This is a genomic window from Pantoea sp. (assembly GCF_028283705.1).
Taxonomy (GTDB): Bacteria; Pseudomonadota; Gammaproteobacteria; order Enterobacterales; family Enterobacteriaceae; genus Pantoea.
In genome coordinates this window covers 168787-284129 of record NZ_JAPWKD010000034.1, presented here as the reverse complement: position 1 = coordinate 284129, position 115343 = coordinate 168787, and the positions used below count along the sequence as shown (strand labels likewise).

Genomic DNA, 115343 nt, shown 5'->3' with positions numbered 1-115343 from the left:
CAACGTTTGCCGTTTCTTATCGATCAATGGCGTCATCATGATTCTTCCATCATCACAGGTTAAAAGGCGCGCATTTTCCGGTACCGTCTCACCCGCGATGAGGCTGTCGAATTCATTGGCGGAAATATAGATAGCCTGTTCTGACTGCGGGAAATAAAAAATTACGCCCTCTTTTGACGACTTATCAAACTTCCTGGCACATTCCATAAATGCTTTTAACATGGGATGTTTATTCATAGTCTGTCGCACGTCCGGCAATTGGTTAACCAGGAACTGATATTCGAGTAGTTTTTCTGGTTCCATTTTACTGAGGACAAGTGTCAGATTGGCCTTTTCTTCATTTTTTATCAGCGACTGAGCGTGATAATTGATAAGTTTATCTTCCAGAAAACGTGTTATCGCCTCTGACTTTTCAGGCGTTTTTAACAAATGGGACAACATCGATTGCCGCAGTGCATCGGAATGCGCTAATGCATAATCCAGCTCCGGCATATCACGAAACAACTCCACTACCTGCTCTTTAAAGTCACGATGCAATGTTGTATTAATTATGCTTTCTATCGATTTGAACAGCATAGCAGGCTCGCAGGAATAATTATCATCACACAGATTATCGAAAGTTTTTTGCAGGTCGGAAAAATGCTGCCGACTTAATTTAATCACCCCATCTTCATAACCACCAAATCTTGCCTCACGTAATTTAACCGGACCGGAAAAATACAGATTTTCAATTCCCTTCACATTGATAAAACTTGTCCATTTGGTGAATTCAACATATGCCATTTCAACGTTTTTCGCCTCTATACCATTGAAATTGCACCCCCTGATTTCTAATGACTTACCTCGCTCCCCTGGAAACGCCACATCGAAAAACATGTTGCCACTGAAGTCAGCGTCAAACAGTACGCTATTTTTAACACCGGGTAACACCTGGCCGTGAAAAACTTCGTTGGAAAATACATTCTTTTCTGTGGTTGCATTTGAAAGTGGTGTTTCGGTGCTATTTGTCACTCTAATGGGTATTGCGGGTGCTGTATTATCTGTTTGCCCGGCAGTTGTGTTGACGACAAGCGTGCCGATAGACATTTCTGACATATTATTTCTCCATTAATATTCGTACTTTATTTTCTTTTATCCACAAAGAAGACCATCGCAAGTCGGGGGAGAAAAGATGAAAAGTGCGCAACACTAAATCATAATGATGTCATGAGTGATATATAAGAAAGATGATAATATGAATTCCCGGTCCCGGTTTTCTGAGTGAAATATGAAATCAGAGAAATCAGCAATTCTGACTATTCCAGACGGGCAGTTACGGCACTAAACCAAACCCCTGCTTGCCATTTTTCTTGATGCTGTACATGGCTTCATCAGCACGCGTCAGCGCCGCAGTGAAATCATCATGCTCCTGCACCTGGGCAATGCCGATTGAGGCGCCAATCTGCGCCATACCGTTATCCAGTTCAAATGGTGCGAGTGCCGCATCCAGTACCGCCTGCGCCATGATACGCACTTTGGGATAGTCGATCAGAAACGGCATCAGCAACACAAACTCATCACCGCCAATACGACCAATCACCACGTTCGGCGGCACGGCGTCGCGCATACGCTGGCTAAGCTGAATCAATACTTCATCGCCACTGCGGTGTCCCAGGGTGTCATTGACGTGTTTGAAGTTATCCAGGTCGATATAGGCCACACACAGCGGCCCCTGCTTTTTTATCTGGCTAAAGTGGGTTAACAACGCGTGGCGATTGGTGAGACCGGTAAGTGGATCGTGATTGGCCAGTGTCGAAAGCTGCGCCTCATAATTCTTCTCTTTGGTCATATCAATATGGGTGCCCGTTACCTTCATCGGATTACCCTGTTCATCCCATTCGGTGACGCGCCCGCGATCCAGTACCCAGGTAATTTTGCCGCTTTTGGCGATCATGCGATGCAGCGCTTCATAATAAGGCGCGCGACCTTCAATATGATCGTAAAACGCCTTCAGCACCTCATCTGCATCCTCGGGATGCAGGTGTTCACGCCAGACTTCAAACTTCGCGCTCAGCTCTTTCGGCTGGAAACCCAGCATCGCTCCCCAGCGCCGGTTAAAAATAACCAGTTTGCCGCTGGGAATATCCAGCTGCCACAAACACAGCCCGGTGCCATCGAGCGCAGCACTGAGCTTATTGCGGGCATCATGCGCGATACGCTTTAGTCGCGAATTATGCTTTTTCAGGTTTTGAATCTGCTGGAGCAGCGCTTCATCGGACATGATTTATGGAGGGAGAGAAATAAGGTTTATTGTGCCTGCCAGGAATATTCTGTAAATGATCCAGGTAAAAAGCCGATTAGCAGCGGTAAATTGCCGGAAAATAAGAGGTTAACCCTTAATAGATCACTAATCGCAGTTAACCACGCTGTTTATAACAATTTATGGTAGTGGATCAGACATTTCTAAGTTCTGATTAGGATTGAATTCTCGCCAACATGGGTTCAGCTGTGCGCACACTCTCCCTCGCGCAGGATAAATGCGGTTCTGTGACGACGATCATGAGTTGATCGCTGCAGGGGCTGTCATCATGAATACTAGAATGGTAGTTTATCAGTTATCACAGACACGATGACGGTGGATGACATTATGCAGCTGACAATGCGTTGGTTTGGTCCGAAAGAAGATAAGGTTTCGCTGGAATATATTCGCCAGGTTCCGGGGGTCCGGGGTATCGTCGGCGCGCTGTACGATGTGCCAGTGGGTGAAACCTGGCCGAAGGATAAGATTAAAGCGCTGGTGGATCAGGCACAGGCTGCCGGTCTGACAGTGGAAGTGATCGAAAGCGTCAATATTCATGACGACATCAAGATCGGCCTGCCAAGCCGCGATGGTTATATCGAGAATTATAAGCAGAGCATCCGCAACCTGGCCGAAGTCGGCGTAAAGGTGATTTGCTATAACTTCATGCCGGTATTCGACTGGATGAAGACCGAGATGAACTACGTGCTGCCAGACGGCTCCATCACCATGGCGTTCGAGAAAAAAGGTATCGATAAAAGCCTCGATGAAGTGGTGCAGGAGGTGCTGGGCAGCTCTAACGGTTTTGCTCTGCCAGGTTGGGAACCCGAGCGTCTGGCGAAAGTGCAGGATCTGTTTGCGAAGTACGAAGGGGTGGATGATGCGAAGCTGCGTGAAAACCTGGCGTATTTCCTCAAAGCGGTGATCCCGGTATGTGAAGAAGTCGGCGTGAAGATGGCGATTCACCCGGATGATCCGCCGTACTCCATTTTCGGCCTGCCGCGCGTGGTGAAAAATCGTGACGATCTCGACTGGATTTGTAACGTGGTCGATTCGCCAGCCAACTGCATTACCCTGTGCACCGGGTCGATTGCCGAAGATCCGCAGAATGATGTGTATGCGATTCTGGCCGAATTCTCACGCCGCCAACGTATCCCGTTCGCCCATGTGCGCAATATCAAAATCATTCAGGACAAAGATTTCTACGAGTGTGCCCATCCCACCGAGTACGGCTCGCTGGATATGTACCAGGTACTGAAGTCGATGTACGACAACGGTTTTGACGGCTATATCCGCTCCGATCATGGCCGCTTTATCTGGGGCGAAACCGGTCGTCCGGGCTATGGACTCTATGACCGCGCGCTCGGCACCACCTATCTACTGGGCCTGTGGGAAGCACTGAGTAAACGTTAGTCCAGGTGCGCATAAATGCGCACCTTACAATCCAGGGTCGGGATTCATCCCGACCTGCCTCATTGTCCCACCCGCAAACCTAATGATTTATCTGGCATTACTTATGCCTTTTCCTTGATTGCCAACCTCGTGCAGAGGATGAAAAATCCGCTCAGAACGCCCGCCAACCACAATAAAAACCGGCGGTGCGCCAAAGCGTCTCATCCATCTTATTCGGGGAAATTGCATGAAATCATTGGCCGTACCCTTTTTGACGCTGAGCCTGCTCAGCTCTGCCGTCAGCGCCGCACAGGCACCGCTTCCCGCGCCACTGGCACATCATCAGGGACCGATTCGGGTGGCGGTCATTCGCAACCTCGGTTCGGACGATAACACCACCCAGTTTGTCGCCGGAGCCATTCAGCAGGGCAAACAGCTGGGCTTTAAAGTCAGCACCTTTTTGAGCCAGGGTGACGATGCGCGTTTCCAGGATTTCGTGAACCAGGCCATCAGCCAGAAATATGACGGTATTATCCTGTCTCAGGGCCGCGCCCCCTACTCCACCGATCTGGTGAAACGCATTCATGACAGCGGTATCGCGCTCTCGGTATTTGATACCGCCGTTGATAAGGTTCCCGCAGGCGTCACGGTGACACAGCAGGATGATGCTTCACTCACCGAGCAATCGCTGCAACCGCTGATCAAAGACTTCAACGGCAAAGCCAATATCATCAAATTGTGGGTCGCGGGCTTCCCGCCGATGGAACGCCGTCAGGCAGCCTGGGAGCAGATCCAGAAGGCCAACCCGGGAATTCATGAACTGGAGTCGGTGGGGGCCGTCTCTGCCGATGTGCAGGGCGATACAGCCAACAAAGTCGGCGCGCTGCTGGCGAAATACCCAAAGGGGAAAATCGACGCTATCTGGGGCACCTGGGATGCCTTTAGCCAGGGCGCGTACAAGGCGTTGCAGGAGAATGGACGCACCGAAATCAAACTCTACAGCATCGATATCTCCAACGGCGATTTGCAGCTGATGCGCGAAAAAAACAGCCCGTGGAAGGTCAGCGTGGCGGTCGATCCGAAGCTGATTGGAGCCGTTAATATGCGCCTGATTGCCCTGAAGCTGGCGGGAGAAACCACTCCGGCCAGCTATGACTTTAAAGCCGCCGCCATTCCACAGGCACTGGTGACCGGCCAACCCGGAGCCGCCAACGTTGCCGCACTGCAAAAGGTGATTCCCGGCTGGGGTCAGAGCAGTGATTTTGTCGCGCCCTGGTTCGCCACCCTCGCCGCCAACGCGCAGTGAGGCCGAACATGACTTCCTCGCTCCCCACTCCGGAATACAGCCGCAATATGCGGCTGATTGGTCACAGCGATCAGGGTGGTCGCCCGGATGGCGTTCAGGTAATGGTGCATCGCGGCTTTGCCTATGTCGGCCATATGGTCTCACAAGGCTTTAGCGTGATTGACGTGCGCGATGTACGTCAGCCCAAAACCGTAAATTTTGTTGCCGCACCACCCGGTACCTGGAACGTGCATTTGCAGGCGCACGACAATTTGCTGCTGGTGATCAACGCCCGCGATCTGTTTGCCGATGCCCGCTTCGCTGATGAGAAAGTCTATTACACCCGTGCGGTGGGCCAGACCACGGCAGATATTCAGGAAAAAAGCTGGCAATCCGGGCTGCGGATTTTTGATATCTCTTCCCCGGCGCAACCGCGTGAAATCGCCTTTCTCGTGCTCGACGGTATCGGCATTCACCGTATCTGGTATGTCGGCGGACGCTGGGCCTACGTCTCTGCGTTGATTGAGGGGTTCAGCGATTACATTTTGCTGACCATCGATTTAGCCGATCCACAACGTCCTGCGGTGGCCGGGCGCTGGTGGCTGCCCGGAATGCACACCGCCGGGGGCGAGACGCCAGACTGGCCGGAAGGCAAACGTTATGCCTTGCACCACGCCATTATCAGCGGTGATACCGCCTATGGCTGCTGGCGTGATGGCGGATTAACGTTGCTGGATGTCAGCGATCGTACGGCACCGCAGTTAATCAGCCATCGCAACTGGAGTCCGCCGTTTGGCGGTGGCACCCATACCGCATTGCCGCTACCAACACGCAATCTGCTGGTGGTGCTGGACGAAGCGGTGCTGGATAACCAGCAGGATGGCGAGAAGCTGATTTGGCTGTTTGATATTCGCGCACCTGCCAACCCGGTGAGCATCGCAACCTTTCCCCAGCCGAATGAGCGCGATTACGTGGCAAAGGGTGCCCATTTTGGCCCGCATAATCTGCATGAAAATCGACCCGGTAGCTTTGTCAGCGACACGCTGATTTTCGCCACTTATCAAAATGCTGGCGTGCGCGCCTATGACATCTCCAATCCTTATCAGCCGAAAGAAACCGGTGCGCTGGTACCCGCTGCTCCGGCACGCATGATGGATACCCGCCCCGATCGTCCGCAGGTGATTCAGAGTTGTGATGTGTTTGTCGATGCCGGAGGGATTATCTACAGCACCGATTACAACGGTGGGCTGTCGATTATTGAATATCTGGGATGAAAAACCGCGCCGCACAAACGGCGCGGTTTATACGGGTCAGCTGCGAACGCGCAACTTCGCCTCGATGATATCGGCGATCCTGGTGACCAGCCAGGCAATCACCATGTAGAACACCACCGCAATCAGGAAAGCTTCCAGATAGTAGAAGTTCAGCGCGGCGGTAAGCTGTGCCTGAGCGAAGATATCCACCACTTCGATGGCAAAGGCCAGCGACAGCGCTTTCATGATCACCATAAAGGCGTTCGCCAGGTCCGGGATTGCCGCCACGATAATTTGTGGGAACATCACCCGACGGAATAGCTGGCCATCGGTATAACCCAGCGACTGCGCCGCATCCGATTGTCCGCTATCAAACGAGTTCAACGCCCCTTTCCACACCTCGGCCTGGAAAGCGGCCACGCAGGCACTGAGCGCCACGATGATAATCACCCAGTTCGGCAGCGAGTGGGCATTCACTTCAATACCAAACAGCGTGGCAACGAAATGCAGCGCCGGTGGCAGGCCGTAATAAGCCAGGAAAATCACCACCACCATCGGCACACCTTTGAAGGCAATTTTGTACGCCAGCACCAGCTGACGCAGCACCGGCAGGCGCTTATGCTCAACAAAGGCGAACAAGCCGCCAATCAGTGTGGAACAGATAAACACGGTAATAGCCATCGCCAGCGTAACCGGCACCGCATCCAGAATGCTCCAGAAGTCCGGCAGCAAAACCTCAATATCAAACATAATCGGTGTTCTCTCTCTGTCAGACGCTGGCGGTGAACTTCACCGGGCTGGCCGCCGTTTTCGAGTTGTATTTGGCGTGACGTTGCTCGAAGAAACGGACGATCAGCCAGGCACCCAGGCAGAGCAATGAATAAAGCACCGCCAGCACCAGATAAGTGCCGAACTGATACTGGTTGTAATCACGCTCCATAATCAGATGCGCGGTTGCCATCACATCGGCCGCGCCGATATACATCACCAGCGCCACGTTGTGGATCAGGTAGATGATGGCATTGCCGTAGCCGGGCAATCCGATATGCAGCGCCTGCGGTCCGACGATGCGCCAAATTTTCTGCCGGAAGCTGTAGCCCATGCGTGTCAGCGGCATCATGCTGGCCGCGCTCCACGGCCAGAAACGCCGGACGCATCACTTCGGAGAGATAGCCGCCGTGGTAGAGGCTCAGGCCTACCATCGACGCCACCGTGGCCGACATAAAATCGCCCACGCCGAACGACTCCAGCACCAGCGGCAGGCCATAAAATGCCACAAACAGTTGCAGCACCACCGGAACACTGCGCGCGTAGGAGACGTAGAGATCGGTCAGCTGGCTAATCACCGGGATGCGACGCACACGGAAGGTTGTCGCGATCAGTGCCAGCACAAAGCCGACAATCATCGCGACCAGCATAATGGCGAGCGTTAACGGCAAAGCCGACAGTAGCTCGGGAATCATGGTCGAAAGATTCACTGTGAAACACTCCTGAAAAAAATGTCAGCTTTGCACCAGGGTTTCAGGTGAACCGTTATTTCATGTACTTGACGATATCTTCGCCGAACCACTTCTGTGACAACTTATCGAGCGTGCCGTCCGCTTTCAGCTCTTTCAGCGCCTCGTTCACATCGTCATTCAGCTTTTTATTCTCGTCAGAGCGGTGAATCAGGACGTAGGTGTTGTTAATGGCAACCGGCTCACTGGCTTTGATCGCCAGCTTCTGGTTGTCGATAACGGTTTGCTCACCGAGGTTGGAAGGCAGAATCAGCGCATCATATTTGCCATTCTGTACTTCTTTCAGGCGGTCCGGATAAGGCACACCGGCGCTGGAGGCTTTGATGTCGATCTTGTCGCTCGGGTTTTCCTGCTGCCACTGCATAACAAACTTGTAGACGCCACCACCGGCGGTTACCGGAACGATATTCTTACCCACCAGATCCTTCATACCGTTGATATTGCTGTCTTTACGGCTGTAGATCTTCATCAGGCTGGCACCGATCGGATTATCGGGGATCAGAAACTGTTTGCTGCGCGCCGGAGCCTTGTAGTAGCCGCCGGTCGCCATATCATATTTGCCGGTTGCCAGGCCGGTTTCCTGAGCGATATCCGCCGCACCTTCCATAACAAATTTGTACTGGGGCAGTTTCGCGTTGATGGCTTTCAGTACATCCGGCTCATAACCCTGCGGTTCAACGCCGATAGCGCCCCACGACAGCGGCTTGGATTCTGCCGCGGTGGCGATTTTGATGGTGCGCACCGATTCCGCATAGCTGGTGGCGGCACTGAGTAACGCGATGGTCACGATACCCGGCATTGCCAGGCGACGTAATGTTGTTTTGATTGCAGGCATGTCTTTGATTCCTGTAATTATTAGAGTACGTGTTCTGAATTGAGGAACTGTGCAAGGCGTGGCAGGCTCGGGTTATCAAAAATCTCTGTCGGGCTACCCTGCGCCGCGACAACACCCTGATCCATAAACACAATGCGGTTGGATATACTTTTGGCAAACTGCATTTCATGCGTCACCAGCAGCGATGTAATGCCGGAAGACGTCACGTCTTTAATCACTTTCAGCACTTCTCCCACCAGCTCAGGGTCAAGCGAGGAAGTGGGTTCATCGAACAACATCACATCCGGGCGCAGCGCCAGCGCACGCGCAATGCCGGTACGTTGCAGCTGACCACCGGAAAGCTGAGAGGGATAGTGATCCTGCTTACCACCGAGACCGACCCGATCCAGCTCCTGAACAGCGATAGCGCGCGCTTCCTGCTTCGATTTACGCTGCACCGCGATCAGGGGGTCCATCACGTTTTCAATCACCGTCATATTTTTGAACACGTTGAACTGCTGGAAAACCATCGCGGTACGCAGACGGATGGCCTGAATCGCGGCTTTGTCCGGCGACTGATAATCCATCGCAATCTGGTCAAACGTGATGCTGCCTGACGTCGGTTTTGCCAGGTAGTTAATGCAGCGCAGCAGCGTGGTTTTACCGGTGCCGCTCGGGCCGATAATCGATACCACGTCACCACGCTTTACCGAGAGATCGACCCCTTTCAGAATCGGCGCGCTCCCGTAAGACAGCTTAATATCGTTGAGTTCAAGCATTTGTGTTCATGTCCTTGCGGGTGAAAGACGGTTATTTCTCAATGCTGGCGTGGCCGAGCACGTGCATCAAACGGTTGGCCCAGCCAAAGATGGCGATGGCGTGGATCAGGTCGATAATTTCGTGGTCATCCATCCCCTGCTCACGTAGCGCAGCCACATCTTCCGCTGTTGCCTCTGACGGCGTGACCGACAGACGACGGGCAAAACGATAAATAGCCGCATCACGCGGGCCTAGGGTGTCAGCTTTGTCGAAGTACAGCGCACTCACCAGCGCATCGCTTTTGGTTAGCTGCGCATGGCGACGGGCATGGACCACGGCGCAATATTTGCAGCCGTTTACGATGGAAGCGCCCAACGCGCCCAGTTCACGATCGGCCCGATCCAGCCCGCCATCGACATACATAATGGCGTTAAACAGTACGGTCCGCGCCGTGTAACTCTCCGGATCGTGCGCCAGAGTGCGCACATAATCGGAGATCTTCTTATTTGATGGCGTCACCTTCATCGCGTCGAGCTGCTCCGGTGTGGCCTCAGCGACATCAACCGGCGTGATATAGGGATGCCAGTGCAACGGCTTGAGGCTGACTAACGGAATCATACGGACCTCATCAAACGTAAACCGGACACCACACGCGTCTGGAAATTAACGAAGGCGATCAGTTCAGACAACGCCACAATTTGCGGATTGTTCAACCCGGCCTGCTCCAGCAGACGGATATGGCTGGCCTCGGCGGCAAACGGGGTGTTGGTGACCAGGTCAGCGTGGCGGACAATGGTCGCCAGCGGCTCGGCCAAATCCGTCTCACCGTTTGCCAGTGCCAGCAGCGCAGCGGAGGGAGACAGCTGTGCCAGCTGGGCGGCGTAGTCAGCCAGCAGATGCGCATCACCATTCAGCGCAACCATGCGATGTGCCAGCGCCACACGCAGATCGGCAGCCAGTCCCTGATCCTGCTGTGGAGCCAATACCGACTGGCGGCACTGCTCGGCACCATCAACAAACTCCGGGCGAAAACGGCGGGCACGATACAGTTCATCCTCTGGTGTCAGCCCGGCGGACTGATCAATGGCGTCGATCACAACGCATTCTCCTGTTTGAGTAAGGGTGTGGAATCCACCCATTCATCGCCCTGCAATTCAGGGGTGTCAAAAGCCATCAGGCTGTCGAAGTGCTGCTCAACATCCTCGGCGAACAGCGAAGCCGCAATGCCTCGCACCAGGCGGTCGGCACCGGCGCTGACCGCCGGAATATCGCCAGACACTTTGCCGTGCGTCAGCATCGCCGCATCGTTGAAACAATGGATATGCGCCAGCAGCGGACAGCTACCCGGCTGACGCTCGCGAAACTCAAAGGCTGGCCCCAGATCTGGCGCTTCCAGCATGCTGGTGCGTGCTGCCCCCATTTCCGCCTGGTAGCGACCATCGGCCCAGCTGCGGATATAAGGTGCGATGGCAGCAAACTCCGGGCGACCGTTAAAATCGTTAGTGAAACCGGTCGCCGCGATCAGATAGTCGTATTGCAGCGCGCCCTGGGTGGTTTCAATCACCAGCCCCTCGGCTTGCTGCTTAACCGCATTGATGCCGCAATCGAGGAAGAAACGCGCATTGGCATGGCGTGAGACGCGTAGCGTGGAGGAACGTGGCGGCGGCGTTTGCGTCGAGGCGGTGTAATCAACAAATTTCCATTTCCACGCGTCCGGCAACTGATGCATCCCGTGCACTACGCCCTGGCTGCCGATGCCGGTCATCTTGTTGATACGCGGCATCTGTTTACGACGAATCAACAGATCCACCGCGCCCGCACCGTTTTCCAGCGCCGTCGCGGCGTTGTCCATTGAAGAAGCACCGGCTCCAATCACCGCCACCCGCTTGCCCTGCAAGGCGGAAAAATCGATGTCATCAGCCGAATGCGCCCAGAATTTGCGATCGATGCCCTGCAAAAAGTCCGGTACGGCAAAACCACCGAGGCCCGAACGCCCGGTCGCCAGCACCAGACGGCGCGTATAAACGCGGCCGGTTTCGGCACCGGTGAGATCCAGCGCAATCAGGTCACCTTCAGCGGCGATGGCTGTCATGCGCACGTTGTTGCGCACCGGCAGATTCAGTACTTTGCGATACCAGATCAGGTAATCCATCCACTGATCTTTAGGGATTTTGTCCAGCGCCTGCCAGGCCTCAGCGCCCCACTGCGCAGTAAACCAGGCGCGGAAGGTCAGCTGCGGCAAGCCGAGCGATGGACCATGCAGGCTTTTGGGCGAGCGCAGTGTCTCCATGCGGGCAAAGGTAACCCATGGCCCTTCCAGCCCGGCCGGAGCGGCATCATAAGCCACCACGTTAGTGATGCCGGTCAGCAGCAATTTTGCCGAAGCGGCCAGCCCGCACATCCCTCCACCAATCACGACGACATCGCGTACCGGCGCACCATGGTGAGTGCGCGCAGGCACCCAGGCTTTGGCCGGTAATTCGAGGAATTCGAGATCCTGCTGAAGCTGTGCTTCAAGCGCGGTAAGACCGCTGGGCTGTGCTGCTGTCGTCATGGTGTTGTTCCCTGCTGCGGGTATAAACCTGCAAACGCAGGTTTAGAAGGCGCAATCAATCATCCACAAAACGCATAGTTAATGATTAATAATCAACAATACGCATAATAAGAACTAAGGTTTTGCATAATCCCTCTGGCCCCGAAAGGAGTCAAGCAGGATGCTCACTTCGTAACCAATGGATTTCTTATATCTAAAGCAGAAAATGTTCTAAGAAGGGAGCGTATTGAATTTAATCCTGATTAATCAGTCGCATAATGCGCGGATGTTCGCTGGCGGGTAAACGCTGAAAACCCGGCAGCAACGTCTGCGCTGCCTGTTCCAGCGCCTCCACCAATGCCTGTGCGGCGCTGGTAATCTGTCGTCCCTGCGGGGTGATCACGCCAAAGAAATAGGGGATCTCTTCTTCCAGCGGACGAATCACCACACCTTCCAGCGGCATGCCCCAGGCCGTCACCGGTTCGAGGATCGCCACGCCTAAACCGGCGCGCACACAAGCCAGAATATTGGCCGAGGAATTGGTTTCGATGGTTTCATGTGGCGGAACTTTGAGTTTTTTCAACGCCTTATCATAGCGACCCCGTAACCGTTGCGGACTCCAGGGGGCAATCAATCGACGCCCGGCGAGGCAGGCCAGCGTCAGCTGCGGCTGTGTGGCGAGGGGATCATCCTGCGGCAGCGCCACCACACAACGCGACTGGCCGATCCAGTGCAGGTCAACCGCGTGATGCTCCAGCGGCAGGCTACTCAGACCGAGGTCCGCCTCAGCAGTGATCACCGCGTGGGCCGTTTGTTCAGCGGATTCACTGATAATCTGTACTTTATTCTGCAAATTCAGGCTGGCGAGCGCCTGCGGCAGTAAGCCAGCAGCCAGCGCGGGCGTGGCGGCGATACTCAGCGGACGATGTTGCTGCTGGGCAATTTCCTGCGCGCGCAGACGGATTTGCTGCAATGACAGCAGCGCTTTTTGCACATACTGATGCAGCTGTAGTGCTTCTTCTGAGGGATGGATGCGGGGTCCGTTGCGAATAAACAGCGGATAGCCCAGTGTCTGCTCCAGTTCCTGAATCAGGCGTGACACGGCGGGCTGCGAGCGATTCAGCGCTTTTGCCGCTGCCGTGACGCTGCCAGCGGAAATCACTGCCGCAAAGGCTTCCAGCTGACGTAAATCCAGATCGTGTAACATGCGGACATTCCCTAAGACATTGATCACCCGCGACAATCGCAGGGACAAACATCACATCATAGAGAGAGTCGGCGCAATACGCTATGGCGCGGTAATCACCACCGCCACACGCCGGTTCTGCGCGCGCCCCTGAGCGCTGTTGTTGCTGGTCACCGGATATTTCATTCCCAGCCCGCGCGTCTCGATATTACTGCGCGGTAACGATGCCCCTGTCGCCCACTGCGCCGCGACTGCGTTGGCGCGTTTCAGCGACAGCTGCTCGTTATAACTGGCAGTGCCGTAATTATCGGTATGACCATCAATGCGCAGATGTTCAATGCCGGTAACAGCAAGGTTGGTCGCCATACGGTTGATGGTGGTTTTACTTTCCGGGGTCAGTTCTGATTCGTTAATTCCGAAAAGAATTTTGTCTGACATTCCCAGCCCCCAGCCTTCCGCATTCGGGCTGAATCCCTCTTTGCGCATGGCGGCAATTTGCTCGTCGGTGAAGGTCCTTTTTGACTGACACCCGGCACAAGCGACGATGCATAGGAGTAGCAATGCTTTAAGTTTCATCCCGATACCTTTGTAATGCCCTTATGTTTGTACATATTCATATCTGCACGCTCAAGAATTGAGGTGACAGAATCACCGTGCTGCGACCAGGCATAACCAATGGTCACCGAGGTGGAGATATTAACGCCAGCAGAGATGGCAATCTTTTGCGCGATGGTGCTTTCAATCTCGCTGGTCAGCTGTTGCAGCGCATCTTCCGTGGTGTGGCTGGTGATCAGCATGGCGAACTCATCCCCCCCAGCCTTGCCACCATATCGTTTTTCGTCACCAGGCCAGACAACCTGGCCGCTATGCTTTGCAGCACTTCATCGCCAGCCGCATGTCCCCAGGTATCGTTGATGCTTTTAAAACGGTCGCCATCGAGAAATAGCAGCACAAAACGCTCGTGCGCCAGCTGTTGATCGAGTAACTGGTTAAGTCGGTTGATAAAGGCCGCACGGTTCGCCAGCCCGGTCAGCGGATCTTTGAGCGCTTTGGCAGCGAGGGATTTATTGTCCCGCAGCAGCGACGCTTTTAAGGTCTGCATTTCCGCCAGCAGTGAATTCAAATCCTCGGAGAACACCTGAAATTCTTTGGTGGAGCTACCGGAGATTCGCGGCGAAAAATCACCGGAGCGAATCACATTGTGGATGGTGCTGGTGATATTTCTGAAGGAGGCAAGAATGCCACGGTGCAATAACTCGCTGACCAGAAACGAGATAATAAACACGAAAATCATGCTACAAGATAAAATAATGATCGAGTATTCAATGAAATCCGCCACATTGGTGACCGTTCCCGACAACGTCAACGTCCCGACTTTCGCATCTTCGTGGGTCACATTAACGGTAAGCGGCTTGGCATAAATCCAGTTGCGTAGCAGATGCTGAAACCGGCTTTCGTTTTCCACATTATCCTGCCAGTCAACTAATACCGTCTGTTCGGATGTCTCCAGTTTTGCCGCAGAAAACATGCCCTGCTCAGCCAGCAGCATGACTTTTTTCTTCGCATCGTAGCTATCTTCAAATACGGTGGCCGCCGTCAGGCTGGTACTGAGCGTATTGGCAATCAGTTCAAGATTTCTTTTTTCATAGCTTTTAATAAACAGCATCGACGTGGAAAACAGTAATAACCAACACAGCAGTAAAATAACCGCCGCATTGATGGTACTGATTTTACGTAACTGATTTCGTATAGATGATTTTTCGGTTTTTATTTTTTCGAATTTCATCTTACTGGCTTCCTTTGCGGGACAGTAATAACACATCCGGACTGACTCTCACGCCGCTTCTTGTCAGCGAGTCAAGATTTACAGAAAACACCGTCTTATCCTGATGAAAAATGAGGCAAAAGGATGCACCGATGGTACATTCCGGGTTGTTTTCAGCGATGGAAAGCATCGGGCGGCTGCTGGCTTTTTCCAGCAGCGCTACCTGCTGCTGCGGCGATTGAGCGCCAAAGTAGACCGCATCACACGGCTGTTCAGCCAGGGCCTCTTCGCTGGCAAGCCACACCACGCTAAACCCCTGCTCACGCCCCTGCGGCAAAGAGAGATGGCTCACCGACGGCAGCACGCAAAGCTGCGGTGGATGTTTTAAACCCGGCCATTGGGTAAAACTGATGATGCCACTGACAATACGATTTGCGGCATCGTCAGATGCCTCCGCCGCGCGTAAAGGAGAAGAAACCAGCAAGAGCAGCAACGAGAAGGTGATAAGCCAAATCCTTGCTGCGGAGGTTGCCAGTAAACAGGCGTACTTTCCGTTCAGGATGCAGGGGTTTTCTTGTGATATTGACATACATCCATCCCTGAAAGTTAAGGTGAAATTTTACCATCATCATATAAACATGAGTAGTTTATTAAAATTTACCCATGCGGAACATCGCCGAAGCCCGACATATTGTACCGGGTATTATGCGGAAAGCATGGTAATTATTGGTACTGACGCCAGACACTTACTTTATAATTAAGTGGATCTAAAAAAGTATTAACTTATTATTTTTAATGATTATTTTTAAAATAACAGATCCACTATAAAATAAAAAAACACCCCACATGTGAATTCGCTTCATTTAATCAGATTTTTCTGCTCTGACGTCGATAAATAGCCAGCCCCCCGATGAGAGGTGACTGGCGTTTAACCCGTTAGCGCTTCAGCAATGCACGCAGGATATAGCCTGCAATACGCGGATTCTCCTGCAAACGACGCGTGCTGTAACCATACCAGTCCGCACCATAAGGAACGTACACCCGCACGGAAAACCCAAGCGCACGCACTTTGTCACGCAAAGGTTCACACACCCCCAGCAACATCTGAAATTCAAACGCGTCAGCAGCAACATGATGCTGCCTTGCCAGAGCTACCACAGCTTCAATCAGTTCTTCATCATGCGTTGCGACGCTGACAAAAACACCTGCAACGAAGCAGCACTTAACATGTGCAAGGAAATGGGAATTAATCGCTGCACGGTCGTCACTGGCTCCAGGCACCAGATACTGCGGCTCTTCCTGATAAATGCCTTTGCAAATGCGCAAACGGCTGCGTGTAACCATTAACAGATCCACATCGGCATAGCTGCGTTGCAAATAGGCCTGAATGGCGATTCCCAGATCGGTGTAGCGCTGCTGCAAACGGCGAAAGAGATCCAGCTCTTTCTGCGTACATTGCAGATCTTCCATATCCAGCGTGGCGGTTTTTGCCACCTGCCTGGCCTGGCCCAGGATCTGCTGGATGCGTATTTCGCACTGCGCCTCATCATTTAACAGCCCTAATGCAGAGGGTTTAATGGATAATTCCGCATCAAGATTATGGGCAGCAATGGCGGCGATGGCCGTAGCATAAGCGGCGCTCATGGCATCAGCTTCAGCCTCGGAAGAGGCGGATTCGCCCAGCACATCAAGCGTCACGCCAAAACCGGCCCGGTTGAGGTTGTGAATGACCTGCAGCGCCTCTTCAAGGGTGGAGCCAGCCAGATAACGCGTGGACAGACGCTTAACAATAACGCGTGGAATAAAAGGCAGACTACGGGCGACTAAAACATCAATAAAATGCATTTTCTGGTTCTCTGACTAGAGGTTACCTGGTCCAGCGCAATACGCGCAGAACGTTGGCAAAAGCGTATCGCCTCGTGCTGATGCACAAGGTCACGCAAGCGTTGAGCAACAAGCGCGTAGTACGCGCGTGGCTCAAAGGAAGGTGATGGTCAGAGGAGGCCAGGCAGCAGCATTCACAATGCGATGTTTCCGGTCAGGTGATGTAAAAATATGATGTCGCAGATTGCGTATTTTTAACAGGGCTGTCAAGGAAGCGATGACCTTTAATTGAGTAAGGAAATCGTTAATATCGTCCCCGTCGTTATAACTTACCCGTCAATTCCTGCTTATTATCATTCAGCAATTTCAGCATATTCTTTAAGTAATCATCTTCATTGCCTTTTTGCCAGGCAATACTTAAAGGCAAACCTTTAATATTTTCATTCAGGGCCAGATTAATATAAACCACATTTTCGCTGTTCATATTACGATAAGAGGAAGGCACCACTGCCAAACCTAACCCTGCGGCCACCAGACTTAAAATGGTCTGTTTTTCTTCAGCAAATTGAGCGATATGCGGAGTCAACCCTGCCAGCCTGAACATACTCATAGTCAGGTCATGACTATGCGGACGCGTGCGCCTTTCAGGAATAATCATCGCTTCGTGTTTAAAATCGTCTAATGACACTTTTTCTCTTCCCGACAAAGGATGATTTGCTGGCACCGCCAGCACACAACTTTCACGCGTAATAAAGCGTACCGCCAGTGCGGCATCCATAATTTGTGGCGCACGAAAGAAAATCATATCTAACCAGCCTGATTTTAATTTAGGCAATAGGTTAATGGTTTTATCTTCAATAATATGAATATCGGTATTGGGATGCAGCGGAACAAATAAATTCAGTAATGCCGGGACCAGCCCCCGCGCCGCACTATCGATGGCACCAATTCTGAGCGTGCGACGTTGATCTTTTAATCCGCCTTTAAATCGCAGTGCCAGCGCATCAAACTGATCAATGATTTTGTTCGCTTCATCAAAAAAAATGGCACCCTCAGCGGTGAATGAAACATTACGCGTGGATCGATTTAACAGACGGACACCCAGCTCCTCTTCAAGTAAGCGAATAAAGCGAGAAAGTGACGCAGGCATCATTTCCATTCTTTGAGCAGCCCGCCCGAAATGTAACTCTTTGCCCACAGCAACAAAACAACGCAATTGATTTATATCCACATTTTCCTCGCCAAAACATTATTCAAATACTTTATATAATCGGCTATTGATGATCTGCTAATCCAAACCTGCATACTGAACTCGATTACAAAAAAATAACACCCCCTACACAAACTGGAGCACTTTAATATGAACAATCACCTCGAGAAAAGGGTGATGCGTAAAGTGACGTTGCGCATTGTCCCTTTCATCATGCTGCTCTACTTCATCGCATTTCTTGATCGTGTCAACATCGGTTTTGCTGCATTAACCATGAATCAGGATTTAGGTTTTTCGCCAACGGTATTTGGTTTGGGGGCCGGAATCTTTTTTCTCGGCTATTTTCTGTGTGAAGTACCCTCCAATCTGATCCTGCATAAAGTCGGCGCACGCATCTGGATCGCCCGCGTGATGATCAGCTGGGGCCTGGTTTCCGGTTGTATGGCTTTTGTCCAGGGCACCACCAGCTTCTACACCCTGCGTTTCCTGCTGGGTGTGGCAGAAGCAGGTTTCTTTCCCGGCATCATTCTGTATCTCAGCTACTGGTTTCCGGCCGCAAAACGCGCACAGGTGACGGCCATCTTTATGGCGGCAGCCCCGCTCTCCACCGCGCTGGGTTCGCCGATTTCCGCCGCGCTGCTGGAGATGCACGGCTTCCTTGGCTACGCCGGCTGGCAATGGATGTTTGTACTGGAAGCCATTCCGGCCGTGGTGTTCGGCGTGGTAGTGCTGTTTTACCTCACCGACCGCCCGGCAAAAGCCAAATGGCTGACTGACGAAGAACGCGACTGGTTGCAAAACACCATGCTGGCGGAGGAACAGGCTCGCGCCGCGAAGCAAAGCCACAGTAGCGCCTGGCGTGGGCTGGCGGATAAGCGGGTTCTGGCACTGGCGCTGGTTTATTTCGGCACCTCGGCGGGTCTGTATACCCTGGGGATCTGGTCGCCGCAAATCATCCATAGCTTTGGTGCCTCGTCGCTGGAAATCGGTTTCCTCAATGCCTTCCCGGCGGTGATCGGCGTTATCGGCATGATTCTGTGGGCGCGTCATTCCGATCGCACAAACGAACGCAGCTGGCATGTGATTGCGGCCTGTCTGCTGGCCGCTGCCGGACTGATTTATGCCGGTAACGTCAGCACCTTGCTGGCGGTGATCGTTGCCCTGACGCTGGTCACCGTAGGGATCAGTGCCTCCAAACCTCCGTTGTGGAGTATGCCAACGCTGTTCCTCAGCGGGCCAGCCGCCGCCGCAGGTATCGCCACCATTAACTCCATCGGCAACCTCGGTGGTTTTGTCGGCCCAATGATGATTGGCGTGATTCGCCAGCAAACCGGCAGTTATACCTGGGGTCTCTATTTTGTCGCGAGCCTGCTGACGCTCTCGGCCCTGATTGTCCTGATTCTGTCAATGCGGGCAAACAAACCGCAGACAGCTGAACTTCCTCATCCTCATACACATTGATTTAACTGGAGAATATTATGCGTAACTATGCAATCGCCGCGATTCCTGCCGACGGTATCGGTCCTGAAGTCATTTCTGCCGGGGTGGAAGTCCTGCACGCTCTGGAACGTCAGAACCCGCAACTGAAATTCGCTATCGAAACCTTTGACTGGGGTTCGGATTACTACAAAAAACATGGCGTGATGATGCCAGAAGACGGCCTGCAAACGCTGAAGAAATTCGATGCCATCTACTTTGGTGCGGTCGGCGCGCCAGATGTGCCGGATCACATCACCCTGTGGGGCCTGCGTCTGCCGATTTGCCAGGGTTTTGACCAGTACGCCAACGTGCGTCCCACCAAAATCCTGCCGGGCATCACCCCGCCGCTGCGCAACTGTGGCCCTGGCGATCTGGATTGGGTCATCGTGCGTGAAAACTCTGAAGGCGAATATTCCGGTAACGGTGGCCGTGCGCACCGTGGTCTGCCGGAGGAAGTCGGTACCGAGGTGGCGATTTTCACCCGTGTCGGGGTGACGCGCATCATGCGTTATGCCTTCAAACTGGCGCAGTCGCGTCCGCGTAAGCTGCTGACCGTGGTGACCAAATCCAATGCACAGCGCCACGGTATGGTGATGTGGGATGAAATCGCTGCTGAAGTGGCGCTCGAATTCCCGGATGTGCAGTGGGATAAAATGCTGGTTGATGCGATGACCCACCGTATGACGCTGCATCCGCAGAGCCTCGATACCATCGTCGCCACCAACCTGCACGCGGATATTCTGTCCGATCTGGCTGGCGCGCTGGCCGGTAGCCTGGGTGTGGCCCCCACCGCCAACATCGATCCGGAACGTCGCTTCCCGTCCATGTTCGAACCGATTCACGGCTCAGCGTTCGACATTACCGGCAAAGGCGTCGCCAACCCGGTCGCCAGTTTCTGGACCGCCGTACAGATGCTGGAGCACCTTGGTGAGCCTGAGGCAGCAGCGCTGGTGATGGAAGGTATTGAGTACGCTTGCGCACAAGGCGTGCTGACGCCGGATGTCGGCGGTACGGCCAAAACCGTGGATGTCACCAAAGCGGTGGTGGCATTCATCACCTCTAAAGCCCCTGTTGCCGAGACCGCGTAAAGATGAGAAATGAACAGGCCGCAGCCATTTTGCAGGACATCTTCCAGCAAGCCGTTGACAGCGCCCGCCCAGGGCCTGTCATTCCTCCGGCGCTGCCGGTAAAGCCCCGTGGGCGTTGTGTAGTAATTGGCGCGGGCAAAGCCTCTGCTGCAATGGCAGCAGCGGTTGATGCGGCCTGGCCGGATGTTGATGTCAGCGGTGTGGTGGTGACGCGTTATGGTCACGCCGTACCGGCCGGGCGAATTCGTATCCTCGAAGCCGCCCACCCGGTTTCCGATGCCATGAGCGAAACCGCTGCAATGCTGATCGTCGAATCGCTACGTGGATTGACGCAGGACGATCTGGTGCTGGCATTAATTTCCGGCGGCGGTTCGGCGCTGATGGCGCTGCCCGCTCCCGGTCTGACGCTGGCAGACAAACAGGCGATCACCCGCGCCCTGCTGCACAGCGGTGCCAATATCAAAGAGATGAATCTGGTGCGTCGTCATCTCTCGGCAGTGAAAGGCGGCAAGCTGGCCGCACTGGCACAGCCCGCCCGCGTCGTCTCGCTGATTATCAGTGATGTGCCGGGTGATAATCCCACCGATGTGGCGTCTGGCCCAACGGTGGCGGATAACAGTACCCCAGGCGAGGCATTGAAAGTGCTGGAGCGCTACGGCATTCCTGTTGCCGAGCCGGTGCGTTATGTACTGAGTTTGCCCGCCAGCCCACCTCCGCCTGTCATCAACAGTGAAACCCGGCTGGTTGCCACCCCGGCGCTGGCGCTGGAGGCTGCGGCTCAGGCGGTGCGACGACATGGTTTCACGCCGCTGATCCTCGGTGACGCTATCGAAGGGGAAAGCCGTCAGGCGGCTATCGTGATGGCGGGTATCGCTAAATCGGTCAAGCTTTACGGCCATCCGGTGAGCGAGCCTGCGGTGCTGCTGTCCGGCGGCGAAACCACCGTGACTGTCGCCAATGGCAAAGCCGGGAAAGGGGGGCGCAATACCGAGTTCCTGCTCAGCCTGGCCTGTGCCTTACAGGGAGAAGCGGGCATCTGGGCGATTGCCGGTGACAGCGACGGCATTGATGGCACCGAAGATGCTGCGGGTGCGATGATTTATCCCGATACGCTGGCGCGCGGCAAGCTCAATGGGCTGTCCGCCGCACGCTATCTGGATGAACATGACAGCTATAGCTTTTTCCATTCCATCGGTGATCTGGTCATTACCGGCCCCACCCTGACCAATGTGAACGATATTCGCGCCATTCTGATTAAATAACAGACTAAAAACGCGCAATAAATTGCGCCGCTACGACCTGGTGCGATATTGGAATGATAGCGAGAATTCCCGCACACACCGTAACGGCGCGATTTATCGCGCTTCTTTTGCAACAACGCCGGGATAAAAACGCGCAATAAATTGCGCCGCTACGGATTATGCCTGCCTTGTATAAATTTCCCGCACTTGTTAAAAACATCAATGCCATTAATGATCATATTTACAGCAAAACTATGTCTAAAACCGGCAAGATATAAGTAAATGTAACAGAGAAAAATGATAAAAAACTAACCATCTGAATAGTAAACATTTTCATCAAAATAGATTATTCAAATAGTTTATATAAACCACAGGTAATTATTATCCCGTGCAGTTGCGCTTAGACTGCGCCGTCACAAAAAAATAACATTAACTCTGAAATTATAATATTGAGAAGCTGGCAGTAAAATGGCAAATGAATCATGTGGTATTGGCAGGCGGCCTTTTATCATAGGCTCCTTAATTGGTATTGCATCATTAGGCGTTAAAGGTGGCGTCAGCAGCGTTTTTGCCTCAGTCCCCACCGCCGCAGAAGAACTGAATAACTACCAACCGGTATTTTTCAACGCGGAAGAATGGAAATTCATTCTGGCCGCCTGCGATCGCCTGATCCCGTCCGACAAAGAAGGCCCGGGAGCACTGGACACCCATGTTCCGGTGTTTCTCGATAAACAAATGCTGACGCCGTACGCCAAAGGCGAAGAATGGTATATGGATGGCCCCTTTGACAGCCATGCCAGCCTGCTGTTTGGCTACCAGATGCCCTTCCCGTTACAGGTGCTGTATCGCAAAGGCATTGCCCTCACCAATCACTATACCCGTATTAAATACAATCAAAGTTTCAGCGAACTTCCCGGAAGAATTAAAGACGCGGTATTAACCGATCTGCAAAAAAATAACGTGGATTTTTCCCAGTTTGGCGAAGCGGACCTGAATGCCGGTTATTTCTTCACCCGCCTGCTGGAAAATACCAAAGAAGGTTACCTTGCCGATCCGCAATATGGCGGAAATAAAAATATGGCGGCGTGGAAAATGATTAATTTCCCCGGTGCACGCGCCAGTTTCCCGCAATGGATAAAAATACATAACGTTAAATATCCCCTTGGACCCGTCTCACTGAGTGGCGAGCAGGCCTGATTCTTCCTGGAAAGCAAATGAAAAAGACCAATGACGCCGTCGATGTCATCATCGTCGGCCTGGGCTGGGCCGGTTCAATTATGGGTATTGAACTGGCCCAGGCCGGATTAAAAGTGCGCGCGCTGGAGCGTGGTGAAGATCGTCTCAACAGCGATTATGCCTATCCGAAACCGGCCGATGAGCTGGCTTTCACCAAACGCCATAAGATTATGCAAAGCCCCCACGATGCGGCTTTCACCATTCGCCATAATGCCTCCGAGACCGCGCTGCCGATGCGCGAGCTGGGTGCGTTTCGTCTGGGTGATGGTGTCGGCGGTGCCGGGCTGCACTGGACCGGGATGATCACCCGTCCAACGCCGGTTGACCTGAAAATGAAAACCTGGGCCGACGAACATTTTAAACGCGGCGAACTGGATGAAGAACTGCGTATTCAGGATTTCCCGGTCAGCTGGGAAGAGATTGAACCGCATATGGATTTTTTCGATAACGTCTGTGGTTCTTCGGGCGAAACCGGCAACCTGCGCGGTGTGATTCAAGCCGCTGGCGACCCGTTTGAAGGGGCCCGTTCTAATCCCTTCCCTAACCCACCGCTGGCAGACAGTCTCAACAGCAGCATGTTCCGCAAAGCCGCACAGGAGATGGGGTATCACCCCTACTCGATGCCGTCAGCGGCGGTGTCGGTGCCCTATACCAACCCCTATGGTCAGCAAATCGCCCCCTGTAACTATTGCGGCTTTTGTCAGTTCTACTCGTGCCTGAACTACTCGAAAGCGTCACCGCAGACGGCGATCCTCGATCGTCTGAAGCAGATGGCTAACTTCGACTATAAAACCCGCGCCAACGTGATTCGCGTCGAGAAACATGCCGACGGCAAAACCGCCACCGGTGTGACCTATATCGATGAAAACGGTGACGAAATTTTCCAGCCCGCCAGCATCGTTATCCTCTCGACCTTTGGTCTGAATAACGTGCGCCTGCTGCTGAATTCGTCTATCGGCAAACCCTACAACCCGATCACCGAAGAAGGGGTGATTGGCCGTAACTACACTCACCAGTACGGCGGTGGCTTTACGTTGTTCTTTGATAACCTGGAATTCAACCCGTTTGCCACTGCCGGACCGACCGGCACGGTGATCAGTAACTTCGGGACCGGCAACGTAGACACCGCCGCGCTCGGTTTTATCGGCGGTGCCAAAATCTACAGCTCGCAGCCCACCGGTACGCCGATGGCGGCGGCGGTGAAAAAAGGCGCGCCTTCCTGGGGAAGCGGCTGGAAAAAAGGGCTGAAAGAGAGCTACGGCCATTCGATGGGCGTAAAGCTGGAAGGCAGCAATATGGCGACCCGTGGCAACTATCTCGACCTCGATCCGGTGTATAAAGATCGCTTCGGCATGCCGCTGCTGCGCGTCACCTATGACTACGTGCAGAACGATCTGCGCATGCTGCAATTTATGAAGGAGAAGATGGAAGCGATCACCAAACATCTGAATCCGACGCAGTATTCCCACAACATTCTGAAGATGGACAGCCACTTCGCCAGCTCGCCCAACTACGTCAATACCCACAATGCGGGCGGCGCGATTATGGGCGACGATCCCCGCACTTCGGCGCTCAATCGCTATCTGCAAAGCTGGGATGTGCACAATGTGTTTGTGATGGGGGCCAATGCCTTTCCGCAAAACTTCTATGCCAACCCCTCGGCGATGGTGGCAGCCCTGGCGTACTGGTCAGCCAAAGCCATTCGCGAGCAATATCTTAACCACCCCGGCCCGCTGGTGCAGGCATAAGGAGATAACCATGAAATCGAATCTTCGTTATCTTCTTATCGCCGGTTTAATGGGCTTTGCCCAACATAATGCTCGGGCAGCAGACACCCCGGATGCCTCGCTGATCGCCAAAGGGGACTACCTGGCGCGTGCCGGTGACTGCACCGCCTGCCATTCCATTGCCGGCGGCAAAGAATTTGGCGGTGGGCTGGCGATTGCCAGTCCTATGGGGGTGATCTACTCCACCAATATTTCCCCCGATCCTGATGCTGGCATTGGCCGCTACAGCGAACAGGAATTTGCTGATGCGGTGCGTAAAGGCGTTCGCCGTGATGGCAAACACCTTTACCCGGCGATGCCCTACCCGGACTATCGCGGTATCACCGATGCCGATATCCACGCGCTGTATGTTTACTTTATGCAGGGGGTAAAACCGGTGGCAGAGAAAGCGCCGGAAACCGCACTCAGCTTCCCGTTTAACCAGCGCTGGGGCATGTGGTTCTGGAACCTCGCCTTTACCGACGATAAGTCATTCGAGCCGCGTCATTCGGTGCCAGATGATATCAATCGCGGTAAATACCTGGTGGAAGCTCTCGGCCACTGCGGCAGTTGCCATACCCCGCGTGGTATCGGTATGCAGGAAAAAGCGCTCAATGAATCCAGCAGCCATTATCTTGCTGGTGGCGAACTGAATGGCTGGCCGGTTCCTTCCCTGCGCGGTATGCCCACCTGGACGGTGCAGAATATTACCGATTACCTGGCAACCGGTCGCAATGATTTTGCTTCGGTCGGCGGTGAGATGACAGGGGTGATTGAACACAGTATGCAGCACATGACCGACAGTGACCTGCATGCCATCGCGGTGTATCTGAAGTCACTGCCTGCGGATACCCCAGTCAAAAATCGCCGGAAAAATGCCGATGCTGCCACGAAGCAGACCGCCGACCTGCTCACCCAGGGACATAACCTTGGTGCGGGTCAGATGTTATATATGAACAACTGCGAAGCCTGCCACTGGACTGACGGCAACGGCGCGAAGGGGATCTTCCCCCGGCTGAATGGTGGCGATGTGGTGATTGCGGATAACCCCACCGGGCTTATCAATATCATCCTGCAAGGTGCGCAAACCCCTTCCACGCCGAAAGCTCCGTCGATCATGGCGATGCCCGGTTTTGCTGCGCGTCTGACTGATGAGCAGGTCGCCCAGCTTGCCACCTTCGTGCGCAGTGGCTGGGGCAACGATGCTCCGGCGGTGACGGCCAAAGAGGTGCAGAAGGTACGTGAAGGCAAATAACGCCTGACTGCAGCGACCACCCCGGATGAGGTGGTCGCTTTAGGCCAGTTCCCCCGCTTTTGTCGGATGCGTTTATTTCTTCGGCAGAATAAATTGCCCCACCAGCCCGGCAGAGGCCAGAACATGCCCTTTTAATTGCGCCATCACCGCGTCTCTGGTTAATCCTTTCGTCAGTGCATCCGGGGTGAAGTCAGTGGCAATTAAGGTGAAATTGTAATTGTGGATATCCCCATTCAGCGGCGGGCACGGGCCGGAATAACCCTGAACGTTTTTACCGTTGCTGCCGGGGGTATAACCGGTGATCCGGGTTAAATCCCCTTTGGCGAACTGATGACGGCTGCTGTCGATGCCATAGCCGAGGAAATGGGTCATGCCCAGACCATTCATCCCCTGCGGATCTTCAACCAGCAGCACATAACTTTTGGTATTAGTCGGGGCATCACGCCAGCTCAGCTGCGGCGAAATGTTTTGCCCCGGACATTGCCCGCCACCGCCCATTGACAGCGGCAGATGACCGGCATTGCGGAAATCCGTGGAATGCAACGTAAAGGGAGCGGCCAGAGCCCCGGCAGAACAGAACATCAATCCGGCCAGTAACCCGGCATGTGCACGTAATAACATCCGATATCTCCTTATTTATCGCTATGCTCTCGTCGATCTGAAATAACCATCAAATCACCGCGCCGCTCTGCTGAAAGAAACGTCGGGTGCGATGATTCAGCTGGGTCGCTTTTTGCAGGGTTTGCGGATTAATGGCGGAGCGACACACATCCCAGGCGTTACCATTGGGATAGCAGGCGACCACGCTGAAATCATCCTGGCTGTGCAGCAGGCGCTGTCCGGTTCCGGCCGGTAAGAAAATCACATCACCCGCTTTGGCCTGCATCACCACACCGTTATCGCCGCCCAGCTGCCATTCCCCGCGCCCGGAGGCCACGACGAAGATGGCATGGGTGCTGCTATGGAAGTGCTGATATGAAAAAGGCGCCGCCTGCCACTGACGCGTCCATCCCGCCTGGTGCAGATCAGATATCAGGTCCGCCTGCCCGGCCTGCATGCGAAAATGCAGAATGGGTAGCGCAGGATTATTGGGCACCCAGCCATCCGTCGCCATACGCCATTGATTGACCCACTGCAGGGAAGCCACAGCGCTGGCTTTGGCGGCCAGCGAGGGCCACAGGAAAGCCAGTAGTGCCGAGTGCTGGAGAAAATTGCGTCGGGTGAATTGAGCCATATCCATTCCTGAAAGTTCAGTGACCTGTTGAAGCCGGTTGCAAAAACGCCCATCTGGCTTCATTATCATACCTAGATAAACTAGGTATCAGACATAGCGAAGTCAAGCTAAGATAGCGGCGAAGTTTGACTCTTTCTTTGTAAGCGGGTGATGACGATGAGAAGCAGTGCTGACGATAATCTAAAGAGCCATATCGAAATGGTCATCCTGGCCGCACTGGAACGCGGCCCCAGCCACGGTTACGCGCTGATTGAACTGATTCATCAACTTACCGATGGTGTGCTGTCGTTTCAGGAAGGGACGGTGTACCCGCTGCTGCATCGTATGGAACAGCGCGGCCTGATCCAGGCGGAATGGGAAATCGCCCCGTCGAAACGTAAACGTCGCGTCTACAATCTGACCCGCGAAGGTCAGCAGGAATTAGTCAAAAAACGTGAAGCCTGGGATAGCTACTCCGTCGCCGTCTCCTCTTTATTGCAGAGGTCGTAAATGGACCCGCTGACTGAACTACCAGAACCTGCCCGGCGTTATTTGCAGGCGTTGCAGTATGAACTGCGTTTTGAGCAGAAATACGCCGAGGATATCTGTCTGGAGATCAGCGAACATTTTTATGAAGCTGTTGAATGCAGCAGCGAAGCCCCGGAGCAGGCGGCGCAGCGGGTGACACAACGCTTTGGCTCGCCGCAAAATCTGGCCGCTGAGTTTGCCGTGGTGCTTATCACCCGCAAACTGCGCAACACCCTGTTTATCAACCTCGCCATCATCGTTGCCATTCTGCTCGCCGTGCTGACCTGCCTGACCGATCGCCACGGTGGCCCGGCGGTGATTACCGCAGTATTAAGCGGCTGCGTCACCTGGGCCGGATTACTGGCGATTCAGCGTAATGAGCTGGAAGGCATTCGCTTGTATCACTGGCTATGCACGCCGATTATTGCCTGCCAGACCACCTCCTGCGCACTGCTGCTGGCCCTGCTGTGGAACCTGTTTAATTCGCCCGGCAGCACCCTTTACTATCACGCCTTTGCCGCCATCGCCGCGCTGCTGCTCGCGCTGCGCATGGTCCACCTGAAATTACGCAGCCGCAGCATGTGCGCGCTGTGGAAGCGCGCAGCACACCACTAACGCGTTTCCAGCGGCATTTTGCGGGTGGGCGGCGGAAAGGCCTCATCTATCACGCGCAAATCCGCAGGCTGCAGCTGCACGCTGAGCGCGGCAGCATTCTCTTTGATATGCGCCGCCTCGCCAGATTCCGGGATGGCGATCATATTGCCGTTGCGAATCACCCAGGCGAGCAGCACCGTCGAGGGTCCGGTCTGATATTTAGCAGCCAGCTGGGTGATGAGTGGATGACGCAGCAACGATGCGCCTTCGCCACCTAATGGGGAATAGGCCATCATCGGCATATGATGCTGGTTACACCATGGAATCAGGTCAAACTCAATGCCACGACTCGCCGGATTATAAAAAACCTGATTGGTGGCGCAGCGATCGCCCTGCTCGACGGCAAACAAATCTTCCATGTCATCGACATCGAAATTGGACACCCCCCAGGCCTTAATTTTTCCCTGCTGCTTCAGCTTTTCAAAACCGGAGACCGCTTCCGATAACACGCTGCTAAAACGCCAGTGCAGCAGGTAAAGATCGAGGCAGTCGGTGTTGAGGCGCTTTAGGCTGGCATTGCAACTGCGTTCCATCATCAGGCGATTAGCGTGATACGGGTAGATTTTGGAGACCAGGTAAACCCGATCGCGCTGACCATCAATCGCCTTACCAATCAGCGATTCTGAACGCCCGTCACCGTACATCTCAGCGGTATCGATCACCCGCAAGCCGCTGTCGATACCGGCGCGTAATGCATTGATCTCGGCAGCTTCGCTATGTCTGCCCTGACCGAGGTGCCAGCTTCCCATGCCAATAGCAGCAACCGACTGACCATTAAGAGTGACTGTTTTCATGCAATTTCTCGTTGAGAGGAGGAAAGGTTTTCGCTTCCAGCTGTACCTGTCTGCGGCCCAGCCACTGGCTGTTAACCAGCCAGATCAATGACAGCGGCAGCGCCAGCCAGATCAACATGCCGCCACTCAGCCCGGCCGCCCCCATCGCCGCCCAGCTCCAGGCACCGACCTGGTCACCCGCACGATAGACGGCGGTATCAATGACGTTCTTGGCTTTGTATTTATCTTCCCGTTGCAGCACCGTGAACAACACCTCACGCGCGGGTCGGGCAAAGGCGAAATTGGCCCCGCGGCGTAACACCGAAAACACCACAATCGATGCGGCCACCGGCCACAGAGACAGGCTGGCAAAGCCCAGCAGGGTGATCAGCGGCAGCAACCCTAACACCAGCTTCGTGCCGTAGCGCGACATCAGGCGGCTGGTGACAAACAGCTGGGTGAGCAGGGTCAACACATTGACCACCAAATCGAGGGTGGCAAAGAACGCGGTACGATCGCTGTCATGCTGGAACAGATGGTGTACCAGCTCAGCCTGGCGGAAATATATCAGGGTTGAGGTTACCGAATAGAGCAACATATACAGGCAAATATTCAGCAAATAAGGGGACTGGAAAATGCGTGCAATGCCAGAAAAAATGCCGCCACCGAGCGGCTGTGCCTGCTGGGCAGCCTCCTCACCCTCGGCAAGATGGGTAAAAGCACTCAGGCGCTTGACGCATCCGACCGCGCACTCCAGCAGCAGCGCGGCCAGAACAAACAGCCCGACGATATTCAGACGATGTACCAGCAACGCAGTGATGGCCGATCCCAGGATGGCACCCAGCGTGGCTCCTGCGGCCATCATGGCAAACAAGCGACTGGCACGTTCGCGCGAAAAGATATCGGCGACCAGTGACCAGAACACCGAGACAACGTAAAGATTGAACACCGAGAGCCAGACAAAAAATACCCGCCCTAACCCGATCTGCATCGATGCCGGAAGGGCAAACTTCAGCACGGCAAATATAATTAACTGGCTGATAAAAAATCGGTAAACCAGCGGGATAAAACGCTTACGCGGCAGCGCACGCGACAAGGCGGCAAAGGGGATATTAAGGGCAAGGATGGCGATCAGCGTGGCGCTAAACAGCCACTGCAAATTATGCAGACCGCCATCAATACCAAAGGTATCGCGAATCGGTCGCAGAACGTAATAGGCTGAGAGCACACAAAAAATGTAGACCATGCACCAGATTAACGCCTGCACCTCTTCCGGCCTGACGGGGGTAAGCCGGAGCCAGAAAGGCACCGCTGGCTGATGCTGATGGTCCGTCTGTTGACTGCCCATAAATGCTCCCGATGTTTTAATCGTTCCGTGACTGCAAATGCCGATAACTTACCTAGACAATCTAGGTAATGAGGGTTGCGCTGTCAAGATGATGTGATCGACCTCACATTCGAAGGTAGAGAGAGCAAAGCGGGATAAAAAGGTGATCTGAACATTTATTTGCGAAGAATAACTTTTTGAAAATATTCAACGTTCTATTTTATTCCCTTCCTGATATTTCCCTGACTCACTCAACAGCGCAGCCATGAAAATAAAATTATCCGTTATGACAGCAGGGTTGAGTTGCACCCTTCTCTTCTCATTTGGCTCTCAGGCTGCGGTACGGCTCTGTCAGCCTCAGCATCCTGATATCGCGACATCCGCCATCCAGCAGGCGATCGATCATTGTTCTCAAGCGGGTGGAGGCAAAGTGGTGCTTTCTGCCGGGGTATGGCACAGCGGCCCGTTATTACTGAAGGATAATGTGGAGTTATATCTGGCGGCAGGAAGCCGGTTAGCGGCCAGTTATCAGGGGAATCTGTTCAGACCGGGTTTTATTTCGCAACCCGCCAGTTATGGCGAAGCCTTTATTCTGGCGAAGGATGCCAGCAATGTCGCCATTACCGGGCCAGGCGTGATTGACGGCCAGGGCGAGCAACAATGGTCACTGGCTACCACCGCACGAAACCATTTGAAACAAGGGGATACGGCGTGGTTTACCCAACACTATCCGGGCATTCCCCCAGCCAATGGCATGCCCCGCTCGTGGCTGATTGAATTCTCGCATGTGACACAGGGCCGCATCGCCAACCTTGGTATTGAAAACTCACCAATGTGGAATCTGGTGATACGCGACAGTAAAAATATTGATGTCGCCAACAGCACCATCACCAATCCGCCCGATTCACCCAATACCGACGGTGTCGATGTGATTTCTTCGCACGCGGTCAGGCTGCATCAGCTGAATATCTCCACCGGTGACGACGATATCTCGATTAAATCCGGGCTGGCAAAACGTACGGATAATGCGGCAAGCAGCGATATCACCATTGACCATATTCAGTCTGAAGATGGACACGGCATCTCAATTGGCAGTGAAACCATCAACGGTATTGGTAAAGTCACCCTGCATGATCTGAACTTCAACGGCACCGAAAATGGCGTGAGAATTAAATCCGGGCGCGATCGCGGCGCGAATATTGGCCCGATTATGATGCGCGATGTCACCATGCAACGGGTCAAAACCCCGCTGGTGATTACCGACAGTTATGGCGGCAACGGCGGTTACTCGGCTGACAGCGTCAGCCCGATTGCCGCACAGCCACTGACGGTGACCACGCCGAGAATTCACGATGTGACGATTGAGAATCTTCATGCCGGCGGCGCGCACAGTGCCGGGATCATCAGTGGATTACCGGAAGCGCCGCTGAAAAATATCCACCTGATCTCAATTCATATCGCCGCCGTGACCGGTCTGCAAAGCCGTTATGTTTCAGGCACGCAAAAGCAGGTGGACATCCATGCCGCGCGCGGTCAATCTCAGTTATCCGGACCGGACACTCATTGGATAACCCGATAACATGCGTGCGAATATGTTTGAGTATATGGACATCTTCATCCAGGTGGTTGAGCAGGGCAGCTTTACCAAAGCTGCCGATGTACTCCAGCTGCATCGCCCGGCAGTCAGCAAGGCGATTCAGCAGCTGGAGGACGAACTGGGTGCCAAACTCATTCATCGCACCACGCGCAAACTGAGCGTGACCGCTGAAGGGGACGCGTTCTACCAGCGCGCCAGGCAATTAATGGCCGAAATGGGCGAGATGATGGCCTGCTTCTCACCCACCCTGCCGCCTCGCGGCCGTTTATTGCTGGATGTGCCGCTGTCGCTGGCGCACTGCCTGCTGATCCCCAACCTCGCCGCATTCAGGGCGCTTTACCCGGATATTGAGGTAGTACTGCTGTCGTCCGACAAAAAGACCGACCTGATCGCCGAAGGGGTGGATTGCCTGGTCAGGATCGGTGATTTAGCCGACTCCAGCTTTATCTCGCGCCGCTTAGGCGACATCCGCATGGTCACCTGCGCCGCACCCGCCTATATCGAAAAACACGGCATCCCCGCCACGCCAGACGATCTGTTGAGCCATCAGGCAGTTAACTTTTTCAGTGAACATAGCCGCGAAGTGATGGACTGGAAGTTTTATGTGGATGGCGTGATGGTTGCACGCCGGGCGGGCAGTAGCGTGCTGGTGGATAACTCAGATGTTTTGCTGTCGTGCGGGCTGGCGGGTCTCGGCATCATTCAGGCGACCCGGAACGCCCTGGCGCCGCATATCCAGGCCGGGCGTCTGGTGGAGGTGTTAACCGATTATCCTCCGGTCGCCAAACCGGTGTCGGTGCTCTACCCGGACCGGCGCTATCTTGCCCCTAAGGTGCGCGTGTTTATTGACTGGTTCAGTGAGGTTTTTAGCCAGCACCCGCATTAAATGCGCCACCATTGTTACTGCGTCAGTAACACTGAAGTTCCCCGGCGTTTATTTTTCGCCCGGCGTTAACAACGTAGTCTGTAAACAGATGAATCTGGCATATCGCCCGATTACCTGAAGAGATCTGCACATGACTAAAGTTGTTGTTTTCAACCGCACTGGCGGCCCCGAAGTGCTGGAAATTGTTGATGTTAACGTCGCGGCTCCGGCCGCAGGCGAAGTTCAGATTCGGGTGCAGGCCATCGGTCTGAACCGCGCCGAAATCATGTACCGCACCGGTCAGTACGTTATTGAACCTGAGTTTCCGGCACGCCTTGGCTATGAAGCTGCGGGCATCGTGGCGGCGGTGGGTAGCGACGTTACGGATTTCGCCCTGGGAGATAAAGTCAGCGTCATCCCCTCATTTATGTTTAACCAGTACGCCATGTATGGCGAGGTCGTCAACGCGCCGGTTCACGCCGTGGTTAAACATCCGGAAAATCTTTCCTTCAACGCAGCGGCGGCCAGCTGGATGATGTATGTCACCGCGTTTGGCGCGCTGATCGAATATGGCAACCTCAAAGCCGGTGAGCATGTGGTGATCCGCGCCGCCTCCAGCAGCGTAGGGCTGGCAGCGATTCAGATCGCCAATATGGTGGGAGCGATCCCCATCGCCCTGACCCGCACCAGCGAAAAACGGGAGCTGCTGATGCAGGCGGGAGCCGCCGCCGTGATCGCCACCGACGAACAGGAGATGGAAGAAGCGATTAATCACGCCAGCGCTTATCAGGGCATCAATATTGTGTTCGACCCAGTGGGTGGGCCTGATGTTGCCAGGCTGACGCGTGTAATGGCGAAAAACGGCCTCTATTTCCAGTATGGCGCGCTGGATAGCCGCGATTTACAGGTGCCGGTGTTTGATATTCTCGGCAAGCATCTGACCCTGCGGGGCTATGAACTCTTCGAAATCACCACCGATGCAGAAAAAATGGCACGGGCTAAAGCCTTTGTGACTGCGGGGCTGCGTTCCGGCCAACTGCATCCGGTTATTGATAAAACCTTCCCGCTCGACCAGATTGCCGACGCGCAGCGTTATATGGAATCCAATGGTCAGGTGGGCAAAATTGTCGTCACGATAGCGTAAATGGAGCAGCATATGACTTTTCAACCCGGCTGGCAGGCACCCGCCATCAATCGTAAAAAAATCGGTGACATGACCGTCACCATGCTGAGCGATGGCTTTCTGGACGTTTCCTTTGAGCTGCTGTCAGGCATTGACGGTTCGCACGCCGAAGCCTTGTTGCAGCGCCGTGGCGCGCCGATCGCCCCACGGATTAACATTAATGTTTACGTGGTGCAGACAGCGGATCGCACCATTCTGATCGACAGCGGTGCCGGAGGAATTAAGGGCTGGGGTGGACGATTACCGGTGGCACTGGCGGCGGCAGGCATTGACCCGTTGCAGATTGACACCATTTTACTGACCCATTGCCACCCCGATCATATCGGCGGGCTGGCCGGTCCTTTGCAGACTCCGCTGTTCCGCAACGTGCAGCAGCTTTTTATTCATGAGAAGGAACTGGCATTCTGGCGCGATGAAACTATTGCGGCCAGCGCCCCCGATGGCTTCCGTCCCTACTTTGAACTGGCGAAAAATGCGTTTAACGCGTATGGCCAGCAGCTGGTACCGTTCAGTGAAGAAGCCATTCTGCCAGGTATCCAGGCGGTGCCGTTGTTTGGTCATACCCCCGGTCATACCGGTTATCTGCTGGGTGACGAACACGACTCCCTGCTGATCTGGGGCGACATCGTGCATTTCCCGCATATCCAGGTCACACAGCCGGAAGTCACCATCGCCTTCGACAGCGATCCGGAAGCGGCGGCGCAAATCCGCGGCAAACTGCTGGATCGTGCGGCCAGCGATAATCTTGCCGTCAGCGGTATGCACTTCAATCTGCCCACTACCGGTAAGGTTGTTCGGGAAGGGAATGGTTTTGCGCTGAATTACGATTTGTGGTCGCCGGTGCTGTGAAACAATGCTATGCGCCCCAAACGCAAAAACCCAGCCATAAGGCTGGGTTTTCTGAATTTTGGTGCCCGAACCCGGAATCGAACCAGGGACACGGGGATTTTCAATCCCCTGCTCTACCGACTGAGCTATTCGGGCAACGGGGCGCATTAAACCCTAACCAGCCCGCACCGTCAAACGCTTTTCGGTGAAATGCGACTGACTGCCGTCTTTTACAGCAATCGGATAAAAAATCGCGCATTTTCGGCATTTCAGGCCATAAATTTACTGCGTCAAACCCAGTCTGCCATCACGCTGACATAAAAGTGTCACAGCGCTCGCGTACCCTAAGATTAATCTTAATTCATGCCAGACTTCCGCTATGCAGCTGCCCGATTTACGCGCTGGCCTTGCCGCACTGTCGAGCCGTTACCGCGCACGTTCGCTTTGCATTGCGGTGCCGTTCGTCACCCCTGCCAGCGATAACCTCGCCGTGATGACGCTGTTTACCGAACACAAAGACCTGATTGGCCTGCCGGTGGTCGAAGAGGGTCGTCCCTTCGGCATGATCAACCGCCACATTTTCCTGTCGCAAATGACGCGTCCCTTCTTCCGCGAGTTGTATGATCGGAAAAGCTGTATCGCCTTTATGGATAAACACCCGCTGGTAATCGATGCCGATACCCCGCTCGATCAGGTCGCGCAGCAGGTGGTAGCGAGTGGGGATAAGTCGGTGACCGATGGTTTTATCCTCACCGAAGCGGGCAACTATATTGGCATTGGTCTCGGCATTGATTTAATTCGCACCGTGTCGGATTTACAGGCACAGCAACATCAGCAGATCCTACAAAGCATCGATTACGCGCGCGTCATTCAGGATGCCATGCTCGAACACTCCACCCAGCAAATGGCTTTACAGCTGGATGACTGGTGCCTGCACTGGCAACCGCGCGATGGCGTCGGTGGCGACTATTACGCTTTTCATCAGGATGAGCAGGGCTGGCTGGCACTGATTGCTGATTGCACCGGCCACGGCATTCCCGGTGCCTTTATGACGGTGATTGTGCAATCGGCGCTGGAAAATGCCCTGCAACAAAACCGCCGTTCACCGTCAGAGCTGTTACAGGCGTTAAACCGGCATATCAAGCAGACCCTGGGTCAGCTCAACGCCTCACAGCAAACTTCCCATTCGAATGACGGTTGTGATGCCATCGCATTGCGGCTGGATACGCAGCAGCATCAACTCCGCTGGGCCAGCGCGCGTATGCATGCCTTATTGCAACCCGCCACCGAGGCTGCCGAAACCCTGGCCGCTGACCGCACCGGCGTGGGCTATACCGATACGCCGCTGGATTATGTCTGGACAGAACATCAGCGCACGCTGATACAAGGCGACATGCTGCTGGTGATGACCGATGGCGTCACCGACCAGCCCGGCGGTGAACGGCAGATTATGTTTGGCAAAAAACGTATTCAGGCCCTGATGAGCCACTATCAGACTCTGCCGATGAGCGAACTTTCTTTGGCATTTCAGCAGGATTTTCTCCACTGGCAAGGCAACCAGCCGCGACGCGATGACGTCACCTGGTTTGGCTTCCGTTATTAACCGAGTCGTAAACATCATGAATCACGAGTCGCACGCCAGCGTCGCATCGCCGGACCAGGTGGCACTGCATTACACCGGTTTTTTTTCGCCACAGAACATCACGGCGATGGGCGAGGTGATTAAAGTCTTTCTCGAAAACCAGCAGGCCCCGGTGAAGGTGCGTCGTCGCCTGTTTTCCAGCTTTGTCGAGATTGTGCAGAACATTTTGCGTTACTCACAGGACAGTCGCGCCCTGAGCCATGAAGAACAGGATTTCCGCTTTGGCACCGTTTGTCTGCGCGTAGATGGCGACAACTACGTGCTGGAGAGCAGCAACCTGGTCGATCAGGCCGCCTGCGACCAGTTGCGTTACTGGCTCGATATGCTGCGCGCCATGAGTGACGAAGAGATCAAACAGGCGTATCGGGTGGGTCTGCGCAGTGAAAGCCCTGCCACCAGCAAAGGGGCAAATATTGGTTTACTGACGCTGGCACGCGATGTCAGCGAACCGCTGGAGTATGAATTGCGTCCGCTGGAGACCAGCGATTTCGCGACGTTTTGGCTGAAAGCTACCATTCACCAGGATTGATGTTGTTATGCAAAACCTTGTTATCGCTGCGACAGACAGCACCCCCGACGTTGACTTCAATTTTGCCGATCGCCTGTTTTCCCTGCGCGGTGAATCCTGGCCGGAGAATGCCGCCGCCTTTTATCGCCCGCTGCTGGATGCACTGGAAAGCTGGACCCCGGATGGCCAGGGCCAGCTTACGGTCAATATCGCCCTGCGCTACTTCAACAGCTCCAGCACCAAGATGCTGTTCAGCCTGTTCGATTTGTTCAACCAGCTGGCGCAGGATGGGCAAACGGTGGAGCTGAACTGGTTCTATGATGCGGAAGATGATGTTTCTGAGGAGTTTGGTCAGGAACTGGCGCTGGACTTCACCGAACTGCAAGTGCAATTGCAGGCGGAAATGCCCTCATGATGGACCTCAATGAGCTGTTCCGCGAAGAGAGCGAAGTGCTTAATCGCTCACAGGATGTGGCGGCTCAGACCTCACTCAGCGCCGAGGACTATCGCGATGCGCTGCTGAGGCTTAATCGCCATTATCAACGTCTGATGCGCGATACCTATCGGTTGATTTCGCGCAGTGACCGCGCAGAACGCGAACTGAACCGCGTCAATGAACAGCTCAACCGGCTGGCGCAAGAGCTGGAATATAAAGCCACCCATGACCCGCTGACGGCGGTGTGGAACCGCAGCGCCATTATTCAACGCATTACCCATACGCTGACCAGCGGCCCGGCAGCGCTGATTATTCTCGATATCGACCACTTCAAGAAGATCAACGATGAGTTCGGTCATCCGATGGGTGACAAAGTGATTTGCGAACTGGTGTCGCGCGTGCAGGCGCACTGCCCGGCGGAAGCCAGTATTGGCCGTATCGGTGGCGAAGAGTTCACCGTGCTGCTGCCCTTTTTCCGGCTGTCCGACGCCGTAATTGTGGCGGGCGCAATTCACGCCTCGCTCAACGCCTCGCCGCTGGCAATACTGCCCGGCCAACTGGTGACCGCCAGCCTCGGCGTCAGCTATGGCAAGCCGGGTTCCGATTTCGAAACCCTCTACAACAACGCCGACGCCGCCCTGTATGACGCCAAACACCACGGCCGTAACCGGGTGTTCTTTCGTTAGTGCGCCGCTGGCGCGTTGGCGTTATTGGCCGTCTCCAGTGGTACGGCTGGTGGCGGCAGGAAGATATGATCGAGAATGTTGCGCATCACTGGCGCAGCGGTAATCCCTTCATTGCCCCCGTTCTCCAGAATCAACGCCACCGCCACTTTAGGATCGTTAAACGGCGCAAAGGCGGTATAGAAGATATGGTCGCGCAGGCGGACTGGAATCATCTTCGCGTTATAAGTCTGGTTCTGCTTGAGGCTAAACACCTGTGAAGTACCACTTTTCGCCGCAATGCCGTACGGTGCGGTGTGGAAGTATTTGTAGCCGGTACCGTTTGGCGCATTCGCCATGCCAAACATCGCATGACGCACCAGCGACCAGTACGGCGATTTCGGATCGCCAATTTGCGGCTGCGGTTCTTTGGGCTGATACGGTTGCTGCAGGGTGCCGAGCTGCACTTTCTCCAGCAGATGCGGATTGATGACCCGACCATTGTTGATCAGCGCCACCAGCGCTTTCACCATCTGAATCGGTGTGGCAATCCAGTAACCCTGACCAATGCCCACCGAAACGGTATCGCCCTGATACCAGCCCTTTTTATGCACCTTCTGTTTCCATTCGCGGCTGGGCAGTAATCCGGCATACTCTTCGTTCAAATCGATGCCGGTGGGTTTGCCGTAGCCAAACTGGCTGAGCATATGATGGATACGGTCGATACCCATCATAAACGCCACCTGATAGAAGAAGGTGTCGGCGGATTCCTCAATCGCGCGTGTCACATCCAGCATGCCGTGACCACTTTTTTTCCAGTCACGGTATTTGCGGTCGGTACCGGGCAGCGTCCAGGTCGGTGCGCCAAAGAAGGTGGTTTGTGGTGTGATCACCCCGGTCAGCAACGCCGACATCGCCATATAAGGCTTCACCGTTGAGGCCGGCGGATACAGCCCCTGGGTCACGCGGTTAATCAGCGGCAGGTTTTTATCCTGCAACAGGGTTTTATACGCCTGATAGCTGATGCCTTTTACAAACGGGTTGGGATCATAGCTGGGGCTGGAAACCATCGCCAGCACGCTACCATCGTGCGGATCTTCAATCAGCACCGCCGCGCGCTGGCCCACCAGCTGGCTTTCAACGTACTGTTGCAGATGCAGATCGAGGGTCAGATAGATATTCTTTCCGGCCACCGGCGGCACTTCTTTCAAGACCCGTACGATGCGGCCATGGTTATCGACTTCCACTTCCTGATAACCGGTTTTGCCGTGCAGCACCGACTCGTAATAGCCTTCAATGCCCTGCTTACCGATATTGTGGTCAGCGGCGTAGTTCTCGCCCACACCCTCTTCGTTCAGGCGTTTGAAATCGTTATCGTTGATTTTCGAAACGTAACCCACGACGTGCGCCAGATCGGCCCCATAGGGGTACTCACGATCCTGATAGGTATCAATGCTGACGCCGGTGAATTTGAACTGGTTAACCGAGAAACGGGCGACCTGCTCATCGGTGAGCTCTTCCTTCAGCACCACCGGTTTATAGCGGCTGTTTTGCTTGAGATTCTTCCAGAAGGTGTCGATCTCTTCCGGGGTTAAATCAACGATCGGCGTCAGTTCGGCGATGGTCGCCTTCATATCGTCGATTTTGTACGGTGTCAGCAGGATGTCGTACCAGGTGACATTGCGCACCAGCGGAATACCGTTACGATCGTAGATCAAGCCACGCGTCGGCGCGATGGGGATCATTTTGATGTCGTTTTCGTTGGATCGCGTCTGGTAGTAGCTATGCTGCTCAACCTGGATACGGTAGAGGTTAACGCCAAGAATAGTGAAACAAATCACCACCAGGGTAAAAGCCACGATCGCGCGGCGAATAAACAGTTTTTCTTCGGCTTCGAAATTACGGAAATTCATCAGGGGGGCTTAGTCTCTTCGTTATCCCGCTAATGATAGGGAGAGATAGCGTCAGAGCCAGCAGGAAGATGCACAAGCCTGGGTAAAAGTGTGTCAGATGTTTTCCGTAACGGCGCGATAAATCACGCCGTTACGGTATAAGCGATGTTCTGCGGGAAATTAATCCCCCAGCAACACCGATTCCAGCGCGATCTTGATCATATCGTTAAAGGTGGTCTGACGCTCAGCGGCGGTAGTCTGCTCGTGAGTACGGATATGATCCGACACAGTACAGATCGCCAGCGCTTTGGCACCAAACTCCGCAGCCACGCCGTAGATACCCGCTGCTTCCATCTCAACACCGAGGATGCCGTATTTTTCCATCACGTCGAACATTTGCGGGTCCGGCGTGTAGAACAGGTCAGCAGAGAAGATGTTACCCACGCGCGCGTCCACACCGAGCGCTTTGGCCGCATCGACTGCGTTACGCACCATATCGAAATCCGCAATCGCCGCGAAATCGTGATCTTTGAAACGCATCCGGTTCACTTTGGAATCGGTGCAGGCACCCATACCAATCACCACATCACGCAGTTTCACGTCCGCACGCACCGCACCGCAGGAGCCAACACGGATGATTTTCTTCACGCCAAAATCGGTGATCAATTCTTTGGTGTAGATCGAGCAGGAAGGGATGCCCATACCGTGGCCCATCACCGAAATTTTGCGACCTTTGTAGGTTCCGGTGTAGCCCAGCATGCCGCGTACGTTGTTCACTTCAACCGCATTTTCGAGGAAGGTTTCTGCAATGTGCTTCGCACGCAGCGGATCGCCCGGCATCAGAACCACGTCCGCGAAATCACCCATTTCTGCATTAATATGAGGCGTTGCCATCGTTATTTTCCTTATTAAAAATTGGTCGCTGTTTTACAGCATGCTTTTGCCGTAGTCCATGCTGGACAGGCCGAAATAATGCGCGATTGTCTGGCCGATATCGGCAAAGGTGTCGCGATAGCCAAGGGAGCCAGGTTTCACCTTCGGTCCGTAAATCAGCACCGGAATGTGCTCACGCGTATGTTCGGTGCCCTGCCAGCTAGGGTCACAGCCGTGGTCGGCGGTGAGGATCAGAATATCATCCTCCTTCACCTGCGCCATCAGCTCCGGCAAACGGCGGTCGAACAACTCCAGCCCACCGGCGTAACCGGCGATATCACGACGATGGCCCCAGGTAGAGTCAAAATCGACGAAGTTGGTGAACACAATCGACTGATCCGGCGCTTTTTTCATCTGCTCGATGGTGGCATCAAACAGCGCATCCAGCCCGGTGGCTTTCACTTTTTGCGTGATGCCCTGCTGTGCGTAGATATCCGCGATTTTACCGACGGAAATCACTTCACCGCCCTTCTCGTCCACCAGCTTTTTCAGCATCGTCGCTGACGGCGGCTCCACGGCGAGATCGTGACGGTTACCGGTACGCTCGAAGTGACCGGCTTTGTCGCCCACAAACGGACGCGCAATCACACGGCCAATGTTGTAGCCGCCTTCGGTCAGTTCTTCGCGGGCGATTTCACACAACGCGTACAGACGTTCGAGGCCGAAAGTCTCTTCGTGACAGGCAATCTGGAACACTGAATCCGCAGAGGTATAGAAAATCGGCTTGCCGGTTTTCATATGCTCCTCGCCGAGCTGGTCAAGAATCACCGTACCGGACGAATGGCAGTTGCCGAGGTAACCGGGCAGATCAGCTCGCTGCACCAGTTTATCCAGCAATTCCTGCGGGAAGCTGTTCTCTTTATCGGTGAAGTAACCCCAGTCAAATAACACCGGCACACCGGCAATTTCCCAGTGGCCCGACGGCGTATCTTTACCGGATGAGAGTTCGCTGGCGTAAGCATAAGCCCCGATAATCTCTGCGCTGGCGTCCAACCCCGGCGGGAAACGCCCGGTTGAGAGTTCAGCGGCTTTGCCCAGCCCAAGTGCCGTGAGGTTTGGTAAGTGTAGCGGCCCTGTGCGGCCTTCATTGGCCCGGCCTTCGAAGCACGCTTCGGCGATATGGCCGAGCGTATCCGATCCTTCATCGCCGAACTTAGCGGCGTCTTTGCTGGAGCCGATCCCAAAGGAGTCGAGAACCATAATAAAAGCACGTTTCATGCAAGTCTCCTGCGCAACTGCGCGATGACAAGTCAAAAAAAAGCGATCAGATCAGTATACCCGAACGGCTATTGCCTGGCACGCACCGGGCGCAACTATTCGCTGATGCGGCGATACACCACCGGTGTCTCTGCCGGGGCATTATCGCTGAGGGTGATGGCCGCTTTCACCGCCTGTGCCGCCTGCTGCCACTGCGCTTCCGACGCAGCATGGATCACCGCCAGCGGGCGCTGCGCATCGACAGGCGTACCGAGAGTAATCATCTCGCTCAGGCCAACGCTGTAATCAATGTTGTCACTGGCGCGCTGACGTCCGCCGCCAAGCGCCACCACCGCCATACCGAGAGCGCGGGTATCCATGGCGCTGACGATTCCCGGACGATCGGCATACACCGCTTTGCTCAGCATCGCCGCAGGCAGATAGTGATCCATGCGGGCGATAAAATCGGTCGGGCCTTTCTGTGCCGCCACCATGCGACCAAAGACCTCTGCCGCCTGGCCGTTATCCAGTACCCGCAGCAGCTGTTGCCGGGCTTCAGCCTCGTTAGCCGCCAGCCCACCGGAGATCAACATGTCGCTACATAACGCCAGTGTCACTTCCAGCAGGCGGGGATTACGCACTTCACCGGTGAGGAACTGCACCGCCTCGCGCACTTCCAGCGCATTACCGGCAGTGGACGCCAGTACCTGATTCATGTCAGTCAGCAACGCGGTGGTTTTGCAGCCCGCACCATTGGCGACGCCGACAATTGCCTGCGCCAGTTGTTCCGAGGCTTCGAAGGTTGGCATAAAGGCCCCACTGCCGACTTTGACATCCATCACCAGCGCATCCAGCCCTTCCGCCAGCTTTTTCGCCAGGATCGAAGCGGTGATCAGCGGGATCGAATCAACGGTGGCGGTGATATCGCGTGTGGCGTAAAAACGCTTGTCCGCCGGTGCCAGCGAGTTGGTCTGGCCGATGATCGCTACACCGTTTTGTTTGATGATCTCGCGAAAACGATCGTCGCTCGGGAAGATGTCAAAACCAGGGATCGCTTCCAGTTTATCCAGCGTACCGCCGGTATGGCCGAGGCCACGGCCGGAGATCATCGGCACGTAACCGCCACAGGCGGCGATCATCGGGCCAAGCATCAGCGAGGTAACATCGCCCACGCCACCGGTAGAGTGCTTATCAACAATCGGCCCGTTCAGGTTGAGTGCCTGCCAGTTCAGCACTGTACCGGAATCGCGCATCGCCATGGTCAGGGCGACACGTTCGGCCAGCGTCATGTCGTGGAACCAGATGGTCATCGCCAGCGCGGCGATTTGCCCCTCTGAAACGCTGTTATCTCGCACCCCGTTGATAAAGAAGCGGATTTCCGCCTCACTCAGCTCGTGGCCATCGCGTTTTTTGCGAATAATTTCTTGTGGCAGGAACAAGGTCGCCTCCCCGGCAGAAAAGCGCGCGATAAATCGCGCCGCTACGAATCGCAGAAATGAATAATCAGTACCCAGCTTTACCTGCCGTGGTGGCATGGCCCAGGGTGTTGAGCAGGCTCGCCAGCAGGCTGGACGCACCAAAGCGGAAATGACGCGCATCTGCCCAACCTGCGCCAAGAATATCGTCGGCCAGTTGCAGATAATGTGCTGCGTCTTCAGCGCTACGCACCCCGCCCGCCGGTTTGAAGCCGACCTGCTGCTGCACGCCCTTATCGCGGATCACGCTCAGCATGATCGCTGCTGTTTCTGGCGTGGCGTTGACAGGCACCTTACCGGTGGACGTTTTGATAAAGTCGGCTCCGGCATCGATAGCAATCTCGGAGGCCGCACGGATCAACGCGGGATCCTTCAGTTCACCACTTTCGATGATCACTTTCAGCAACACGCCCGCTTCGTCGCAGGCGTCTTTACACGCCTTCACCAGATCGAAACCGATCTGACGGTTACCCGCCATCAGCGCACGATACGGGAACACCACATCGACCTCGTCTGCCCCGTAAGCGATCGCTGCACGGGTTTCCGCCAGGGCAATTGCCAGATCGTCGTTGCCATGCGGGAAGTTAGTCACCGTGGCGATACGGATCTCCGGCGTGCCCTGCTCACGCAGCGCTTTGCGCGCCACCGGGATAAAACGGGGATAGATACAGATCGCGGCAGTGTTACCTGCAGGGGATTTCGCCTGATGACACAGGGCAATCACTTTTTCGTCGGTGTCGTCATCATTCAGCGTGGTCAAATCCATCAGTTGCAGCGCGCGCTGCGCCGCAGCGGTGATATCAGTCATGGTACTCTCCAGTGATCAGCCTGACGGATTACCCCCGCCAGAGAATGTGATAATTCTAACAACTCATGTGATAGCGAATTCGATCATGCGTCACATGAAAAAAGAAAACTGTGAAGATAATACATTTATTTAGTGACAAAAATCACAAAATAACCCGTACCCAACGCAAAACTGCGCAGAGATGGCATTGTGACTATTATCACATTTATCCAGCAAAATGTGTCAGTGTCGCCCTATTAATGTAGCCAATTCAGACAAGCCACGCTGGCTCAGGCAGGAAGGTTAAAGATGCGGAGGCTGTTTTGCCACAGCGCGCTGGCAATGACATCGGCAGGTTCAGGACGCAGCTGGCACAGCACATCAAATACCAGGCGCGCACGTTCGGGGCGATTGGGTTCTCCCTGATAACCATTGAGCGGCATATCGGGCGCATCGGTTTCCAGCAGCAGGGCATCCAGCGGCAGTTCGGCGATGGTATTACGGGTTTTGCTGGCGCGTTCATAGGTAATGGTGCCACCCACGCCGATAGCGTAACCCAGCTGAATAAAACGCTGTGCCTGTTGCAGGCTACCGGCGAAACCGTGCACCACGCCACGCCGTGGCAGATCGTGGCGACGCAGATGTAGCGCCAGCTGATCGTGGGTGCGACGCGAATGCAGTATCACCGGCAGATCATACTGTTTTGCCAGCTTCAGTTGACCATCCAGCAATCGGGTTTGTTTGTCGAACTGCGGATCGTCCATATAAAGATCGAGACCGATCTCTCCCAGCGCCACACGTTTTGTATCCGGCTGGCACAGGTGTTCGGCCAGTTGATCAACATGTGCATCCTGGTGCACGGCTATCTGGATCGGATGCAGTCCCAGCGCGGCATACAGCGCCGGATGCTGCTGCGCCAGCTCGCTGACGAGGGCAAACCGGCTGGCATCGACGCTCGGCACAATGATCCGTTCTACCCCTGCCTGTGCAGCGCGCTGGATGCTCGCCTGCGCATCATCCACGAACGGTGGGAAGTCGAAATGACAGTGGGTATCGATAAATCTCATGCCAGAGAACCTGCATCATAATCCGCATCGTTACCGGCCAGCGGAGGCGTGCTGACCTCGCGGTTATCCGGCGCATTCGCCACCGCAGCAGGGGGCGTCACCGTAGTATGCCGCACAAACGGCTCGGCATCACTCAGCCACTGGCCGAGTGTGGCGAGGAAATAACGGCCACAGCGCCGTCCCAGATGATAGTCCTGATTCAGCGACGCAATCCGGCTCCCAAGTGCATTACTCGCCAGCGGTTTCGGAGGAAAGATCTCAATGATGCGCAAATCGCCTGGTGGCTGCTCGATAAACTGCTGGATGTCGTGATAGCTCTCTTCATGCTGATGCAGGATATTGATCATCGGCTGCAAGGCGCTGTCACTGAGCCAGCGCTCCATACGCTTGATCCACTTTGGCGTGTACGACATCTGAGAAGGCACGGTGCGGATCACCACCACGGTATCGGCCCCTCGTCTGGCGGCTTCACGTACGGGGATCGCATCGCTGATCCCGCCATCGAGATAGCTGATCCCGTCCATTTCCACCCCGCTGCGATAAAAACCTGGAATGGCGCTGGAGGCTTTGATGATATCGAGCCAGGTGGAACGGGTAGGATTAAAATAGTGCGCACTGTAATCGTCACTGCGACAGGCACACATATAAAATTCGCTGCCTTTGGCAAACAATCCCTCAGCGGTATTCATCGCCAGCGGTAGCTCCTGACAGGTGATGTCCACCAGCCAGTCGAGATCAATCAGATGTCCGCCGCGCACAAAACGCACCGGATCGAAGAACAGTTTACTGGTGGTGTAACGGGTGATCACCCGCCGCGCATAGCCCGGTTGTGCGCAGACAAACGCCGACAGATTTTGCGCACCGGCCGAGGTGCCCAGCATCAGATGAAAAGGATTGAAGTTCGCGCGCTGAAACTCATCCAGCACGCCGGCGGTAAAGATACCGCGTTGTCCGCCGCCTTCGCAGACCAGCGCAATTTTGTTCGCTTTGAAAGGCGTGAGCGCCAATGGCTCGATGGTTCCCAACGTGACCGGGATGCGTATACCCAAGATGTGTCCCTCAGCGGTTCTTTCTCTGAGGGGTGCTTAAGCGCAGAATCGCCACCGCCAGCAACCCGGAGAACCAGTCATTATGATGCCCTGACTGGCCTCCGCTTCAGACTATTGCCGGGAGAGCGAAAGTTGACACGAAGTGTCAGGGTCGTTTACGCCCGGTAAACAGGCTGATGAGGAACAGAATAATACCGACAATAAAGACAATTTTAGCTGCCCATGCTGCCGTACCCGCCAGACCGCCGAATCCTAACGCCGCAGCGATCAGAGCGATCACCAAAAAGATAATACCCCAACGAAACATAAGCCTCTCCTTACCATAGTGAAAATCGAACTGCTTATACCTTCCATACTTCCCGCTGCAGGCGCGTTAAGATTTGACTGTCAGGTCATTCTTCACACTTTTCACGCCTTCAATGGCTTTCGCGATTTTCTCTGCACGATCTGACTGTGCCTGATTCGCGACAGTACCGGACAACTGCACCACCCCATCGGTGGTTTCCACTTTCACGTCACGTGATGGCACGATGTCGTCCGCTAAAAGTTTAGCTTTGATTTCACTGGTGGTTGCCGCATCACCGGCATAACCTTTCAGCGAAGCGGTTTTGCTGTCTTTAACGTGCAGCTTGTCACTGACGGATTTAACCCCTTCAACTTTCTGCACCACGGCGACGGCTTTTTCCGCCTGGTCCTGCGAACTGACAAAACCGCTGAGCGTCACCACACCCTGATGCGTTTTCACTGAGATATCCGTGCTTTTTATTGCTTCATCATCCACCAGTGCCGCTTTCGCTTTGGCGGTGATGCCGCTGTCATCCATAAACCCACCGACTTTTTTCATAGAACTATCGATTTTCGCACCTGTGCTGTCGGCCGTTGCCTGCGCTTTCTGCGACAGGGATTCATCAGCCAGCGCTGCACCACTCATCAGAGCGGAACCCGCCAGTGCAACAATCAGGGTTTTGGCAATCTTAGTCTTAATCATCGATATCATCCTTCTATCAGTTAACCCATCCGCAACCGCGAATGCGCCAGCAACAAACGGCGTTGCTGCGTTGATGGACGTAATGAAACCTGGTGGTCTCTTTTCTCGTCCGACAGGATAATCATAGACGGGATTGGGGGGTTTGCCGGTTTTTGTGGTTGATATCTCGCCAAAAAGCGAGAAAAGCAGCGTTTTTAAGAGGAGTCTGGAAGGGAAAAACAGGGCCAGTGAAAACCACAGGCCCTGATAAAAAACGACGATTAATGCTCGCGCGTTTTACGGAAGGTCACGTCAGGATAGCGTTCCTGAGTGATATTGAGGTTAACCATGGTCGGGGCGATATAGGTGAGGTTGTCACCACCATCCAGCGCGAGGTTGATTTCATTTTTGCGTTGAAATTCATCGAATTTCTTCACATCGTTGCACTCAACCCAACGCGCGGTCGACACGTTGACCGATTCATAAATCGCTTCAACGTTGTATTCGCTTTTCAGGCGCGCCACCACCACGTCAAACTGCAGCACACCCACCGCACCAACGATCAGATCGTTGTTATGTACCGGTCGGAATACCTGTACCGCACCTTCTTCTGACAGCTGCACCAGCCCCTTCAGCAACTGTTTCTGCTTCAGCGGATCGCGCAGACGAATACGACGGAACAGTTCCGGAGCGAAGTTCGGAATACCGGTGAACTTCATGTTCTCGCCCTGGGTGAAGGTGTCGCCAATCTGAATGGTGCCGTGGTTATGCAGACCGATGATATCGCCAGGATAGGCTTCTTCCACGTGCGAACGGTCACCTGCCATAAAGGTCAGCGCGTCGGAGATCACCACATCTTTACCGATACGTACCTGACGCAGCTTCATGCCCTTTTCATACTTGCCGGACACCACACGCATAAAGGCCACGCGATCGCGGTGTTTCGGGTCCATATTGGCCTGAATTTTAAATACAAAGCCGCTGAATTTCTCTTCTTTAGCTTCCACAATGCGCGTGTCGCTATGACGCGGCATCGGGGCTGGCGCCCAGGAAACCAGGCCATCAAGCATATGGTCAACGCCAAAGTTACCCAGCGCAGTACCGAAGAACACCGGGGTGATTTCGCCAGCCAGGAACAACTCTTCGTCAAATTCGTTAGATGCGCCCTGCACCAGCTCCAGCTCGTCACGCAGCTGTTGCGCCAGGTCTTCACCCACCGCTTTGTCGAGATCCGGGTTGCTCAGCCCTTTAACGATGCGCACTTCCTGAATGGTATGCCCCTGGCCGGTCTGATACAGGTAGGTTTCATCGTTGTAGAGATGATAAACGCCTTTAAACAGCTTACCGCAGCCGATAGGCCAGGTAATCGGCGCACAGGCGATCTTCAGCTCGTTCTCGACTTCATCCAGCAGCTCCATCGGATCGCGGATATCACGGTCAAGTTTGTTCATAAAGGTGATGATCGGCGTATCACGCAGACGGGTCACTTCCATCAGCTTACGGGTACGATCTTCAACACCTTTGGCGGCATCGATCACCATCAGACAGCAGTCCACCGCCGTCAGGGTACGGTAGGTATCTTCCGAGAAGTCTTCGTGCCCCGGAGTATCCAGCAGGTTGACCAGGCTGTCGCGATAAGGGAACTGCATCACCGAGGTAGTGATGGAGATACCACGTTGTTTTTCCATCTCCATCCAGTCGGATTTAGCGTGCTGATTGGAGCCACGGCCTTTTACCGTACCTGCGGTCTGGATTGCCTGTCCGAACAACAGAACTTTTTCAGTGATAGTGGTTTTACCGGCGTCCGGGTGCGAAATGATCGCGAAGGTACGGCGGCGCGCCACCTCTTGTAAAAAGGGAGCATTAGACATGAATGAAATCTTCTCAAAGGGCAACGCGCTCATCACGCGCTGCGAATAAATCAGGGTGGCCGGTAGCAACTCCGGCGGATAAACGGAACCCGCGGTGACGCAAGGGCATCTCATCGCGGCAGACCAGGCACGTTTTACATTGGCGGCAGTTCCGATTATCCCGTCAGCATTAAGGCGGCATAGCATACAATATTTCGACGGAGTGGGGAATCTGAGCGCTATCCGCAGCGAAACGAAGCGGGGTTCTATAATTATCCTTTATCCCCTGCGACGGAATCCCCATGTTTATCACCGCCACAACATCCCCATTCAGTCCCGGTACCACCGGGACAATGGATCAAACATCGTTTACCGCCACCATAACCGGGGTGGAGCAGAGCCATCAGCGTCTGTTTATGTCCCAGTTGCGAACGCGAGCAAAGATTCACGGCAACGCCTGCCTCGACGCGTTAAAAACCCGGTTTGCGGTTTACTGGGCAAAAGTACCCGCACAGGGCAGCATCGTGAACCGGGTGGAGGCATTGCTGTTTCAGTTTGAGCAGCAGGATCTGATGGGGATCACCGCGCGCGAGCTGCGGGAAGTGTTGCAGGAAAATAATCTCAAGGTGAACATCACCACCGTCAGTAGCGCACTGGGCACGGCCAGGGTGGTGGTCCCTCCGTCGGTTCAGCAGTGGATAGATACGCACCGGGACAAAGCCTGCCACAAACCCGGTACCCAGGCCTGGCTAAAAAGCCTGCTGGACCTGGATGGGTGCCCGGATTTGAAGCCATCGGTGATGCGGCTTGCCCTGCTAAAAGCTGGCGTTAACATTGCCACCACCATGCTGAGTGACGTGGCGATGACGGCCAAAGCGAATGTCTCCGCCCGACACGAGGCACTGATTAAAAGCCTGTGGGCCGGCTTCGCGGCGGAAGAATGTCTGATGAGCAAGCTGGTGATGCTACTGCGCCTGCCTGAATATCAGCAACTGGCATTGACCGTAAGACAACTCCAAATCGCGCTGGGTAAAACAGGCGTGACCGTAAGCCGCGAAACGATGATCAGCGCCAGAGCCGCCTTCAGGAGCAAAATTACCGTACAACAGCAGGCATGGTTTGATGCCAACCGCGCCATGTTCACCGGCTACACCCTGGGGGATAAGATAGAAAACCTGCTGCGCCAGGGTAAGCATCCCCCAATGATGCCAGCACAGCTATGGAACATGCTGCGTAATGCCGGTGAACAGGTCAGTTTTGCGATGGTGCGCCAGGCGATGAGGGGAGCCAAAGCTGCTGCCAGCCTGGTTGTGACAGCAGATCAGGAACAGGTGATTATTGCGGCCTGGAATCGGCTGAACAAAAGCAATATCAGTCTGGTGAAACTGCTGGGCACGATCCTAATCCAGCATGGGCATCTGGGGATCACTTCCGTGCATCTGAAACAGGCACTGAACAGAGCCGATATCTCCGTCAGCAATGTCGCGCTGGGGCTGGCACTGGCTGCCGCCAAAGCCGCCCCCACCCCGGAAGAACTCAGCCTGATCAGGCCACTCTGGGCCAACATCAATCGTGAGAAAATGATGGAGTTTCGCATCCGTGATTTGCTGGTCCAGAGCGGTATGCCGCAGGAGATAACCCCATCAAAACTACAACGCATCATGTGGGAGGCTGGCGAAGATATCTGTATCAAGACCTGTATCAATGCGATCAATGGCTTCGGCTCAGGGCCTGCGGTGCCTCCCCGGAAACGCACTCTCACCGCTGAAGATCAGGAGTTAGATGACATCCTCGATATGGCACTGGAAATGGACGCCACCCTCACCGGAAACCAGCATATTGCCTCCGACGATAGTCGCTGGATCGGGGTTCTATAATTCGCTTATCCCTACACTCTCCAGCGGAGCGCCTATGCATATCACATCAACGACAACCGCGAGCGCATTAGCATCCAACTCTGTCGCGGCCAGATCGAGCCAGTTGACGGCAATGACCGCCCAGGTCCAGCAAAGCGCTCTGCGTCCTTCTCTGGCTCGGATGAGAAGACACTACCAGCACAACGGCAATGCTGACCTGAAAGCCCTCCAGGCACAGATTCTGGCTCACTGGCCTTCGCTATCGCACAAAGGCAGTAAGGTGAGTCAGATGGAGAAGTTGCTGTTTCGGTTGGTTGACCTGCAAGTGCTGGACATTAAAAGTATCACCGCCAAACAACTGCTGTCCGTCCTGCATGACTGCAAAATAAATATAAAAATCACCACCGTTATGACCGCCCTTTCCACCCTCAGGGCAGAGGTTTCACCGCAAAATCAGCAATGGTTCAATGACCACTGGCAAAAGGTTTCGCATAAAATCGGTAAGACCAAACTGGCGCTGGCGCAATTGGTGGAGGTGTTGCGCGAGGAAGGATGCCCGGAAATGACACCTTCAGAAATGCGGCGTGTCATGCTGAATATCGGTGAGGACATTTGTATTGCCACGCTGTGTCAGGCCATTGCACTTTTGCACACCGTTGTGACAGCAGAACAGGTGGAGAGGGTCAAAATGCTCTGGCAGCAGGTTGCTGACGGCAATAGCCACAAAATGGACCAGTTGATCACGCTGATCCTGTTGCTCGATTATCAGCGCACGCCGATGACATCGATCGAGTTAAAGATGGCTCTTGCTCAGGCGCACATTGCTATCAGTGACGATATGATACGTAACGCCCAGGCCATCGCCAGAACGCAGGTCACGCCACAACAACAGGTATGGTTTGATACCCACTGGTCAACAACATTTGGTGATACCTGGGGGGATATCCTGGAAAACTTGCTGCATAAACAGGGACGTCCGTTGATAACCCCCCCGCAGCTGTGGCTTCTGCTGGTCAATGCCAAAGTAAAAGTGAGTTTTTCGGCAGTGCGTCATGCGATGTCAGCTGACCGGGCGACTAACGATGCGACACTCACCCCGGAACAGATACAGTCGATCCTTAACCGCTGGCAGGCGCTTGCTGCCACAGGGAGCATGACCCAGGTCAGACGACTGGGAACGCTATTACTTCAGGGTATGACTCCCGGGGAACTAAAACTGGCCCTGCGCAGTGCGGGGATTTCGGCAAGCCATGTGGCGATGGGGCTGGCAATGGCGGCAGTCAATACGACCTTAACTCACGCTGAAGTTACCTGGTTTAAAACCAGCTGGGCAACGCTTTCCCGTCCCCCTCAGGTTAGCGTTCAGGGACGGCTGATCATGCTGCTGAGCCAGCCGGAATGCCCGCCCGATCTCCCACAATCAAAGCTGCAACGTTTACTGTGGGAAGTGGACGTTGACGTCTGTATTTCTACCCTGAGTCATATCCTGCGCGCCGCTGGCAGGCATCCCGCAGGAGGCTCGCTTCCCGTGCCGGTGGATCAGGCAAAGGATACACAGTTGGAAGCGGTGCTGGAGATGGCGCTGGATATGGCCCAGGATTATATCCCCGGTTCTGTACGCCAGCAGGAGGCCAGCTAATGCCTCTTGCTCCGAACCGGATGTCCATCACAGGAGTTCCTCCACTGGTGATCCCCGATGCCACTCCGCAAAAGCCACTGGCTGCAAAGATATCCACCGTCACACAAAGCCACCAGCGTCCCACCCTGCATCGCAGTAGAAAGAAAAAGCAAGAAAAGCCGCCGAGCCGCTGTTTAACGGCCTTGCAGGCAGACTTTTCCAGCTGGTGGGGCAGGGTGCCAAAGGATGGCAGCATGGTGGCCCGGGTGGAGATATTACTGTCGCTGTTCCCCCCACCGGACATTGAAGGCTTCACCACCAAACAGCTACATACCCTCCTGTGCAACCATCATGTGAACGTTGGCGTGTCTACCGTCGAGAATGCCATAACCCTTGCCAGAGCAAAGGTGCCAGCAAAAAGGCAGGCATTGGTGAAAACACTGTGGCAGCAGCCCCCCAGGCAACCTGTTGTTTATGAACGAATACAACGCCTGCTTTCGCTGGATCTGTCGTCATCGCAGCTCAGACGCGGTCTGTGGAACATCGGAGAAGATGTGGACATCACTCTGATAAACCAGGCCAGGATTACCTTAAAAGAGCAAGCTGTAGCGCAGGAGACGGCGTGGATTACCGCTAATCTGCACCACATCAAGGATCATGACAGCATCATGGCAATGCTGGTCAGGCTCCAGGATCTCCCGGGTTATCAGCACAAGACGTCGCTGATCCTGCGTAATGCCCTGAAGAATGCAGGCATCGCCGCTAGTATCCAGACAGTGCGGCAAGCACGAGCCTTATTCAAAACGCAACCTTCGCAGAGGCAGAAGGATTGGTTCGCTGCCAACTGGCCCGAGATTAGCCAGCAGGTGACCACCCGAGGAGAGCGGCTGACAATACTGCTGAACTGCCCTGGACGCCCGAATATGACCACTCCCGAGTTATGGCGGCTGCTGCATAATGCACACGTCGATATCGGCATATCAATGGTGCGTAAGGCGATGATGCTGGTGATAGCCCAGCCGACGGCGCACAAACAACAGGTGGAACTGTACTGGCATCAGATTGGGGCAGGTGGCCGGATAACACTGGTGAAACGTCTTTGGCTACTGCTGCGCCAACTGGAGAATAGCGACATCACCTGGGCGCAAATTCATCTTGCCCTGAAAGAGTCAGGCGAGGAGGTCAGTGACGCGACCATGGATCACGCGCTGGCGGCTTTCAGAACGCTGATCAAACCGGACGAATTGGCATGGATCAGGGCTGTCCATCACAGAATTCCCGAGAGAGAGACGGAGCGCAATAAAATCATCGCCCTGCTGCGCCATAAGGAATGCCCAAAGCGGATAACGGCCTCAAAACTGCTGCTCCTGCTGTGGGAAGTCGGCAGGGATGTCTCTGTCGGTACCATCCTCACCGCCCTGCGTATCGTCAGGCAACAGCCTGCAACTGGCATGTCAGATGATGACAGGATAGTTGAGATGGTGCTGGATATGGAAGAGCAACGCCCCGCCCCTCCTTAAGAGAGGCGGGTACGCATTAGCCCAGTACGCGTGTTACCGCTGCTTTGAAAATCTTCACCCCAATTTCCAGCGAGCTAAGTTCAAACCGCATCTCCGGGTGATGCAGTCCCGGAACCAGGTTAGTGCCTAGCCCCCAGAAGCCGGCTTTCACCGTCGGGCATTTCACTGGGTAATAGAAGAAATCTTCACTGCCCGGCGTGGTTTTCGCCCCCAGCAGCCCCTCTTCGCCCAGCACATCGACAATCGCCGCCCGGATGACAGCGGTGGCTTCCTCGTGAATCTCCGCCGCTGGCATCTCTTTCAGCACCACTACGCTGGCCGTCGCACCCAGTGCCGCTACGCTGTTGATCACCGCCTGCGTGACCTTCTCTTTCAGAATATCCATCGGCTCGTTCTCCTGCGAACGCAGATCCCAGACGACGCGCGCCTCATCCGGTACCGAGTTGGTGACACCCGCATCACACAGAAAACGCGTCGCCTTCACGCTCCAGTTCAATCCCGGCGACAGGTGGATGCTGTTCACCGCCTGCACGGCCTGCACTGCGGCATCCAACGCATTCACACCGAGATGCGGACGCGCCGCGTGAGCGGGCACACCTTTGATGGTCGCTTCGAGCGTGCTACAGGCGGAATAGATCACCGCAGGGGTTGCCTGACCGACCTGACACTCCTCCAGCGGGCGGACGTGGAAGCCGAGGATCATCTCCACGTCCTCCATCGCACCGCCTTCAATCATCGACAGCGCGCCCGCCCCCAGCTCTTCGGCGGGCTGGAACAGGATCTTCAGACGCCCTTTTTTAATCGCCCCTTCCTGCAATAGTTCCTGCACCGCCGTCAGCACCACTGAGGAGTGGCCGTCGTGGCCGCAGGTATGACGCGCACAAGCCACGCCATCGATCACATGTCCGAGCGCATCCATATCGGCACGCAATGCCAGCACCGGCCCCGGAACACCGCTATCGATTTCCGCCACGATACCGGTGGTATTGTTGATGCCCCGCGTGACCTTGATACCGGCCTGTTCCAGCTGATCAGCAATGTAGGCCGAGGTTTTGAATTCCTGAAAACCCAGCTCCGGGATTTCATGCAGAAAATGGTAATGCTCTAAGACCCTGGACACTTGTTCGCTCCTAAACAAAAAAACGCATTACAATCATGGCGATCACTGCATTGATGATGCTGGTCAGCATCAGCAGCGGCCAGTATTTTTTTGGTACGTCGGCCACACCCAGCAGACGCCCCATGTACTGCAACTGCGCCCCCATCAGGAAAATGGCCGGGGCGAGGATAGAAATATCAGTGCCGTTTAACAGGCCTTTGGTCAGCAGGCTCACTGCCACCCCCACTCCCGCCGAGGAGGACAGCCAGGCGGTCAGCAACACGGTAATCGCTTCGCCCGGCAGGCCAAACAGCCCCATCACCGGCGCGAAAACATGTCCGAGAAATTGCATGATGCCGAGCAGATTCAGCACTTCCGCCAGCACATAGGCCATCACCACGTTGGGCATCAGGTTGTGAATGGCAATATGAAAACCTTTGCGTGCGCCGACAATAAAAACATCGAACGGATTATTATTGACCTTCGTCTGCACGTTATTTGACATCAGCAAAATCCTTTTTGTAAATACTATTTAACATGAAACGGACAAAGGCCGCACCGACGAATTTGAGAACAAACATTAATACCAGCGGAATAATGATCGGCACCGTCATGGAAGCAAACAAGGCGGAACCTATGGCAAAATAGTTATTGATCAAACCGGCACCCGAATATTGCCAGGCACTCATCACCACCACATCTTTTTTGCTGACCTGTTGCTGGTCATACATTTCTTTCGTTAACGCCGCGCCAGCATCAGTACTTTGCAGATCGGTAATTAACGCCAGACCACAACGCCCCGGCAGCCCCATCAACGGTTTGAGCAGCGGCGTCAGCAGCTTGTGCGCGGCACGAATCGCACCGTAATGGGTGAAGATTTCCAGCACACCTAACGCCAGCATCACCGTTGGAGCCAGCGACAGCGCGAACAGGAAGCCCGCTTTAGCGCTCAGGCCACCCGAACCGAGAAAGGTATTGCCGGACTCCTTCATGGTGCCGAAGCTGCCACCGAGCGTGGTGAAATCAAATGCACCCAGCCAGCTGAAACCGTCCACCTTATAAAACAGGCCGGAGAAAAACAGAATGGCCAGCACCAGCGCAATATAACTGCCGATACCTGCCGTCACGCGGTCAGGTGCGGCGATGATTTTTTCTTCTGACATAAAACCCTCCTGCTGGTGTTATTTTCGACCAGGCAAGTTGCAATATATGGAACTGAGTTCTAAGCAGGATTTATGCCAGCTGGCATTTTATTTAATTGCGAAACCATCAATTATGTTCAGTAACAATGAAACTGACGAAATATCAATCCTTCCACCGCCATAAAATAATCTGTGTGCTCTTTATTTACGCCGGTTAATATTTTCAGCCGGGAAGCAGATTGCTGAAAATAAACTCAATCCGAACTACGTTGCACAACCATAAGGCAAGGTTATAGCACCAATATGGTGCAACGGACGCGGCTGGAAGGAAGACAAAAATGATAATCGGTCGCATTCAAAAACCTGAATAATTCCATTTATAATCAATAAGATAAATTCACTTTTTTTGTCAAAATCACTTCACAAAAAAGTGAATATTGATGCATAATTCACCGCACTCACCTAAAAAATTTAAAAAGGAATCAGCCATGTTAACCGCTGAAATGACCGCACGTCTGAACGACCAACTGAATCTGGAATTCTTCTCTGCCAACCTCTATCTGCAAATGAGCGCCTGGTGCAGCGACAAAGGCTACGAAGGTGCAGCGTCCTTCCTGAAAATGCATTCACGCGAAGAGATGGAACATATGCAGCGCCTGTTCGATTACCTGAGCGACACCGGTGCATTGCCGGTTCTGGGCAGCATTGCAGCACCGCCGATCAGCTGGAACTCACTGGCTGAGCTGTTCGAAGAAACCCTGAATCATGAAAAGCTGATCACCAGCAAAATTAATGAGCTGGCGCATGCTGCAATGACCACCCAGGATTACTCCACTTTTAACTTCCTGCAGTGGTACGTGGCCGAGCAGCATGAAGAAGAGAAACTGTTCAAAACCGTGCTGGATAAACTGGCGCTGGTAGGCAACAAAGGCGAAGGCCTGTTCCTGATCGACAAAGATCTGGGACGAATGAACACCGAAAGCCACGGTGCATAAGTTTGAAGCGGCCCGCATTAGCGGGCCGTCTTTTATCAACTGCTCCAGCCGCCACACCAAACCCAATCATTATGGTATAGCAGGGTCAACCTTAAGCGATGATAGTCTGTTATAATTCTCTGTTAATCCACACAGAGAATTAAGATAATTGTATGCATCGCTATTTTTAACCGTCGATATTGTTTCCCATGAGCATTGTTTTACCTTATATTCCTCCCATGCCTTTTGCGCCGACTCAAATGCTAATAGATACTTTTTATCGTCAGACCTTTTCAATATCGTTTTATATTCCGCCACTCTTTTTTTAATTTTTTCGTTTGATTCAACATAGACACGATCAATACACCAGGACAGACCGGAATATCCATCCGACTCTTTAACCCCCTGACATGAAACAGCATCCAATTTTTTTAGTTTATCAAGAGAATTGTAATCATTTATGGACGAAGCTATAGTTGAGCTACAGAAAAAAGCGAGTGCGATAATAAAAGGAAACTTTAAAAATTCCATATGACATCCCTAAAATCAACAATGAGACGTTAAGTAACCGATTCTATTCCTACCTCTTTCAAATTGTAAGTATACAGGAGTGTTTTTTAAAAAATATATCAAATCATCTATATTGTTTGACGATGAAACTGTCATAATCTGAGTTCCTTCCATGCCCTGATAAACGATATCGATCAGCACATCCCTGATAATCGGGTTGAGATTTCGCCATGAACACGCGCCTGTAATCATAGCAGTTTTAGCTTTATATCTGGCCTCCGCCCTGCTGATGTAAAGTTTATACGTATTATTAAATAAAGAAACTTGCTGCTTAATGGATATCTCACCAATCAAATCACGATTCTTCTCCACAAAACCTTCGGCTTTAGCACCAGATAAATGGGCAGCGTTGGATATGTCTTCAGCCTGCCTGGGTGATACACCAGCTGAAATTAAGTCATGAATAATACTTTGTTTTGTTCTATGTTTCATATCATACCCCCTACCAATCGTTACGCCCGAGGCAGTACTGGGATGATGTATTTTTCTACTAAAAAACATTGAGTCTGGGTTATCATTTCCTTCAGACATATAAGTTAGCAGACCAATTGAAATACCTGTTTTATCCATTTTAAATATCCCTTTATTAAAACATCCTTAAATAAAAACACGTTCACTTTTCAGTGAAGATCCTGACGTGTTTCTTTCCTGCTGTTTAACTAACATGCCAATTTTACTTATGTCTAATACTCCTGAATCAAAGGGTTAATCAACTATCAAATTTTCTGAAAAGGTGGGTAGACGACCTTGCTCAACCCATCACGTAAGATCATTTAGTTGTAGCGGCGCGATTCATCGCGCGGGTTTTACCCGCACTGGCGCAATTGCGTGATAAATCACACCGCTACGGTTTTTGCCATTATTCCAGCGTTTTCAGACGCAGCTCCGACGGCTGCGGGCGACCGAACAGATACCCCTGGAACAACGTGCAGCCTTCTTCGCGCAATTTGGCGAACTGCTCACTGCTCTCCACCCCTTCGGCGGTGATCTGAATATCCAGACTACGGCTCATCCCGGTGATGGCGCGGATAATCGCCAGCGCTTCCCGACTGTCCCCCATATCGTTGATAAACGACTTGTCGATTTTGATCTTATCGAACGGGAAGGATCGCAAATAGCTGAGCGACGAATAACCGGTGCCGAAGTCATCCAGCGCAATCTGCACACCCAGCGCTTTCAGGTTTTGCAGGGTGCGGATATTGCCAAGCGTGTCATCCAGCAATACCGATTCGGTAATCTCGACTTCAAGACGATGCGGTGCCAGTCCTGACTCACGTAACGCCCCCTCTACCACCGACACCAGCGAGCTGTTCTTAAACTGCAACGGCGACAGGTTAACCGATACCGACTGCTCACCTTCCCAGCTTGCCGCTTCGCGACAGGCTTCATACAGCGCATAGGCTCCCAGCAGATGAATCAATCCGGTCTCTTCGGCGATCGGAATAAAATCATTCGGCATGATCAACCCTTTGATCGGGTGATGCCAGCGCATCAGCGCTTCATAGCCAATGATCCCTTTCTCATCACCATCAGTGATCGGTTGATAGTACAACCTCAGTTGACGACCGCTGATCGCATCACGCAGATCGTTTTCGATCACCCGACGGCTGCGCGCCAAATCGTCCATCTCCAGCGTAAAGTGTTCGCAGCGATTGCGGCCATTGCGCTTGGCTTCATACAGCGCCATATCAGCACAGCGCAGCAACTGTTCCGGCGTATTGATGGCCTGTGAACTCAGCGCGATACCCACGCTCAGGCCCACCGACAGATTATGTCCTTCCAGGTTCACCGGGGGACGGATGGCTTCAATCAATCGCTGCGCCACCACCGCCGCTTCATCAGCGTTACGCACGCTGGGCAGCACGATGGCAAATTCATCACCACCGATTCGTGCCAGCGTGTCGTGGTCACGCAGCACATTACGCAGACGTTTCGCCACCGTTCTCAGCAGATCGTCACCAATCTGGTGTCCCAGCGCATCATTAACGTTTTTGAAGTTATCCAGATCGAGACACAGGGTGGCAATGGCATGACCACTTTGGTGATCGGCGCGTAATGCCTCGCTGAGCTTCTGGCGGAACAAAATACGGTTTGGCAGGCTGGTCAGGTTATCGTGATGCGCCATATGGTGAATACGGGCATCGGCTTCACGCTGATCGGTCACGTCCTCCACAATCAGCATGACAAAATTCTGGCGTAAATCTTTGCCGGCAATGGTGGCGGCGCGGGTATGCAGAATACGCTCGCCGCTTGCCGTCAGCAGCAGCTGTTCACGGGTATGCATGCCTTCGCTGCGTAACGCAATATCCGCCAGGCTATTGAAGTAATCACTCAGTTCCGCCGACATACATTCATGTGGTCGCTTATGCATGATCAGCATCTTATTGATGCCAAACAGCTGCTCGGCTTTATCATTCACCATCAGGATCTCGCGACTGATGGCATCTTCGACAATCACGCAGGACGGTATATTGCTGATGATATTATCGAGGAATTTTGATATCTCAGAAGCTTTGGTGCTTTGCGCTTCTGCCAGATCCCGCGCGCGCAGCAGTTGCTGCTCGTGTTCACGTCGCTCGGTAATGTCGCGGGTAATTTTGGCGAAACCAATCAGCCGCCCCTCTTCATTGTGGATAGCATCAATGATCACATGCGCCCAGAATGCCGAACCGTCTTTACGGTAACGCCAGCCTTCGTCTTCAAAGCGACCGGTTTTCAGCGCGATGCCCAGATTGGCATCAGGCGCTTTCGACTGGCGCTCCTGCGCGCCGTAGAACACCGAAAAATGCTGGCCAACAATCTCTTCCGAGCGATAGCCTTTGGCTCGCTGTGCCCCCGTATTCCAGTTCACCACCATCCCATGCACATCCAGCATATAAATGGCGTAATCCCGCACCCCTTCCACCAGCAAACGGAAGGTCTTTTCCTGTTCGCGCTGGGCGCGCAGTAGCGCCTGCTGTTCGGTACAGTCGCGGGTAATTTTGGCGTAACCAATCAGCTTCCCGGCGTCATCACGTATCGCATCAATAATGACGTGCGCCCAAAAGGCGCTGCCGTCTTTGCGATAACGCCAACCTTCATCCTCAAAACGACCGGTTTTAAAGGCAATCCCCAGATTCTTTTCCGGGATATGGTTGAGACGATCCTGGGCGCTGTAGAAACGGGAAAAATTCTGGCCGACGATCTCTTCAGCGACATAGCCTTTGGCACGTTGCGCCCCGGCATTCCAGTTTTCGACGTTACCATCCAGATCCAGCATATAGATGGCGTAATCAGTAACGCCCTCCACCAGCAGGCGGAAGCGTTCTTCCTGCTCTCGCTGTTTGCGCTGTAATGTCTGCTGCCGGGTGCAATCCCGGGTAATTTTGGCAAAACCGAGTAGCTCACCGTATTCATCACGGATGGCATCAATAATCACATGGGCCCAGAAAGCGCTGCCGTCTTTGCGGTAGCGCCAGCCTTCAGTCTCAAAACGTCCGGTGGCGGTGGCGGTGGATAAAGCGCGATGCGGTGCGCCATTTTTGCGGTCATCTTCGCTGTAAAATAACGCGAAATTCTTGCCGATGATTTCTTCAGCGGTGTAGTTTTTGGCGCGTTGCGCACCCGCGTTCCAGCTCGCCACCGTACCGTCGGGCTTGAGCATAAAAATCGCGTAATCAAGCACGCTCTGCACTAGCAGCCGATACATGCCGTCAGAATTATTATCCATTGTTATTTGCCTATTGCTGGCCTTGTGACACCTGGCATCCCAGGAAAATTCTTAATTGCTCTGCAGACTTAATAGCAAATACGCAGCGTTGACAAGCGCTATCAGCTAACAGGCACAAGTTGGTAGTTTGGTTATCGGCTGTGGCGAGAAAACGTTCAGTGGGATACTTAATTAATTATGCTGCGTTGACGATGTTCAACAGGAAAGCGCGGGGTATCGGCATGGGATGGCAGTGAAATCTGTCGCTGCCAGCAGAGAGGTGCCAGCCCGGCAAATTGCTTACACTGCGAAGGTTCCACAAAGGCAGGAATCACGCGTTGCGCGCCGGTTTTGCCAATCAACCAGAGTTGATCATCGAGCGGTGGATGCACATTCCACGGCAACCAGCGCGCCTGGCGTTGCGCCAATAACTGCGCGGCACGCGTACCCGCTGCGACATGACTACTGAAGATAAAGCGAAAGCCCGCCTGCCCGCTCAGCTCTGCCGCCAGCCCCTCATCCGCCACCGCATCAGCGGCGACAATCACGCTTGCGGGCAGCCACTGGTCTGGCTGCGGTTGTTGCAACAAACGCAGCAATGCCAGCGACGCGCTGGCAGGCAATTTATCCAGTGCCAGCAGCTGCGCCACTTCGCTCCGTACCTGAGGGCAGAGTTGCACGGTTAACCCGCGCGCCACCAGTTGCAACGCCACTTCCGGCCCGCGGCCATGCTCAGGCACCGCGATTACCGCCCCGCCAGCCGCGGCCTGCGCCAGTGCATCCATCTGTTCACTGAGACGTTGTACCCGATCGCCGTAAGACGCATCGGTAATCAGCAGCTTCGCGCCCGGCGGGCAGTCAAACGGTAATAACAGCGACTCACGACTCCAGTCGCCCATATAAGTAATGCCCCCCGCCAGCGGCAGATGAAACCACACCGAACCGGGCGAATGCCCGCTGCGACCGGTAAACAGATTGAACGGCCCCAGAGCCGTCTGCCCGCGCAGCGGCAGCTGACGTCGGGCATGCATCGCGACCGGTGCATCATGCAATTGCAGCCAGGTCTGTTCGGTGGCGTACACCAGCGGTGAACCGATACGCGCCCAGCAATCCAGCGAGGCAGCATGATCAATATGTGAATGGGTCAGACAAAGGGCATCCACCTGACCAATGGCATCGATATCCGGCCGCACGCCAGGTTGCGGACCCGCACCACAATCCCAGAGCAACCGATAACCCTCAATCTCCAGCAGGAACGCCGCAGGCAGCTTGCCGCCCACGCCGCTAATCGCCGTTACGCTTGCCATGGTAATACCCCCTGCGGCAGACGCCGCGTCAGCCGGGTCGCCAGCGCCATCAGCAGACAAACCACCACAATCATCAGGCAGCCGACCGCCGCCGCCAGCGAGGCCGATCCCCCTTCGTCGAGAAAGACGATGGTGGGACCAATGGTTTGCGTCTGGGACGTGACCAGCAGTACCGATACCTGGATTTCATTCAGAGCAGTGAGGAACACCAGCACCGTCCCCGCCAGCGCCGAAGGGGCCGCCAGCGGTAACAAAATGTCGCGCATCCGCCGCAGAAAACCGGCACCACACAGCCGGGCCGCTTCATCCAGTGCCGGTTCCAGCTGGGCGAAACCAGCCAGCGTCGGACGCAGCACCAGAGCAAGGAAGTTGGCCAGATAGGCGGCGAGGATGATCCACACCGTGCCATACAGCGACACATTGACCAACGGCAGCGGACGCAGGAAGAACAACAATGCCGCCACACCGGTGACAATGCCCGGCAAGGCATAGGTGAGTTCGCTCGCCAGCCACAGGCCGCGCACCAGACGCGTGCGTCGCCAGCTGAGGAAATAAGCCAGAAACAGCGCAGTCAGCGTCAGGATAACGGCGGCCAGCGTAGTCAGGCCGAGGCTGGTCACAAAAGCATCCCGCACCGCTGGATAACCCCACAAGGCAGCGCGGAAGTTTTCCAGCGTCAGCGTTTGCCAGGTCAATGCCTGGCCGTAACCGTGGGTCAGCGCGGTGATCAGCAACGCACTGACCGGAAGCAGCAACGTCAGCACCATCCACAGCCAGGCCAGCGACGCCACCAGCGCGCGCACACGCCCCAGAGATTGATGCCACAGACGGGGAGCACCGCTGACCCGCACATCATGACGGCCACCAAGCCAGGCGCTCGCCCCCATACCCGCCAGGGTGATCATGGCGATCAGCAGTGCATACACCGCAGTATTGGGCAGCGCAGCGGGACCGATGCCGTTCAGCTGCTGATACACCAGGGTAATCAGGGTGGGCACACGGGCCGGAATTCCCAACATCGCCTGGATACCGAAGTTACCTGCGGCCGCCACAAAGGTGAGCGCCGCTCCGGCAAAAATCGCCGGGCGCGCTAACGGCAGAATAATGGTGAACAGTACCCGCCAGCGCGATGCCCCGCTGACCTGTGCCGCTTCGACCAAATCAGCAGGCAGACGGCGCAACCCGGCGCGCACGGTAAGAAACACCAGCGGCGCATTGTGCATACCCAGCAACAACACAATGCCCGTCATGGAATAGAGCGGCTGTTCTCCGGGTGCAAACCACGGCAACCCCAGCCCGGCAAACAATAACGCCAGCGGGCTGGAAGGCGCTAACGCCTGCAACCATGCCAGCGCCGTGACCTGCGGTGGGATCATCAGTGGCAGGATAAAAGCAAACACCCAGGCGGTTTTCGCCCGCAAATCGGTGAGTGCCACCAGCCAGGCGGCAAGGGTGCCGAGCAACAGGGAAATGGCGGTTGAGCTGAGGGCAATCAGCAGGGTGTTGCCTGTGGCGATCAATACGCGTTCGCTGGCGAGCAAACGCCACAGTCGCGCCGCATCCGGCACCCCCTGTGGCGCAATGGCAGTCCACACCAGGCGCAGCAGCGGGGCCACCGACAATGATGCAATCAGCAGCACCATCAGTGCCAGAATCACCCCTTCGCTGCGTAGCCGCCAGCGCTGTCCGCTGCGCACACGGCTGTGCCATTCGTTGCTCAGCACGCTCATCATCAGCCGCCGAATAACTGGGTGAACTGGTCGCGCACCTCAGCATCTTCGTTAATTGCTTTCGCCACGTCTGGCGTCAGCAGCTTGATCTGGCTGATCGGCGTGAAGCCTGCCGGGGCCGACACGCGATCGTCAACCGGGCGGTTCCCCTGCTCAACCACTAACTTCTGCCCCTGCTCCGACAGGATAAAGTTCACAAAAGCTTTGGCGGCAGGCAGGTTGTGCACCGTCTTCATGATCGCTACGGGTTCGGTGACGTAAGAAACGCCCTCTTTCGGATAGACCAGATCAACCGGTGATCCTTTTTTCTTTGCCAGGATCACGTCAGCATCGGTGATCACGCCATATTTATCCAGCCCGCTGGCGACGGCTTTCAGTGCCGGACCATTGCCACCTTGCGGGGCAACGCCCATCGCCGCCAGTTTTTTGTAGAAGTTCCAGCCGATATCCGGCGTATTGATGTCGGTATGCAGCTTATACAGCGCCGCCCCGGAATAAAGCGGGCTGGGCATGGCGATCTGACCTTTATTGGCTTCCACCGCCAGCGCATTCCAGCTGTCGATCGGTTTGGCATGCTGGGTGTTATAGGCGATCACCGTGGAGATAATTTTGGTACCAAAGAAGGTTTTGTCTTTGTCGTAGAACGAGGGATTGATATGGCTGACCGGCGCGTCCTGGTAGCTGTAAAGCTGGTTCTCTTTTTTCAGCGCACCGAGGTTAATGGCATCGGCGATCAGCAGCACATCCGGCTTCGCCTCGCCGCTCATCATTTCCGTGCGCAGCACATTCATCAGTTGCGTGGTGCCGTTACGTGTCCACTCCACCTCAATGTTGGGATAAGCCGCTTTGAAGGCATCAATGGTTTGTTGCGCGATTTCCGGCGCTTGTGAGGTATACACCACCAGCTTGCCCGACGGCGTTGCATCGGCATGGCTGACGGCGGAAAGCAGTAATCCACTGGATAACAGCAAAACATTCAACGAAGTGCGCATAGCCTTTTCCATGAGTTGTTATGAAGGAAGAATCCAGCCGTCGCGCAATGCCACGCCGATCGTGGCATCAGCAACGGGTACAGGGCCATCCGCCAGCATCAGCGTCAGGCTGCTCTCGGGCATAGCCAGAGGCATCAGGTTGAGCTGATGGTGGCCGCCACGATAAATCACACGCTGCACACGCGCGGCAAACTGCGCTTCGCCCGGCTGGGCAAGGCGAAAATCCGCAGCATGAAAACTGGCTTTGCCCTGTGGACACGGTGGCTGCTGAGGTGCGCAACGCAGCGACACCTGCTTACCGCAGAGCGTGGCGAACGCCCGCCCGTCACCGAGCGGCTCGATGTCGCTCACCGGCAGCACTTTGCCATCGTCAATAAAGGTGGCGACCATCTCATTGGCCGGTTCACGCCACAGAGTTTGCGGGGTGGCGTACTGCATCACCCGACCGCCATCCATCACCACGATGCGATCGGCCAGCGCCATCGCTTCATGTTGATCGTGGGTGATGTACAGCAGGGTGGCATGGCTGTGACGATGGAAGCGGCGAAATTCCTCTTCCATGGTAGCGCGCAGATGAACATCGAGATTGGCGAGCGGTTCATCCAGCAGCACCAGGGTGGGCTGCGCCACCAGGCAGCGCGCCAATGCCACGCGCTGTCGCTGACCACCGGAGAGATCCGCCGGACGGCGTTCAGCGAAGGGTTGCAAGCCAACCAGCGCCAGTGCCTGGTGGGTACGCTGTTCGCGTTCCGTCCGCGCCACACCGTTGACTTTCAGGCTGTAGGCCACGTTCTCCGCTACTGTCATATGCGGCCACAGCGCGTAGCTCTGGAATACCACGCCCAGCTGGCGCTCCTCGGGTGGCAGATGCAGGCCGGGTGCCGCAAAGCAGCGATCGCCCACATGAATCTCACCCGCATCCGCGGTTTCAAAGCCCGCCAGCAAACGTAATAAGGTAGTTTTGCCGCAGCCGGAGGGGCCAAGTACGGCAATGAATTCTCCCTGCGCAATATGCAGGGAGATATCTTGCAGGACAGGCTGTGCCGCAAAGGATTTGCACAGCCCGCGAAGGGTTATAGCCGCCATCAATTCTGGCCTTTCTCTGACAATACGCCGTAGACCCTACGACAATCAGATGACAGGCCCGTGACACCCGCCTTACGTTTCTGTGCCAGCCTCCGCCAGATGCATCGCGATATAGCGCTCATAGCGCGCGGCCTTAACGCGGGTCAGATCGACCAGCACCAGCCCATCGATACAGTTGTTGAAATCGGGATCGCTACCAAAATCAATAAACTGCACCCCGCCCGGTTCGCACAGCTCGGAATATTGTTTGTACAGCGTCGGAATGGCGGTACCGAGGTTGGCGAGCAGATGCTTCAGGCGGCGTAAATCTTCCTGATAATTATCGCCGGTGAACTGCGCCAGCACTTCAGGTAGAGAGGCCGGATAGGGACGGCGTGAGGTTGCCAGCGGCAGCTCGGTGGGGAAATAGAGGCGATAAAACGCCACCAGCAGATCACGTGCCGCCAGCGGCATGCCGCCGGAGATCGACACCGGGCCAAACAGATAACGGGTTTCCGGGTAACGAGCGATATAGGCACCAATGCCCATCCACAGATAATCCAGCCCGCGTTTGCCCCAGTAAGCTGGCTGAATAAAACTACGCCCCAGCTCCAGCCCCTGACGGATAATCGGCAGCATCCGTTCGTCATAATGGAACAGGCTATCGCTGTAGATCCCTTCCAGACCACGTCGTTCCAGCTGTTCCGCACCTGGGATAAAGCGGTACGCGCCCACAATTTCCAGCTGCGCGTCATCCCACAGGATCAGGTGATAATAATCATCATCGTACTTATCCAGATCGCGGCGTCTGCCGCTGCCTTCGCCCACGGCACGGAAAGCAATCTCACGCAGACGCCCCAGCTCACGCAGCAGCGGCACCCAGCTGGCGCCGTTACGCCGCCACAGGTAGATCTGCTTACCATCCGGCAGGGTGCCCAGCCGTTCACTCTCCAGCAGCGCTTTTTTCAGTTCGGCTCGATCTTCCGGACGCGCAATCGCCGCTTCGGTCTGGAACAGACCAGGCCGCCCCTGACCAACACGATACAGATGTTTGCATAGCCGTTTCGCCAGCTCTCTGCCCGGCGTGTGGCCATCGTGCCAATGGGCAAAGGGGATCTGTTCACCAATATGCAGTTTGATACGCGAGCCGCGCTGGCGAAACATTTCACGCACCAACATCAGCAACGCCAGAGCCGGGGAGAGGTGAGAGGCGGTATAAAAAGTGAGGCTGTTACGTCCCATCACATGCACCGGCACCAGAGGGGCACGGGCACGCGCAGCAAGACGCAGGAAGCTGTGATGCCAGACGCGATCACGCACACCACGGCTGGTGAGGCGGGAAACTTCCCCCGCCGGAAAGATAATTAATGCGCCCTGATTATCGAGATGCCGTTGCATCTGGGTCAGCTGTTCACGGTTGGTTCGGTTGCCCATATTATCCACTGGCAACATCAGGCTATTGAGCGGCTCCAGCATCATCAACATACGGTTAGCAACGATTTTCACATCGCGCCGCACCTGTGAGACCGCCGCCAGCAGGGCGAGACCATCCAGCGCGCCGAGCGGATGGTTGGCCATTATCACCACCGGCCCAGTGCCCGGAATCTGTTCCAGATCGCGTTCACTTAATTCACAACGAACGTCAAGATACTCCAGCACCTGCTCTACCATATCCACCCCTTGCAGGTGGCGGTAGCGTGCTGCGAATTGCTGAAACTCCCCTTCACGCAGTACCCATTTCAGCAGGCTTTTTTGCCAGCCTGCTGGTTGATGTCCTGGCCAGTAAGTATTGAGAACCTGATCAACAGAAAACATTGTTCACCTTCTTATAACGAGCGATTATCGCTCAGAAGTTAAAACGGCTTGCTTTCAGATTTATGACCGTGGCGGCATGCTTTAATAATAGGCGCAATAAATTGCGCCGTTACAGTTTCAACGGGGGTAATTGCGAGAAGACACTCAGCAACCCTTTGCTCCACAGCTGACGGATCTGCGAAAAATAGGGATGCTGGTCGGTGATATGGTACTGCTCGTTATCGCTAAAACTGTCGCTGTGATAAATCATGACATCCAGCGGCAGCCCTACTGAGATATTACTCGCCAGCGTAGAATCCATCGAGATCAGCGCACATTGCATCGCCTGGTTGAGCGGCGTTTCGTAGCGCAACACGCGGTCGATAATCGGTTTGCCGTATTTGCTTTCACCAATCTGGAAATACGGCGTATCGACGCTGGCCTCAATAAAATTGCCCTGCGGATAGATCTGGAACAACCGCGGTTCCTCACCGCGGATCTGGCCGCCGAGCAGCAGTGTGCCGCCAAACTCTTCACCATCGCGCTTGATCACTTCGCGCAGCATTTCCCCCACCAGCAGCGCAATGTCATACAGCGATTTCCCATTCAGCAAATTGGGCTGATCGTGGTCATCACAACCGCGTCGTAGCAGGCTCATCACGCTTTGCGTGGTGGCGAGGTTGCCAGCACTTTGCAGCACCAGCGTGCGTTCATCATCCACCTGGAACACATGCAACTTACGAAACGACGAAATATGGTCAACCCCCGCATTGGTGCGAGAGTCGGAAACAAAAATCATCCCTGATGATAAACGCATTGCCACACAATAAGTCATAGTCACGCCTGCAAAGAAAATTACTACTGCGAGTGCACCTGTTGCACCGCGGCCACCGCCAGCATATCTTCACCCCCACCACCCAGCCGCATACCGCGTACCGGACAGGCATCGAGATAATCCACGCCCACCGCCAGCCGCAAATGCTGCCGCGTACTGCGGGTATTGTTGGTGATATCAAAGCTGTGCCAACTGCCATCCAGCCAGGCCTCAACCCAGGCATGGGTGGCAACGTGTTCGACATTGTCAGTATAGAGATAACCGCTGACATAACGCGCCGGAATCCCCAGACTGCGACAGCAGGCAAGAAACACGTGGCTGTGATCCTGGCAAACGCCAGAGCCGGCGGCAAATACTTTCGCGGCGGTATCAGTCACCTGGGTGCTGCCGGGGCGGTAAGGCATTTTCAGTAGCAACTCGCCCATCAGTTTCTCCAGGCTGGCGAGTGGCGCTTCCGCTCGCCAGTAACGCAGGGCAAAATCGCGGATCGCGCTATCTGGCTGGGTCAGCGGCGTGCCGCGCAGGAAAATAAGTGGCGACAGGGTGGAATCGGGATCGGCGGCCATCTCACCATCATCAAGAATATCCACCACGCCACGGGCGGTAATCTCCAGCATCTGATGCGGGGTATCCAGCGTCAGGACATGCATCACGTTGCCGTAAGCATCAACGGTGCGCGTGGCTTCACACGGCAGCGCCAGCTCCCACGACAGAATTTGTTGATGCACCGAATTTTGCGGCGTCAGGCGCAGATACTGGGTGCTGAGTTTGACCTGATGCTCCCAGGCATACCAGGTTTTGTGCTCGATGTTCAGTCTCATTTCGCCTCCAGATAGGTGTGATTAATGCTGTCAGCCAATTGATTAATGTCTTCCAGGAAGTGATTCAGCCAGTTGTTGAGTCCCGCACGCGTCAGGCTTTCCCAGGTACTGAAGCGCATCTCGGCCAACAGCACGGTGGCGAGGTAACGCGGACGATCTTCTCCGCTGCTGCCGATCTGCTCCAGTTGATTGGCGATCTCTTCGATGCAGGAATGCAACGATCGCGGACTTTCGCTGCGCAGGATCAGCATCTCGTTGACCAGATCCGGCATCAGCTGTTGTTTGAAGATCGCGTTGTAGGCCTCGCGCGCGGACACCGCACGCAGCAGGGTGTCGAGGCAGTAATATTCGCGCACCGAATCAGGGTGCTGCTCAAGCAATTGCTGATTCACGCTCAGCAAACGGGCGCTACCGTCGGCGCGTTCCATCAGGGTGCCGAGGCGGATAAAACTCATCGCATCGCCGCGCAGCAGGGTGCCAAACATCGCGCCGCGAAACAGGTGGCAGCGCTCTTTTACCCAGTCGAAAAAGCTGTCGGCATTGGCACTGGAAATGCCACGACGGCGCATGTTACGCATCTCAATCCAGGTGGAGTTGATGCTCTCCCACACTTCAGACGAGAGGCTGCCGCGCACCGCGTGGGCGTTGTTCCATGCCGATTGCCAGCAGCAAAAAATGCTACTGGGATTGCGTTCGTCGAGGGCAAAGAAGTTGAACAGCTGGGGCATGGTGAAACGCCCGTTCAGGGTTTCAAACAGCTGACGCGTGCCGGTGAGGTTGAGCGGTAACAGCAGCTCATCACCGTGGCTGTTGCGTACCGGCATCAGCGACAGCCGGTTGGTCACATCCAGCACCCGGGCAAGTTGTTCTGCGCGCTCCAGATAGCGCGCCATCCAATAGAGGCCACTGGCCGTGCGGCTTAGCATGATTCATCATCCTCCAGAACCCAGGTGTCCTTAGTACCGCCGCCCTGCGACGAGTTCACCACCAGCGAGCCTTCTGTCAATGCCACACGGGTCAGACCGCCCGGCACCAGACGGATATCCGCTCCACACAGGGCAAACGGACGCAGGTCGATATGACGCGGCGCGAGACCGTTGTCGATAAACGTCGGACAGGTGGAGAGCGACAGAGTGTCTTGCGCGATGTAGTTATCGGGCCGCGCCTGTAAGCGCGCGCGGAAATCGCTCAGTTCCTGCTGGCTGGCCACCGGACCAATCAGCATGCCGTAGCCACCCGCCCCGTGCACTTCCTTCACCACCATCTTGTCGAGGTTCGCCAGTACGTAGGTGAGATCTTTCGGATTGCGGCACTGCCAGGTAGGAACGTTGTTGAGGATCGGATCTTCGTCGAGGTAAAAGCGGATCATATCCGGCACATAAGGGTAGATCGATTTGTCATCGGCTACCCCGGTGCCGATAGCATTCGCCAGCACCACATTCCCGGCACGATACACCGACAGCAATCCCGGGACGCCAAGCATCGAATCCGGACGGAACGCCAGCGGATCGAGGAAGGCATCATCGACGCGACGATAGATCACATCGACCTTGCAGGGTCCGGCGGTGGTACGCATCATCACCGCGCCATCTTTAACAAACAGGTCAGCGCTTTCCACCAGCTCCACACCCATTTGCTGCGCGAGGAAACTGTGTTCGAAATAGGCGCTGTTGAAGCGGCCTGGCGTCAGCACCACCACCACCGGATCGTTTACCGGCGAGCTTTCACGCAGCGTCTGCAACAGGTGTGACGGATAACGCTCCACCGGGGCCACATGCTGCTCGGCAAACAACTCCGGGTAGAGGCGCATCATCATCTTGCGGTTCTCCAGCATATAGGAGACGCCAGACGGGGTGCGCAGGTTATCCTCCAGCACGTAATACTCGCCATCATTGTTACGCACCATATCCACGCCAACGATATGCGCATAGATATTGCGATGCAGATCAACGCCCTGCATGCAGGGTTGGTATTGATCGTTGACCAGTACCTGCTCGGCCGGAATGATGCCCGCTTTCAGGATGTGCTGCTGGTGGTAGATATCATGCAGGAAGGCATTGAGGGCTTGTACCCGTTGTCGGATACCGCGATCGAGCATCGCCCATTCGCTGGCAGGAATAATGCGCGGCACGCTATCGAACGGAATCAGGCGCTCTGCGCCGCCGTCTTCGCCATAGACGTTGAAGGTGATGCCAACGCGATGAAACAAAAGTTCCGCTTCTTCGCGTTTACGCGCCACTGCCTCTTTGTCCGCCGCTTGCAACCATTCCCAGTAGTGCTGATAGTGAGCGCGGTGTTGGCCGTCGCTCAGCAACATCTCATCATAGAAGTGTGATGCTATCTGGTAGCTTTCTTTCATGATTTACCCGGCGCTTATCAGAGGACCTGATTCCACTGTTGCATAAACTGTGCCAGGCGCGTGTGCGCTGTGACGCACACGCTACCCATCAGTGGGCCGACGCCGGGTTATTACAAAATTGCACCTTATCGGTGCACAAGCTGCTGCGTGACTGGTAGCCAGATTTCAGTCATTGCCCCCTCCCCGCCGGTGAAAGGATCGCGCTGCGGCATAGGTACGCGCTGAATCTGCTGCTGAGAGGTTCTCAGGAAGCGGGGTTCATCGCGCAGCGTTTCCGGCGACATACCTTCAGGATAGGCGCCAACCACCATAAAATCCTCACTGGCGTGGATCTGTTTATGGCCGACCCCTGCCGGAACCAGTACCGCATCGCCTTCGCGCAACGTCACCATACGGCCACTGTCACCGCCAAATAGCACTTCCGCCCAACCCGCCGCGACACCCAGCACTTCATGGGTATTCGGGTGGTAATGGGTATAAGGGAAGATAGGATAACGCCAGGCTGCGGGCCAGCCGTTATCCGTAAAGGTTTTTTCAAACCAGGCAGCGGTATCCTGGTTTTCATCGTCGTCATCATCAGGTGCGACACCGGGCCAGATGATCAGAGGCAACGGATTGTTCGGCACACCGCCGGACGGGATCGATAACATAAGATGCTGCGGGTTACTGGAAGCCCCTGCGGAAAAGGTGCCAGCGGCGAAAGACATCAGTAACAGCAGGCTGGATGGGTAGACAGTCATACTCTTTCTCCGGTTAGCCACATGCTATAAGTGTGGCAAAATCGCATGACAATACAATGTGCTCAGGTCCGCAAAATTCACATAAAAGCATGATTTTGCTAACTAAAGCCAAATTAATGATTAACCTCTTTAACATTTTGAGCGCAACACCCGGCGCAGGGCGATTTACCGCGCAACTGTTATAAAAAATCTGCACTGATCTGTGTCTGCAACGCTTCACTGTTACATGCTTTACTGGCAGGCAGTGAAAGAGAGGTGAACAATGGACGCCATTAAACAAATCCTGATTGATGAAATCGCTACCCTGAACCGTGAAGAACGCCGCGATAACCGGCCGCGTTTTAGCTTTTCGTTTCTGAAAACCCATCCGGGGCTGTGGGGAGTGATGTACCTGTGTTACGCGCTGTGCGTCGCACTGATTTTTTCCACCGACATGCTTGGCTGGCCTGCGTTCTGGTTCGCCACCGTGTTTGTGCTGGTGATGAGCTTCCTGATGCTGCTGGATATCAATCCAAAGTATCGCTTTGAGGATATTGATGCGCTGGATCTGCGCGTTTGCTACAACGGTGAGTGGTATTACATTCAGCCGGTATCGCAGCAAGGTATCTCGAAGATTCTGGATAACCCCGGCACGCCGGATCGGGTGCGCAGCGGGATTCATCGCCTGATGCAGCAGAAAGGTGAGGTCGATTTTTACGACGTATATTACCTGACATGGGGACACCAGCAGGCCGCGCAGGTATAACCCCCACACACCCGTAGCGGCGCGATTTATCGCGCGGTTACGGGTGAAGCTGATTGATCAATGTACCCAGCATTTTCACCGCCGCTTCGGCGCGCGCATCCCACGGCCAGGCAGTATTGAAGCGGAAGCAGTGGCGAAAATCCTCACTGCTGGAAAACAGCTGCCCCGGCGCGATACTAATCCCTTCCTTTAACGCCAGATGATACAGCTGCGTGGTATTGATACCGGCGGGTAAGGCAATCCATAAAAAATAGCCACCTGGCGTATCGCTGATGCGGGCCTCTGCGGGTAGCACCTGCTGTAGCGCCGCACGCGCCAGCTGTTTGCGTTTTGCCAGCGTCTGGCGTAGTCGCTTCAGATGGCTGTCGTAGCTGCGGGTGGAGAGGAAATCGGCCAGCGCCAGCTGCATGGGGGCGCTGGTGGAAAGCGTACTCATTAGCTGGATACGCTGGACGCGCTGGGCGTGGCGACCGGCCGCCACCCAGCCAATACGAAACCCCGCCACCAGATTTTTGGAGAAGCTGCCGCAATGCATCACGTCGCCGTTACGATCAAAGGCTTTCGCCGGGAGCGGCTTTTCGTCACCAATCCACAGTTCGCTGTACACATCATCTTCAATCAGCGCCACGCCGTAGCGCTCAAGCAGCGTGACCAGCTGCTCCTTGCGCGCATGGCTTAAGGTGAACCCGAGCGGATTTTGCCGGTTGGTCATCAGCCAGCAGGCTTTTACCGGCCAGCGCTGTAACGCCTGTTCCAGTTCGTCAAAATCAATCCCCTGCTCCACGTCGCTGGCGACTGCAATCGCATTCAGTTTCAGGCGTTCAATCGCCTGTAACGCGCCATAGAAAGAGGGGTTCTCAATCACCACCCAGTCGCCGGGTTCGGTCACCGCCTGTAAGCTCAGGTTGAGCGCCTCCATCGCACCGTTGGTGATCACAATGTCATCCGGTGAGATGGTTATGCCCTGCTGCGCATAGCGCTGGGCAAGGATTTTGCGCAAATCAGCGTTACCCGGCGGCAGGTTGTTGAGCGCATCGGTCGGTTTCAGGTTATGCGAGACTTTCACCAGCGAACGCATCAGCTGGCGCTGCGGAAACAGTTCAGGATCGGGAAAGGCGGAGCCAAACGGCATAATGGCCGGATCGCGCGTGGCTTGCAGCACATCAAACACGAAACTGTTGGTGTCGGTCTGCTCAGGGAGGGCCACAGTTTGGGTTGGCAGACGCGGGCGAGGAGCCGCCGCACGGGGCGCGATATAGTAGCCGGACTGCGGTTTCGACAGAATCCAGCCCTGGCTTTCCAGCACTTCGTAAGCGTGCATCACCGTCATCAGGCTGAGGCCGGATTGATCGGCCTGCTGACGCAGCGACGGCAGTTTTTCCCCTGGCTGCCAGATGTTGGCTTCAATTTGTTCCCGCAGTTGATCAACCAGCTGCTGATATTTCGCCACCTGAATCTCCGTCGCTACATATTCATAAAAGGCTTACTTCGCGGTAACTTCCAGTTCCGCCGCCGGGGTCACAAACTCCGGTAGTTCGCCAATGCGTTCTGGTGGTACCGGCTTGCCCAGCAGATATCCCTGTAGCGTGTTACAACCCAGCCCGGTCAGAAACGCCTGCTGTCCCTCGGTTTCTACCCCTTCGGCCACCACTTTCAAATCCAGCGACTGTGCCAGCGCCACAATCGCCGAGACGATGGTAGCATCTTCTGATTTTGCCTGTAGCTCATTAACGAAGGCGCGGTCGATTTTCAGCTCACTGGCCGGTAACCGCTTGAGATATAACAGGCTGGAATAGCCGGTGCCGAAGTCATCAATCGAGGCTTTCACCCCCATATTGGTCAGCTCGGTCAGGATACGGACGCTCTCCTCCGGGTCACGCATCGCGGTGGTTTCGGTGACCTCCAGCGTCAGTAGCTCAGCCGGAATCTGATGCTGCGACAAGGCCTGCGTGACGGTTTCCACCAGATTGCTCTGCTCAAACTGCAACGCCGACAGGTTGACCGCCACTGACCAGTGCGGATGTCCCTGCAAATGCCAGCAGTGCAGCTGGCGGCAGGCTTCATTGATCACCCAGTTACCGATATTGATGATCATTCCGGTCTTCTCCGCCATCGGCAGGAATTTATCGGGTGTCAGCAAGCCGCGCGTCGGGTGCTGCCAGCGCAGCAACGCCTCAAAACCAATGATCGGTCCGCTCGGCGCACAATATTTGGGTTGATAGAACAGCCGCAGCTCGTTGTTGTCCATCGCCTGCCACAGGTCGTTGTTTAATTGCAGCTGGCTCTGCGCCAGGGTGTTCATTGAGGGCTGGAAGAAGTTGTAGCCGTTGCGCCCGTTGTTTTTGGTGTGATACATCGCGGCGTCGGCGTTAAACATCAGTTCACGTTCATCGACACCATCGCCGGGATACACGGCGATACCGATGCTCAGCGACACCATTAACTCATAACGTGAGATGCTGAACGGCTTTTCAATCGCCTTCACCAGCGCATCAGCAGCAGCGGCGGCATCGTTCGGATCGTCGATTTCAATCAGCAACACAAACTCATCGCCACCCATGCGCGCCAGCGTGTAGTGACCTTTCATCTGCCCGGTCATGCGTTCGGTTACCGCGATCAACAGATTGTCACCGACATGGTGGCCAAAGGCATCGTTAACCGCTTTAAAGCCATCAAGATCCATAAACATCAGCGCAAAATGCGAGTGTTCGCGATCCGCTTTATTGATGGCCTGGTCGAGGCGATCTTCCAGCAAAATACGATTCGGCAGGCGTGTCAGGTTGTCATGCAACGCCAGCTGCGCCAGTTCACGGTTGGCCTCGGCCAGCGAACGCGCGAGGATGGAGGTTCGTGCCTGCATCCTTGCATCCAGCATGGATACCAGCAGGGTAATGCCCAGAATCGATAGCGTTACCACCGTCACCAGCATCGCCAGCCAGTTACTGTTAACGCCCATATGTGTCGCGTGGCTTTGCATCGGAAAATTCGCCGCCGCCATACCGGTATAGTGCATACCCGCGATGGCACAGCCCATCACCACCGAGGCCCCCAGGCGCAGCAGGGTGACGCGACCATGTCCTTCACGCAGGTTAAACGCCAGCCACAGCGCCGCACCGGAGGCGACCAGCGCGATCACCACTGACGCAGCCACCCAATACCCGTTCCAGACAATGCCAGGTGCAAACATCAACGCGGCCATGCCGGTGTAGTGCATCGCCACTACGCCAGTGCCGAGCACCACCGCTCCGCCGCACAAACGCGGCCAGGGCAGCTCACCGGAGCAGACCAGCCACAGGGCGAAGATCGACGCCAGCACGGCAATCACCATCGAGACTGCCGTCAATAAAGGGTTGTAGCTCATCACCATATCAAGGCTCATCGACAGCATGCCGATGAAGTGCATCGCCCAGATGCCAATGCCCATAGCGAAGCCGCCGCCAAGCAGCCACACCAGCGCCGTCTTGCCGGTGGAGGTGGCCACTCGCCCCGCCATATCCAGCGCGGTAAATGAGGCCAGCATCGCCACCAGAATGGAGACGATGACGGTATACCAATCGTACGAAGTCACTAACATAGTGAGTTCCCAAGTCATAGCTGGGTTAGCAGCTGTGGTGTTGTTAACAAAAAGTAAAATACATAAATATTATTGTACAATTTACCGACAGTCGTGCTGTCGTTATAAGTCTTTGAACGATGAAAGATTGCGATTTAGAAAATCAAAATTACTTGTCAGGCACCTGCCAGTGGTGCGACGTTATCGGGGATGCTCAGTGGCGCGGTTGCCGCCACCACGGTGAATTCACTGATGCGTTCTGCCGGTGTCGGTTTCCCCAGCAAATAGCCTTGCAACATGTCAAAACCCAGCCCAGTCAATAAGCGTTGCTGTTCTTCCGTTTCCACACCTTCGGCCACCATGCGCAGATTCAGGCTCTGCGCCAGCGTGATCATGGCACTGACCACCGTGGCATCTTCACTGTCGGCACGCAGACTATTGATGAAGCTGCGATCAATCTTCAGCTCGGTCGCCTCCAGATGTTTCAGATGCAGCAAGTTAGCATAACCGATACCAAAATTGTCGATTGCCACCCGGACACCTAACTGATGCAACTCAGCAATACGCTGCTGGCTGAACTGCGGGTCACGCATGGCGATGGTTTCGGTGATTTCCAGCATCAGCATCCCTTCCGGCAAGCCGTGTCGTTGCAGAATTTCACTCAGACTGTCGATCAGATCACGCTGATGAAATTGCAGCGCCGACAGGTTAACCGAGACGCTCCAGCTGTTGTTTCCTTCGTCATGCCACTGCCGCAGCTGGCGGCAGGCTTCGTTAATCACCCAGTTCCCCAACGCGATAATCTGTCCGGTTTTCTCGGCTCGCGGCAGGAACATATCCGGCATCAGCAATCCCCGGCGCGGATGTTGCCAGCGCAGCAGCGCTTCAAAGCCCACCAGCAACGTGCCACCGGCGCAGAACTTCGGTTGATAGAACAGGCGCATTTCCTGATGCTCCAGCGCACTCCACAGATCGTTGGCCAGCGCCAGCTGATATTGCGCTACCGCACTCATGGCCGGTTCGTACAGGCACCAGCCGTTACGTCCGCTATGTTTGGTGTGATACATCGCCGAATCGGCGTTGAACATCATCTCCTGCTTGCTGCGACCATGCAGCGGAAAGATGACAATACCCACGCTAAGCGAGACACGCAGTGAGTAACGCTCCAGTTCGAAGGGGGCGTCAATGGTGTTCACCAGACGCTGGGCCTGCGCAGCCGCTTGCAGGCCATCACAGTCCGGGCTTAGCAACACAAATTCATCGCCCCCGAGGCGCGCCAGCATCGCATCTTTGCGCAACTGATTACGCAGTCGCGTGGCAACAGCGATAAGTAAGCGATCACCAACATGATGTCCCCAGGTATCGTTGACCGCCTTAAAGCCGTCGAGATCCATGAACATCAGCGCGAAGGTTTGATCGTTGAGGGTCGCGTGTTTGACGGCAGCATCGAGTTGCTGCTCCAGCAGCACCCGGTTCGGTAAGGTGGTGAGTGTGTCGTGCATCGCTAACTGATGCAGCTCGTTATTAGCGTTTTTTAATTTGGCCGCCAGACGTGCTGCACGTAGCTGGGCATCGAGCATGGAAATCAACAAGGTGATACCCAGAATACTGAGCGTGATGATGGTGACCCACACTGCCAGCCCTTGATCGCTCACACCATGCTCCATCATGCTGCTGGTATTGTTGAACTGTGCTGCGGCCATGCCCACGTAGTGCATACCAGCAATGGCGATCCCCATCGCCAGTGCTGCATAAGCGCGCATGATCAGCAGGCCATCCCCCTGACGCAGATGAAACGCCAGCCACAGCGCGACACCCGCAGCGCTATAGGCGATGAGCACTGACAGGACAACCAGTTTCATATTCCACTGAATAGCGGGCTCAATCATCAGCGAGTTCATGCCGAGAAAGTGCATTACCACTACCCCAGTGCCGAGGATCAGGGTGCCACGTACCAGGCGGCGGAACGTCAGATGGCTACCGCGCACCACCTGCGCGAAGGAAAAGATCGAGGCCAATATGGCGACTGCCAGCGACAGCGAGGTCAGCGTCACATCGAAGCGCATAGTCATCGGCAGCATCATCGCCAACATGCCGATAAAGTGCATGGCCCATACGCCAATGCCCATCGCGGTGCCACCTGCCACCAACCACAAACGGGCAAGGAAGCCACGCGACACGGCGACACGTCCGGCGGTATCCAGCGCCGTAAATGAGGCGATAAAAGCAACGATTAAGGAAACCGTCACCAGAACGCTATCCCAGGTAACCAGCAACATGAGCGCTCCTCACTAACCCGCTAGCGAGCAGGTGCTGAATCGTCGAATCGGAACAAAGATTAAAAAGCATGCATAAAAGGTCTGTTAACTCTTCAAAAGCGATTCAGCCGCTAATCGTACCAGCCTGACAGGGGACTAACGCACCGGGATTTTTATTCGCTGAGTGGAGAATCGTTATTATGTCTGATTAATGTATGAACATAACACTGAACCCTGCGCCGCGGTAGTAGGAGAAATAACTCCGCGTTTAGTTTTTTTAACCTGCCTGAATCCCTTGCTATCACTGAATTATCGGCTATCGGGGCAAATTGATTAGGGAAAAATTATTGGTGGGCCTGACAGGCTTCGCTTTGCTGAACTATAGTTAAGAAAACTGATATAAATCATTTCCCTGTCTTATAGGAAGTTTCTTAGTCGTCAGGGATTTTTACTGTGCAGCCAAATCTGGCTCTTTGTTATTTTTCGGTTGATTTCATAAATGCATCATCAGGTGAAAAAGCACTGACCCTGGATAATCAGTAAGGAATGATTATGAAACTCAAGCTTTTTCTTTTGGCTGCCAGCCTGAGCGTCTCACTTCCGTACTCTGTTGTTTTCGCTGCGACCACAACGGGAACCATTAATGCCACATTAACCCTGACCACCGGCTGTCTGGTGAATGGTCAGTCGGCCACAACCGGGGTGAATTTCGGTACTTTAAACTTCGGCAGTAGCGCAGCAACCTTTGATACGTTGAATGCCACCCTGGTAGGGGCTTCCGGCAACGGTATCTACGTGCGCTGCACCACCGGCCAGACATTTAACGTGCAGGTCACCAGCAGTAATGCCGCACCCGCCACCATTTACGGCACTGTCAGCGGGCAACCGCGTTACCTGATCCTCGGCTCCAACAATACGCAGGGCATCGCTTACACCCTGTACAGCGATGCGGCCTTCACCACCGCCATTGCCAATAACACCAATATCGCCCCCAGCGGCACCACTGACCCGACTCTGGGTACCAACTACGCCATTTATGGTCGCGTGGTCGGCGGCGGCTTTAACCCATTGATCCCGGCAGGTACCTACACCGATACCATTAACGTTGCAGTGAATTACTAGGGCACAGGTTTCGGTTAAACCGGGTGAGAGGGGTAAATGGGTGGGCACGCATTTCTGGCGGTCTGACCCTGCTGATAGGGAGTGTCAATGTCTGGGGGTTGCCAACCGCAACCTTTCAGGTCTCTGCCTCAGTAGTGGCTGGCTGCGTAGTTTCCGGTTCCAATCCCGGAGTTTTTGGCACGCTTGATTTTGGCACCCAGTCTGGCGTCGCCAGCAGCAGCGTCAGCGCCAGTTTTGTCCAAAGTTCCACTATCAGCCTGGCCTGCACGCCAGGCACCACCGTGAGCATGTCGATCAACGGCGGCAGCAACTACACCACCACCCGCAACCTGAAACTGGCCAGTTTCACCAACACTGTGGCTTACAGCCTGTACAGCAACGCCAGCCACACCACCGCGATTGGGGTGAATTCACCCATCACGCTCAGCTACAGCAACGCTAACAACATCACGCTGCCAATTTATGGCTTGTTGCAGCTACCCGGCCCGACACGCGCCGGGGTTTATACCGATACCTTAACCGTCACCCTGAGCTGGTGAGGGCACAAACAAGAAGGAATGACCGATGAAAAACCTGCTGCTGCTCTGGCTGCTCACATTCAGCGCTCTCAGCCATGCTGCCAACTCACTGATGATCTGGCCGATTGATCCCGCCATCAATCCCGACGATAAAGCCAGTGAGCTGTGGCTGGAGAATCGCGGCAACGCCACCACGCTGATGCAGGTGCGAATCTTCACCTGGCAGCAGGTCAACCAGCGCGAGCAGTATCAGACCCAGCAGCAGGTGCTCGCCAGCCCGCCGCTGGTGCGCATTGAACCGGGGCAGAAGCAACTGGTGCGCTTAATTAAGCAAGTGCCACCTGACGCCGGTAAGGAGATGGCCTACCGCGTAGTACTGGATGAGATCCCCACCCCGCGCACCCCAGGTACCAATCAGGCCGGATTGACCTTTCAAATGCGCTACTCCGTACCGCTGTTTGTTTATGGCAGTGGCTTAACGGCCGACAGCGCCAAACCCAATCTCAGCTGGCGAGTGGAAAACAGCGAAGGCAAACGCTGGTTGCTGCTGACCAATAACGGCAACGGCCATGCGCGTCTGAGCAATGTCACCATCGGCGGACGCCCCATCGGCAACGGCCTGTTTGGCTACGTACTGGCAAACAGCAGCAACCGCTGGCTGCTGAATAGCAATGTCGGTGGAGAGCTGGAGGCTGAGATGAATAAAGGCCACTGGCAAAGCGCAGCCGTGCGTTGATGCGCATTTCGCCCCACCCCTGTGCGCTGGCCGTGACCAGCGTCATTTGCTGTTTACCCGTGATCAGTAGCGCCGAGACCTTCTCCGAGCTGCCACCTCCCCCTGCGCTGCAAAACAATGCCGCAGGGCAGCAATACATGCTGGAGCTGATCATCAATCAGGGGGAGCAGGGCAATATTGTGCCGGTCGAACAGAAGAACGGCGATTTCTGGCTGCGACGTGGCGATCTGGAGCGCGCCGGGATCCCGGCGGACAAATTGCAGGGACAGCAGATTAACGTCAACCAGTTAAGCGACGTCAAAGTGGACTATGACAATCAACGCCAGCGCCTGCTGCTGACTGTCCCTCCTGCCTGGCTGCCGGGCCAGGTGATCGGCCAGGCGCACAATGGGCCACGCTACCCAGGCCGAGCCAGCACCGGCGCACTGCTCAACTATGACTTCTACGCCACCCGCACCGATCATACCGGCTCTCGCCTCGCCACCTGGAATGAGCTGCGCGTGTTTGGTGCCGCCGGACAATTCTCCAGCAACGGCGTATGGCAGCAGCAACTCGAAGGCGATGCCCCCCAGCAACCGAATGGCTATATCCGCTACGATACCTGGTGGAGCAACGAGGACGAGAACGCGGTACGAAGCATCCGTGCCGGGGATCTGGTCACTGATGCGCTCTCCTGGACCAACAGCGTGCGTCTTGGCGGGTTGCAGATTGGTCGTGATTTCAGCATTCGCCCGGATCTGATCACCTATCCGCTGCCGCAGTTTTCCGGCCAGGCGGCGGTGCCTTCCACGGTGGATTTGTTTATTAACGGCTATCGCTCCAGCCAGGCCAACGTTCAGCCGGGTCCGTGGTCGCTGACTAACGTCCCTTTCGTCAATGGCGCGGGTGATGCGGTCATCACCACCACCGATGCGGTCGGTCGCCAGATCACCACCACCCTGCCCTTTTATGTTTCCAGCAGCCTGCTGAAGCAAGGTTTGTCTGACTACTCCTTCTCAGCGGGAGCCATGCGTGAAAACTACGGCATCAGAAACTTTGACTATGGCGCAGCCGCGGCCAGCGGCTCATATCGCTATGGTGTGACCAACTGGCTAACGCTGGAAACCCACGCCGAAGGCAGCGATGAAGTGGCGATGGGCGGTGCGGGCGGCATGCTGAAACTCGGCAGCTGGGGCGTCCTCAACGGCGCGCTGGCGCAAAGCCAGATGAGCGGAAAACCCGGCACGCAATACAGCTGGGGATATCAGTACAACAACAGCTGGCTGAGTCTCGGCACGCAGCATACCTTGCGCACGGCGGATTTTGGCAATCTGGCGCTGGTCGGCAATCGCAGCGACTCGGACGATACCTCATATTCGCTGGCACGCCGCAGTGCGCAGTACACCGCCAGCGTGTCGATGAATCAATACGGCAGTCTCGGGCTGGCGTATCTCGATATCAACAGCGGCGGGGGCGAACGCACCCGGCTGTTGAACCTGTCGTGGAGTAAAAACATTTGGGGTAACAGCAGCTTGTATATCTCCGCCAGCCGCGACCAGCAACAGGGGGAATGGAGCGGCGCGATTTCGCTGGTGATCCCGTTCGGCGAACAGGGCAGCGCCTCGGTCAGCATGGAACGCGATCAGCAGGGAGAAAACAACCAGCGGGTGTATCTGTCGCGTGCCATGCCGAGTGACGGCGGCTACTCGTGGGATGCCTCCTGGGCCAACCAGGGCGGCAACAGCGGCGATTATCGTCAGGGCAGCCTGCGCTATCGCAACAATAAAGTGGATACCTCGGCAGGTTTTTATGGCGACGACGATAACACCACCCAGTGGGCCGATTTCAGTGGTGCGCTGGTACTGATGGATAACCGTCTGTTCGTTGCTAACCAGATCAACGACGCCTTTGTACTGGTGAAAACCAATTATCCCGACGTGAACATCCGCTACGAAAACCAGTCGATGGGACGCACCGATAACGAGGGTTATCTGCTGGTACCGTCAATCAGCAGCTATTACGCCGCGAAATACGATATCGACACGCTGGACCTGCCAGCCGATATGACTTCCCCCCGGGTAGAACAACGCTTTGCAGTGAAACGCCAGAGCGGTTATCTGCTGAACTTCCCGGTGGAGAAACTGCGTTCAGCCAGTGTGATTCTGTATGACAGCAACGGACAGCCGCTGCCAGTCTCCAGCCAGGTGCTGCGTGCCGGGCAGGCAACCGAGTATGTCGGCTGGGACGGTATCACCTGGATGGAAAACCTCGACGCCAACAACCCAATTCAGGTCACCACGCCAGATGGCCGCACCTGCCGCACCGAACTCAATATCGCTAACGGGCCACAGGCGCTGAAGACCTATGGCCCGCTCACCTGCGCGTTACCCCCGCCCCCGCCCGGGGCCGCGCAGCCGAATACAGAAAACTCGACTTCAGGCATCACTCCATGAAAAGAATTCTGATATTGCTGACGTTGTTGCTGCTGCCAGGACTGGCACGAGCCGCCTGTGGCCTGCCCGCGTCAACCGCCAGCTTTGGCTCAGTTACCACCTTTGTTGCCAATTCAACCATCAGCTCCACCTCGACCACCGCTAACGTCAACTGTGGCGCAGGATCGGCGCTGACGTTATTAGGCACGAATACCATCACCTTTCAGCTGGCCAGCGCCTCAAACGTCAACGGCACGCGGGGTACCATGAAAATTAGCGGCAGCACCGGAACTGATAATATTCCGGTGCGCCTGTGCATGGACAGTGCCTGCACCACCGAGCTGAGCGTGGGAGGATCGACCTATACCTTTTCACAGGCGGTACTGGCGAATCTTGCTGGTCTGTTTGGTAGCCTGAACTTTGCGTTGCCGGTATATCTGAAAACCGTCACCGGACAAACGGTCGCCGCAGGAACCTATACGGTGACGCTCAATTTATATGTTACCTACAATATCTGCACCAGCCTTGGCGTCGGAGGTCTTTGCCTGACGCCGCAGACAGGTACTGGCACCATTCCGATTACGGTGACAGTGGTGATCTCGAATGATTGCACCACCATCACCGCGCCAAACGTCAGCTTTGGCAGTGCGCCGCTGGTCAGCAGTTTTTCCACGGTGCAGCAGTCCATTAGCGTGGTATGTAGCAAAGGCAGCACTTATACGGTGGGATTGAGCAACGGCAGCTACGCGGCGAATGGCGTGCGCAATATGGCAAGTGGCACCAACCGGTTGAGTTATGACATTTATCAGGGGACCACCACCACCACACGCTGGGGGCCGACCGGCACGGACCGCTGGAGCAGCAGCGCCTCAACCACCGTCAGTGCCGATGGTCTGACGCGTGGATATACCTATACTGCGCAGATTCTGACAACGCAAAATACCCCACCAGCGGGGAATTATACGGATAGCGTGGTGGTAGATTTGTCGTTTTAGGCACAAGGCCGCCATTCTGGCGGCCTTGTTCATCTGACTGATCAGGCATTCACAGTAGTCGCGCTGTGCCGCGTTCGATACTGCTTCACCATGCGGCCAATCAGCAGGGTACCAATCAACCCGCATACCGCCGCGAACGACAACCATACGCCCGGCATCGCTTTATCGCCCGTTGCATGGATCAGATAGCTGGAGACCGCCGGGGTAAAGCCGCCAAACAGCGCCGTTGCCAGGCTGTAGGCCAGCGAGAAGCCTGAAGCACGTACTTCGGCAGGCATAATTTCCGCCAGATACACCACCATCGCGCCGTTATAGCTGGCATACAGGAAGGAGAGCCACAGTTCGGCAATCACCAGATGAGAGAAGGTTGGCGCACCCACCAGCCATTTCAGCACTGGCCAGGCAGTGAGAATCATCAGGATGGTGAAGAAAATCAGTAACGGGCGACGGCCTACGCGATCTGACAACGATCCCATCACCGGCAGCCAGAACAGGTTGGAAAGCCCCACAAACAACGTCACCAGGAAGCTTTCTTTGTCGCTCATCATCAGCACAGTTTTGCCAAAGGTTGGAGTAAAGGCGGTGATCATATAGAACATCACCGTGGTGGTGACCACCATCAGCATACCGGCTAATACCAGCGCCCAGTTCTGCCCCACCGAACGCATAATCTGGCGCATAGTCGGATGATGTTTGCGCTGGCTGAAGGCTTCAGTTTCCTCCAGCATGCGACGAATCCAGAACAGGAACGGCACAATCAGACAGCCGATAACAAACGGAATACGCCAGCCCCACTCAGTGACCGCGTCTTTTTCCAGCAGATGATTCAGCCCCAGGCCCAGCAGCGCTGCGAAGATCACCGCCACCTGCTGGCTACCGGATTGCCAGCTGACATAGAAGCCCTTGCGTCCTTTCGGCGCAACTTCGGCCAGATAAACCGATACCCCGCCCAGTTCCACACCGGCTGAAAAGCCTTGCAACAAGCGACCCAGCAGAATCAAGATTGGCGCAGCCGCGCCTAACGTGGCGTAACCCGGCACCACAGCGATGGTCAGGGTACCGAGCGCCATAATGCCTAGCGTCACCAGCAGCCCTTTACGACGACCATGATGGTCAATATAGGCACCGAGTATAATCGCGCCCAGCGGACGCATCAGAAAACCCGCGCCAAAAGTCATCAGCGTCAGCATCAGCGACGCAAACGGGTTATCACCGGGGAAAAAGGTTTTAGCAATGGCGGTCGCGTAGTAACCAAAGACCATGAAATCATACATTTCAAGGAAATTGCCGCTGGTTACGCTAAAGATGGTTTTGGCACCGCTCTGCGATGATTTTTGTAAAGACGAAGGTGAGCTCATAGGTTTTCCAGGTTTCTTCCATGCGTAAGACTTCCTTGTAGCGTGGTCGTCAGCGGATGAATGTGATCACCTTCACCATTGCACTTTACAAAAGCAGGGGCATAAGTAACAAAGTATTAACAAAACCGATCCACAGAATATTTGCCCATTTATGGCATCGATTCGTGATTTCCTGTTTTAATCAGCAAAGACTCATAACAAAAAGGGCGTCCATCCGGACGCCCTCATAACCCTGGGTGAGATTACTTCTTCACTGTTTCCATACCCATCAGGCCGATTTTCAGATATCCGGCCTCACGCAGCTGATCCATTACTGACATCAGGGTTTCATAACTCACCGACTTATCTGCCTGGAAGAAGATAGTGGTGTCTTTGTTACCTTCGGTCTGCGCGGTTAACGCATTGACCAGCGTCTCTTTCGTTACCTGATCATTGCCGATATAGACCTGATTATCTTCTTTAATCGACAGATAGACCGGCTTTTCCGGACGCGGCTGCGGCGCACTGGTGGAAGCAGGCAGGTTAACGCGCACATCCACTGTTGCCAGCGGTGCAGCCACCATGAAGATGATCAGCAGAACCAACATCACGTCGATAAACGGCGTCACGTTGATTTCATGCATTTCGCCATCGCTTTCCAGGTCGTCGTTTAAACGCATCGCCATAGCAATTACCCTACGCGCAGTTTCTGTGCGGCAGACGGACGAGCCACTTCGTTAGTCACTTTTCCCAGGTCCAAATCACGGCTCTGCAACAGCAGCACCTGTGCCGCGACGTCGCCCAGCGAGGCTTTGTAACCGGCAATCATACGGGCAAACACGTTGTAGATGACCACAGCCGGGATAGCCGCCACCAGACCAATCGCGGTCGCCAGCAACGCTTCGGCGATACCTGGTGCAACAACGGCGAGGTTAGTGGTTTGAGTTTGGGCGATACCGATGAAGCTGTTCATGATACCCCAGACGGTGCCGAACAGGCCGATAAACGGCGCAACCGAACCGATGGTGGCGAGGAAACCATTGCCACGACCTGCGTGACGGCTAAAGGCCCCGACACGGCGCTCAAGGCGGAAACTAGTACGTTCTTTAATGCCGTCGGTGTCTTCAGTACCGGCGGAGAGTTCCAGCTCGTTCTGCGCATCATTCAGCAGCACGGCGCTGTGGCTATGGCCTTTAAAGCTGGCAGCAGTGCGTGAAGCTTCATCCAGTGAACGCGCTTCGCTCAATGCGATGTGTTCACGCTTCAGACGACGTTTCGCTGAACTCAGCTCGGCAAACTTACCGAAGAAAAGTGCCCAGGTCACCACGGAGGCCAGTAACAGGCCAATCATTACCACCTTTACCACGATATCGGCATGATGATACATGCCCCAAACGGAAAGATCCGTCTGCATCAAATCACTGGCTACCACGCTGCGTCTCCAACTTCAATTGCACAGTTCACGATCGAGCGCGGATCATAACAAATTACCGGGTCGAATTGATAGTAGTTCTCATTACTATTTACAAACGAAAGGTGCGCTTTTTCTCCACAGTTTGTGATGAATGAGTATCCGTTTGGTCGCCGGTTTTATAAATGTGATGCAGCATGTAAAATTATTAAAACAACGTTTCAAAATGTGATGCAATTCATTCAATCAACATCTGACCCGTTTTTCGCCAGCTGTTTTTCACTATTCTGAGCCAGCCCTGCCCATTCGTGGTGTCTTTGCACCGCGCGTTTTCGATACCTCAATGCTGGAGTAAAAAATGACGCTGAAAAAACGACTACTCGCCGTTTCATTGTCCTCCATGTTCGCCCTGCTGGCCTGTAGCGCCCACGCCAAAGTGCTCAAAGTGGCGGAAGTCCAACCCGCAGGTTATCCCACCGTGGTCGCGCTGGAGCATATGGGTGAGAAACTAAAACAAGCCACCGATGGCCGTCTGGAGATGAAAGTCTATGCCGGTGGCGTGCTGGGTGATGAAGATCAGACGCTGCAACAGGTACAGCTGGGGGCGATCGATATGATCCGCGTCTCGCTGGCACCGGTCACCACCATCGCCCCCGAAACCAGCGTGCTCACCCTGCCGTTTATCTTCCGCGATGAAGATCATATGCACAAAGTGCTGGATGGCAGCGTGGGCGAGCAGATCGTCAATAAATTCGATCAGGATCCTAATACCCGCATGGTGTTCCTCGGCTGGACCGATGCCGGTACGCGCAACATGATCACCAAACAGCCGCTGACCAAACCTGAAGATTTGCAGGGCATGAAGATTCGCGTGCAGAACAGCGCCATTTCCCTTGCCACGCTGAAAGCGATGGGGGCCAACCCGGTGGCGATGGGAGTGAGCGAGGTGTTCAGTGCGATGCAAACCGGTGTGGTTGACGGCACGGAGAACAATCCACCGACCTTTGTTGCCCACAACTATTTGCCAGTGGCGAAATACTACACCCTGACCGGCCACTTTATTCAGCCGGAAATGATCCTGTTTTCCAAAACAGCCTGGGATCGTCTCTCCGCCGACGATCAGGCGCTGCTGAAGAAGCTGGGTAAAGAAGCCCAGGATGAAGAACGTCAGCTGTGGGCAACCTATACCCAGCAATCGATCGAGAAGATGAAAGCCGGCGGCGTTACCTTCCAGCAGATCGATCGTGACTACTTCGTCAAAGCTACCCAGCCGGTGCGCGATCAGTTTGGCGGCAAATATCAGGATCTGATGACGCAGATCGCCGAGGTGAAATAACCCTTTTGCGCCATGCAGCCGCGTGGCGTCTCACTCAGGATGCGAACAATGAACGCATATTCCCGTTGGATGGATGGGCTGTACCTGCTGTGCATGTGGGTTGCCGCGGCGGCGCTGATGATTATGGTCACGGTGATTCCGATTGGCATCTTTGCGCGCTACGTGCTGAACAGCGCGCTCTCGTGGCCGGAACCCGTGGCGATTATCTGCATGATCATTTTTACCTTTATTGGCGCACCGGTGGGACTACGCGCAGGTACCCATATTTGCGTGTCGATGGTGACCGACCGTCTGTCGCCAGCCGGGCAAAAGCGGGCGCTGCTGCTGTGCAATCTGCTGCTGATTGCCCTGTGTCTGATTCTGTTGCGCGCCAGCTACAACCTGTGCGAAGCGATGTGGATTCAGCCGCTGGCCTCGTTGCCCAATGTCACCTACGGCGAGATGTATTTACCGATCCCCATCGGCACCGCTTTTACCCTGCTGTTTGCCCTGGAGCGCCTGCTGAACGGTGACCAGAGCCAGCGCCCAATCGTCACCCTTGGCGGCACACACTAACTTCGGAGCATCGCGATGGACGCATTCATTCTGATTGGCAGTCTGATCCTGTTGCTGTTGGTTGGCTTTCCCGTGGCCTTCGCCGTCGGGTTTAGCGCCTTTATCGGTGCCTGGTGGATCGACCTACCGCTGGAAGCAGTGGTGATTCAGATCACCAACGGCATCAACAAATTTTCGTTACTCACCATCCCGTTTTTTATTCTGGCCGGGGCGATTATGGCTGAGGGCGGCATTGCGCGACGGCTGGTGAACTTTGCCTACATCTTTGTCGGGTTTATCCGTGGTGGGTTATCACTGGTCAATATTGTCGCCTCCACCTTTTTCGGTGCGATTTCCGGTTCATCGGTGGCCGATACCGCCTCGATAGGTTCGGTAATGATCCCGCAGATGGAAGAGAAGGGTTATCCACGTGATTTCGCCGCCGCTGTGACCGCCAGTGGTTCGGTACAGGCGGTGCTCACGCCTCCCAGTCATAACTCGGTGATCTACTCGCTGGCCACTGGCGGTGTGGTGACCATTTCATCGCTGTTTGTCGCCGGTATTCTTCCCGGTCTGATGTTAGGTGGCTGCCTGATGGTGATGTGCCTCGGTTTTGCACGCAAACGCGGTTATCCCAAAGGGGAAGCGATCCCATTTCGCCAGGCACTGAAGATCTTCTTTGATGCCTTCTGGGGGTTGTTTACCATCGTCATCATTCTGGGCGGCATCCTTTCCGGGATTTTTACCGCGTCAGAATCCGCCGCCATCGCCTGCCTGTGGGCGTTCTTTGTCACCATGTTTATCTACCGTGACTTTAAGTGGAACCAGCTGCACATTCTGCTGTTCCGTACCATCAAAACCGTCACCATTGTGATGGTGCTGATCGCCTTCGCCGCCGGTTTTGGTGCGGTGATGACTTTTATGCAGTTACCCACCGCCATTACCGCGGCCTTTACCAGCCTGTCGGATAATAAGTATGTGATCCTGATGTGTATCAACGTACTGCTGCTGGTGATCGGTACGCTGATGGATATGGCCCCGATCATCCTGATCCTGACGCCGGTGCTGTTACCGGTGGCAACCTCTCTGGGTGTCGATCCGGTCCATTTCGGCATGATCATGATGACCAACCTCGGTATCGGGTTGATCACCCCGCCGGTAGGCACGGTGTTGTTTGTCGCCAGTGCGGTGAGTAAGCAGAAAATTGAACAGGTGGTGGGTGCGATGCTGCCGTTCTACTGCATATTGTTTCTGGTGCTGATGCTCATCACCTATATTCCGGCGCTGTCACTGTGGCTGCCGCATGTGATGGGGGTGATGTAACGCCGGCCGCAGGGACGCGGCAAAGGAAGCCACTTATTCCAGGGCGACAGTCTGATATTCCGCAATCAGGGTCAACGCGCAGGCGCGATTCGTGGTAACGTGGTTCCTTTGTGGAATGCGGCAGAAAAGGCAGTGATGGCAACGAAAAAAATAGACACCACGCTGGTAAGCGCGGGACGCAGCAAACGTTACACTCAGGGCTCAGTGAACAGCGTTATTCAGCGCGCCTCATCGCTGGTTTTCGACACCGTGGCTGATAAAAAACGCGCAACCGCTGGACGGGCGAAAGGCGAGCTGTTTTATGGCCGTCGCGGCACGCTGACACATTTCTCCTTGCAGGACGCGATGACGGAACTGGAAGGCGGTGCCGGTTGCGTGCTTTATCCCTGTGGAGCCGCTGCGGTTGCCAACGCCATCCTGTCTTTCGTCGAGGCGGGCGATCATGTGCTGATGAGCGGTGCGGTGTACGAACCCACCCAGGATTTTTGTACCAAAATCCTCAGCAAACTCCAGGTCACCACCACCTTCTTCGATCACTGCATCGGCAACGAAATCAGCGCGCTGGTGCAGCCGAATACCCGCGTGGTGTTTCTTGAGTCACCGGCCTCCATCACCATGGAAGTGCAGGATATTCCAGCCATCGTCGCTGCGGTCCGCACGAAAGCGCCTGACGCCATCATTATGCTCGATAATACCTGGGCGGCGGGGGTGTTGTTTAACGCTCTGGAGCATGGCGTCGATATTTCTATTCAGGCAGGCACCAAATATCTGATTGGCCACAGCGATGCAATGATCGGTACCGCAGTGGCCAACGCGCGCTGCTGGGATCAGCTGCGTGAAAATTCCTACCTGATGGGACAGATGGTTGATGCCGATACCGCTTATATGGCGAGCCGTGGTCTGCGTACGCTGGGCACCCGCCTGCGTCAGCATGAAGAAAGCGGATTGCAGGTGGCGGAATGGCTGGCTGCACGACCGGAAGTGGCGCGGGTCAATCATCCGGCGCTGGCGCAGTGCAAAGGCCATCAATTCTGGCAACGCGATTTTACCGGCAGCAGCGGCCTGTTCTCGTTCATTCTGCATGAGAAACTGAGCAGCGAGCAGCTGGCGGGATATCTCGACGGTTTCCACCACTTCAGCATGGCGTATTCCTGGGGTGGCTATGAGTCGCTGATTCTGGCGAATCAGCCGGAAGAACTGGCGGCGATTCGCCCGGCAGGCGGCGTCGATTTTACCGGGACACTGGTGCGGGTGCACATTGGTCTGGAACACGTTGCTGACCTGATTGAAGACCTGCAAGCCGGGTTTGACCGCCTGAAGCGCTAAAATCTTCAACAGAAGCTCAACAGGCCGGATTCGCGTGGCAAAGATCAACGTTTGCTGCTACGCGGGCCGTTAAAATACTATCCTTGTGACTTGATGGAATAGCAGATGGGTGTTTTACATGAGATTGTCCACGCACTCTGGCATCAGGATTTTGCCGCGCTGGCCAATCCGGATGTGGTGTGGATTGTCTACGGCGTGATGTTTGTGACGCTGTTTCTGGAAAACGGTTTGTTACCGGCCTCTTTTCTGCCGGGCGATAGCCTGTTGCTGCTGGCCGGTGCCATGGTCGCCAAAGGTGTGATGGACTTTGTCCCTACCATGGTGATTCTGACCACCGCCGCCAGTCTCGGCTGCTGGCTGAGTTATTTGCAGGGGCGCTGGCTGGGCAATACCAAAATGGTGAAAAGCTGGCTGATGCACTTACCGGCACAATATCATCAGCGAGCCTGGCAGCTGTTTAATCGCCACGGGCTGATGGCGCTGCTGGTCGGTCGTTTCCTGGCATTTGTCCGTACCCTGCTGCCCACCATGGCGGGCATTTCTGGTTTGCAGAATGGTCGTTTTCAACTGTTTAACTGGCTGAGCGGGCTGCTGTGGGTATGCATCGTGGTGGCATTCGGCTACGGCATCAGCCAGGTACCCTTCATCAAACGCCATGAAGATCAGGTGATGGCGGTGTTGATGCTGCTGCCCGTGGTGCTGCTGTTTGTCGGCCTGGCTGGCAGCATTCTGGTGATCTGGAAAAAAAGACGCCCCAAGGCGTCATAACAGCTGCGCGGCGTCAGCGGGTGATTCAAATATCGTCTGACGCACGCGGCTCACCTCCTCTCCCGGCGTCACGCCAAAATAACGTTTAAACTCGCGGGAAAACTGCGAGGGGCTTTCATAACCGACGCGCACCGCTGCAACGCTGGCCCGCATGCCATCCTGAAGCATCATCAGACGCGCCTGATGCAGGCGAAAACGTTTCAGATACTGTAACGGCGAGGTTTGCGTCACCGCTTTAAAGTTGTGATGAAAGGCCGATACGCTCATGTTCACCTCCGCCGCCAGCGTTTCCACGCTGAGGTTTTCACTGAAATGACCTTCGATACGGCGTAGCGCGCGGGCAATCTGGCTGAACTGCGTCTGGCGGCTGATCATCGACAGCAGCGCGCCTCCGCACGGCCCGACCAGCACGTAGTAGATGATTTCCCGCACGATTTGCGGCCCCAGTACGCGCGCGTCACGCGGCTTACGCAGCACATCCAGCAGTCGTTCGGCAGCACATAACATCTCTTCACTGAGAAAGGCGGAATGGATGCCCGAGGTTTGCGGCTGCGGCTGGAAATCTTCATCGTCGCCAATCTCCATCAGCAGATCCTGCAGGCTGGCATTGTCCACGGTGAGACAGATCCCCGCCAGCGGCTCCTCCGGCGTGGCCTCGGTTTCACACTCCACCGGCAACGGCACGGTGAGCATCAGATACTTGGTGGCATCGTAATGAAATACCGTGCTGCCGAGATAACCGGTTTTGCGCCCCTGGAACAGGATGACGATGCCGGGCTGATACATCATGGGCGTACGCGGCAGCGGTTCATCGGCATAGATTAAGCGTACGTTTTCCAGCTGGCACAAGGGTTGGCTGCCAGGCTTCATCAACGCAATGACCTGCTGGGCCAGCTGGCGGCAAAGGGTGTCATGGGGCATGGCAGATTCTCTCGCAGCAAAAAGGTCAGTTTGCCGCAGTGCAGGCGAAAGCTCCAGCCAGCTGGAGAATCAGGCAAGAATCCAGCAGAAACAGACAGCACAAAAGCGCCGCAGAATTGCCACAATGATCCCGGCGCTAAGGTTTGTTGACTAGAATTAACCTCAGTGTTTCCGGTGAGTCACTGCGACAAATAAGGAGCAACTATGGCAGACCAACCACTGATTAAACTGCACGACGGCAATATGATGCCGCAGCTCGGGCTGGGTGTCTGGCAGGCGAGTATTGAAGATGCACGCAAGGCGGTATTAAAAGCGCTGGAGGTCGGCTATCGCTCCATCGATACCGCTGCCGCCTATAAGAATGAGGAAGCGATTGGTCAGGCGCTACAGGAAACCGACGTGGCGCGCGACAGCATTTTTGTCACCACCAAGCTGTGGAATGACGACCAGAAAAACGCCCGGCAGGCACTGGAAACCAGCCTGGAAAAACTCAAACTGGATCAGGTCGATCTCTATCTGATGCACTGGCCTTGCCCGGCAAAAGATCTGTATGTCGGAGCCTGGCAGCAGATGATTGAATTGCAGAAACAGGGTCTGACCAAAAGCATCGGCGTGTGTAATTTCAACGAAGCGCACCTGAAACGCCTGATGGATGAAACGGGCGTGTCGCCAGTGGTGAACCAGATTGAACTGCATCCGATGCTACAGCAACGCACTCTGCACGCCTGGAACGCGATGCACCAGATCCAGACTGAATCCTGGAGCCCGCTGGCACAGGGCGGTAAAGGGGTGTTCGATCAGGACGTGATCAAAGAACTGGCGAAGAAATATGGCAAAACCCCGGCGCAGATCGTGATTCGCTGGCACCTGGACAGTGGTCTGGTGGTGATTCCGAAGTCAGTGACCCCGGAGCGCATTGAGGAAAACATTAAGGTGTTTGATTTCCGGCTGGAAAAAACCGAGATCAGCGATATTACCGCGCTGGATATCGGCAACCGGCTGGGACCGGACCCGGAGAGTTTTAATTAATAACCGTATACGTAACGGCGCGAGAAATCGCGCCGTTACAGATTTTAGGAATATCAGTTAGTTGGGTTAACCAGCAGCTGCCCTGCGGTACCGCGATCGGCCAGTTCCAGCGTCTGGCTGTAATAAACAAACGGGAAATGCTCCGACGAACTCTGCGGGAAACTCACCAGCAACTCGACATCCCCATCCACCCACACTGTATCTTTCCAGCCGCGATCTTCACCCATCGGTTGTGCACCGTTGACACTTTTAATCAGGAACATCACGCCCTGAATATGCAGCGCCTGCGGGCGGTCAGCATGCAGGATCCAGCGTTCAAAGGTGCCCTGCTGTACCGTGGTATCGATACGTCCCATATTCCACATCGCACCATTGATGCCCGGCATACCGTCGCCAATGCGGAATTCGCGGGTGCGTACCGCCACACCATCGAGGATCTGATCCGCCAGCAAGCGCATCGGCAGATTGTCCGTGACCAGCGGCAGCAAGCCGGTTGGGCGCAGCGACAGCACCAGCGTATTGGCAAGGATCGATGACGGCTCAAACAGGCCGCGCAGTCGATCCATCAATCCCGCAGCAGTACCCGCAGTGATCGACACTTCATCACCCTGCGACATATCCACCAGCACTTCGCGCCGCTCGCCCGGTGCCAGCGACAAACGCTGTACCGCGACCGGGGCCGGTAAGAAGCCCTGATCACTGGCGATCACCGTAAAGGGGCGATTATCGGAGAAAGCCAGATCGTAGCGACGTGAGTTTGAGGCATTCAGCAGACGCAGGCGGACCCAGCCACGCGAAACATCCACATACGGGTTCTGCACGCCATTAACCAGCAACGTATCACCAAGGAAGCCGCCATCCTGCGGCGGGTCATAGACCGGTGTGGCAAAGTTATCGAGACGCTTGTCCTGAATCACCAGCGGGAAATCATCCACGCCATAGTGTTTCGGTAGCGGCAGCGCCTTACTGACGTCATCTTCAATCAACCACATCCCCGCCAGGCCATTATAGACATGGGGTGCCATACGATTGGGCGTATTGGCGTGATACCACAAGGTCGCCGCGCCCTGACGAATCGGCAATACCGGCGCCCAGTCTACACCGGCTGACATCAATCGCGGTGCGCCCCCCATCAGCGCGCCCGGCACCTGCAAACCGCTGACGGTCATGGCGACGGGTTCATTCAGCCGATTGCTGTAAATCAGCTTCACATCGTCGCCGCTGTAGACACGCACGGTCGGGCCAAGGTACAAGCCGTTAATGCCCCACACCGGCACTTTGTTGCTGTTGCCGCTGAATGACCAGTGGCTGCGCTGGAGCGTAAGAAATAGCGGTTGGCCGCGGCGTGATTCAATCAACGGCGGTACGGGAAGCGGCGTATCGCCGACAGGCGCGGAAGCGGCACGCGCAGTGCTGGTTACGCTGGTGGCAAGTGCGACACCGGCAGAAAGCTGAATAAACTGACGTCTGCTGCAAGACATAAAACTTCAGACCTTTTGAGCGTGGCGTGAGGACGCCGTCCATTTTTTTCTAATTGCTATTGCTGTGCTGCACCCGGAGAGGGTCTGTTGCGTACGGGGCAGATTGCCTGCCCCGTGGGGCCGGTCAGATTTTACCGTTTTTTTCGCGCTCGGCGACTTCAGCGTTTAATTCTTCCAGCTTAGCCGACATTAATTCACGGCAATGGGTCGCCAGCTTACGCACCGAACTGTTAGCAAACTCGCTGGTATCCACTGGCGGCAACATCTCGACAATCACCAGACCGTTTTTGAGGCGGTTGAGTTTGATTTTGTCATGGGTGTTGGACACCACCACTGGGATAATCGGCACACCCGCTGCCATCGCGGCATGGAATGCGCCGGTTTTAAACGGCAGCAGGCCACGTCCACGACTGCGCGTTCCTTCCGGGAACATCCAGAACGAGATGCGCTTCTTTTTAAACTGATCAATTAACTCACCAATGGTGCCATGTGCTTTAGCGCGATTGTCACGATCAATCAGCAAATTACCCGCCAGCCAGTACAGCAGACCAAAAAACGGTACCCACAGCAGGCTTTTTTTGCCCACGGTTACCGTGGTGGGCTGCACAATATTGGCGGCGGTGATCATATCGTAGTTATTCTGGTGGTTTGCGATGTAGATAGCATTACCATAACTCTCCGCATCCGCCGGTTTACGCAGTTCCACCTTGACGCCAAACACCGTCGATAAGCGGCCAAACATGTGGCCGAACGTGGCGACATGGCGTGGATTGCGTGGTGAAAACAGGCACCAGATACAGCCAAACACACAGACCAGAATCGAGTAAATAACGACAAAAATAGTCCGTAAAATTAGTAACATAGTTTCCTCAGTAGTGGCATACCCTTGCCTGCTTTATTCTTTGCAGGGTTACTCTTCACTCTCACCGCCCTGGCGCGTAGGGGCATCCAGCTCGACGCGGTCAATACGTTGCAGACCACGCGGCAGCAACGTACCACGACGACCACGGTCAGCGCGGAACTTCTGCAATTCTTCACTACGCAGCAACATCTTACGTTTGCCGACATGCAGAGTGATGGCACTGCCTGACGGCAGGATCAGCAGCCATACCAGTTTATCCGTCCCTGCCGCAGCCTCTGCGGAAGGAATCGAGATGATCTTGTTCCCCTTGCCTTTCGACATTTGCGGCAGTTCGCCGACCGGGAACATCAGCATACGCCCGGCCTGGGTAATCGCCAGCAGCATGTCATCTTCATGATTGACTGCCATCGGCGTCATCACTTTGGCATTTTCCGGCAGCGTCAGCAGCGCTTTACCGGAACGGTTACGCGATACCAGGTCCGCAAAGGTACAGATAAAGCCATAACCAGCGTCAGAAGCCATCAGCAGTTTCTGCTCATCCGGCTCCATCAGCACCTGTTCCATCACCGCACCTGGCGGTGGCGTCAGCTTACCGGTCAGCGGTTCGCCCTGACCACGCGCCGACGGCAGCGAGGTTGGATCGAGGGTATAGCTGCGTCCGGTGGAGTCAATAAAGGCCACCGGCTGGTTACTCTTACCGCGTGCGGCAGCCAGATAGCTGTCCCCTGCCTTGTAGCTTAGGCCGGAAGGATCAATATCGTGTCCTTTGGCGCTACGTACCCAGCCCATCTGTGACAGCACGATGGTGACCGGCTCGGCGCTAACCAAATCATTCTCGCTCAGCGCTTTGGCTTCTTCGCGCTCACGCAACGGTGAACGGCGATCGTCACCGTAGGTCTGGCTATCTGCCTGCAATTCTTTCTTCAGCAGGTTGCTCATCTTGCGCTCGGAGGCAAGAATCGCCTGCAACTGGTCACGCTCTTTTTCCAGCTCTGCCTGCTCACCGCGAATCTTCATCTCTTCGAGTTTAGCGAGGTGACGCAGTTTTAATTCCAGAATCGCTTCAGCCTGGGTTTCGCTGATGTCAAAACGTGACATCAGCACCGCTTTCGGCTCATCCTCAGTACGGATGATGTGAATCACTTCATCAATATTGAGGAACGCTACCAGCAAACCTTCCAGGATATGCAGGCGACGCAGTACGCGATCCAGACGGTAATTCAGGCGACGCGTCACGGTATCGCGGCGATAGATCAGCCATTCCGAGATAATTTCCAGCAGGTTTTTCACCGCCGGACGGTTATCCAGGCCGATCATGTTGAGGTTAACGCGGTAACTTTTTTCCAGGTCGGTGGTGGCAAACAGATGATTCATCACCTGATCCAGATCGACCCGGTTCGAACGCGGCACAATCACCAGACGGGTGGGGTTTTCGTGATCGGATTCATCACGTAAGTCTTCCACCATCGGCAGCTTTTTATTGCGCATCTGCGCGGCGATCTGTTCCAGCACCCGCGCACCGGATACCTGATGCGGCAGCGCGGTGATCACCACTTCACCGTCTTCTTTTTTCCATACCGCGCGCTGGCGGATGGAACCACGACCGTTCTGGTAAATCTTACGGATTTCATCACGCGGGGTGATGATCTCCGCTTCGGTCGGGAAATCCGGACCGTGCACGATATCCAGCAACTCATCCAGCGTGGTGTTCGGCTTTTCGATCAAGGTGATCGCCGCCTGCGCCACTTCACGCACGTTGTGCGGAGGAATATCGGTCGCCATACCCACGGCGATGCCGGTGGTGCCGTTCAGCAGGATATTCGGCAAACGCGCCGGTAACATTTTCGGTTCCTGCAAGGTGCCGTCAAAGTTGGGAATAAAATCCGACGTGCCCTGGCCCAGCTCACTCAGCAGAATTTCGGCATATTTAGACAGGCGTGATTCGGTGTAACGCATCGCCGCAAAGGATTTCGGATCATCCGGCGCACCCCAGTTGCCCTGACCATCCACCAGCGGGTAGCGGTAAGAGAACGGCTGCGCCATCAGCACCATCGCTTCATAACAGGCGCTGTCGCCGTGCGGATGGTATTTACCCAGCACGTCACCCACGGTACGCGCTGATTTCTTAAATTTGGCGCTGGCATTGAGGCCCAGCTCGGACATCGCATAGACGATACGGCGCTGTACCGGCTTGAGGCCGTCACCGATATACGGCAGCGCACGGTCCATAATCACGTACATCGAGTAATTCAGGTACGCGTTTTCTGTAAATTTGTGCAGGGCAAGACGCTCTGCACCATCCTGCGTCAATTCGCTCATTAAGCTCGCATCCTCACTTCGTGGCCCACAGCGGCGGGACATCCGGCGGTCATTTGGCGAGGATAGTACCTTATTCGCGTGGCTTAGTCACAGGGGGTAAGCCATCTCTGGTCGCAGGAATCTTTATCAGGAAATTAATGTGAAGCCGGTTATAAAAATAAAATAGAATGAGATCATGATCACAATGAATATTCCCGGCATTCTGTGAGCATGATCTCAATTAATTTTCATTCATCACGCTTCGTATTAATCCTGTCCGCGCAAGAGGACAACATTTAGTATTGTTGCTTTTCTCTTCCTTTCCTAAATTCATACTCCATAAGACAGATATTTTTTGCGTTCCTGATTTATGGCATCTGGAAAATATAAAAAACACCATAGCAGAACACGGTTTTGCCAAAATAAAGGGGGACCGAATGCAAATACTGACTTCGCGACAACACCGATTAGTAAAACTGCTGCTGCAACAGGCCGCACCTCAGCCGTTAAAGCAACTGGCGCAGCAGCTCGGCGTATCAGAAAAAACCATCTATCGCGACCTGCAATGGCTGGAAGCCTGGCTCAGTAACTGGACCATGGTGCTGGAGAAGACCCCGGGACGCGGCGTGCGACTGCGCGTTGATGATATCCAGCAGCGCCTGCAACTGGAGCAGCAACTGAACGGCGATGACAACAGCGATGCCCTGAGCCACAACAGCCGCCGGGTAAAGATTGCTTCTCAGTTGCTGAGTGATGCACCGCGTGAAACCTCAATCAGCAAGTTGTCAGAGCGTTACTTTATCAGCCACGCTTCGATCGTGAATGACCTGAAAGTGATTGAAGAGTGGTTGCAACCGCTGGGATTAACGCTGGCGCGCGGCCCAGGTGGCACGCACATTGAAGGTAATGAACAGACACTGCGCCAGGCGATGGTGTCACTGATTAATGATGTGATGCAGCAAAACGTGGCGGGCACGCCGCTGCTGCCACGGCTCGACCCCGGTAGCCAGCAGGCGCTGGTGCATTACTTCGGTGACGAGGATGTCGCTTTTGTGCAGGCGCTGCTGTTACAGATGGAGCAGCAGCTGAGTTATCCGCTGGGTGATGCCTGGTATCTCAATCTGTGTACCCACATCTTAATCATGATGCATCGCATGGCGCAGGGTAACGTGCTGGCCTTACAGACCACGCTTGCCGCGCAGGACCTGGATAAACGCATCCTGACCATTGCGCAGCAGATGGTCAGCCAGATTGAAGCACGCATCGGCTGTGCGCTTCCGGCGGATGAGGTGGGATTTATTTATCAATATATTGTCTCGTCCGGCATTGTGGTGGAAGAACGCGGCGATCATGCGCCGTTGCATAATCAATTTTCCACTGCGGAATCGGTCAAAATAACTTGTGAATTAATCGATCGTTTCTCGGCATTAATTCAGCAGGATTTATCTCAGGACCGATTATTATTCGACGGATTACTGGTACATATTAAGCCGTTATTAAATCGCCTTAAATATCACATCCATATTCGTAATCCGCTGCTGGAAGATATTCAGCAGGAGATGAAAGAAATATTTTTCCTGACGCAGCAGGCGATGCAATTGACGGCGAGCGCTTACGATCTTTCACCGGTCGCAGATGATGAAATTGGTTACCTTTGCGTCCATTTTCAGGCGGCGCTGGAGCGGCAGATTGCCCACAAACGCATTCTGGTGGTGTGCTCCAGCGGCGTCGGCACCTCACATCTGCTGAAAAGCCGGATTCTGCGCGCCTTCCCGGATTGGGAAATCGCCGGAGTGGTATCGGCGAGTAATCACGCCGCCTTTTGCCAGCATGAAGCGGTGGACCTGGTGATTACCACCATTCACCTCGCCACCGGCGCCATTCCCAGCGTGTATGTCAGTGCATTTTTTAACGATGACGATATCCGGCGGGTGACTGACGCCATGATTGGCAGCCAGCTGCCGCACCGGGCGAATGACGCCCTGGCTGAACATTAATTGAATGAGGTCTGACTGATGGATATTTCCCGCATTCTGACGCCGCGCCGCGTCAATCTGGCCCTGACTGCCACCAGCAAAGAAGAAGTGATTAACGAACTCACCGAGTTGCTTTATCAGGACGGTGCCATCAGCGATCGCGAAGCCTTTATCGCTGATGTCTGGCTGCGTGAAGCGGAAGGCTCCACCGGCTTTGAAAACCATATCGCCATTCCACACGGCAAATCAGCGGCCGTGCGGCAAACCACGTTAGCCATTGGGCGTACCCAGCAGGATATCCCCTGGGAAACGCTGGATGGCAGCCAGGTGCGCTGCATCATCCTGTTCGCGGTGCGACTGGAAGATCAGAACACCACCCACATTCGCCTGTTGTCGCAGGTGGCCAGCGCGCTGGCCGATGATGAGGTGATTGCCCAACTGCTGGCGGAAAACGACCCCGGCAATATCATCCGGCTGTTTAGTCAGTACGCCGAAACCGACCTCTGTTAACCCTACTCTTCTGAGGTGACACATGAACATCGTCTGTGTAGCGGCCTGCACGGCAGGCATCGCGCATACCTACATCGCGCGGGAAAAACTGATTAAGGGCGCCCATGCACTGGGCCACACCATCCACGTCGAAACGCAGGGCACCATCGGCACCGAAACGGAACTCACCCGCGAGGCGATCGCCGCTGCGGATGTGGTGATCCTCGCGGTTGACGTGAAGATCAAAGGCGAAGAGCGCTTCCAGGGCAAACCTATCGTGAGGGTGAAAACCGAGGTGGTGATCAAGTCACCGGTGAAATTCCTCGAAAAAGTGGCGGATTCACTGGCGCGCGCCTGAGGAGATCCATCATGAATGACAACAAACGTCAGTATGGTCAGGAGATCAAAGGACATCTGCTCACTGGCATCTCCTGGATGATCCCGCTGATCGTCGCCGCCGGGATCTGTATCGCGTTAGGCCAGGTGATTGGTGGACCGGATGTCGGTAAACACACCGGCACCCTTGCCTGGATGCTCAACCAGATCGGCGGCTGGGGCATGGGACTGATTGTCCCGTTGATCAGCGCGGCGATCGCTTACTCGATCGCCGATCGCCCCGGCTTTGCCCCGGGTTTGATCGTCGGCTTTATCTGCGGCCAGATTGGCACCGGCTTTATCGGTGGCATTCTCGGCGGCTTCCTTGTTGGCTACACCGTATTGCTGCTGCGCCGCACCATTAAATTGCCGCAGTCGATGCAGGGCCTGATGCCGATCATGGTGTTGCCGCTGCTCAGTACCATCATCGCCGGACTACTGATGATGACCTTCATCGGCCAGCCGATTGTCTGGTTGCAGCAGACGCTGATTCATTTGCTGGAATCGATGCAGGGCGGCTCGAAGTTTGTGATGGGCGCGATTCTCGGTGCCATGGCCACCTTCGACTTTGGCGGTCCCATCAATAAAACCATGTCGCTGTTTGCCGATGGCATGCTGGTCGATGGTATTTACGGGCCGGAAGCGGTGAAGTTTGTCGGTTCGATGATTCCGCCTTTCGGCATCACCCTCTCCTTCCTGATGACGCGTCACAAGTACACCAAAGCAGAAAAAGAGGCGCTGAAAGCCGCCTTCCCGATGGGGATCTGCATGATCACCGAAGGCGTAATTCCGATAGCCGCGCGTGACCTGCTGCGCGTGGTTGCCAGCTGCGTGGTGGCCTCAGCCATTGCCGGTGGGCTGATCATGGTGTGGGGCGTGGAAGCACCGGTACCGCACGGCGGTATGTTTGTGGTGCCGCTGTTCACCAAACCCTGGCTGTTCTGTCTGGCACTTGGCATCGGCACCGTGGTGTGTGGCGTGATGCTGTCGCTAATGAAGAAAACCGTTACCCAGGCGGATGAAGAGTTCGACGATGTGGAGGCCCCTGGCGTCCGCGATGAAGAGATCAAATTCACTCTGGAATAAGGAGCCACCATGTTTGCCATGATGAATGACCTGATTCGGGCAGCAGCGCAGCAGCGGTACGCAGTGCTGGCGATCAACTGCTTTAACCTTGAGACCACACGCGCCGCCATTCAGGCCGCCGAACAGCAGCGCGCTCCGCTGATCCTCAATGTGTATCAGGGGCATAGCGCACATTTCCCTCCCCCCGTGGCGGTACCGCTGGTACGGGCGCTGGCAGCAGATGCCACGGTGCCGGTGGCGCTGGCCCTTGACCACGGCAAAGCCTTTCCGCTGATTGGCCAGGCATTTCGCGCTGGGTTTACCGGCCTGATGATCGATGCATCGTCCGAGCCGCTGGCGGAAAACATTCGTCAAACCGCGCAGGTAGTGAAGATGGCGCATACCGCTGGAGTGTGCGTTGAAGGCGAGCTGGGGCATATCGCCGATGCCCCGACTTATGAACTGGCCGATGCCGCCGTAAAGATGACCCAGGTAGCAGATGTGCTGCCGTTCGTTGAGCAAACCGGGATCGATCTTCTGGCGGTATCGGTGGGTACGGCGCATGGGCTGTATCCGGCTGGCGTGCAGCCGAAAATTGATTTCCAGCGCTTGCAGGAACTGCATGCCGTCTCCCCCCTCCCGCTGGCGCTGCATGGTGGCTCGGGAACACCCGCCGGGGATCTGCGCCGCGTCAGCCAGTTTGGCGTCGCCAAGATTAACGTCGGTGCCGCGGTATTTGATGCCGGTAAGAACGCGTTGCAGCAGGCCATGAAACAGCATCCACACGCCGAGCTGGCGGATTTGCTCGGGCTGATGGAATCCGCCTGCCGCGAAGTGGTGGCCGAGTACCTGAGCTGGTCGGGTTCGGCGGGCAAAGCCTGACACCCGCGCGATAAATCACAGATTTTCCCAATTTTATTCATCATCGGGTCGGCGCTGCCGTCGGCCCTGACTAAACATCACCTGAAGGAAAATATAACATGTTGATTTCTATGAAAGAGATGTTGGCACCTACCCGTGAACACCGTTTTGCCATCGGCGCTTTTAACGTCGCGGATAGCTGCTTTATTCGCGCCGTGGTGGAGGAAGCTGAGGCGACAAACACGCCAGCCATCATCTCGATCCACCCCAGTGAACTGGAGTTTGTCACCGATGAGTTCTTTGGCTACGTACGGGAACGTACGCTGAAAAGCAAAGTGCCTTTCACCATTCACCTTGATCACGGAGCCTCCATTGCTCAGGTGCTGCGTGCCATCCAGTGCGGCTTTACCTCGGTCATGATTGATGGTTCGCTGCTGCCCTATGAAGAGAACGTCGCGCTGACCAAAGAGGTGGTGAAGCTGGCTCATGCAGTCGGGGTGTCGGTCGAAGGTGAATTGGGTACCATCGGCGATACCGGCACCACGGTGGAAGGCGGCGTCAGCAAGGTGATTTACACCGAACCGGCGCAGGCAGAGGATTTTATCCAGCGCACCGGCGTGGATACTCTGGCGGTGGCGATTGGCACCGCACACGGCATCTATCCGAAAAATATGAAGCCGGAATTGCAGATGCATATTCTTAAAGACATTTCGCAGCGTGTGACCATTCCTTTGGTATTACATGGCGGATCCGCTAACCCGGATGCCGAGATTGCCGAGGCGGTGACACTCGGGGTGGGGAAAATTAATATCTCCAGCGATATGAAGTTCGCCTACTTCCAGAAAGTGCGCGAGATTCTGGCGCGGGAAACCTGGTGGGACCCGAATGCCATCTACCCGGAAGCTATCGCGGCGGCGAAAGGGGTGATTCGCTACAAAATGAACCTGTTTGGCGGGTTGGGCAAAGCCAGCTTGTATCGTTAATTGCGGGATGCCGTTCGGCGTAGCGGCGCGATTTATCGCGCGGTTTTTGAAAAGACGCGCAATGAATTGCGCCGCTACGACTCGTGCAATTGGGTTATTTGATCACACCCAGCCACTGCTCTGCGATACGCGCATAATCACCGGTGGCGGTGCTGAGATGCAGCCACTGATCAACGTACTGTTTCCAGCTCATATCATCGCGCGGGATCATATAGGCCTTCTCACCGTACTGCATCGGTTGTTCCGGATTGAGCGCACACAGCTGTGGATAGTGCTTCTGCTGGAACAACGCTTCTGACGCGTCGGTAATCATTACATCCGCTTTTTTATCCACCAGCTGCTGGAAAATGGTGACGTTATCGTGGAACAACGTCAGCGAAGCATTGGGCAGATGGCTGTGCACAAAGGCTTCATTGGTGCCACCCGCCGGTTCAATCACGCGTACCTGCGGCTGGTTAATTTGGTCGATGGTTTGATACTTCGCTTTGTCGGCACAACGCACCAGCGGGATTTTGCCATCCACACCCAGCGGCTTCGCGAACCAGGCAATTTGCTGGCGTTTCAGCGTAACCGACACACCACCCAGCGCAATGTCGCAATTCCGCGTGACAAAATCTTCGCTCAGGGTTTTCCAGGTGGTGGGCACCCACTGCACTTTGGCACCCAGGCTTTCCGCCAGCGATTCTGCCATGCTGATGTCCAGCCCTTCATAGTGCCCGTCACTGCGCAGATAACTGTAAGGTTTGTAATCCCCTGTGGTGCAGACTTTAAGGGTTTTGCTGTCGCGTACCTGATCAAGATGGGATTGCGCCTGGACAACGCCGCTGACCAGAAGTAACGCACTGAATAACATGGTTTTCATTTTTCTTCTCTGTGTAGTGTTTGCTTGCAGATTGTTCCACACGCTGACGCATTATTGCGTTAAAAGCAAAAGTCTTGTGATCCAAAACACATTTTTCTCCATCGGGCGCGCGCGTAGAGTGAGCATAAATTTCTCACATGGAGCGCATGTAGCATGAGCAAAATTTTAATTATTGATGGTGGTAAAACCTTCGCCCATTCGAAAGGCGAGCTGAACCATACGCTAACCGAGGTGGCAGCCAGCCTGCTGCGTGATTTGGGCCATGACGTTAGCGTCACCGTGGCGGACAGCAACTATGTGGTTGCCGACGAAGTAGAAAAATATCTCGCCAGCGACGTGGTGATTTATCAGATGCCGGGCTGGTGGATGGGCGAACCCTGGACAGTGAAAAAGTATATCGATGAGGTGTTTACTGAAGGTCATGGCTCACTCTATGCCAGCGACGGTCGTAGCCGCGCCGACGCCAGCAAGAAATACGGTTCTGGTGGCCTGATTCAGGGCAAAAAATATATGCTGTCTCTGACCTGGAATGCGCCGCTGGAGGCCTTCACCGATCCTGAACAATTCTTTGAAGGTGTGGGGGTTGACGGCCTGTATCTGCATTTCCATAAAGCCAACCAATTCCTCGGTATGACCGGGTTGCCGACTTTTATTTGTAATGATGTGATTAAGCAACCGGACGTGCCGCGTGATATCGAACGTTATCGGACTCATCTCAGCCAAATTTTTGCTTAACTGTAAGCACAACGGTAAAAAAAGGACATCTCATGCTGACTGTGGTTGCTGAAATCTGTATCAAACCGGGACGCCGTGCGGCGGTACTGGAAGCGATTAACCGCCTGATCCCCACCGTGTTGCAGGAAGAAGGTTGCCATCAATACGATGCGCTGGTGGACCACCAGGCGCAGGTGCCGTGGAAGCACAACTCCCCGGACTCGATTTTTATGCTGGAGCAATGGGAATCGCTGCGCCATCTGGAACAGCATCAGCAGATGCCGCATATGGATGCGCACCGCGCCATCATTAAAGATGATGTGGTGGATGTGAAGATTCTGGTGCTGGAAGCGGCTAAATAATCATATCACCCGTAGCGGCGCGATTTATCGCGCGGGGTTGGTTCTCGCGCCCAAAAGATTGCGCGATAAATCGCGCCGCTACAGGTGCTTATAGCAAGCCATTTTGCTCAATTTTTTCCCGCAAAAAATCCAGAAAACAGCGGATACGCGAAGCCAGTGATTGATTGCGGTAATACACCGCGTGAATCGGTAAACGTAGCTCGCGGGTTTCTGCTGCCAGAATCTGCACCAGCCTGCCACTGGCACGATCCTCACGGCTGACAAAATCCGACAGACGTACAATGCCCTGACCCGCCAGAGCCAGCTGACGCAGGGTTTCGCCACTCGATGCCGCCAGCGTTGGCCTGACACGCAAAAACACCCCTTCCTGTTGCCAGACCGGCCAGACGTTGTGAGCCTCAAGCTGGCTAAACCCCAGCAGTTGATGCTGCTGCAAACTGGCTACCGTCTCCGGCTGGCCATGCTTTGCCAGATAAGCCGGGCTGGCCAGTAGCCGGATAGCGCTGCTGCCCAGCACCCTGGCACGCAGCGAGGAATCACGCAGCTCACCCACGCGGATAGCAATGTCGGTTTGCTGCTCCAGCAGATCAATCACGATATCGTCGGTGTTCAACTCCAGCTGGATTTGTGGGAAACGCTGACGAAATTCGTCCACCAGCGGCACAATCACATGCAGCATAAAGGGAGCCGCGGCGTTGACGCGTAAACGTCCGGCAGGAATATCACGTCGCTGGATAATCTGTTCTTCTGCCAGCTCCACCGATGCCAGAATCTGACGGGCGTGTTCGAGGAAGATTTGTCCTTCCTCTGTCAGCGCCAGGCGGCGTGTGGTGCGATGCAGCAAGGTGGTAGCGAGTTTGCTCTCAAGACGGGTGAGCGCCCGACTGATGCCGGAACTGGTTTGTTCCAGCTGCTCGGCGGCGCTGGTGATCGAACCGGTATCCACCACCGTCACCCAGGCGCGTAACTCTTCCAGCGTGATCTTCACTGTTTGCTTCCTATAGCGGTGCCGATAAAAAAGGGCGCCGCAGCGCCCTGATTTCTTAAACTTCGATGTCGGCTAAATCGCCTTTTTCCTGCAACCAGTTACGGCGGTCTTCAGATCGTTTCTTCGCCAGCAACATATCCATCACGCGCAGGGTCTGCTCCACATCGTCATCGCTGACGGTGAGCTGTACCAGGCGGCGGGTGTTGGGATCGAGTGTGGTTTCGCGCAGCTGTAGCGGGTTCATTTCACCCAGACCTTTAAAGCGCTGCACGTTCGGCTTACCTTTTTTACGCTTCAGCTGCTCCAGCACGCCCTCTTTCTCGTCTTCATCTAGGGCGTAATACACTTCTTTGCCGAGATCGATACGATAAAGCGGCGGCATCGCCACATAAACGTGGCCATTTTTCACCAGCGAGCGGAAATGCTTCACAAACAACGCGCACAGTAGCGTGGCAATGTGCAGACCATCGGAGTCCGCATCCGCCAGGATACAAATCTTGCCGTAACGCAGTTGGCTGAGATCGTCGCTGTCGGGATCGATACCGATCGCGACCGAGATATCATGCACTTCCTGCGAAGCCAACACTTCATCCGAGGAGACTTCCCAGGTATTCAGGATCTTACCTTTCAGCGGCATGATCGCCTGATACTCACGATCGCGCGCCTGTTTGGCCGATCCGCCTGCGGAGTCACCTTCCACGAGGAACAGTTCGGTTTTATTCAGGTCCTGCGCGGTGCAGTCCGCCAGTTTGCCCGGCAGTGCCGGTCCGCTGGTGAGTTTTTTACGCACCACTTTTTTCGCCGCACGCATACGACGCTGTGCGCTGGAGATCGCCAGTTCCGCCAGTTGTTCTGCGGCCTGCACGTTCTGGTTCAGCCACAGGCTGAAAGCATCTTTCACCACTGCCGAAACAAAGGCAGCACACTGACGTGATGACAGGCGCTCTTTGGTCTGTCCGGCGAATTGCGGATCCTGCATTTTTACCGACAGCACATACGCGCAACGATCCCAGATATCTTCCGCCGAGAGTTTCACCCCACGTGGCAGGATATTGCGGAATTCGCAGAATTCACGCATCGCATCCAGCAGACCCTGACGCAAGCCGTTAACGTGCGTACCGCCCTGCATGGTCGGGATCAGGTTAACGTAGCTTTCCGTCAGCAGTTCGCCGCCTTCCGGCAGCCACAGCAACGCCCAGTCAACCGCTTCCACTTCACCGGCAAAGCTGCCAACAAAGGGTTTTTCCGGCAGCGTCGGCAGCCCGTTAACCGCTTCGCACAGATAGTCCGTCAGACCGTCCTGGTAACACCAGCTCTGCTCGGTATTGTTGACCTGGTCTTTAAAGACGATTTCCACCCCCGGGCACAGCACTGCTTTGGCTTTCAGCAGGTGGCTCAGGCGGGAAACGGAAAAGCGTGGGCTGTCGAAGAAACTCTCATCCGGCCAGAAGTGTACGCTGGTCCCGGTGTTGCGCTTTGCTACCGTACCGGTAACGTGCAAATCCTGCACTTTATCGCCGTTCTCAAACGCGATGTTGTAGACCTCGCCATTACGGCGCACCGTGACTTCAACACGTTTCGACAGGGCGTTGACCACCGAGATGCCCACGCCGTGCAGGCCGCCGGAGAACTGGTAGTTTTTATTCGAGAATTTACCGCCCGCATGCAGACGGCAAAGGATCAGCTCAACCGCCGGCACCCCTTCTTCCGGGTGGATATCCACCGGCATGCCACGGCCGTCATCAATGACTTCCAGTGACTGGTCGGCGTGCAGAATCACTTCAACCCGTTTGGCGTGACCAGCCAGCGCTTCATCGACGCTGTTATCGATCACTTCCTGACCCAAATGGTTAGGGCGTGTGGTGTCGGTGTACATGCCAGGACGACGACGTACAGGTTCAAGGCCGGTCAGGACCTCAATGGCATCGGCATTATAACTTGATTGGCTCATCGTAACAGTCTGATTAGCAATATGAAAATTGGCACACTACACAGTTGTCAGGGGTGGTTCAACCCGAGAAAATCAACAATCTGCGTAAAATGGCGTTCGAATCCGGTAAAAGCATGATTGCCGCCCTCTTCGACCGTCTGACGACATGCGCTGTAATAATCCAGCGCCTGACGGTAGTCGAGAACTTCATCGCCAGTCTGTTGCAACAGCCAGATTAGATCGGGTGCTTCCAGAGGGTCAATCTGCATTACTTTCAGATCGTAAATGTGGCGTGACTCTAACACATATTGCTGACCGGTGTAGGGATTCCGGTTCTCACCGAGATAATCCACCAGCAGTTCAAAGGGCCGTACGGCGGGATTCACCACCACCGCAGGCAGCATAAAACATTGTGACAACCAGGTCGCCAGATAGCCGCCAAGCGACGATCCCACTAACCCCAGAGTTTCACCCGCATGCTCCAGCACCAGATCTTCCAGCACCATGGCCGCATCGGCAGGAAACGGGGGCAGTTGCGGCACAATCACCTGGATTGCAGGATGCTGTTGCTGCATCCACTGCTGTAGCTGCGTGGCTTTTGCCGATTGCGGTGAGCTGTTGAATCCGTGCAGATAAATCAGCGCCGCCATCGTTTAGTAACCCTCGGAGTCAAGATCAGGTCGGAATGCGTCAGTTTGCAGACGATTCACTTCAGTTTGCAGCATGCCGTCTGGCTTAAGCGTAAACCAGCGCCAGCCTGGCGCCACCGTATCAATGGTGAAGTTGGTGCAGTGCGGTTTGAACTGCACACAGGTTGATGGCGTCGCCAGTACGCGACGGCCATGCCAGTCGAGATCCAGTTCCTGATGGATATGACCACACACCAGATTACGCGCACGCGGGAAGTTTTGCAGCACCGCTTCCAGCTGATGAGGATTGCGCAGGCTGTGCTGATCCAGCCAGGTACAACCGGACGCCAGCGGATGGTGATGCAGTAACACCAGCGTGTGGCGCTCCGGAAATTTAGCCAGCGTTTTTTCCAGCCATTCCAGCTGATATTCACTCAGCATTCCGTGCGGAACGCCAAAGACCTGACTATCCAGCAGTACCAGCTGCCAATATTCACCCAGCAGCACATGCTTATCCGCCGCAATCCCCGCTTCGGCCAGCGTATTGACCATCGCGGGCTGAAAATCGTGGTTGCCGGGCAACCAGACACAGGGTTTAGGCAGACGTGCAATACCTGTTACGAAATGCTGATAAGCTTCGACCGAATGGTCCTGAGCAAGATCCCCCGTGGCGATAATCAGGTCGTAATCGCGCTGCTGCGCCTCAATGGCGTCCAGCACTGCATCAAAACTCGACCAGGTATTCACCCCAAGCAGCGATTGGTGTTTTCCTGCGAAAAGATGGGTATCCGTGATTTGTAAAATCCTGATATCGGCCCCACTCGCCGCAGGAAGAGTTAGCAGGCTATCCAAAGCGTTTCCTTAATCTCCACGCTATTGCGCACATTATACGCTATCAGCAGACGGGCAATGCCACGGCACCGTGTGCCAGGCAATAGCGTAACCAATCCGCAAGGAACTGGTTTATCTGATGTTTTTCATCGCGCTGATGCAATTTTTTATTAGGATAATCATAGCGCGCTTTAAAACGATAGATCTGCTGTGTGGAACACACTTCAGCGACCATCGCATCATGGTAGAGCCGCACTGACATCGACGGCAGGCTCCAGTAGCTCACCGCAGGGGCTACCTGGCGAATTTCCACCAGCGTAGTGTAACGCGTTGATTCCTCGATGGTCAGCTGATAACTGGCGCCATTCACCTGATAGGTCACCGAAGCACCTGCTTCGTCGCCCTTAGGCAGCAGGCGGCGTAACTGAGCGAAATTGGTCTCGCACAGGCGCATCATTTCGGGAAAGTCAGGGGTATAGCGCTGTCTCATGTTGGCTTCCACTCTTCTCTTAGTTTCTCATGGTGCAACGCCAGCCATTGCAGGGCGATGACAGACGCAGCGTTATCGATAATCCCCTCTTCCACCCAGCGATAGGCCTGTTCGCGGCTCACCACATGGACAAGAATATCCTCATTCTCTTCCTCCAGCCCGTGATTTCCCTCTGCCTGGCTGGCATCCACTTCCCCGACCAGAATCGACAGGCGCTCTGAGGTGCCGCCTGGGCTGGCAAGGTAACTCACTATCGGTTTGGTGCGCCCAACCTTGAGGCCCGCCTCTTCCACCGCTTCGCGGCGCGCCACCTGTTCGATGGTTTCACCGGGTTCAATGATCCCGGCCACCATTTCCAGCAGCCAGGGCGTTGCACTGGCATCAAGCGCCGGGATGCGGATCTGTTCGATCAGCACAACTTCATCACGCAGGGGATCATAGGGTAGCAGGACAGCAGCGTGGCCGCGCTCAAAAACTTCGCGCCGTACTTCGCCGCTCATTTCACCATTAAAAAGACGATGACGAAAACGATAACGAACAATAGAAAAAAAACCGTCGTAAAGTGTTTCGCGTGCAATAATTTCTACATCGTTTTTTGTGAAAGTCACAGGGGATTTTTTTTCATCAGCCATCTTCTGGCTCCTTATGCAGATTGGGATAGAGCGAAGAAAAGCCAACCCTTGTGCTCCATCCGAGTGGTTCTTTCTGAATTATTTACGTAAATTAGAGGAAGAAGGCACGTTCAGCCAACTTATCTGTCGCGCCGTCTCTGCTAGAATCGGCGATTATTTTTTGGCTTACCTGCAGCGCTACCAGTGCAATTTGCTGCAACAAAAGGAATGCAAATGAAAAAACTGCTCCCACTTTTTATTGGATTGAGCCTGGGCGGTTTCAGCCTTGCCAGCCAGGCAGAGAACCTGCTGCAGGTGTATCAACAGGCGCGTTTAAGCAACCCGACGTTGCGCGCTTCTGCTGCTGATCGCGATGCCGCTTTTGAGAAAATTAATGAAGCACGCAGTCCATTACTGCCGCAGCTGGGTCTTGGCGCAGATTATACCTATAACAACGGTTACCGCGACAGCAGCGGCCTTCATTCCAACACGACCAGCGCATCACTGCAATTAACCCAAACGATTTTCGATATGTCGAAATGGCGTGCGCTGACGTTGCAGGAAAAAACTGCCGGTATTCAGGATGTTACCTATCAGATTGCCCAGCAGGATCTGATCCTGAACACCGCGACCGCTTACTTCAATGTGCTGAATGCCATTGATACGCTTTCTTATACCGAAGCACAGAAACAGTCGATCTACCGCGAACTGGATCAAACCACACAGCGCTTCAACGTAGGCCTGGTGGCGATCACTGACGTGCAGAACGCCCGTGCTCAATACGACAGCGTACTGGCCAGTGAAGTGACCGCGCGTAATAACCTCGACAACATGGTTGAGGCATTGCGCCAAATCACCGGTATGGATTACCTGTCTCTGGCGGAACTGAATATTGATCGTTTCAAAACGACCCGTCCGGATGCCGTTAATTCACTGCTGAAAGAAGCAGAGAGCCGCAACCTGAGCCTGTTGTCAGCACGTCTGAGCCAGGATCTGGCACGCGAGCAGATTCGCTCCGCAGAAACTGGTCATATGCCAACACTGGATTTAACCGCCTCCACGGGTTTGTCTAACAGCAAATACGGTGGTAGCCGTGCGAACCAGAGTTCCAGCACCTCTGACTCCATCACCGGTTCTAACCAGGTGGGCCTGAGCTTCTCACTGCCTCTGTACAGTGGTGGCTCGGTGACGTCACAGGTTAAACAGGCGCAGTACAGCTTTGTCAGCGCCAGTGAACAACTGGAAAGTGCCCATCGCAGCGCGATTCAGACCGTACGTTCTTCCTTTAACAACGTGAACGCCTCAATCAGCAGCATCGATGCTTACAAACAGGCTGTGGTCTCATCGCAAAGCTCGCTGGATGCGATGGAAGCCGGTTATCAGGTTGGTACCCGTACCATCGTTGATGTGCTGGATGCCACCACCACCCTGTATAACGCTAAACAGCAACTGGCTGATGCACGTTATAACTACATGATTAACCAGCTCAACATCAAATATGCGCTGGGTACGTTGAATGAACAGGATCTGCAGCAATTGAATGCCCAGTTGGGTAAAGAGACTTCTACGTCTCCGGAAGCCGTTGCGCCGGAAAACACGCAGCAGGCTGCGCGTGTGGATAACGGTCCGAAAGCGTCTTCAGCAGCACCCGCTGCGGCAAAAGCGCGCCCGGCAGCGGCACGCACCAGCGGTAATCCGTTCAGTAACTAAGTGAATTCGGGGCCGCTTACGGCCCCTTTCTCATTCAAACGTATAGCTACGTAAAGATCCCCTCACCATCCGGCCTGTC

The 115343-nt window shown here is 54.9% G+C and carries 104 protein-coding genes, 1 tRNA gene and 2 pseudogenes (1 of these 107 running past the window's edge); 44 read left to right on the top strand and 63 right to left on the bottom strand.

Annotated features, from left to right (window positions below):
* Positions 1-1095, bottom strand: the 5' portion of a protein-coding gene (locus tag PW844_RS28140) for a hypothetical protein (protein WP_299459765.1). It extends 639 nt beyond the left edge of the window; the window shows 1095 of its 1734 coding nt (coding positions 1-1095); its start codon is at positions 1093-1095; the stop codon falls past the left edge of the window.
* 217 nt (positions 1096-1312) lie between these two features.
* The gene (locus tag PW844_RS28135; RefSeq protein WP_299459762.1) at positions 1313-2260 is read right to left on the bottom strand and encodes a sensor domain-containing diguanylate cyclase; all 948 of its coding nucleotides are present in this window, start codon (positions 2258-2260) and stop codon (positions 1313-1315) included.
* A gap of 366 nt (positions 2261-2626) precedes the next feature.
* On the opposite strand from PW844_RS28135, the gene uxuA reads away from it, so the two are divergent.
* The 3 genes from uxuA (at position 2627) to PW844_RS28120 (ending at position 6229) form a co-directional block, all read left to right on the top strand.
* The gene (gene uxuA, locus PW844_RS28130) at positions 2627-3691 is read left to right on the top strand and encodes a mannonate dehydratase (protein ID WP_299459760.1); all 1065 of its coding nucleotides are present in this window, start codon (positions 2627-2629) and stop codon (positions 3689-3691) included.
* 226 nt (positions 3692-3917) lie between these two features.
* The gene (locus PW844_RS28125) at positions 3918-4976 is read left to right on the top strand and encodes a sugar ABC transporter substrate-binding protein (RefSeq protein WP_299459757.1); all 1059 of its coding nucleotides are present in this window, start codon (positions 3918-3920) and stop codon (positions 4974-4976) included.
* Between the two features lie 8 nt (positions 4977-4984).
* Complete coding sequence (locus PW844_RS28120) at positions 4985-6229, top strand: LVIVD repeat-containing protein (protein WP_299459755.1); 1245 nt, start codon at positions 4985-4987, stop codon at positions 6227-6229.
* Positions 6230-6265: 36 nt separating this feature from the next.
* Here the strand turns inward: PW844_RS28120 and PW844_RS28115 are convergent, their stop codons facing one another.
* From PW844_RS28115 to PW844_RS28055, 13 genes and pseudogenes are all read right to left on the bottom strand, one after another.
* Positions 6266-6958 carry an amino acid ABC transporter permease gene (locus tag PW844_RS28115; protein WP_299459752.1) on the bottom strand — a complete coding sequence of 231 codons (693 nt, stop codon included), beginning with the start codon at positions 6956-6958 and terminating at the stop codon, positions 6266-6268.
* 19 nt (positions 6959-6977) lie between these two features.
* Positions 6978-7671, bottom strand: a pseudogene (locus PW844_RS28110) (amino acid ABC transporter permease).
* A 70-nt stretch (positions 7672-7741) separates the two neighbouring features.
* Positions 7742-8560 (bottom strand): transporter substrate-binding domain-containing protein, encoded by an 819-nt coding sequence (locus tag PW844_RS28105; RefSeq protein WP_299459750.1) that lies wholly within the window; start codon positions 8558-8560, stop codon positions 7742-7744.
* Between the two features lie 20 nt (positions 8561-8580).
* Entirely contained in the window at positions 8581-9318 is a 738-nt protein-coding gene (locus tag PW844_RS28100; RefSeq protein ID WP_299459748.1) for an amino acid ABC transporter ATP-binding protein, read from the bottom strand.
* 31 nt (positions 9319-9349) lie between these two features.
* Complete coding sequence (locus PW844_RS28095; RefSeq protein ID WP_299459746.1) at positions 9350-9916, bottom strand: peroxidase-related enzyme; 567 nt, start codon at positions 9914-9916, stop codon at positions 9350-9352.
* A complete protein-coding gene (locus PW844_RS28090; protein WP_299459743.1) occupies positions 9913-10395 on the bottom strand; it encodes a hypothetical protein in 483 nt (160 codons plus the stop codon). Before PW844_RS28090 ends, PW844_RS28095 begins: the two co-directional genes overlap by 4 nt.
* Complete coding sequence (locus PW844_RS28085) at positions 10392-11852, bottom strand: NAD(P)/FAD-dependent oxidoreductase (protein WP_299459740.1); 1461 nt, start codon at positions 11850-11852, stop codon at positions 10392-10394. The genes PW844_RS28090 and PW844_RS28085 overlap by 4 nt, the downstream gene beginning before the upstream one ends.
* A gap of 232 nt (positions 11853-12084) precedes the next feature.
* Entirely contained in the window at positions 12085-13038 is a 954-nt protein-coding gene (locus PW844_RS28080; protein ID WP_299459737.1) for a LysR family transcriptional regulator, read from the bottom strand.
* A gap of 81 nt (positions 13039-13119) precedes the next feature.
* Positions 13120-13593 carry an OmpA family protein gene (locus PW844_RS28075; RefSeq protein WP_299459735.1) on the bottom strand — a complete coding sequence of 158 codons (474 nt, stop codon included), beginning with the start codon at positions 13591-13593 and terminating at the stop codon, positions 13120-13122.
* A pseudogene (locus PW844_RS28070) lies at positions 13590-14803 on the bottom strand (diguanylate cyclase). Before PW844_RS28070 ends, PW844_RS28075 begins: the two are co-directional and overlap by 4 nt.
* A 1-nt stretch (position 14804) precedes the next feature.
* Positions 14805-15371 carry a YfiR family protein gene (locus PW844_RS28065; RefSeq protein ID WP_299459733.1) on the bottom strand — a complete coding sequence of 189 codons (567 nt, stop codon included), beginning with the start codon at positions 15369-15371 and terminating at the stop codon, positions 14805-14807.
* A gap of 347 nt (positions 15372-15718) precedes the next feature.
* Complete coding sequence (locus PW844_RS28060; protein WP_299459731.1) at positions 15719-16627, bottom strand: proline dehydrogenase family protein; 909 nt, start codon at positions 16625-16627, stop codon at positions 15719-15721.
* A 301-nt stretch (positions 16628-16928) separates the two neighbouring features.
* Positions 16929-17837: a LysR family transcriptional regulator gene (locus PW844_RS28055; protein ID WP_299459729.1), complete on the bottom strand. Its 909-nt coding sequence runs from the start codon at positions 17835-17837 to the stop codon at positions 16929-16931.
* Positions 17838-17966: 129 nt separating this feature from the next.
* Between PW844_RS28055 and PW844_RS28050 the strand changes: the two genes are divergently transcribed.
* From PW844_RS28050 to PW844_RS28025, 6 genes are all read left to right on the top strand, one after another.
* Positions 17967-19277: an MFS transporter gene (locus PW844_RS28050; RefSeq protein WP_299459726.1), complete on the top strand. Its 1311-nt coding sequence runs from the start codon at positions 17967-17969 to the stop codon at positions 19275-19277.
* A 17-nt stretch (positions 19278-19294) separates the two neighbouring features.
* On the top strand, positions 19295-20383 hold the full coding sequence (locus tag PW844_RS28045) for a tartrate dehydrogenase (RefSeq protein WP_299459723.1): 1089 nt from the start codon (positions 19295-19297) through the stop codon (positions 20381-20383).
* Between the two features lie 2 nt (positions 20384-20385).
* The gene (locus tag PW844_RS28040) at positions 20386-21645 is read left to right on the top strand and encodes a glycerate kinase (RefSeq protein WP_299459720.1); all 1260 of its coding nucleotides are present in this window, start codon (positions 20386-20388) and stop codon (positions 21643-21645) included.
* A gap of 447 nt (positions 21646-22092) precedes the next feature.
* Positions 22093-22821 carry a gluconate 2-dehydrogenase subunit 3 family protein gene (locus tag PW844_RS28035; RefSeq protein ID WP_299459717.1) on the top strand — a complete coding sequence of 243 codons (729 nt, stop codon included), beginning with the start codon at positions 22093-22095 and terminating at the stop codon, positions 22819-22821.
* Between the two features lie 17 nt (positions 22822-22838).
* Positions 22839-24608 carry a GMC family oxidoreductase gene (locus PW844_RS28030; RefSeq protein ID WP_299459714.1) on the top strand — a complete coding sequence of 590 codons (1770 nt, stop codon included), beginning with the start codon at positions 22839-22841 and terminating at the stop codon, positions 24606-24608.
* Positions 24609-24618: 10 nt separating this feature from the next.
* Positions 24619-25881, top strand: coding sequence for a cytochrome c (locus tag PW844_RS28025; protein ID WP_299459711.1), 1263 nt, complete (start codon positions 24619-24621; stop codon positions 25879-25881).
* Positions 25882-25953: 72 nt separating this feature from the next.
* Here PW844_RS28025 and PW844_RS28020 read toward each other — a convergent pair whose 3' ends face one another.
* Both PW844_RS28020 and PW844_RS28015 read right to left on the bottom strand, forming a co-directional pair.
* Positions 25954-26502: a YbhB/YbcL family Raf kinase inhibitor-like protein gene (locus tag PW844_RS28020; protein ID WP_299459708.1), complete on the bottom strand. Its 549-nt coding sequence runs from the start codon at positions 26500-26502 to the stop codon at positions 25954-25956.
* Between the two features lie 49 nt (positions 26503-26551).
* Positions 26552-27115, bottom strand: a complete 564-nt coding sequence (locus PW844_RS28015) for a cupin domain-containing protein (RefSeq protein WP_299459705.1) — start codon at positions 27113-27115, stop codon at positions 26552-26554.
* Positions 27116-27271: 156 nt separating this feature from the next.
* Here PW844_RS28015 and PW844_RS28010 point away from each other — a divergent pair, with 156 nt between their 5' ends.
* Together PW844_RS28010 and PW844_RS28005 are read left to right on the top strand one after the other, a co-directional pair.
* Positions 27272-27604 carry a PadR family transcriptional regulator gene (locus PW844_RS28010; RefSeq protein WP_084876682.1) on the top strand — a complete coding sequence of 111 codons (333 nt, stop codon included), beginning with the start codon at positions 27272-27274 and terminating at the stop codon, positions 27602-27604.
* Positions 27605-28237 carry a hypothetical protein gene (locus tag PW844_RS28005; RefSeq protein ID WP_299459697.1) on the top strand — a complete coding sequence of 211 codons (633 nt, stop codon included), beginning with the start codon at positions 27605-27607 and terminating at the stop codon, positions 28235-28237. It begins immediately after the preceding gene.
* Here the strand turns inward: PW844_RS28005 and PW844_RS28000 are convergent.
* Together PW844_RS28000 and PW844_RS27995 are read right to left on the bottom strand one after the other, a co-directional pair.
* On the bottom strand, positions 28234-29070 hold the full coding sequence (locus PW844_RS28000) for an aldo/keto reductase (protein ID WP_299459695.1): 837 nt from the start codon (positions 29068-29070) through the stop codon (positions 28234-28236). The genes PW844_RS28005 and PW844_RS28000 overlap by 4 nt on opposite strands.
* On the bottom strand, positions 29051-30397 hold the full coding sequence (locus PW844_RS27995) for an NTP/NDP exchange transporter (protein WP_299459692.1): 1347 nt from the start codon (positions 30395-30397) through the stop codon (positions 29051-29053). The genes PW844_RS28000 and PW844_RS27995 overlap by 20 nt, the downstream gene beginning before the upstream one ends.
* A gap of 244 nt (positions 30398-30641) precedes the next feature.
* On the opposite strand from PW844_RS27995, the gene PW844_RS27990 reads away from it, so the two are divergent.
* From PW844_RS27990 to PW844_RS27975, 4 genes are all read left to right on the top strand, one after another.
* Positions 30642-31955 carry a glycosyl hydrolase family 28 protein gene (locus tag PW844_RS27990; protein ID WP_299459689.1) on the top strand — a complete coding sequence of 438 codons (1314 nt, stop codon included), beginning with the start codon at positions 30642-30644 and terminating at the stop codon, positions 31953-31955.
* Position 31956: 1 nt separating this feature from the next.
* Positions 31957-32859 (top strand): LysR family transcriptional regulator, encoded by a 903-nt coding sequence (locus tag PW844_RS27985; protein WP_299459686.1) that lies wholly within the window; start codon positions 31957-31959, stop codon positions 32857-32859.
* A gap of 130 nt (positions 32860-32989) precedes the next feature.
* The gene (locus tag PW844_RS27980; protein WP_299459684.1) at positions 32990-33982 is read left to right on the top strand and encodes a zinc-dependent alcohol dehydrogenase family protein; all 993 of its coding nucleotides are present in this window, start codon (positions 32990-32992) and stop codon (positions 33980-33982) included.
* A 12-nt stretch (positions 33983-33994) separates the two neighbouring features.
* Positions 33995-34870 carry an MBL fold metallo-hydrolase gene (locus PW844_RS27975; protein ID WP_299459681.1) on the top strand — a complete coding sequence of 292 codons (876 nt, stop codon included), beginning with the start codon at positions 33995-33997 and terminating at the stop codon, positions 34868-34870.
* Positions 34871-34929: 59 nt separating this feature from the next.
* Here the strand turns inward: PW844_RS27975 and PW844_RS27970 are convergent.
* Positions 34930-35005 (bottom strand) — tRNA-Phe (locus tag PW844_RS27970).
* 223 nt (positions 35006-35228) lie between these two features.
* Here PW844_RS27970 and PW844_RS27965 point away from each other — a divergent pair.
* From PW844_RS27965 to PW844_RS27950, 4 genes are read left to right on the top strand one after another with little or no spacing between them, the layout of a single operon-like run.
* Positions 35229-36452 (top strand): SpoIIE family protein phosphatase, encoded by a 1224-nt coding sequence (locus PW844_RS27965; RefSeq protein ID WP_299459678.1) that lies wholly within the window; start codon positions 35229-35231, stop codon positions 36450-36452.
* A 16-nt stretch (positions 36453-36468) separates the two neighbouring features.
* Positions 36469-37020 (top strand): SiaB family protein kinase, encoded by a 552-nt coding sequence (locus tag PW844_RS27960; protein WP_299459675.1) that lies wholly within the window; start codon positions 36469-36471, stop codon positions 37018-37020.
* A gap of 7 nt (positions 37021-37027) precedes the next feature.
* Entirely contained in the window at positions 37028-37414 is a 387-nt protein-coding gene (locus PW844_RS27955; RefSeq protein WP_299459672.1) for a DUF1987 domain-containing protein, read from the top strand.
* Positions 37411-38121, top strand: a complete 711-nt coding sequence (locus PW844_RS27950; protein WP_299459669.1) for a GGDEF domain-containing protein — start codon at positions 37411-37413, stop codon at positions 38119-38121. The genes PW844_RS27955 and PW844_RS27950 overlap by 4 nt, the downstream gene beginning before the upstream one ends.
* Here PW844_RS27950 and mrdA read toward each other — a convergent pair.
* The 10 genes from mrdA to prfC all read right to left on the bottom strand — a co-directional run bounded on the left by mrdA (position 38118) and on the right by prfC (position 49335).
* The gene (gene mrdA, locus PW844_RS27945; RefSeq protein ID WP_299459666.1) at positions 38118-40010 is read right to left on the bottom strand and encodes a penicillin-binding protein 2; all 1893 of its coding nucleotides are present in this window, start codon (positions 40008-40010) and stop codon (positions 38118-38120) included. The two genes, PW844_RS27950 and mrdA, sit on opposite strands and share 4 nt — an antisense overlap.
* A gap of 159 nt (positions 40011-40169) precedes the next feature.
* Positions 40170-40883 carry a purine-nucleoside phosphorylase gene (gene deoD / locus PW844_RS27940; protein WP_139810955.1) on the bottom strand — a complete coding sequence of 238 codons (714 nt, stop codon included), beginning with the start codon at positions 40881-40883 and terminating at the stop codon, positions 40170-40172.
* Positions 40884-40916: 33 nt separating this feature from the next.
* A complete protein-coding gene (gene deoB / locus PW844_RS27935; protein ID WP_299459660.1) occupies positions 40917-42140 on the bottom strand; it encodes a phosphopentomutase in 1224 nt (407 codons plus the stop codon).
* Positions 42141-42235: 95 nt separating this feature from the next.
* A complete protein-coding gene (deoA, locus tag PW844_RS27930) occupies positions 42236-43558 on the bottom strand; it encodes a thymidine phosphorylase (RefSeq protein WP_299459657.1) in 1323 nt (440 codons plus the stop codon).
* Between the two features lie 64 nt (positions 43559-43622).
* A complete protein-coding gene (gene deoC / locus PW844_RS27925; RefSeq protein ID WP_299459654.1) occupies positions 43623-44402 on the bottom strand; it encodes a deoxyribose-phosphate aldolase in 780 nt (259 codons plus the stop codon).
* Between the two features lie 269 nt (positions 44403-44671).
* Positions 44672-45448 (bottom strand): TatD family hydrolase, encoded by a 777-nt coding sequence (locus PW844_RS27920; RefSeq protein WP_299459652.1) that lies wholly within the window; start codon positions 45446-45448, stop codon positions 44672-44674.
* Positions 45445-46497, bottom strand: coding sequence for a patatin family protein (locus tag PW844_RS27915; RefSeq protein ID WP_299459649.1), 1053 nt, complete (start codon positions 46495-46497; stop codon positions 45445-45447). Before PW844_RS27915 ends, PW844_RS27920 begins: the two co-directional genes overlap by 4 nt.
* Positions 46498-46642: 145 nt before the next feature.
* Positions 46643-46804, bottom strand: coding sequence for a DUF1328 domain-containing protein (locus tag PW844_RS27910; protein WP_013510475.1), 162 nt, complete (start codon positions 46802-46804; stop codon positions 46643-46645).
* A 66-nt stretch (positions 46805-46870) separates the two neighbouring features.
* Positions 46871-47485 carry a molecular chaperone OsmY gene (gene osmY / locus PW844_RS27905; RefSeq protein WP_299459638.1) on the bottom strand — a complete coding sequence of 205 codons (615 nt, stop codon included), beginning with the start codon at positions 47483-47485 and terminating at the stop codon, positions 46871-46873.
* Between the two features lie 260 nt (positions 47486-47745).
* The gene (gene prfC / locus PW844_RS27900) at positions 47746-49335 is read right to left on the bottom strand and encodes a peptide chain release factor 3 (protein ID WP_299459635.1); all 1590 of its coding nucleotides are present in this window, start codon (positions 49333-49335) and stop codon (positions 47746-47748) included.
* A gap of 281 nt (positions 49336-49616) precedes the next feature.
* Here prfC and PW844_RS27895 point away from each other — a divergent pair, with 281 nt between their 5' ends.
* The 3 genes from PW844_RS27895 to PW844_RS27885 are packed head-to-tail and all read left to right on the top strand — an operon-like array spanning position 49617 to position 54308.
* The gene (locus PW844_RS27895; RefSeq protein WP_299459632.1) at positions 49617-51191 is read left to right on the top strand and encodes a hypothetical protein; all 1575 of its coding nucleotides are present in this window, start codon (positions 49617-49619) and stop codon (positions 51189-51191) included.
* Positions 51192-51225: 34 nt separating this feature from the next.
* Complete coding sequence (locus PW844_RS27890) at positions 51226-52809, top strand: hypothetical protein (protein WP_299459629.1); 1584 nt, start codon at positions 51226-51228, stop codon at positions 52807-52809.
* Complete coding sequence (locus PW844_RS27885; RefSeq protein ID WP_299459626.1) at positions 52809-54308, top strand: hypothetical protein; 1500 nt, start codon at positions 52809-52811, stop codon at positions 54306-54308. Before PW844_RS27890 ends, PW844_RS27885 begins: the two co-directional genes overlap by 1 nt.
* 16 nt (positions 54309-54324) lie before the next feature.
* On the opposite strand, the gene PW844_RS27880 is transcribed toward PW844_RS27885, so the two are convergent.
* Genes PW844_RS27880 through PW844_RS27870 form a run of 3 tightly spaced genes read right to left on the bottom strand, consistent with a single transcriptional unit; the run spans position 54325 to position 56570 of the window.
* Complete coding sequence (locus tag PW844_RS27880) at positions 54325-55428, bottom strand: M20 peptidase aminoacylase family protein (RefSeq protein ID WP_299459623.1); 1104 nt, start codon at positions 55426-55428, stop codon at positions 54325-54327.
* Between the two features lie 10 nt (positions 55429-55438).
* Positions 55439-55912 (bottom strand): YjiG family protein, encoded by a 474-nt coding sequence (locus tag PW844_RS27875; RefSeq protein WP_299459620.1) that lies wholly within the window; start codon positions 55910-55912, stop codon positions 55439-55441.
* Positions 55902-56570 (bottom strand): nucleoside recognition domain-containing protein, encoded by a 669-nt coding sequence (locus PW844_RS27870; RefSeq protein WP_299459618.1) that lies wholly within the window; start codon positions 56568-56570, stop codon positions 55902-55904. Before PW844_RS27870 ends, PW844_RS27875 begins: the two co-directional genes overlap by 11 nt.
* A 467-nt stretch (positions 56571-57037) precedes the next feature.
* Between PW844_RS27870 and ftnA the strand changes: the two genes are divergently transcribed.
* Entirely contained in the window at positions 57038-57544 is a 507-nt protein-coding gene (gene ftnA / locus PW844_RS27865; protein WP_299459617.1) for a non-heme ferritin, read from the top strand.
* Positions 57545-57613: 69 nt separating this feature from the next.
* On the opposite strand, the gene PW844_RS27860 is transcribed toward ftnA, so the two are convergent.
* The 13 genes from PW844_RS27860 to PW844_RS27800 form a co-directional block, all read right to left on the bottom strand.
* Positions 57614-58054: a lysozyme inhibitor LprI family protein gene (locus PW844_RS27860; protein ID WP_299459615.1), complete on the bottom strand. Its 441-nt coding sequence runs from the start codon at positions 58052-58054 to the stop codon at positions 57614-57616.
* 15 nt (positions 58055-58069) lie between these two features.
* The gene (locus PW844_RS27855; protein ID WP_299459613.1) at positions 58070-58663 is read right to left on the bottom strand and encodes a calcium-binding protein; all 594 of its coding nucleotides are present in this window, start codon (positions 58661-58663) and stop codon (positions 58070-58072) included.
* A gap of 289 nt (positions 58664-58952) precedes the next feature.
* Positions 58953-61802, bottom strand: coding sequence for a bifunctional diguanylate cyclase/phosphodiesterase (locus tag PW844_RS27850; protein WP_299459611.1), 2850 nt, complete (start codon positions 61800-61802; stop codon positions 58953-58955).
* 167 nt (positions 61803-61969) lie between these two features.
* Positions 61970-63088 (bottom strand): MBL fold metallo-hydrolase, encoded by a 1119-nt coding sequence (locus PW844_RS27845; RefSeq protein WP_299459609.1) that lies wholly within the window; start codon positions 63086-63088, stop codon positions 61970-61972.
* On the bottom strand, positions 63076-64818 hold the full coding sequence (locus PW844_RS27840) for an iron ABC transporter permease (protein WP_299460470.1): 1743 nt from the start codon (positions 64816-64818) through the stop codon (positions 63076-63078). Before PW844_RS27840 ends, PW844_RS27845 begins: the two co-directional genes overlap by 13 nt.
* A 2-nt stretch (positions 64819-64820) precedes the next feature.
* On the bottom strand, positions 64821-65822 hold the full coding sequence (locus PW844_RS27835; protein WP_299459607.1) for an ABC transporter substrate-binding protein: 1002 nt from the start codon (positions 65820-65822) through the stop codon (positions 64821-64823).
* A 6-nt stretch (positions 65823-65828) separates the two neighbouring features.
* A complete protein-coding gene (locus PW844_RS27830) occupies positions 65829-66896 on the bottom strand; it encodes an ABC transporter ATP-binding protein (protein ID WP_299459605.1) in 1068 nt (355 codons plus the stop codon).
* A gap of 72 nt (positions 66897-66968) precedes the next feature.
* The gene (locus PW844_RS27825; protein WP_299459603.1) at positions 66969-68690 is read right to left on the bottom strand and encodes a lysophospholipid acyltransferase family protein; all 1722 of its coding nucleotides are present in this window, start codon (positions 68688-68690) and stop codon (positions 66969-66971) included.
* A gap of 109 nt (positions 68691-68799) precedes the next feature.
* Positions 68800-69504 (bottom strand): proteasome-type protease, encoded by a 705-nt coding sequence (locus tag PW844_RS27820; protein ID WP_084876816.1) that lies wholly within the window; start codon positions 69502-69504, stop codon positions 68800-68802.
* A gap of 23 nt (positions 69505-69527) precedes the next feature.
* A complete protein-coding gene (locus tag PW844_RS27815) occupies positions 69528-70325 on the bottom strand; it encodes a transglutaminase family protein (protein ID WP_299459600.1) in 798 nt (265 codons plus the stop codon).
* The gene (locus PW844_RS27810) at positions 70322-71251 is read right to left on the bottom strand and encodes an alpha-E domain-containing protein (protein WP_299459599.1); all 930 of its coding nucleotides are present in this window, start codon (positions 71249-71251) and stop codon (positions 70322-70324) included. The genes PW844_RS27815 and PW844_RS27810 overlap by 4 nt, the downstream gene beginning before the upstream one ends.
* Positions 71245-72684: a circularly permuted type 2 ATP-grasp protein gene (locus tag PW844_RS27805; protein WP_084876819.1), complete on the bottom strand. Its 1440-nt coding sequence runs from the start codon at positions 72682-72684 to the stop codon at positions 71245-71247. Before PW844_RS27805 ends, PW844_RS27810 begins: the two co-directional genes overlap by 7 nt.
* 125 nt (positions 72685-72809) lie before the next feature.
* Entirely contained in the window at positions 72810-73424 is a 615-nt protein-coding gene (locus PW844_RS27800) for a cupin domain-containing protein (protein ID WP_299459598.1), read from the bottom strand.
* A gap of 262 nt (positions 73425-73686) precedes the next feature.
* Between PW844_RS27800 and PW844_RS27795 the strand changes: the two genes are divergently transcribed.
* A complete protein-coding gene (locus PW844_RS27795) occupies positions 73687-74169 on the top strand; it encodes a YlaC family protein (RefSeq protein WP_299459597.1) in 483 nt (160 codons plus the stop codon).
* A gap of 37 nt (positions 74170-74206) precedes the next feature.
* On the opposite strand, the gene PW844_RS27790 is transcribed toward PW844_RS27795, so the two are convergent.
* From PW844_RS27790 to PW844_RS27780, 3 genes are all read right to left on the bottom strand, one after another.
* The gene (locus PW844_RS27790) at positions 74207-75619 is read right to left on the bottom strand and encodes a PLP-dependent aminotransferase family protein (protein WP_299459596.1); all 1413 of its coding nucleotides are present in this window, start codon (positions 75617-75619) and stop codon (positions 74207-74209) included.
* Positions 75620-75652: 33 nt separating this feature from the next.
* Positions 75653-77743, bottom strand: a complete 2091-nt coding sequence (locus PW844_RS27785) for a bifunctional diguanylate cyclase/phosphodiesterase (protein ID WP_299459595.1) — start codon at positions 77741-77743, stop codon at positions 75653-75655.
* 155 nt (positions 77744-77898) lie between these two features.
* Positions 77899-80001, bottom strand: a complete 2103-nt coding sequence (locus tag PW844_RS27780; protein ID WP_299459594.1) for a bifunctional diguanylate cyclase/phosphodiesterase — start codon at positions 79999-80001, stop codon at positions 77899-77901.
* A 531-nt stretch (positions 80002-80532) separates the two neighbouring features.
* On the opposite strand from PW844_RS27780, the gene PW844_RS27775 reads away from it, so the two are divergent.
* Genes PW844_RS27775 through PW844_RS27755 form a run of 5 tightly spaced genes read left to right on the top strand, consistent with a single transcriptional unit; the run spans position 80533 to position 85762 of the window.
* On the top strand, positions 80533-81102 hold the full coding sequence (locus PW844_RS27775; protein ID WP_084876825.1) for a spore coat protein U domain-containing protein: 570 nt from the start codon (positions 80533-80535) through the stop codon (positions 81100-81102).
* Between the two features lie 23 nt (positions 81103-81125).
* On the top strand, positions 81126-81641 hold the full coding sequence (locus PW844_RS27770; RefSeq protein WP_299459593.1) for a spore coat U domain-containing protein: 516 nt from the start codon (positions 81126-81128) through the stop codon (positions 81639-81641).
* 25 nt (positions 81642-81666) lie between these two features.
* Positions 81667-82356, top strand: a complete 690-nt coding sequence (locus tag PW844_RS27765) for a molecular chaperone (RefSeq protein ID WP_299459591.1) — start codon at positions 81667-81669, stop codon at positions 82354-82356.
* On the top strand, positions 82353-84788 hold the full coding sequence (locus PW844_RS27760; protein WP_299459588.1) for a fimbria/pilus outer membrane usher protein: 2436 nt from the start codon (positions 82353-82355) through the stop codon (positions 84786-84788). Before PW844_RS27765 ends, PW844_RS27760 begins: the two co-directional genes overlap by 4 nt.
* The gene (locus tag PW844_RS27755; RefSeq protein WP_299459585.1) at positions 84785-85762 is read left to right on the top strand and encodes a spore coat protein U domain-containing protein; all 978 of its coding nucleotides are present in this window, start codon (positions 84785-84787) and stop codon (positions 85760-85762) included. Before PW844_RS27760 ends, PW844_RS27755 begins: the two co-directional genes overlap by 4 nt.
* Positions 85763-85803: 41 nt before the next feature.
* On the opposite strand, the gene PW844_RS27750 is transcribed toward PW844_RS27755, so the two are convergent.
* The 3 genes from PW844_RS27750 to exbB all read right to left on the bottom strand — a co-directional run bounded on the left by PW844_RS27750 (position 85804) and on the right by exbB (position 88513).
* Positions 85804-87120 (bottom strand): MFS transporter, encoded by a 1317-nt coding sequence (locus PW844_RS27750; protein ID WP_299459583.1) that lies wholly within the window; start codon positions 87118-87120, stop codon positions 85804-85806.
* Positions 87121-87362: 242 nt separating this feature from the next.
* Positions 87363-87785 carry a TonB system transport protein ExbD gene (gene exbD / locus PW844_RS27745; RefSeq protein WP_084876831.1) on the bottom strand — a complete coding sequence of 141 codons (423 nt, stop codon included), beginning with the start codon at positions 87783-87785 and terminating at the stop codon, positions 87363-87365.
* A gap of 5 nt (positions 87786-87790) precedes the next feature.
* Positions 87791-88513, bottom strand: coding sequence for a tol-pal system-associated acyl-CoA thioesterase (gene exbB / locus PW844_RS27740; protein ID WP_299460467.1), 723 nt, complete (start codon positions 88511-88513; stop codon positions 87791-87793).
* 355 nt (positions 88514-88868) lie between these two features.
* Between exbB and PW844_RS27735 the strand changes: the two genes are divergently transcribed.
* The 5 genes from PW844_RS27735 (at position 88869) to PW844_RS27715 (ending at position 93797) form a co-directional block, all read left to right on the top strand.
* Positions 88869-89846: a TRAP transporter substrate-binding protein gene (locus PW844_RS27735; protein WP_299459580.1), complete on the top strand. Its 978-nt coding sequence runs from the start codon at positions 88869-88871 to the stop codon at positions 89844-89846.
* A gap of 48 nt (positions 89847-89894) precedes the next feature.
* A complete protein-coding gene (locus PW844_RS27730; protein ID WP_299459577.1) occupies positions 89895-90401 on the top strand; it encodes a TRAP transporter small permease in 507 nt (168 codons plus the stop codon).
* A 15-nt stretch (positions 90402-90416) separates the two neighbouring features.
* Positions 90417-91703, top strand: coding sequence for a TRAP transporter large permease (locus tag PW844_RS27725; protein ID WP_299459575.1), 1287 nt, complete (start codon positions 90417-90419; stop codon positions 91701-91703).
* Positions 91704-91838: 135 nt separating this feature from the next.
* Entirely contained in the window at positions 91839-93029 is a 1191-nt protein-coding gene (gene metC / locus PW844_RS27720; RefSeq protein ID WP_299459572.1) for a cystathionine beta-lyase, read from the top strand.
* Positions 93030-93134: 105 nt separating this feature from the next.
* Positions 93135-93797: a DedA family protein gene (locus PW844_RS27715; protein ID WP_299459569.1), complete on the top strand. Its 663-nt coding sequence runs from the start codon at positions 93135-93137 to the stop codon at positions 93795-93797.
* Here the strand turns inward: PW844_RS27715 and PW844_RS27710 are convergent.
* Positions 93792-94718, bottom strand: coding sequence for an AraC family transcriptional regulator (locus PW844_RS27710; protein WP_299459566.1), 927 nt, complete (start codon positions 94716-94718; stop codon positions 93792-93794). The genes PW844_RS27715 and PW844_RS27710 overlap by 6 nt on opposite strands.
* A 204-nt stretch (positions 94719-94922) precedes the next feature.
* Between PW844_RS27710 and dkgA the strand changes: the two genes are divergently transcribed.
* Positions 94923-95747, top strand: coding sequence for a 2,5-didehydrogluconate reductase DkgA (gene dkgA, locus PW844_RS27705; protein WP_299459563.1), 825 nt, complete (start codon positions 94923-94925; stop codon positions 95745-95747).
* 53 nt (positions 95748-95800) lie between these two features.
* On the opposite strand, the gene ftsP is transcribed toward dkgA, so the two are convergent.
* The 3 genes from ftsP to parC all read right to left on the bottom strand — a co-directional run bounded on the left by ftsP (position 95801) and on the right by parC (position 100409).
* On the bottom strand, positions 95801-97228 hold the full coding sequence (gene ftsP, locus PW844_RS27700; protein ID WP_299459560.1) for a cell division protein FtsP: 1428 nt from the start codon (positions 97226-97228) through the stop codon (positions 95801-95803).
* A 124-nt stretch (positions 97229-97352) separates the two neighbouring features.
* On the bottom strand, positions 97353-98090 hold the full coding sequence (locus PW844_RS27695) for a 1-acylglycerol-3-phosphate O-acyltransferase (protein ID WP_299459558.1): 738 nt from the start codon (positions 98088-98090) through the stop codon (positions 97353-97355).
* A gap of 48 nt (positions 98091-98138) precedes the next feature.
* Complete coding sequence (gene parC, locus PW844_RS27690) at positions 98139-100409, bottom strand: DNA topoisomerase IV subunit A (RefSeq protein WP_299459555.1); 2271 nt, start codon at positions 100407-100409, stop codon at positions 98139-98141.
* Between the two features lie 416 nt (positions 100410-100825).
* On the opposite strand from parC, the gene PW844_RS27685 reads away from it, so the two are divergent.
* The 6 genes from PW844_RS27685 (at position 100826) to PW844_RS27660 (ending at position 106137) form a co-directional block, all read left to right on the top strand.
* On the top strand, positions 100826-102385 hold the full coding sequence (locus tag PW844_RS27685; protein ID WP_299459553.1) for a transcription antiterminator: 1560 nt from the start codon (positions 100826-100828) through the stop codon (positions 102383-102385).
* An 18-nt stretch (positions 102386-102403) separates the two neighbouring features.
* Positions 102404-102874, top strand: a complete 471-nt coding sequence (locus PW844_RS27680) for a fructose PTS transporter subunit IIA (RefSeq protein ID WP_299459550.1) — start codon at positions 102404-102406, stop codon at positions 102872-102874.
* A 22-nt stretch (positions 102875-102896) separates the two neighbouring features.
* Positions 102897-103211: a PTS fructose transporter subunit IIB gene (locus PW844_RS27675; RefSeq protein WP_013510517.1), complete on the top strand. Its 315-nt coding sequence runs from the start codon at positions 102897-102899 to the stop codon at positions 103209-103211.
* Between the two features lie 11 nt (positions 103212-103222).
* A complete protein-coding gene (locus PW844_RS27670; protein WP_299459547.1) occupies positions 103223-104314 on the top strand; it encodes a PTS fructose transporter subunit IIC in 1092 nt (363 codons plus the stop codon).
* A gap of 9 nt (positions 104315-104323) precedes the next feature.
* Positions 104324-105175, top strand: coding sequence for a class II fructose-bisphosphate aldolase (locus PW844_RS27665; RefSeq protein ID WP_299459544.1), 852 nt, complete (start codon positions 104324-104326; stop codon positions 105173-105175).
* A gap of 98 nt (positions 105176-105273) precedes the next feature.
* The gene (locus PW844_RS27660) at positions 105274-106137 is read left to right on the top strand and encodes a ketose-bisphosphate aldolase (RefSeq protein WP_299459541.1); all 864 of its coding nucleotides are present in this window, start codon (positions 105274-105276) and stop codon (positions 106135-106137) included.
* Positions 106138-106231: 94 nt separating this feature from the next.
* Here the strand turns inward: PW844_RS27660 and PW844_RS27655 are convergent, their stop codons facing one another.
* Positions 106232-106999: a transporter substrate-binding domain-containing protein gene (locus PW844_RS27655; RefSeq protein ID WP_299459538.1), complete on the bottom strand. Its 768-nt coding sequence runs from the start codon at positions 106997-106999 to the stop codon at positions 106232-106234.
* Positions 107000-107152: 153 nt separating this feature from the next.
* Between PW844_RS27655 and PW844_RS27650 the strand changes: the two genes are divergently transcribed.
* Both PW844_RS27650 and PW844_RS27645 read left to right on the top strand, forming a co-directional pair.
* Entirely contained in the window at positions 107153-107734 is a 582-nt protein-coding gene (locus PW844_RS27650) for an NAD(P)H-dependent oxidoreductase (protein WP_299459535.1), read from the top strand.
* Positions 107735-107766: 32 nt separating this feature from the next.
* Positions 107767-108075 carry a putative quinol monooxygenase gene (locus PW844_RS27645; RefSeq protein WP_299459532.1) on the top strand — a complete coding sequence of 103 codons (309 nt, stop codon included), beginning with the start codon at positions 107767-107769 and terminating at the stop codon, positions 108073-108075.
* Positions 108076-108163: 88 nt separating this feature from the next.
* Here PW844_RS27645 and PW844_RS27640 read toward each other — a convergent pair whose 3' ends face one another.
* From PW844_RS27640 to nudF, 6 genes are read right to left on the bottom strand one after another with little or no spacing between them, the layout of a single operon-like run.
* A complete protein-coding gene (locus PW844_RS27640) occupies positions 108164-109063 on the bottom strand; it encodes a LysR substrate-binding domain-containing protein (protein WP_299459529.1) in 900 nt (299 codons plus the stop codon).
* Between the two features lie 55 nt (positions 109064-109118).
* Complete coding sequence (parE, locus tag PW844_RS27635) at positions 109119-111014, bottom strand: DNA topoisomerase IV subunit B (protein ID WP_299459526.1); 1896 nt, start codon at positions 111012-111014, stop codon at positions 109119-109121.
* A 47-nt stretch (positions 111015-111061) separates the two neighbouring features.
* Complete coding sequence (gene yqiA, locus PW844_RS27630) at positions 111062-111643, bottom strand: esterase YqiA (protein ID WP_299459524.1); 582 nt, start codon at positions 111641-111643, stop codon at positions 111062-111064.
* Between the two features lie 3 nt (positions 111644-111646).
* On the bottom strand, positions 111647-112474 hold the full coding sequence (cpdA, locus tag PW844_RS27625; protein ID WP_299459522.1) for a 3',5'-cyclic-AMP phosphodiesterase: 828 nt from the start codon (positions 112472-112474) through the stop codon (positions 111647-111649).
* Positions 112475-112517: 43 nt separating this feature from the next.
* Positions 112518-112943 (bottom strand): DUF1249 family protein, encoded by a 426-nt coding sequence (locus PW844_RS27620; protein ID WP_084876855.1) that lies wholly within the window; start codon positions 112941-112943, stop codon positions 112518-112520.
* The gene (nudF, locus tag PW844_RS27615) at positions 112940-113575 is read right to left on the bottom strand and encodes an ADP-ribose diphosphatase (protein ID WP_299459517.1); all 636 of its coding nucleotides are present in this window, start codon (positions 113573-113575) and stop codon (positions 112940-112942) included. The genes PW844_RS27620 and nudF overlap by 4 nt, the downstream gene beginning before the upstream one ends.
* A gap of 213 nt (positions 113576-113788) precedes the next feature.
* Between nudF and tolC the strand changes: the two genes are divergently transcribed.
* A complete protein-coding gene (gene tolC / locus PW844_RS27610; RefSeq protein WP_299459514.1) occupies positions 113789-115264 on the top strand; it encodes an outer membrane channel protein TolC in 1476 nt (491 codons plus the stop codon).
* Positions 115265-115343 lie beyond the last annotated feature (79 nt).

Coding starts and splice junctions, on each gene's coding strand:
- PW844_RS28135 (WP_299459762.1), bottom strand. CDS start 2,260: ATGTCCGATGAAGCGCTGCTCCAGCAGATTCAAAACCTGAAAAAGCAT.
- uxuA (WP_299459760.1), top strand. CDS start 2,627: ATGCAGCTGACAATGCGTTGGTTTGGTCCGAAAGAAGATAAGGTTTCG.
- PW844_RS28125 (WP_299459757.1), top strand. CDS start 3,918: ATGAAATCATTGGCCGTACCCTTTTTGACGCTGAGCCTGCTCAGCTCT.
- PW844_RS28120 (WP_299459755.1), top strand. CDS start 4,985: ATGACTTCCTCGCTCCCCACTCCGGAATACAGCCGCAATATGCGGCTG.
- PW844_RS28115 (WP_299459752.1), bottom strand. CDS start 6,958: ATGTTTGATATTGAGGTTTTGCTGCCGGACTTCTGGAGCATTCTGGAT.
- PW844_RS28105 (WP_299459750.1), bottom strand. CDS start 8,560: ATGCCTGCAATCAAAACAACATTACGTCGCCTGGCAATGCCGGGTATC.
- PW844_RS28100 (WP_299459748.1), bottom strand. CDS start 9,318: ATGCTTGAACTCAACGATATTAAGCTGTCTTACGGGAGCGCGCCGATT.
- PW844_RS28095 (WP_299459746.1), bottom strand. CDS start 9,916: ATGATTCCGTTAGTCAGCCTCAAGCCGTTGCACTGGCATCCCTATATC.
- PW844_RS28085 (WP_299459740.1), bottom strand. CDS start 11,852: ATGACGACAGCAGCACAGCCCAGCGGTCTTACCGCGCTTGAAGCACAG.
- PW844_RS28080 (WP_299459737.1), bottom strand. CDS start 13,038: ATGTTACACGATCTGGATTTACGTCAGCTGGAAGCCTTTGCGGCAGTG.
- PW844_RS28075 (WP_299459735.1), bottom strand. CDS start 13,593: ATGAAACTTAAAGCATTGCTACTCCTATGCATCGTCGCTTGTGCCGGG.
- PW844_RS28065 (WP_299459733.1), bottom strand. CDS start 15,371: ATGTCAATATCACAAGAAAACCCCTGCATCCTGAACGGAAAGTACGCC.
- PW844_RS28060 (WP_299459731.1), bottom strand. CDS start 16,627: ATGCATTTTATTGATGTTTTAGTCGCCCGTAGTCTGCCTTTTATTCCA.
- PW844_RS28050 (WP_299459726.1), top strand. CDS start 17,967: ATGAACAATCACCTCGAGAAAAGGGTGATGCGTAAAGTGACGTTGCGC.
- PW844_RS28045 (WP_299459723.1), top strand. CDS start 19,295: ATGCGTAACTATGCAATCGCCGCGATTCCTGCCGACGGTATCGGTCCT.
- PW844_RS28040 (WP_299459720.1), top strand. CDS start 20,386: ATGAGAAATGAACAGGCCGCAGCCATTTTGCAGGACATCTTCCAGCAA.
- PW844_RS28035 (WP_299459717.1), top strand. CDS start 22,093: ATGGCAAATGAATCATGTGGTATTGGCAGGCGGCCTTTTATCATAGGC.
- PW844_RS28030 (WP_299459714.1), top strand. CDS start 22,839: ATGAAAAAGACCAATGACGCCGTCGATGTCATCATCGTCGGCCTGGGC.
- PW844_RS28025 (WP_299459711.1), top strand. CDS start 24,619: ATGAAATCGAATCTTCGTTATCTTCTTATCGCCGGTTTAATGGGCTTT.
- PW844_RS28020 (WP_299459708.1), bottom strand. CDS start 26,502: ATGTTATTACGTGCACATGCCGGGTTACTGGCCGGATTGATGTTCTGT.
- PW844_RS28015 (WP_299459705.1), bottom strand. CDS start 27,115: ATGGCTCAATTCACCCGACGCAATTTTCTCCAGCACTCGGCACTACTG.
- PW844_RS28010 (WP_084876682.1), top strand. CDS start 27,272: ATGAGAAGCAGTGCTGACGATAATCTAAAGAGCCATATCGAAATGGTC.
- PW844_RS28005 (WP_299459697.1), top strand. CDS start 27,605: ATGGACCCGCTGACTGAACTACCAGAACCTGCCCGGCGTTATTTGCAG.
- PW844_RS28000 (WP_299459695.1), bottom strand. CDS start 29,070: ATGAAAACAGTCACTCTTAATGGTCAGTCGGTTGCTGCTATTGGCATG.
- PW844_RS27995 (WP_299459692.1), bottom strand. CDS start 30,397: ATGGGCAGTCAACAGACGGACCATCAGCATCAGCCAGCGGTGCCTTTC.
- PW844_RS27990 (WP_299459689.1), top strand. CDS start 30,642: ATGAAAATAAAATTATCCGTTATGACAGCAGGGTTGAGTTGCACCCTT.
- PW844_RS27985 (WP_299459686.1), top strand. CDS start 31,957: ATGCGTGCGAATATGTTTGAGTATATGGACATCTTCATCCAGGTGGTT.
- PW844_RS27980 (WP_299459684.1), top strand. CDS start 32,990: ATGACTAAAGTTGTTGTTTTCAACCGCACTGGCGGCCCCGAAGTGCTG.
- PW844_RS27975 (WP_299459681.1), top strand. CDS start 33,995: ATGACTTTTCAACCCGGCTGGCAGGCACCCGCCATCAATCGTAAAAAA.
- PW844_RS27965 (WP_299459678.1), top strand. CDS start 35,229: ATGCAGCTGCCCGATTTACGCGCTGGCCTTGCCGCACTGTCGAGCCGT.
- PW844_RS27960 (WP_299459675.1), top strand. CDS start 36,469: ATGAATCACGAGTCGCACGCCAGCGTCGCATCGCCGGACCAGGTGGCA.
- PW844_RS27955 (WP_299459672.1), top strand. CDS start 37,028: ATGCAAAACCTTGTTATCGCTGCGACAGACAGCACCCCCGACGTTGAC.
- PW844_RS27950 (WP_299459669.1), top strand. CDS start 37,411: ATGATGGACCTCAATGAGCTGTTCCGCGAAGAGAGCGAAGTGCTTAAT.
- mrdA (WP_299459666.1), bottom strand. CDS start 40,010: ATGAATTTCCGTAATTTCGAAGCCGAAGAAAAACTGTTTATTCGCCGC.
- deoD (WP_139810955.1), bottom strand. CDS start 40,883: ATGGCAACGCCTCATATTAATGCAGAAATGGGTGATTTCGCGGACGTG.
- deoB (WP_299459660.1), bottom strand. CDS start 42,140: ATGAAACGTGCTTTTATTATGGTTCTCGACTCCTTTGGGATCGGCTCC.
- deoC (WP_299459654.1), bottom strand. CDS start 44,402: ATGACTGATATCACCGCTGCGGCGCAGCGCGCGCTGCAACTGATGGAT.
- PW844_RS27920 (WP_299459652.1), bottom strand. CDS start 45,448: ATGAGATTTATCGATACCCACTGTCATTTCGACTTCCCACCGTTCGTG.
- PW844_RS27910 (WP_013510475.1), bottom strand. CDS start 46,804: ATGTTTCGTTGGGGTATTATCTTTTTGGTGATCGCTCTGATCGCTGCG.
- osmY (WP_299459638.1), bottom strand. CDS start 47,485: ATGATTAAGACTAAGATTGCCAAAACCCTGATTGTTGCACTGGCGGGT.
- prfC (WP_299459635.1), bottom strand. CDS start 49,335: ATGTCTAATGCTCCCTTTTTACAAGAGGTGGCGCGCCGCCGTACCTTC.
- PW844_RS27895 (WP_299459632.1), top strand. CDS start 49,617: ATGTTTATCACCGCCACAACATCCCCATTCAGTCCCGGTACCACCGGG.
- PW844_RS27890 (WP_299459629.1), top strand. CDS start 51,226: ATGCATATCACATCAACGACAACCGCGAGCGCATTAGCATCCAACTCT.
- PW844_RS27885 (WP_299459626.1), top strand. CDS start 52,809: ATGCCTCTTGCTCCGAACCGGATGTCCATCACAGGAGTTCCTCCACTG.
- PW844_RS27875 (WP_299459620.1), bottom strand. CDS start 55,912: ATGTCAAATAACGTGCAGACGAAGGTCAATAATAATCCGTTCGATGTT.
- PW844_RS27870 (WP_299459618.1), bottom strand. CDS start 56,570: ATGTCAGAAGAAAAAATCATCGCCGCACCTGACCGCGTGACGGCAGGT.
- ftnA (WP_299459617.1), top strand. CDS start 57,038: ATGTTAACCGCTGAAATGACCGCACGTCTGAACGACCAACTGAATCTG.
- PW844_RS27860 (WP_299459615.1), bottom strand. CDS start 58,054: ATGGAATTTTTAAAGTTTCCTTTTATTATCGCACTCGCTTTTTTCTGT.
- PW844_RS27855 (WP_299459613.1), bottom strand. CDS start 58,663: ATGGATAAAACAGGTATTTCAATTGGTCTGCTAACTTATATGTCTGAA.
- PW844_RS27850 (WP_299459611.1), bottom strand. CDS start 61,802: ATGGATAATAATTCTGACGGCATGTATCGGCTGCTAGTGCAGAGCGTG.
- PW844_RS27845 (WP_299459609.1), bottom strand. CDS start 63,088: ATGGCAAGCGTAACGGCGATTAGCGGCGTGGGCGGCAAGCTGCCTGCG.
- PW844_RS27840 (WP_299460470.1), bottom strand. CDS start 64,818: ATGAGCGTGCTGAGCAACGAATGGCACAGCCGTGTGCGCAGCGGACAG.
- PW844_RS27835 (WP_299459607.1), bottom strand. CDS start 65,822: ATGGAAAAGGCTATGCGCACTTCGTTGAATGTTTTGCTGTTATCCAGT.
- PW844_RS27830 (WP_299459605.1), bottom strand. CDS start 66,896: ATGGCGGCTATAACCCTTCGCGGGCTGTGCAAATCCTTTGCGGCACAG.
- PW844_RS27825 (WP_299459603.1), bottom strand. CDS start 68,690: ATGTTTTCTGTTGATCAGGTTCTCAATACTTACTGGCCAGGACATCAA.
- PW844_RS27820 (WP_084876816.1), bottom strand. CDS start 69,504: ATGACTTATTGTGTGGCAATGCGTTTATCATCAGGGATGATTTTTGTT.
- PW844_RS27815 (WP_299459600.1), bottom strand. CDS start 70,325: ATGAGACTGAACATCGAGCACAAAACCTGGTATGCCTGGGAGCATCAG.
- PW844_RS27810 (WP_299459599.1), bottom strand. CDS start 71,251: ATGCTAAGCCGCACGGCCAGTGGCCTCTATTGGATGGCGCGCTATCTG.
- PW844_RS27805 (WP_084876819.1), bottom strand. CDS start 72,684: ATGAAAGAAAGCTACCAGATAGCATCACACTTCTATGATGAGATGTTG.
- PW844_RS27800 (WP_299459598.1), bottom strand. CDS start 73,424: ATGACTGTCTACCCATCCAGCCTGCTGTTACTGATGTCTTTCGCCGCT.
- PW844_RS27795 (WP_299459597.1), top strand. CDS start 73,687: ATGGACGCCATTAAACAAATCCTGATTGATGAAATCGCTACCCTGAAC.
- PW844_RS27785 (WP_299459595.1), bottom strand. CDS start 77,743: ATGTTAGTGACTTCGTACGATTGGTATACCGTCATCGTCTCCATTCTG.
- PW844_RS27780 (WP_299459594.1), bottom strand. CDS start 80,001: ATGTTGCTGGTTACCTGGGATAGCGTTCTGGTGACGGTTTCCTTAATC.
- PW844_RS27775 (WP_084876825.1), top strand. CDS start 80,533: ATGAAACTCAAGCTTTTTCTTTTGGCTGCCAGCCTGAGCGTCTCACTT.
- PW844_RS27765 (WP_299459591.1), top strand. CDS start 81,667: ATGAAAAACCTGCTGCTGCTCTGGCTGCTCACATTCAGCGCTCTCAGC.
- PW844_RS27755 (WP_299459585.1), top strand. CDS start 84,785: ATGAAAAGAATTCTGATATTGCTGACGTTGTTGCTGCTGCCAGGACTG.
- PW844_RS27750 (WP_299459583.1), bottom strand. CDS start 87,120: ATGAGCTCACCTTCGTCTTTACAAAAATCATCGCAGAGCGGTGCCAAA.
- exbD (WP_084876831.1), bottom strand. CDS start 87,785: ATGGCGATGCGTTTAAACGACGACCTGGAAAGCGATGGCGAAATGCAT.
- exbB (WP_299460467.1), bottom strand. CDS start 88,513: ATGCAGACGGATCTTTCCGTTTGGGGCATGTATCATCATGCCGATATC.
- PW844_RS27735 (WP_299459580.1), top strand. CDS start 88,869: ATGACGCTGAAAAAACGACTACTCGCCGTTTCATTGTCCTCCATGTTC.
- PW844_RS27730 (WP_299459577.1), top strand. CDS start 89,895: ATGAACGCATATTCCCGTTGGATGGATGGGCTGTACCTGCTGTGCATG.
- PW844_RS27725 (WP_299459575.1), top strand. CDS start 90,417: ATGGACGCATTCATTCTGATTGGCAGTCTGATCCTGTTGCTGTTGGTT.
- metC (WP_299459572.1), top strand. CDS start 91,839: ATGGCAACGAAAAAAATAGACACCACGCTGGTAAGCGCGGGACGCAGC.
- PW844_RS27715 (WP_299459569.1), top strand. CDS start 93,135: ATGGGTGTTTTACATGAGATTGTCCACGCACTCTGGCATCAGGATTTT.
- PW844_RS27710 (WP_299459566.1), bottom strand. CDS start 94,718: ATGCCCCATGACACCCTTTGCCGCCAGCTGGCCCAGCAGGTCATTGCG.
- dkgA (WP_299459563.1), top strand. CDS start 94,923: ATGGCAGACCAACCACTGATTAAACTGCACGACGGCAATATGATGCCG.
- ftsP (WP_299459560.1), bottom strand. CDS start 97,228: ATGTCTTGCAGCAGACGTCAGTTTATTCAGCTTTCTGCCGGTGTCGCA.
- PW844_RS27695 (WP_299459558.1), bottom strand. CDS start 98,090: ATGTTACTAATTTTACGGACTATTTTTGTCGTTATTTACTCGATTCTG.
- parC (WP_299459555.1), bottom strand. CDS start 100,409: ATGAGCGAATTGACGCAGGATGGTGCAGAGCGTCTTGCCCTGCACAAA.
- PW844_RS27685 (WP_299459553.1), top strand. CDS start 100,826: ATGCAAATACTGACTTCGCGACAACACCGATTAGTAAAACTGCTGCTG.
- PW844_RS27680 (WP_299459550.1), top strand. CDS start 102,404: ATGGATATTTCCCGCATTCTGACGCCGCGCCGCGTCAATCTGGCCCTG.
- PW844_RS27675 (WP_013510517.1), top strand. CDS start 102,897: ATGAACATCGTCTGTGTAGCGGCCTGCACGGCAGGCATCGCGCATACC.
- PW844_RS27670 (WP_299459547.1), top strand. CDS start 103,223: ATGAATGACAACAAACGTCAGTATGGTCAGGAGATCAAAGGACATCTG.
- PW844_RS27665 (WP_299459544.1), top strand. CDS start 104,324: ATGTTTGCCATGATGAATGACCTGATTCGGGCAGCAGCGCAGCAGCGG.
- PW844_RS27660 (WP_299459541.1), top strand. CDS start 105,274: ATGTTGATTTCTATGAAAGAGATGTTGGCACCTACCCGTGAACACCGT.
- PW844_RS27655 (WP_299459538.1), bottom strand. CDS start 106,999: ATGAAAACCATGTTATTCAGTGCGTTACTTCTGGTCAGCGGCGTTGTC.
- PW844_RS27650 (WP_299459535.1), top strand. CDS start 107,153: ATGAGCAAAATTTTAATTATTGATGGTGGTAAAACCTTCGCCCATTCG.
- PW844_RS27645 (WP_299459532.1), top strand. CDS start 107,767: ATGCTGACTGTGGTTGCTGAAATCTGTATCAAACCGGGACGCCGTGCG.
- parE (WP_299459526.1), bottom strand. CDS start 111,014: ATGAGCCAATCAAGTTATAATGCCGATGCCATTGAGGTCCTGACCGGC.
- yqiA (WP_299459524.1), bottom strand. CDS start 111,643: ATGGCGGCGCTGATTTATCTGCACGGATTCAACAGCTCACCGCAATCG.
- PW844_RS27620 (WP_084876855.1), bottom strand. CDS start 112,943: ATGAGACAGCGCTATACCCCTGACTTTCCCGAAATGATGCGCCTGTGC.
- nudF (WP_299459517.1), bottom strand. CDS start 113,575: ATGGCTGATGAAAAAAAATCCCCTGTGACTTTCACAAAAAACGATGTA.
- tolC (WP_299459514.1), top strand. CDS start 113,789: ATGAAAAAACTGCTCCCACTTTTTATTGGATTGAGCCTGGGCGGTTTC.